The organism is Streptomyces sp. NPDC054866 (assembly GCF_053610745.1).
In genome coordinates, this window is sequence record NZ_JBSGZA010000003.1 from 55,529 (window position 1) to 168,493 (window position 112,965).

107 protein-coding genes and 1 pseudogene (2 of these 108 only partly in view) are annotated in these 112,965 nt (G+C 68.9%); 57 read left to right on the top strand and 51 right to left on the bottom strand.

Annotation, left to right across the window (positions count from 1 at the left end):
* Positions 1-649, bottom strand: partial view of a LysR family transcriptional regulator gene (locus ACWGI2_RS15610; RefSeq protein ID WP_453695826.1) — the 5' portion only. It extends 263 nt beyond the left edge of the window; 649 of the gene's 912 nt are visible here — the first part of the coding sequence; its start codon is at positions 647-649; its stop codon lies off the left edge, out of view.
* Complete coding sequence (locus tag ACWGI2_RS15615) at positions 649-981, bottom strand: PLD nuclease N-terminal domain-containing protein (RefSeq protein ID WP_453695827.1); 333 nt, start codon at positions 979-981, stop codon at positions 649-651. Before ACWGI2_RS15615 ends, ACWGI2_RS15610 begins: the two co-directional genes overlap by 1 nt.
* Positions 982-1,070: 89 nt before the next feature.
* Between ACWGI2_RS15615 and ACWGI2_RS15620 the strand changes: the two genes are divergently transcribed.
* The 8 genes from ACWGI2_RS15620 (at position 1,071) to ACWGI2_RS15655 (ending at position 8,801) form a co-directional block, all read left to right on the top strand.
* Positions 1,071-2,528: a menaquinone biosynthesis decarboxylase gene (locus ACWGI2_RS15620; RefSeq protein WP_453397593.1), complete on the top strand. Its 1,458-nt coding sequence runs from the start codon at positions 1,071-1,073 to the stop codon at positions 2,526-2,528.
* 2 nt (positions 2,529-2,530) lie between these two features.
* Positions 2,531-3,454 (top strand): menaquinone biosynthesis prenyltransferase MqnP, encoded by a 924-nt coding sequence (gene mqnP, locus ACWGI2_RS15625; RefSeq protein ID WP_453695829.1) that lies wholly within the window; start codon positions 2,531-2,533, stop codon positions 3,452-3,454.
* Positions 3,455-3,463: 9 nt separating this feature from the next.
* The gene (locus ACWGI2_RS15630) at positions 3,464-4,144 is read left to right on the top strand and encodes a UbiX family flavin prenyltransferase (protein WP_453397591.1); all 681 of its coding nucleotides are present in this window, start codon (positions 3,464-3,466) and stop codon (positions 4,142-4,144) included.
* Between the two features lie 120 nt (positions 4,145-4,264).
* Complete coding sequence (locus ACWGI2_RS15635) at positions 4,265-4,720, top strand: Lrp/AsnC family transcriptional regulator (protein WP_160510435.1); 456 nt, start codon at positions 4,265-4,267, stop codon at positions 4,718-4,720.
* Positions 4,721-4,783: 63 nt separating this feature from the next.
* A complete protein-coding gene (mqnE, locus tag ACWGI2_RS15640) occupies positions 4,784-5,947 on the top strand; it encodes an aminofutalosine synthase MqnE (protein ID WP_160506500.1) in 1,164 nt (387 codons plus the stop codon).
* Between the two features lie 114 nt (positions 5,948-6,061).
* Complete coding sequence (locus tag ACWGI2_RS15645) at positions 6,062-6,586, top strand: N-acetyltransferase family protein (protein WP_453695831.1); 525 nt, start codon at positions 6,062-6,064, stop codon at positions 6,584-6,586.
* A gap of 139 nt (positions 6,587-6,725) precedes the next feature.
* Entirely contained in the window at positions 6,726-7,016 is a 291-nt protein-coding gene (locus tag ACWGI2_RS15650; RefSeq protein ID WP_453397589.1) for a DUF4229 domain-containing protein, read from the top strand.
* A gap of 423 nt (positions 7,017-7,439) precedes the next feature.
* Positions 7,440-8,801, top strand: a complete 1,362-nt coding sequence (locus ACWGI2_RS15655; protein WP_453695833.1) for a dicarboxylate/amino acid:cation symporter — start codon at positions 7,440-7,442, stop codon at positions 8,799-8,801.
* An 83-nt stretch (positions 8,802-8,884) separates the two neighbouring features.
* On the opposite strand, the gene ACWGI2_RS15660 is transcribed toward ACWGI2_RS15655, so the two are convergent.
* The 4 genes from ACWGI2_RS15660 to ACWGI2_RS15675 form a co-directional block, all read right to left on the bottom strand.
* The gene (locus ACWGI2_RS15660; RefSeq protein WP_453695835.1) at positions 8,885-9,676 is read right to left on the bottom strand and encodes an ABC transporter permease; all 792 of its coding nucleotides are present in this window, start codon (positions 9,674-9,676) and stop codon (positions 8,885-8,887) included.
* Positions 9,673-10,674: an ATP-binding cassette domain-containing protein gene (locus ACWGI2_RS15665; protein ID WP_453695836.1), complete on the bottom strand. Its 1,002-nt coding sequence runs from the start codon at positions 10,672-10,674 to the stop codon at positions 9,673-9,675. The genes ACWGI2_RS15660 and ACWGI2_RS15665 overlap by 4 nt, the downstream gene beginning before the upstream one ends.
* 65 nt (positions 10,675-10,739) lie before the next feature.
* Positions 10,740-11,588 (bottom strand): DUF4097 family beta strand repeat-containing protein, encoded by an 849-nt coding sequence (locus ACWGI2_RS15670; RefSeq protein WP_453397585.1) that lies wholly within the window; start codon positions 11,586-11,588, stop codon positions 10,740-10,742.
* Positions 11,589-11,678: 90 nt separating this feature from the next.
* Positions 11,679-12,197 carry a hypothetical protein gene (locus ACWGI2_RS15675; RefSeq protein ID WP_453397584.1) on the bottom strand — a complete coding sequence of 173 codons (519 nt, stop codon included), beginning with the start codon at positions 12,195-12,197 and terminating at the stop codon, positions 11,679-11,681.
* A 149-nt stretch (positions 12,198-12,346) separates the two neighbouring features.
* Here ACWGI2_RS15675 and ACWGI2_RS15680 point away from each other — a divergent pair, with 149 nt between their 5' ends.
* Positions 12,347-13,030, top strand: coding sequence for a TetR/AcrR family transcriptional regulator (locus ACWGI2_RS15680; RefSeq protein WP_453696737.1), 684 nt, complete (start codon positions 12,347-12,349; stop codon positions 13,028-13,030).
* Here ACWGI2_RS15680 and ACWGI2_RS15685 read toward each other — a convergent pair.
* Together ACWGI2_RS15685 and ACWGI2_RS15690 are read right to left on the bottom strand one after the other, a co-directional pair.
* Positions 13,027-13,836, bottom strand: coding sequence for a MaoC family dehydratase (locus ACWGI2_RS15685; RefSeq protein ID WP_453695838.1), 810 nt, complete (start codon positions 13,834-13,836; stop codon positions 13,027-13,029). The two genes, ACWGI2_RS15680 and ACWGI2_RS15685, sit on opposite strands and share 4 nt — an antisense overlap.
* A 305-nt stretch (positions 13,837-14,141) precedes the next feature.
* Positions 14,142-15,455 carry a 3-oxoacyl-ACP reductase gene (locus ACWGI2_RS15690; protein WP_453695840.1) on the bottom strand — a complete coding sequence of 438 codons (1,314 nt, stop codon included), beginning with the start codon at positions 15,453-15,455 and terminating at the stop codon, positions 14,142-14,144.
* Between the two features lie 72 nt (positions 15,456-15,527).
* On the opposite strand from ACWGI2_RS15690, the gene ACWGI2_RS15695 reads away from it, so the two are divergent.
* The 4 genes from ACWGI2_RS15695 to ACWGI2_RS15710 all read left to right on the top strand — a co-directional run bounded on the left by ACWGI2_RS15695 (position 15,528) and on the right by ACWGI2_RS15710 (position 21,381).
* Positions 15,528-16,817 carry an acetyl-CoA C-acetyltransferase gene (locus ACWGI2_RS15695; RefSeq protein ID WP_453695841.1) on the top strand — a complete coding sequence of 430 codons (1,290 nt, stop codon included), beginning with the start codon at positions 15,528-15,530 and terminating at the stop codon, positions 16,815-16,817.
* A gap of 137 nt (positions 16,818-16,954) precedes the next feature.
* Positions 16,955-18,865 carry an AMP-dependent synthetase/ligase gene (locus tag ACWGI2_RS15700; RefSeq protein WP_453695843.1) on the top strand — a complete coding sequence of 637 codons (1,911 nt, stop codon included), beginning with the start codon at positions 16,955-16,957 and terminating at the stop codon, positions 18,863-18,865.
* A gap of 152 nt (positions 18,866-19,017) precedes the next feature.
* The gene (locus ACWGI2_RS15705) at positions 19,018-20,658 is read left to right on the top strand and encodes an alpha/beta hydrolase (RefSeq protein ID WP_453696739.1); all 1,641 of its coding nucleotides are present in this window, start codon (positions 19,018-19,020) and stop codon (positions 20,656-20,658) included.
* A gap of 63 nt (positions 20,659-20,721) precedes the next feature.
* Positions 20,722-21,381: a maleylpyruvate isomerase N-terminal domain-containing protein gene (locus ACWGI2_RS15710; protein ID WP_453695845.1), complete on the top strand. Its 660-nt coding sequence runs from the start codon at positions 20,722-20,724 to the stop codon at positions 21,379-21,381.
* A gap of 59 nt (positions 21,382-21,440) precedes the next feature.
* On the opposite strand, the gene ACWGI2_RS15715 is transcribed toward ACWGI2_RS15710, so the two are convergent.
* The 3 genes from ACWGI2_RS15715 to ACWGI2_RS15725 form a co-directional block, all read right to left on the bottom strand.
* Positions 21,441-22,781, bottom strand: a complete 1,341-nt coding sequence (locus ACWGI2_RS15715; RefSeq protein ID WP_453695846.1) for a fibronectin type III domain-containing protein — start codon at positions 22,779-22,781, stop codon at positions 21,441-21,443.
* A 360-nt stretch (positions 22,782-23,141) separates the two neighbouring features.
* A complete protein-coding gene (locus tag ACWGI2_RS15720; protein WP_453695848.1) occupies positions 23,142-23,402 on the bottom strand; it encodes a DUF397 domain-containing protein in 261 nt (86 codons plus the stop codon).
* A complete protein-coding gene (locus ACWGI2_RS15725) occupies positions 23,399-24,265 on the bottom strand; it encodes a helix-turn-helix domain-containing protein (RefSeq protein ID WP_453397576.1) in 867 nt (288 codons plus the stop codon). The genes ACWGI2_RS15720 and ACWGI2_RS15725 overlap by 4 nt, the downstream gene beginning before the upstream one ends.
* Before the next feature lie 123 nt (positions 24,266-24,388).
* Here ACWGI2_RS15725 and ACWGI2_RS15730 point away from each other — a divergent pair, with 123 nt between their 5' ends.
* Positions 24,389-24,808: an ATP-binding protein gene (locus ACWGI2_RS15730; RefSeq protein ID WP_453695849.1), complete on the top strand. Its 420-nt coding sequence runs from the start codon at positions 24,389-24,391 to the stop codon at positions 24,806-24,808.
* An 85-nt stretch (positions 24,809-24,893) separates the two neighbouring features.
* On the top strand, positions 24,894-25,775 hold the full coding sequence (locus ACWGI2_RS15735) for an AraC family transcriptional regulator (protein ID WP_453696740.1): 882 nt from the start codon (positions 24,894-24,896) through the stop codon (positions 25,773-25,775).
* Positions 25,776-25,852: 77 nt separating this feature from the next.
* Here ACWGI2_RS15735 and ACWGI2_RS15740 read toward each other — a convergent pair whose 3' ends face one another.
* The 5 genes from ACWGI2_RS15740 to ACWGI2_RS15760 form a co-directional block, all read right to left on the bottom strand.
* Complete coding sequence (locus tag ACWGI2_RS15740) at positions 25,853-26,134, bottom strand: DUF1876 domain-containing protein (RefSeq protein ID WP_453397574.1); 282 nt, start codon at positions 26,132-26,134, stop codon at positions 25,853-25,855.
* Between the two features lie 68 nt (positions 26,135-26,202).
* Positions 26,203-27,390, bottom strand: a complete 1,188-nt coding sequence (locus ACWGI2_RS15745; protein WP_453397573.1) for a lipase family protein — start codon at positions 27,388-27,390, stop codon at positions 26,203-26,205.
* 87 nt (positions 27,391-27,477) lie between these two features.
* The gene (locus tag ACWGI2_RS15750) at positions 27,478-28,524 is read right to left on the bottom strand and encodes an AraC family transcriptional regulator (protein WP_453397572.1); all 1,047 of its coding nucleotides are present in this window, start codon (positions 28,522-28,524) and stop codon (positions 27,478-27,480) included.
* Between the two features lie 91 nt (positions 28,525-28,615).
* On the bottom strand, positions 28,616-28,987 hold the full coding sequence (locus ACWGI2_RS15755) for a hypothetical protein (protein ID WP_453695851.1): 372 nt from the start codon (positions 28,985-28,987) through the stop codon (positions 28,616-28,618).
* Positions 28,988-29,013: 26 nt separating this feature from the next.
* A complete protein-coding gene (locus tag ACWGI2_RS15760; RefSeq protein WP_453695853.1) occupies positions 29,014-29,529 on the bottom strand; it encodes a hypothetical protein in 516 nt (171 codons plus the stop codon).
* Positions 29,530-29,789: 260 nt separating this feature from the next.
* On the opposite strand from ACWGI2_RS15760, the gene ACWGI2_RS15765 reads away from it, so the two are divergent.
* Positions 29,790-31,571, top strand: coding sequence for an AMP-dependent synthetase/ligase (locus ACWGI2_RS15765; protein WP_453695854.1), 1,782 nt, complete (start codon positions 29,790-29,792; stop codon positions 31,569-31,571).
* Here ACWGI2_RS15765 and ACWGI2_RS15770 read toward each other — a convergent pair.
* Together ACWGI2_RS15770 and ACWGI2_RS15775 are read right to left on the bottom strand one after the other, a co-directional pair.
* Positions 31,537-31,851 carry an AzlD domain-containing protein gene (locus tag ACWGI2_RS15770; protein WP_453695856.1) on the bottom strand — a complete coding sequence of 105 codons (315 nt, stop codon included), beginning with the start codon at positions 31,849-31,851 and terminating at the stop codon, positions 31,537-31,539. The genes ACWGI2_RS15765 and ACWGI2_RS15770 overlap by 35 nt on opposite strands.
* Complete coding sequence (locus ACWGI2_RS15775; protein WP_453695858.1) at positions 31,848-32,612, bottom strand: AzlC family ABC transporter permease; 765 nt, start codon at positions 32,610-32,612, stop codon at positions 31,848-31,850. Before ACWGI2_RS15775 ends, ACWGI2_RS15770 begins: the two co-directional genes overlap by 4 nt.
* An 89-nt stretch (positions 32,613-32,701) precedes the next feature.
* On the opposite strand from ACWGI2_RS15775, the gene ACWGI2_RS15780 reads away from it, so the two are divergent.
* Positions 32,702-33,295: a helix-turn-helix domain-containing protein gene (locus tag ACWGI2_RS15780; RefSeq protein WP_453695860.1), complete on the top strand. Its 594-nt coding sequence runs from the start codon at positions 32,702-32,704 to the stop codon at positions 33,293-33,295.
* Between the two features lie 145 nt (positions 33,296-33,440).
* On the opposite strand, the gene ACWGI2_RS15785 is transcribed toward ACWGI2_RS15780, so the two are convergent.
* Positions 33,441-34,364 carry a MurR/RpiR family transcriptional regulator gene (locus tag ACWGI2_RS15785; RefSeq protein ID WP_453695862.1) on the bottom strand — a complete coding sequence of 308 codons (924 nt, stop codon included), beginning with the start codon at positions 34,362-34,364 and terminating at the stop codon, positions 33,441-33,443.
* Between the two features lie 109 nt (positions 34,365-34,473).
* Between ACWGI2_RS15785 and ACWGI2_RS15790 the strand changes: the two genes are divergently transcribed.
* From ACWGI2_RS15790 to ACWGI2_RS15815, 6 genes are read left to right on the top strand one after another with little or no spacing between them, the layout of a single operon-like run.
* On the top strand, positions 34,474-35,637 hold the full coding sequence (locus tag ACWGI2_RS15790) for a C45 family autoproteolytic acyltransferase/hydolase (RefSeq protein ID WP_453695864.1): 1,164 nt from the start codon (positions 34,474-34,476) through the stop codon (positions 35,635-35,637).
* The gene (locus ACWGI2_RS15795; RefSeq protein ID WP_453695866.1) at positions 35,634-37,295 is read left to right on the top strand and encodes an ABC transporter substrate-binding protein; all 1,662 of its coding nucleotides are present in this window, start codon (positions 35,634-35,636) and stop codon (positions 37,293-37,295) included. The genes ACWGI2_RS15790 and ACWGI2_RS15795 overlap by 4 nt, the downstream gene beginning before the upstream one ends.
* 9 nt (positions 37,296-37,304) lie before the next feature.
* A complete protein-coding gene (locus tag ACWGI2_RS15800) occupies positions 37,305-38,252 on the top strand; it encodes an ABC transporter permease (RefSeq protein ID WP_453695867.1) in 948 nt (315 codons plus the stop codon).
* The gene (locus ACWGI2_RS15805) at positions 38,252-39,100 is read left to right on the top strand and encodes an ABC transporter permease (protein ID WP_453695869.1); all 849 of its coding nucleotides are present in this window, start codon (positions 38,252-38,254) and stop codon (positions 39,098-39,100) included. Before ACWGI2_RS15800 ends, ACWGI2_RS15805 begins: the two co-directional genes overlap by 1 nt.
* 3 nt (positions 39,101-39,103) lie before the next feature.
* On the top strand, positions 39,104-40,042 hold the full coding sequence (locus ACWGI2_RS15810; protein ID WP_453695871.1) for an ABC transporter ATP-binding protein: 939 nt from the start codon (positions 39,104-39,106) through the stop codon (positions 40,040-40,042).
* Positions 40,042-40,839: an ABC transporter ATP-binding protein gene (locus ACWGI2_RS15815; RefSeq protein ID WP_453695873.1), complete on the top strand. Its 798-nt coding sequence runs from the start codon at positions 40,042-40,044 to the stop codon at positions 40,837-40,839. Before ACWGI2_RS15810 ends, ACWGI2_RS15815 begins: the two co-directional genes overlap by 1 nt.
* A 248-nt stretch (positions 40,840-41,087) precedes the next feature.
* On the opposite strand, the gene ACWGI2_RS15820 is transcribed toward ACWGI2_RS15815, so the two are convergent.
* Positions 41,088-41,291, bottom strand: coding sequence for a cold-shock protein (locus tag ACWGI2_RS15820; RefSeq protein ID WP_006138897.1), 204 nt, complete (start codon positions 41,289-41,291; stop codon positions 41,088-41,090).
* 336 nt (positions 41,292-41,627) lie between these two features.
* Between ACWGI2_RS15820 and ACWGI2_RS15825 the strand changes: the two genes are divergently transcribed.
* Together ACWGI2_RS15825 and ACWGI2_RS15830 are read left to right on the top strand one after the other, a co-directional pair.
* Entirely contained in the window at positions 41,628-42,512 is an 885-nt protein-coding gene (locus ACWGI2_RS15825) for a menaquinone biosynthetic enzyme MqnA/MqnD family protein (RefSeq protein WP_453397658.1), read from the top strand.
* A gap of 124 nt (positions 42,513-42,636) precedes the next feature.
* Positions 42,637-44,310 (top strand): serine/threonine-protein kinase, encoded by a 1,674-nt coding sequence (locus ACWGI2_RS15830; protein WP_453695875.1) that lies wholly within the window; start codon positions 42,637-42,639, stop codon positions 44,308-44,310.
* Between the two features lie 19 nt (positions 44,311-44,329).
* On the opposite strand, the gene ACWGI2_RS15835 is transcribed toward ACWGI2_RS15830, so the two are convergent.
* Positions 44,330-49,036 carry an FtsK/SpoIIIE domain-containing protein gene (locus ACWGI2_RS15835; protein WP_453695877.1) on the bottom strand — a complete coding sequence of 1,569 codons (4,707 nt, stop codon included), beginning with the start codon at positions 49,034-49,036 and terminating at the stop codon, positions 44,330-44,332.
* A gap of 331 nt (positions 49,037-49,367) precedes the next feature.
* Here ACWGI2_RS15835 and ACWGI2_RS15840 point away from each other — a divergent pair, with 331 nt between their 5' ends.
* From ACWGI2_RS15840 to ACWGI2_RS15865, 6 genes are all read left to right on the top strand, one after another.
* Positions 49,368-49,673, top strand: a complete 306-nt coding sequence (locus tag ACWGI2_RS15840; protein WP_160506537.1) for a WXG100 family type VII secretion target — start codon at positions 49,368-49,370, stop codon at positions 49,671-49,673.
* A 16-nt stretch (positions 49,674-49,689) separates the two neighbouring features.
* Complete coding sequence (locus tag ACWGI2_RS15845; protein ID WP_453695879.1) at positions 49,690-50,118, top strand: hypothetical protein; 429 nt, start codon at positions 49,690-49,692, stop codon at positions 50,116-50,118.
* A gap of 3 nt (positions 50,119-50,121) precedes the next feature.
* Positions 50,122-51,510 (top strand): hypothetical protein, encoded by a 1,389-nt coding sequence (locus tag ACWGI2_RS15850; RefSeq protein ID WP_453695880.1) that lies wholly within the window; start codon positions 50,122-50,124, stop codon positions 51,508-51,510.
* Positions 51,511-51,581: 71 nt separating this feature from the next.
* Positions 51,582-52,253 (top strand): hypothetical protein, encoded by a 672-nt coding sequence (locus tag ACWGI2_RS15855; protein WP_453397554.1) that lies wholly within the window; start codon positions 51,582-51,584, stop codon positions 52,251-52,253.
* A gap of 57 nt (positions 52,254-52,310) precedes the next feature.
* Positions 52,311-52,928 (top strand): hypothetical protein, encoded by a 618-nt coding sequence (locus tag ACWGI2_RS15860; RefSeq protein ID WP_453695881.1) that lies wholly within the window; start codon positions 52,311-52,313, stop codon positions 52,926-52,928.
* A gap of 9 nt (positions 52,929-52,937) precedes the next feature.
* A complete protein-coding gene (locus ACWGI2_RS15865) occupies positions 52,938-53,492 on the top strand; it encodes a hypothetical protein (protein ID WP_453695882.1) in 555 nt (184 codons plus the stop codon).
* Between the two features lie 11 nt (positions 53,493-53,503).
* On the opposite strand, the gene ACWGI2_RS15870 is transcribed toward ACWGI2_RS15865, so the two are convergent.
* From ACWGI2_RS15870 to ACWGI2_RS15965, 20 genes are all read right to left on the bottom strand, one after another.
* On the bottom strand, positions 53,504-54,109 hold the full coding sequence (locus tag ACWGI2_RS15870) for a hypothetical protein (protein ID WP_453695884.1): 606 nt from the start codon (positions 54,107-54,109) through the stop codon (positions 53,504-53,506).
* A complete protein-coding gene (locus tag ACWGI2_RS15875; RefSeq protein WP_453695886.1) occupies positions 54,106-54,732 on the bottom strand; it encodes a hypothetical protein in 627 nt (208 codons plus the stop codon). Before ACWGI2_RS15875 ends, ACWGI2_RS15870 begins: the two co-directional genes overlap by 4 nt.
* On the bottom strand, positions 54,719-55,147 hold the full coding sequence (locus ACWGI2_RS15880) for a hypothetical protein (RefSeq protein ID WP_453695887.1): 429 nt from the start codon (positions 55,145-55,147) through the stop codon (positions 54,719-54,721). Before ACWGI2_RS15880 ends, ACWGI2_RS15875 begins: the two co-directional genes overlap by 14 nt.
* Before the next feature lie 56 nt (positions 55,148-55,203).
* On the bottom strand, positions 55,204-56,469 hold the full coding sequence (locus tag ACWGI2_RS15885; protein WP_453695889.1) for a putative T7SS-secreted protein: 1,266 nt from the start codon (positions 56,467-56,469) through the stop codon (positions 55,204-55,206).
* A gap of 12 nt (positions 56,470-56,481) precedes the next feature.
* The gene (locus tag ACWGI2_RS15890; protein WP_453695891.1) at positions 56,482-56,772 is read right to left on the bottom strand and encodes a hypothetical protein; all 291 of its coding nucleotides are present in this window, start codon (positions 56,770-56,772) and stop codon (positions 56,482-56,484) included.
* A gap of 279 nt (positions 56,773-57,051) precedes the next feature.
* A complete protein-coding gene (locus ACWGI2_RS15895; RefSeq protein ID WP_453695893.1) occupies positions 57,052-58,119 on the bottom strand; it encodes a hypothetical protein in 1,068 nt (355 codons plus the stop codon).
* A gap of 14 nt (positions 58,120-58,133) precedes the next feature.
* Positions 58,134-58,805, bottom strand: coding sequence for a hypothetical protein (locus tag ACWGI2_RS15900; RefSeq protein WP_453695894.1), 672 nt, complete (start codon positions 58,803-58,805; stop codon positions 58,134-58,136).
* Between the two features lie 143 nt (positions 58,806-58,948).
* Positions 58,949-59,698 (bottom strand): hypothetical protein, encoded by a 750-nt coding sequence (locus ACWGI2_RS15905; protein ID WP_453695895.1) that lies wholly within the window; start codon positions 59,696-59,698, stop codon positions 58,949-58,951.
* 201 nt (positions 59,699-59,899) lie between these two features.
* Positions 59,900-60,553 (bottom strand): hypothetical protein, encoded by a 654-nt coding sequence (locus ACWGI2_RS15910; RefSeq protein ID WP_453695897.1) that lies wholly within the window; start codon positions 60,551-60,553, stop codon positions 59,900-59,902.
* Positions 60,550-61,353: a hypothetical protein gene (locus ACWGI2_RS15915; RefSeq protein ID WP_453695899.1), complete on the bottom strand. Its 804-nt coding sequence runs from the start codon at positions 61,351-61,353 to the stop codon at positions 60,550-60,552. Before ACWGI2_RS15915 ends, ACWGI2_RS15910 begins: the two co-directional genes overlap by 4 nt.
* Positions 61,350-62,627, bottom strand: coding sequence for a putative T7SS-secreted protein (locus tag ACWGI2_RS15920; protein ID WP_453695900.1), 1,278 nt, complete (start codon positions 62,625-62,627; stop codon positions 61,350-61,352). Before ACWGI2_RS15920 ends, ACWGI2_RS15915 begins: the two co-directional genes overlap by 4 nt.
* Positions 62,624-62,929, bottom strand: coding sequence for a hypothetical protein (locus ACWGI2_RS15925; protein WP_453695901.1), 306 nt, complete (start codon positions 62,927-62,929; stop codon positions 62,624-62,626). The genes ACWGI2_RS15920 and ACWGI2_RS15925 overlap by 4 nt, the downstream gene beginning before the upstream one ends.
* A gap of 201 nt (positions 62,930-63,130) precedes the next feature.
* Positions 63,131-64,453, bottom strand: a complete 1,323-nt coding sequence (locus ACWGI2_RS15930) for a hypothetical protein (RefSeq protein WP_453695902.1) — start codon at positions 64,451-64,453, stop codon at positions 63,131-63,133.
* Complete coding sequence (locus tag ACWGI2_RS15935) at positions 64,443-66,812, bottom strand: hypothetical protein (RefSeq protein WP_453695904.1); 2,370 nt, start codon at positions 66,810-66,812, stop codon at positions 64,443-64,445. The genes ACWGI2_RS15930 and ACWGI2_RS15935 overlap by 11 nt, the downstream gene beginning before the upstream one ends.
* Before the next feature lie 341 nt (positions 66,813-67,153).
* Positions 67,154-67,882, bottom strand: coding sequence for a hypothetical protein (locus ACWGI2_RS15940; RefSeq protein WP_453695905.1), 729 nt, complete (start codon positions 67,880-67,882; stop codon positions 67,154-67,156).
* Between the two features lie 89 nt (positions 67,883-67,971).
* Positions 67,972-68,889, bottom strand: a complete 918-nt coding sequence (locus ACWGI2_RS15945) for a hypothetical protein (protein ID WP_453695907.1) — start codon at positions 68,887-68,889, stop codon at positions 67,972-67,974.
* Between the two features lie 178 nt (positions 68,890-69,067).
* Positions 69,068-70,336 (bottom strand): enoyl-CoA hydratase/isomerase family protein, encoded by a 1,269-nt coding sequence (locus tag ACWGI2_RS15950; RefSeq protein ID WP_453695909.1) that lies wholly within the window; start codon positions 70,334-70,336, stop codon positions 69,068-69,070.
* 1 nt (position 70,337) lies between these two features.
* Positions 70,338-70,667, bottom strand: a complete 330-nt coding sequence (locus ACWGI2_RS15955; protein WP_453695910.1) for a hypothetical protein — start codon at positions 70,665-70,667, stop codon at positions 70,338-70,340.
* Between the two features lie 372 nt (positions 70,668-71,039).
* Positions 71,040-71,951 (bottom strand): hypothetical protein, encoded by a 912-nt coding sequence (locus tag ACWGI2_RS15960; protein WP_453695911.1) that lies wholly within the window; start codon positions 71,949-71,951, stop codon positions 71,040-71,042.
* A gap of 98 nt (positions 71,952-72,049) precedes the next feature.
* Entirely contained in the window at positions 72,050-72,730 is a 681-nt protein-coding gene (locus ACWGI2_RS15965; RefSeq protein WP_453695912.1) for a hypothetical protein, read from the bottom strand.
* Between the two features lie 192 nt (positions 72,731-72,922).
* Here ACWGI2_RS15965 and ACWGI2_RS15970 point away from each other — a divergent pair, with 192 nt between their 5' ends.
* The 4 genes from ACWGI2_RS15970 (at position 72,923) to ACWGI2_RS15985 (ending at position 79,416) form a co-directional block, all read left to right on the top strand.
* Positions 72,923-73,429: a hypothetical protein gene (locus ACWGI2_RS15970; protein ID WP_453695913.1), complete on the top strand. Its 507-nt coding sequence runs from the start codon at positions 72,923-72,925 to the stop codon at positions 73,427-73,429.
* A gap of 231 nt (positions 73,430-73,660) precedes the next feature.
* Positions 73,661-74,302: a hypothetical protein gene (locus ACWGI2_RS15975; protein ID WP_453397534.1), complete on the top strand. Its 642-nt coding sequence runs from the start codon at positions 73,661-73,663 to the stop codon at positions 74,300-74,302.
* Between the two features lie 115 nt (positions 74,303-74,417).
* Complete coding sequence (locus ACWGI2_RS15980) at positions 74,418-79,004, top strand: RHS repeat-associated core domain-containing protein (protein WP_453695915.1); 4,587 nt, start codon at positions 74,418-74,420, stop codon at positions 79,002-79,004.
* 46 nt (positions 79,005-79,050) lie between these two features.
* A complete protein-coding gene (locus tag ACWGI2_RS15985; RefSeq protein WP_453695916.1) occupies positions 79,051-79,416 on the top strand; it encodes a hypothetical protein in 366 nt (121 codons plus the stop codon).
* Between the two features lie 171 nt (positions 79,417-79,587).
* Here ACWGI2_RS15985 and ACWGI2_RS15990 read toward each other — a convergent pair whose 3' ends face one another.
* The gene (locus tag ACWGI2_RS15990; RefSeq protein WP_453695917.1) at positions 79,588-80,391 is read right to left on the bottom strand and encodes a S1 family peptidase; all 804 of its coding nucleotides are present in this window, start codon (positions 80,389-80,391) and stop codon (positions 79,588-79,590) included.
* Between ACWGI2_RS15990 and ACWGI2_RS15995 the strand changes: the two genes are divergently transcribed.
* From ACWGI2_RS15995 to ACWGI2_RS16050, 12 genes are all read left to right on the top strand, one after another.
* The gene (locus ACWGI2_RS15995) at positions 80,390-81,226 is read left to right on the top strand and encodes a hypothetical protein (protein ID WP_453695919.1); all 837 of its coding nucleotides are present in this window, start codon (positions 80,390-80,392) and stop codon (positions 81,224-81,226) included. The genes ACWGI2_RS15990 and ACWGI2_RS15995 overlap by 2 nt on opposite strands.
* 454 nt (positions 81,227-81,680) lie before the next feature.
* Entirely contained in the window at positions 81,681-82,421 is a 741-nt protein-coding gene (locus tag ACWGI2_RS16000; protein WP_453397527.1) for an RcpC/CpaB family pilus assembly protein, read from the top strand.
* Positions 82,422-82,438: 17 nt separating this feature from the next.
* Positions 82,439-83,326 carry a hypothetical protein gene (locus tag ACWGI2_RS16005; protein ID WP_453397526.1) on the top strand — a complete coding sequence of 296 codons (888 nt, stop codon included), beginning with the start codon at positions 82,439-82,441 and terminating at the stop codon, positions 83,324-83,326.
* Entirely contained in the window at positions 83,323-84,633 is a 1,311-nt protein-coding gene (locus tag ACWGI2_RS16010) for a CpaF family protein (RefSeq protein WP_453397525.1), read from the top strand. The genes ACWGI2_RS16005 and ACWGI2_RS16010 overlap by 4 nt, the downstream gene beginning before the upstream one ends.
* Positions 84,634-84,640: 7 nt before the next feature.
* Positions 84,641-85,696, top strand: coding sequence for a type II secretion system F family protein (locus tag ACWGI2_RS16015; protein WP_453695920.1), 1,056 nt, complete (start codon positions 84,641-84,643; stop codon positions 85,694-85,696).
* Positions 85,693-86,625, top strand: coding sequence for a type II secretion system F family protein (locus ACWGI2_RS16020; RefSeq protein ID WP_453397523.1), 933 nt, complete (start codon positions 85,693-85,695; stop codon positions 86,623-86,625). Before ACWGI2_RS16015 ends, ACWGI2_RS16020 begins: the two co-directional genes overlap by 4 nt.
* 87 nt (positions 86,626-86,712) lie before the next feature.
* On the top strand, positions 86,713-86,964 hold the full coding sequence (locus ACWGI2_RS16025) for a hypothetical protein (protein ID WP_160506566.1): 252 nt from the start codon (positions 86,713-86,715) through the stop codon (positions 86,962-86,964).
* Between the two features lie 103 nt (positions 86,965-87,067).
* The gene (locus tag ACWGI2_RS16030) at positions 87,068-87,451 is read left to right on the top strand and encodes a TadE family protein (RefSeq protein ID WP_202121280.1); all 384 of its coding nucleotides are present in this window, start codon (positions 87,068-87,070) and stop codon (positions 87,449-87,451) included.
* Between the two features lie 11 nt (positions 87,452-87,462).
* Positions 87,463-87,936 carry a TadE/TadG family type IV pilus assembly protein gene (locus tag ACWGI2_RS16035; RefSeq protein ID WP_453695922.1) on the top strand — a complete coding sequence of 158 codons (474 nt, stop codon included), beginning with the start codon at positions 87,463-87,465 and terminating at the stop codon, positions 87,934-87,936.
* Between the two features lie 2 nt (positions 87,937-87,938).
* Entirely contained in the window at positions 87,939-88,397 is a 459-nt protein-coding gene (locus ACWGI2_RS16040; RefSeq protein ID WP_453696741.1) for a TadE/TadG family type IV pilus assembly protein, read from the top strand.
* Positions 88,398-88,814: 417 nt separating this feature from the next.
* Entirely contained in the window at positions 88,815-89,216 is a 402-nt protein-coding gene (locus ACWGI2_RS16045; protein ID WP_453695924.1) for a hypothetical protein, read from the top strand.
* On the top strand, positions 89,213-90,280 hold the full coding sequence (locus ACWGI2_RS16050; protein ID WP_453695926.1) for a hypothetical protein: 1,068 nt from the start codon (positions 89,213-89,215) through the stop codon (positions 90,278-90,280). The genes ACWGI2_RS16045 and ACWGI2_RS16050 overlap by 4 nt, the downstream gene beginning before the upstream one ends.
* Before the next feature lie 31 nt (positions 90,281-90,311).
* Here the strand turns inward: ACWGI2_RS16050 and ACWGI2_RS16055 are convergent, their stop codons facing one another.
* The 6 genes from ACWGI2_RS16055 to ACWGI2_RS16080 form a co-directional block, all read right to left on the bottom strand.
* Positions 90,312-90,656: a hypothetical protein gene (locus ACWGI2_RS16055; protein ID WP_160506570.1), complete on the bottom strand. Its 345-nt coding sequence runs from the start codon at positions 90,654-90,656 to the stop codon at positions 90,312-90,314.
* A 182-nt stretch (positions 90,657-90,838) separates the two neighbouring features.
* Positions 90,839-91,369 carry a hypothetical protein gene (locus ACWGI2_RS16060; protein ID WP_453397519.1) on the bottom strand — a complete coding sequence of 177 codons (531 nt, stop codon included), beginning with the start codon at positions 91,367-91,369 and terminating at the stop codon, positions 90,839-90,841.
* Positions 91,366-95,979 (bottom strand): DUF6531 domain-containing protein, encoded by a 4,614-nt coding sequence (locus ACWGI2_RS16065; protein ID WP_453397518.1) that lies wholly within the window; start codon positions 95,977-95,979, stop codon positions 91,366-91,368. The genes ACWGI2_RS16060 and ACWGI2_RS16065 overlap by 4 nt, the downstream gene beginning before the upstream one ends.
* Positions 95,980-96,047: 68 nt before the next feature.
* A complete protein-coding gene (locus tag ACWGI2_RS16070) occupies positions 96,048-96,518 on the bottom strand; it encodes a barstar family protein (protein ID WP_453397517.1) in 471 nt (156 codons plus the stop codon).
* Between the two features lie 140 nt (positions 96,519-96,658).
* On the bottom strand, positions 96,659-97,720 hold the full coding sequence (locus ACWGI2_RS16075; protein ID WP_453695927.1) for a hypothetical protein: 1,062 nt from the start codon (positions 97,718-97,720) through the stop codon (positions 96,659-96,661).
* Entirely contained in the window at positions 97,717-98,370 is a 654-nt protein-coding gene (locus tag ACWGI2_RS16080; RefSeq protein ID WP_453695929.1) for a hypothetical protein, read from the bottom strand. Before ACWGI2_RS16080 ends, ACWGI2_RS16075 begins: the two co-directional genes overlap by 4 nt.
* 456 nt (positions 98,371-98,826) lie before the next feature.
* On the opposite strand from ACWGI2_RS16080, the gene ACWGI2_RS16085 reads away from it, so the two are divergent.
* The 7 genes and pseudogenes from ACWGI2_RS16085 to ACWGI2_RS16115 all read left to right on the top strand — a co-directional run bounded on the left by ACWGI2_RS16085 (position 98,827) and on the right by ACWGI2_RS16115 (position 108,214).
* Positions 98,827-101,823 (top strand): BTAD domain-containing putative transcriptional regulator, encoded by a 2,997-nt coding sequence (locus tag ACWGI2_RS16085; protein ID WP_453695931.1) that lies wholly within the window; start codon positions 98,827-98,829, stop codon positions 101,821-101,823.
* A gap of 98 nt (positions 101,824-101,921) precedes the next feature.
* Complete coding sequence (locus ACWGI2_RS16090; protein ID WP_453695933.1) at positions 101,922-102,647, top strand: prepilin peptidase; 726 nt, start codon at positions 101,922-101,924, stop codon at positions 102,645-102,647.
* Between the two features lie 71 nt (positions 102,648-102,718).
* Positions 102,719-103,918, top strand: coding sequence for a cyclic dehypoxanthinyl futalosine synthase (gene mqnC / locus ACWGI2_RS16095; RefSeq protein ID WP_453397513.1), 1,200 nt, complete (start codon positions 102,719-102,721; stop codon positions 103,916-103,918).
* Positions 103,919-103,925: 7 nt separating this feature from the next.
* Positions 103,926-104,525, top strand: a complete 600-nt coding sequence (locus tag ACWGI2_RS16100) for an imidazolonepropionase-like domain-containing protein (RefSeq protein ID WP_453695935.1) — start codon at positions 103,926-103,928, stop codon at positions 104,523-104,525.
* Positions 104,526-104,674: 149 nt separating this feature from the next.
* Positions 104,675-105,367, top strand: coding sequence for a demethylmenaquinone methyltransferase (locus tag ACWGI2_RS16105; protein WP_160506577.1), 693 nt, complete (start codon positions 104,675-104,677; stop codon positions 105,365-105,367).
* Positions 105,368-105,556: 189 nt separating this feature from the next.
* Positions 105,557-105,625 (top strand): annotated as a pseudogene (locus ACWGI2_RS16110) (zinc-ribbon domain-containing protein); the annotation flags it as partial.
* Positions 105,626-105,979: 354 nt separating this feature from the next.
* Positions 105,980-108,214 (top strand): hypothetical protein, encoded by a 2,235-nt coding sequence (locus ACWGI2_RS16115; RefSeq protein ID WP_453696792.1) that lies wholly within the window; start codon positions 105,980-105,982, stop codon positions 108,212-108,214.
* A 43-nt stretch (positions 108,215-108,257) separates the two neighbouring features.
* On the opposite strand, the gene ACWGI2_RS16120 is transcribed toward ACWGI2_RS16115, so the two are convergent.
* Together ACWGI2_RS16120 and ACWGI2_RS16125 are read right to left on the bottom strand one after the other, a co-directional pair.
* Entirely contained in the window at positions 108,258-108,596 is a 339-nt protein-coding gene (locus ACWGI2_RS16120; RefSeq protein ID WP_453695937.1) for a PASTA domain-containing protein, read from the bottom strand.
* Between the two features lie 38 nt (positions 108,597-108,634).
* Positions 108,635-109,162, bottom strand: a complete 528-nt coding sequence (locus ACWGI2_RS16125) for a GNAT family N-acetyltransferase (RefSeq protein ID WP_453695938.1) — start codon at positions 109,160-109,162, stop codon at positions 108,635-108,637.
* Between the two features lie 97 nt (positions 109,163-109,259).
* Here ACWGI2_RS16125 and ACWGI2_RS16130 point away from each other — a divergent pair, with 97 nt between their 5' ends.
* Positions 109,260-110,549, top strand: a complete 1,290-nt coding sequence (locus ACWGI2_RS16130) for a geranylgeranyl reductase family protein (protein WP_453397509.1) — start codon at positions 109,260-109,262, stop codon at positions 110,547-110,549.
* 49 nt (positions 110,550-110,598) lie between these two features.
* Positions 110,599-110,925, top strand: coding sequence for a putative quinol monooxygenase (locus ACWGI2_RS16135; RefSeq protein ID WP_453397508.1), 327 nt, complete (start codon positions 110,599-110,601; stop codon positions 110,923-110,925).
* Between the two features lie 86 nt (positions 110,926-111,011).
* Here the strand turns inward: ACWGI2_RS16135 and ACWGI2_RS16140 are convergent, their stop codons facing one another.
* Positions 111,012-111,827: a C40 family peptidase gene (locus tag ACWGI2_RS16140; protein ID WP_453397507.1), complete on the bottom strand. Its 816-nt coding sequence runs from the start codon at positions 111,825-111,827 to the stop codon at positions 111,012-111,014.
* Between the two features lie 891 nt (positions 111,828-112,718).
* On the opposite strand from ACWGI2_RS16140, the gene ACWGI2_RS16145 reads away from it, so the two are divergent.
* Positions 112,719-112,965 carry the 5' portion of an NADH-quinone oxidoreductase subunit A gene (locus ACWGI2_RS16145; RefSeq protein ID WP_003992243.1) on the top strand. The gene runs 113 nt beyond the window's last position, so 247 of the gene's 360 nt are visible here — the first part of the coding sequence; it begins with the start codon at positions 112,719-112,721; its stop codon lies beyond the right edge, outside the window.

Below are 112,965 nucleotides of genomic sequence, written 5' to 3' on the forward strand. Positions count from 1 at the left end.
GAGCGCCGTTCCGCACCCGAAGCTCGTCCTCGAACAGATCCCGGTAGGGGCAGCCCGGCTCCGTACCGACCAGCTGCACCGCCGCCAGATCACCCGTGGCGAGCGAGTCCGCCCCGTGCGCGGCCAGCGGATGCGTCGGCGCGCAGACCAGGACCAGCGGCTCCTCGGCGAGGACCTCCGTCTCCAGGCCCGCGTGCTCGGTCTCCCGCTCCATCAGGAACCCGACGTCGTACGTACCCTGCCGCAGCGCATGGCGGGTCTCGTCGCCCAGCGTGGGGCGCAGGGAGAGCTGCACCTTCGGGTAGCGGTGGTGGAACAGTTCGAGCAGCGGGGGCAGGCGGTAGGACGTCAGCGACTCCATCGTGCCGACGGCGATGGCGCCGCTCGGCTCACCGGCGTCGACGACCGCGGTCCGCGCCTCGTCCGTCAGCTCGATGATCTGCCGTGCGTAGGGGAGCAGGCGCTCGCCCGCCTCCGTGAGGCGGATGCGGCTGCCGAGCCGGTCGAAGAGCTCGGCGCCGAGCGAGGACTCCAGGGAGCGGATCTGGCTGGTGACGCTGGACTGGGCGTACTTCAGCTCGGCCGCGGCCTGCGTGAAGCTGAGGACGGTCGCGACCTTCTCGAAGGTGACGAGCAGCCGTAGTTCCATCAGCCGTCGCTGCCCTTGTCCTTCTTCTTCCCGTCCGGGTCCTCGTCCCTGAGGGACTTCAGGAACTCGGGGTTGTCGTCCGGCGCCACCCACTGTCCGCCGCGTCCGCCGCGCCCGGGACGCGTGGCGCCCCCGGCCGCAGGCGTCTTGCGCACCTTGCCCGTGACGAACCAGGCGATCGGGCCGAGGAGAACCTCGCCGAAGAGCAGCACGATGATGACCCAGACCACCTTCGGCAGATGCCTGATCTCCTTCTCAGGAGTGTTCAGGACATCGATGAAGGCATAGATCCACACGGCCAGGACCAGCAGGAACGGCAGATACCTGAGCATGATTGCGCGATTCCCCAAGCGACGAAGGAAGGGCGGCGTGCGAACCCCGGTGACCCGGCCAGGGTAGCCGGTGGCCGATACTGGGACGCATGGCTTATGACGATCTTCGCTCCCTGCTCCGTGCACTGGAGCGCGAGGGCGATCTCAAGCGCATCAAGGCCGAGGTCGATCCGTATCTGGAGGTCGGCGAGATCACCGACCGGGTGCAGAAGTCCGGCGGCCCCGCGCTCCTCTTCGAGAACGTCAAGGGCTCCTCGATGCCCCTCGCGATGAACGTGTACGGGACGGACCGCCGCCTCCTCAAGGCGCTCGGCCTGAAGTCGTACAGCCAGATCAGCGAGAAGATCGGCGGCCTCCTCAAGCCGGAGCTGCCGCACGGCTTCGTCGGCGTGCGCGAGGCCTTCGGGAAGCTCGGCGCGATGACGCACGTACCGCCGAAGAAGGTGAAGTCCGACAACGCGCCCGTGCAGGAGGTCGTCCTCACCGGCGACGACGTCGACCTGGAGAAGCTGCCCGCGCTCTTCACCTGGCCCGAGGACGGAGGTTCCTTCTTCAACCTGGGCCTGACCCACACCAAGGACCCGGACACCGGGGTGCGCAACCTCGGCCTGTACCGCCTCCAGCGCCACGACAAGCGCACCATCGGCATGCACTGGCAGATCCACAAGGACAGCCGCAACCACTACCAGGTGGCCGCCCGCAGGGGCGAGAAGCTGCCGGTCGCGATCGCCTTCGGCTGCCCGCCCGCCGTGACGTACGCGTCGACGGCGCCGCTGCCCGGCGACATGGACGAGTACATGCTGGCCGGGTTCATCCAGGGCAAGCGCGTGGAGATGGTCGACTGCAAGACCGTCCCGCTCCAGGTCCCGGCGCACGCCGAGGTCGTCATCGAGGGCTGGCTGGAGCCGGGCGAGATGCTCCCCGAAGGCCCCTTCGGCGACCACACCGGCTTCTACACGCCGCAGGAGGACTTCCCCGCGCTGAAGATCGACTGCGTGACGATGCGGAAGCGTCCGCTGCTCCAGTCGATCGTGGTCGGCCGCCCGCCGACGGAGGACGGCCCGCTCGGCCGCGCCACCGAGCGCTTCTTCCTGCCCCTCCTCAAGGTGATCGTCCCGGACATCGTGGACTACCACCTGCCGGAGTCGGGCGGCTTCCACAACTGCGCGATCGTCTCGATCGACAAGAAGTACCCGAAGCACGCCCAGAAGGTCATGCACGCCATCTGGGGCGCCCACATGATGTCGCTGACCAAACTGATCGTGGTCGTGGACAAGGATTGTGACGTCCATGACCTGCACGAAGTGTCCTGGCGCGCGCTCGGCAACACCGACTACGCCCGCGACCTGACGGTGGCCGAAGGTCCCGTCGACCATCTCGACCACGCCTCCTACCAGCAGTTCTGGGGCGGCAAGGCGGGCATCGACGCGACGAAGAAGCTGCCCGAAGAGGGCTACACCCGGGACGGGGGCTGGCCGAACATGGTCGAGTCCGACCCGGAGACGGCGTCGAAGGTCGACCGCCGCTGGAAGGAGTACGGGCTCTAAAGATGAGTGCTGATTCAGCGACTCCGGAACTGTTCGGGCCCGAGCCCGCCCCGCCCGGCAAGGTCAAGGCGTTCCTGCGCCTCGTCATGATCGAGCACTCGGTCTTCGCCCTGCCCTTCGCGTACATCGCCGCGCTGACCGCGATGTTCCAGCTGGACGAGAACATCCACTGGGGCCGGCTGCTCCTGGTCACCATCTGCATGGTCGGCCTGCGCACGTTCGCCATGGCAGCGAACCGCATCATCGACCGGGAGATCGACGCCCGTAACCCGAGGACCGCCCACCGCGAGCTCGTCACGGGCGCGGTCTCGGTGAAGTCCGCCTGGACCGGCGCGCTGATCGCGCTCGTCGTGTTCCTCGGCGCGGCGGCCCTGCTCAACCCGCTCTGCCTGGCGCTCGCGCCCGTCGCGGTGATCCCGATGGTCGTCTATCCCTACGGCAAGCGGTTCACGAACTTCCCGCAGGCGATCCTCGGCCTCGCGCAGGCCATGGGGCCGATCGGCGCCTGGATCGCGGTCACCGGCGAGTGGTCCTGGCAGGCGGTCATCCTCGGCCTCGCGGTGGGCATCTGGATCGGCGGCTTCGATCTGATCTACGCCTGCCAGGACGTGGAGACGGACCGCGAGGTCGGCGTGAAGTCGGTGCCCGCGCGGTTCGGCATCGCGGGCGCCATCTGGGGTGCGCGCGCCTGTCACCTGGTGACCACGGCGCTGTTCGTCTGGTACGCGGCGGACACCGGAGCGGGCGTCTTCTTCTGGCTGGGGCTCGCGGTGGTCGCCGGGGCGTTCGTCTACGAGCACAACATCGTCAAGCCGCACGACCTCTCGCGGCTCAACCGTGCCTTCTTCCAGGTCAACGGCTTCATCGGCATCGCGCTCTTCGTCTGCGCGCTGCTCGATCTGCTGGTGCGCGGCCTGACCGTCTAGGCTCACAGCGTGAAGCAAGGAGATACGCAGCGTAAGCCTTGGATCGTGGGGGTGTCCGGAGCCTCCGGGACCCCGTACGCCACAGCCGTGCTGCGGGCGCTGCTCGCGGCCGGGGAGAGCGTGGACCTGGTGGTCTCGCGGGCCTCGCGGCTGACGATCCTCGACGAGACGGGCATCGCCTTCCGGGACGCGCACTGGCAGGACGACCTGCGGGAGTGGCTCGGGCGTGGTGCCGACGGGAAGCCGGGGACGTTCGACGTGCCGGTGGACGACGTGCGGTACTGGGCGGCGGGGGATCTGGCCGCCGGGCCTTCGTCGGGGTCGTACGCGACCAAGGGGATGCTGATCGTGCCCGCGTCGACGGCGTGCGTGGCCGGGGTGGCGCTGGGGCTGTCGAAGGATCTGCTGCAGCGGTCGGCGAGCGTGACGCTCAAGGAAGGCCGCCGGCTCGTGGTCTGCGTACGCGAGACGCCGCTGAACGGACAGACGCTGAAGCACTTGGTGACGCTGGACGAGGCGGGCGCGATCGTGCTGCCCGCCTCTCCGGCGTTCTACGCGGGGGCGACGCACATCCAGGATCTGGTGGACTTCGTCGCCGGGCGGACGCTCGACGCGGCGGGGGTGCCGCATCAGCTGTACCGCCGCTGGAAGGGGGAGCTCGGTTCGGGCTCCGCCCCTTCGGCGGACTAGCACCTGGCCACGCACTCCTGAGTGCCTTTTTCTGAAGATTCATAGGGCCTAGACCCTGTTGTACCTTAGATTCTGAACATAGACTCGCGGTATCGCTGAATAATGAAAGGCATCGCACCTATGGACGCCGTGGACAGGCAGCTCATCCAGGCTCTGCGCGAGAACGGCAGGGCCTCGTACGCCGAACTTGGCCGTCTCGTCGGCCTCTCGGGACCGAGCGTCACGGACCGGATCAACCGCCTCGAAGCGGCGGGTGTCATCACCGGCTACCGCGCGACCGTGGACTCCGCGTCGCTCGGCCTGGGCGTCATCGCCCTCATCGGCATCTCCCTCTCGGACGCCGCCGACCACGAGGACGTGGCGCGGCGCCTGAAGGACCTGCACGAGATCGAGGACTGCTGGTTCATCGCGGGTGACGACTCGTACATGCTCAAGGTCAGGGCCAGTGACGTGGACGGCCTGGAGAAGACGATCCGCAGGCTGAGCGGCACGAAGGGCGTCTCCAGGACGCGTACGACGATCGTGCTCTCCACGAAGTGGGAGAACCGCGTCGGGGAGCTGCCGGAGGAGGAGTGACCTCCGGGGCGTACGGTTGGCTGAGGTTTGTGGTGGGTCGTAGGGAGAGGTAAGGGCGAGGGCATGGACGCAGGTCTCAAGCGCGATCTTGAGCAGAAGGTCCGGGACGGTGAGCGGCTGTCCCGCGAGGACGGCATCGCCCTCTACGAGTCGGACGATCTCGCCTGGCTCGGCGGTCTCGCCCACGAGGTGCGCACCCGTAAGAACGGCGACGTCGTGCACTTCAACGTCAACCGCCACCTCAACATGACGAACGTGTGCACCGCCTCGTGCGCGTACTGCTCGTTCCAGCGCAAGCCGGGCGAGAAGGACGCGTACACGATGCGCATCGAGGAGGCCGTCCGCCTCGCCAAGGCGATGGAGGGCGAGAACCTCACCGAGCTGCACATCGTCAACGGCCTGCACCCGAACCTGCCGTGGCGGTACTACCCGCGTTCGCTGAGCGAGCTCAAGAAGGCGCTCCCGAACGTGTCCCTGAAGGCGTTCACGGCCACGGAGATCCACCACTTCGAGACGATCTCGGGGATGTCGGCGTCCGACATCCTCGACGAGCTGATCGAGGCGGGCCTGGAGTCGCTCACCGGCGGCGGCGCGGAGATCTTCGACTGGGAGGTCCGCCAGCACATCGTCGACCACCGCACCCACTGGGAGGACTGGTCGCGCATCCACCGCCTCGCGCACGAGAAGGGTCTCAAGACCCCGTGCACGATGCTGTACGGCCACATCGAGGAGCCCCGGCACCGGGTCGACCACGTGCTGCGGCTGCGTGAACTCCAGGACGAGACCGGCGGGTTCCAGGTCTTCATCCCGCTGCGCTACCAGCACGACTTCGTGGACATGAAGGACGGCAAGGTCCGCAACCGCCTTCAGGCGCGTACGACGATGGCATCGGGCGCGGAGGCCCTGAAGACCTTCGCGGTCTCGCGCCTCCTCTTCGACAACGTCCCGCACGTCAAGGTCTTCTGGGTCATGCACGGCCTGCAGACGACGCAGCTCGCGCTTCAGCACGGCGCGGACGACATGGACGGCTCGGTCGTCGAGTACAAGATCACGCACGACGCGGACAACTTCGGCACGCCGAACAAGCTGACGCGCGAGGACCTGCTCGACCTCATCCGCGAGGCGGGCTTCCGCCCCGTCGAGCGGAACACGCGCTACGAGTCGATCCGTGAGTACGAGGGCCCTGACCTGTCGCTGCGGGAGACGCCGCAGGCGATGCGGGTCTGACGCGCCCGCTGTACGTCATGTGCGAGCCCCGGCCCCTTCGGCCGGGGCTCGTCGCGTTGTCCGGCATGCGGAACATGGTTGAGGCCGGCCGTCTGTAATGGTTAACCTCGACTTATGGCACTTACCTTCCGGCTGGACCCGGAGATCGATCCCGCCCTCCGTGACGGCGTCCTCGCCCTCTGGGTCGACGTGTCCAACGCCGGCGGAGCCGTCGGCTTCGTACCGCCCGTGACGGTCGACGACATCCGGCCCGAGTGGCTGGGGCGCCTGGCCCAGCTGAGCAAGGGAGAGACCCGGCTGCTCGTCGGGTACGACGAGGGCGGCGCCGTCGCCGCGACCGCCTTCCTCGCGTACAACACGCACCGGCTGATGAAGCACTGGATCTGGCTGTACGTGGTGATGGTCCACCCCAAGCACCAGGGCAAGGGATACGGGCGCGACCTGATGGCCGCCGCGGCTGACGCGGCCCGCGGGCTCGACGGGATCGAGGCGATCCGGCTGACCTGCCGGGGCGGCACGGGAGTCGACCGGTTCTACGAGTCCTGCGGATACAAGGAGGTCGGGCGTGTGCCCGGCGCGATCCGCGTCGCCCCCGGTGACGACCGCGACGACATCACCATGCTGCTCCCGCTCGGCTGACGGTTCACGCGAGGTTCGCCGGAGGTGTGCGGGAGGTTCGCGCGAGGGCTCACCCCCTTGCCGGGCGCGACCCCTCCCATGCTTCACTGGAGGGGCTCGTCCTACTCGGGCCCATTTCGGAACGGAAGAGTGGATTGACATGCTCCGCTACACGCTGATGCGCCTCGGGGTCTTCGTGGGCTGCTTTTTCGCGGTCTGGGGACTTGTCTATGTCGGGGCCCTGCCGAAGGGACTCGGGGACTCCAACCTCCTGTGGGTCCTGCTGCTCGCCCTCGTCATCTCCGCGCCCATCAGCTTCGTGGTGCTGCGCAAGGAGCGGGACCGTGCGTCGATCCAGGTCGTCGAGCGCGTGGAGCGCACCAAGGCCAGCCTGGAGGCGAACCGCACCCAGGAGGACCTCGCCGACGACGCGGCCCGCGCGCAGTCGTAGCCGCTCGCGCGCGCTCGTAAGGTTCGTCACAGACATTTCAGCCCCGGTGCTGGAGCAGCCGCTCCAACGCCGGGGTTTCTTGCGTCCCGGGGGTGGCTCTGCCTCTGATTGACCCCGTCTGACCCAAACAAGACCTTTGATGTTCTCAAAGTTCAAGTGTTAACGTGTTCGACATGAAGACAGCAGCCGCGCACCGCATCGCCATGAGCGTCCCGCTCGTGGCGCGCCTGCATGTCGATCTCTGCCGCTGCATGTCCGCGGCCTGTCGTTGCCGTCGTTGACCTGCGCGAGCGAGTTGAACAGCAGCGCGAGCGACAAGCACCAAGTGACATCTGCATTGCGGCGGCGCCGTCACGGCCGTTCCTTCTGACCCCTCACGGTCGCCGCTCCCTCACGTCCCCCGCCATTACCCGGAGTGTGTCCGTGTCCGCGAACTCCCCCGTATCCCCGGCCGACAAGGTCGAGCAGCCGAAGTCCGGCTCCCGGATACCCAAGTTCCTCAAGCTGCCCTTCTGGGCCCAGATCCTCGGCGGTCTGGTCCTCGGTGTCCTGCTCGGCTGGCTGGCCCGCAGCCAGGACGTGTCCTGGCTCGTCACCACCCTGGACAAGGTCGGAAGCACCTTCATCGGGCTCCTGAAGCTGGCGGTCGCCCCGCTCGTCTTCTTCGCGATCCTGGTGTCCATCACCAACCTGCGCAAGGTCAACAACGCGGCGCGGCTCGCCTCGCAGACGCTGGTCTGGTTCATGATCACGTCGCTCATCGCGGTCGTCATCGGCCTCGCGATCGGCCTCATCACGAACCCCGGCGCCGGCACCGGCCTCACCCCCAAGGACGGCGCCAAGCCGGACGAGGCGGGCTCCTGGATCGACTTCCTCACCGGGATCATCCCGACGGACGTCATCACGCCGTTCACCGAGCTCAACGTCCTGCAGATCGTCTTCATGGCCGCCGTCGCCGGTATCGCCGTACTGAAGATCGGTGACAAGGCGCAGCCGATCCTGGACCTGAGCGAGTCGGTGCTCGCCCTCCTCCAGAAGGCCCTGTGGTGGGTCATCAAGCTCTCGCCGATCGGCACCATCGGCCTCATCGGCTTCGCCATCGCCGACTACGGCTGGGACCTGATCAGCAAGTACGCGACGTTCACCGCCGACATCTACATCGGCTGCGCCATCGTGATGTTCGGCGTCTACCCGCTGCTGCTCTCCACGGTCGCCAAGGTCAACCCGCTGCAGTTCTTCAAGGGCGCCTGGCCCGCGATCCAGCTGGCCTTCGTCTCGCGCTCCTCGGTCGGCACGATGCCGGTCACCCAGCAGGTCACCGAGCGGCTCGGCGTACCGAAGGAGTACACGTCCTTCGCGGTGCCGTTCGGCGCCACCACGAAGATGGACGGCTGCGCCGCGATCTACCCGGCGATCGCCGCGATCTTCGTCGCGCAGATCTTCGACGTGCAGATGGGCATCAAGGAGTACCTGCTGATCGCCTTCGTGTCGGTGGTCGGTTCCGCGGCCACGGCCGGTCTGACGGGCGCCACGGTCATGCTGACCCTGACCCTGTCGACGCTGGGCCTGCCGATGGAGGGCGTGGGCCTGCTGCTCGCCATCGACCCGGTCCTGGACATGATGCGTACGGCCACGAACGTGGCGGGACAGGCCGCTGTCCCGGTGATCGTCGCCGCCCGCGAGAAGATTCTCGACCGTGAGGCCTACGAGAACGCGTCGGCTTCGCCGCTCGACGAGTTCGACGGGTCTGTCGACGAGCCGCAGACGGTGCCTGCCGCCGCCTGACGTCCCCCGGCTCGACCGCGACGTGCCCCCGTACCCATGTCTGGGTACGGGGGCACGTCCGGTGCGGGGGTCGTGTCTTCCGGCTACTTCGGGTCGCGGTTGTAGATCGCCTTCGACCAGTGGTAGCCGAGCGCGGAGAGCGCCACGCACCAGGCGATCGTGATCCACCCGCTGTTGCCGATCTCGCTGCCCAGGAGCAGGCCGCGCAGGGTCTCGATGGCCGGGGTGAACGGCTGGTACTCGGCGATCGGCTGGAACCAGCCCGGCATGGACCCGACGGGGACGAAGGCGCTGGAGAAGAGCGGCAGCAGGATCATCGGCATCGCGTTGTTGCTGGCGGCCTCGACGTTCGGGCTGGCCAGTCCCATGCCGACGGCGACCCAGGTCAGTGCCAGGGTGAACAGGACGAGCAGCCCGAACGCGGCCAGCCACTCCAGCGCCGTCGCGTCCGTGGACCGGAAGCCGATGGCGACCCCGACGGCGCCCACGAGGACCACGCTGGCGACCGCCTGCAACACGCTGCCGACGACGTGCCCGATGAGTACGGATCCGCGGTGGATGGCCATGGTGCGGAAGCGGGCGATGATGCCCTCGGTCATGTCCATGGAGACGGACACCGCGGTGCCGACTACGGTGCCGCCGATGGTCATCAGCAGGATGCCCGGGACGATGTAGGCGATGTAGTCGGCGCGGTCCGCGCCGCCGCCGCCGATGCCCGCGCTCATCACGTCGCCGAAGATGTAGACGAAGAGCAGCAGCAGCATGACCGGGGTGAGCAGGACGTTCAGGGTGAGGGAGGGGTAGCGCCGGACGTGCAGGAGGTTGCGGCGCAGCATCGTGTTCGAGTCGCGGACGGCGAGGGACAGGGCGCTCATCGGACGTTCTCCTTGGACTGGTTGGGGACGCCGGCCGGGCCGGTCAGGGCGAAGAAGACGTCGTCGAGGTCGGGGGTGTGCACGGTCAGTTCGTCCGCCTCGATGCCCTCCGAGTCGAGCCAGTCGAGGATGGAGCGCAGTTCGCGCTGGGTGCCGTCGCTGGGGAGTTGGAGGGTGAGGGCCTCGTCGTCGCGGGTCGCTTCGGTGAGGGTGCTGGATGCGTGCTGGTAGGCGGTCGGGTCGGTGAAGCGGAGGCGTACGTGGCCTCCGGGGATGGCCCGCTTGAGTTCTTCGGCGGTGCCTTCGGCGGCGATCTTGCCGTTGTTCAACACGGCGATGCGGTCGGCGAGTTCGTCGGCTTCTTCCAGGTACTGGGTGGTGAGGAAGACGGTGACGCCGTCGGCGACGAGTTCGCGGATGATGCCCCACATGTTGTGCCGTGAGCGCGGGTCGAGGCCGGTGGTGGGTTCGTCGAGGAAGATGATTCGCGGGTTGCCGACCAGGGTCATGGCGATGTCCAGGCGGCGCTTCATGCCGCCGGAGTAGGTGGAGGCTGGCTTCTTGGCGGCCTCGGTGAGGTCGAAGCGTTCGAGGAGTTCGGCGGTGACTCGTCGGCCTTCCTGCTTGGGCAGGCGGTGCAGGTCGGCCATGAGGAGCATGTTCTCCTCGCCGGTGATCAGGCCGTCGACGGCGGAGAACTGACCGGTGACACCGATCGCGGCACGTACCCCGTCCGGTGACGTGGCGATGTCGTGGCCCGCGACTTGGGCCTGGCCGCCGTCGGCGGTGATGAGGGTGGAGAGGATCTTCACGGCGGTGGTCTTGCCTGCGCCGTTCGGGCCGAGCAGCGCGAACACGGATCCCGCCGGGATGCGCAGATCGATGCCGTCGAGGACGGTCTTGTCGCCGTAGGACTTGCGCAGACCGGCGGCGGAGACGGCTGCCGAGGGCGGGGTGCCGTTGTTCTGACTGGACGTGGACATGACAGATGAAGGCATGGGCCCTCCCGATCGAAGGCTGAGGTGGGGTGAAGGGGTGCTGTGCGTCTGTGGGGCCTGCGTTGTCAGGCGAGGGTGCGGGCGCGGACGATGTCGATGTTTCCGTGCCGGGTGCGGGCGCGGATCTTGACGGTGTCCTCGGTCTCCTCCGGGCCCTCGGACGAGGTGAGCAGGTTGCGCACCTGCCCCTTGTCGGAGCTGACGTCGAGCCAGGCGGCCGTGCCCGCGCGGATGCCGACCTCGATGGCGCCGTAGTTGGTCTCCAACTGGACGGTGCCGCGGGCGGCTTCGGCGATGCGCAGGGCACCGTGGGCGTTGGTCGCGGTGACCGAGCCCTCGGCGCGCGCGATCTCGATGGCGCCGTTGGCGCCGCTCACCCGCAGGTCGCCGGTCGCGGTGCCGACGGTGGTGTTGCCGTGCGAGTTCTTCAGTACGGCGGAGCCTTCGACGAGGCCGACGCGGATGCTGCCGGAGCTGGTGGTGATCTCCGCCGCGCCCTCGGCCCGGTCGACGGTGATCGAGCCGTGGGAGACGGTCAGATGGAGCGGCCCGGTCGTGTCGAGGCGGACGTCGCCGGTCGAGGCCTTCACGCGGACCTTGCCGAGCCTGCCCTCGCCGAGCACCTGGGTCCAGGAGCCGCTCACCTCGACGTGGGAGCCCGTGGGCAGTTCGACCGTCACGTCGACGGCGCCGGTGGGACCGATGATGAGGCGCTCCTTCGTCCTGATGTTCAGAACGCCGCTCGCGTACGTGACCTCGGTCTGCTCTGCGGCCCGCACGTCCTTGTCCCTCTTCGGGTTCTGGGCCGCGACCTCGACGACGGTGTCAGGCCGGGCGCCGGCGGTGAACCGGATGGAACCGGCCCCCACGTGCGCCATGACCGAGATCGGTTCGGGAGTGTCGAAAGAAGGCATGGCTGTCCCGTCCTCTTGAGTCTTTGGGGCGTCCCCGCTGGTGGGACGTGGTGTGGGTGAAGTGGTGGGAGGGGCGGGGCCGGGGCGTGGCTAGCGCACCCAGCCCGTGATGCTCTGTCCGATCGTCTGGCTCTTCTGCGTCGTACGCGGCCGGGTGTCGCCGTCGACCGCGGCCGACACGGCGCGGATCAGCCACGCGTTGACCGAGAGGCCCTCGCGCCCGGCGGCCTCCTCGGCGCGGGCCTTGAGGTGGGCAGGCAGGCGGAGGTTGACGCGGGCGGTGCCGCCTTCGTCGCCGTCGGCCGGGGCCGGGGTCCTGAACGGTTCGACGGGCGCGGCCGGCTCCACGGTGGTGCCACTGTCGCCGGGCGGCAGCGTCACCACGAAGTCGGGGTCGAGCCCACGCAGCCGTACGTCGACCGAGCCGGGGGCGAGCTCGCGGGTGATCTCGTCCATGGCGGCCGAGAGTACGTTCAGCATGGTCAGCCGGGTCGCCGACTCCAGGGGAGCGGTGAGCCGGTCGGCCAGCTCGCGAGCGTCTTCCCCGCCGGCTTCGGCGGCCACCGCGAGTTCGCGGCGGAGGGTGTCGACATACGGGGTGAGGTCCATGACGTCATCATGGCACCACCGTGGCGCCATGCGCAACCCTGATGGCGCCGCGTGGCACCGCACGGCACCGAGTGGTGCCATCTGGTGCCGACCGTAGGCTGGCCCTTCTGTGCACAGGCTGTGTGGGAGGGGGCGCCGGGGTGGGCGACATGAAGGCCGGGGCGGTCGGGGCGGCCGGTGGTGGGGTGGCCGGTGGTGCTGCGGGGAAGCGGCAGAAGCGGATGCCGCGGGCCGTGCGGGAGCAGCAGATGCTGGACGCCGCGGTGCGGATCTTCGGGCAGCGGGGTTACCGGGCGGCCTCCATGGACGAGATCGCGGAGGTCGCGGGGGTCTCGAAGCCGCTGGTGTACCTGTACCTGAACTCCAAGGAAGAGCTGTTCACGGCGTGCATCCGGCGGGAGGCCGCGGCGTTGGTCGCGGCGGTGCGGGGCGGGGTGAGCGGGGGCGGGCCCGCCGACCGGCAGCTGTGGTCCGGCTTGCAGGCGTTCTTCACGCATACCGCGGAGCGGCCCGACGCGTGGGTGGTCCTGCATCAGCAGGCGCGGACGCAGGGGGAGCCGTTCGCTGCCGAGGTCACCGTGATGCGCGAGGAGATCGTGGCGTTCGTGACGTCACTGATCGCGGAGGCGGCACGGGAGGCACACCGGAAGCCGGAGCTCGCGGAGCGCGAAGTGGCGGGCCTCGCCCAGGCGTTGGTGGGTGCGGCGGAGTCGCTCGCCGGCTGGGCGAACGGGGATACGTCGGTGTCCGCGAAGGAAGCCGCGGCGACGCTGATGAACTTCGCGTGGGCGGGGCTGGGGGAGTTGATGGAGGGGCGGCGGTGGGTTCCCTAGTGGATGGTTCCGCTGAGGTGGATCTTTCCGGTGTTGCCGCGGAGCTCGAAGTGAGGGCCGTCGGTGGCGTAGGTGACGGTGCTGGGAAGCAGTACGGGAGCCTTGAAGTCGACGCGTACGTGCGCAGTTTGCTGCGTCTCGTGCTCCGCGAGGCAGCGGGCCGCGGTCCACATGCCGTGGGCAATGGCGCGGGGGAAGCCGAGGAGGCGTGCGGTGAGGGGGTACAGGTGGATGGGGTTGCGGTCACCTGAGACGGCGCCGTAGCGGCGGCCGAGGTCGCGGGGGAGGGGCCACTCGGCGAGGGCGGGGAGAGGCCGGCTGTCGGGTGTGCTCGGCGCTTTTGGTCCGCTTGGCGTGCCGGGGCGGTGGCGGGCGAGGTAGGTGCTGCTGGATGTCCATACGACGGTGCCGTCGACGCGGGCCTCGGTGATGAGGGTGGCTTCGGTACCGCGACGGTGGGGCGCCAACTTGCCTGCATACACGACGAGTTCAAGGTCATCGGCGATGGTCGGGGCGCGATGCTGGGTGATCTCGATGGACGTGTGGACGAGACCGGGGAGGGGGAGCGGAAAGGAGCGGGTGGTCATGAGGCGCATGGCCAGGGGGAAGCTGAGGACGTGGGGGTAGGTGAGGGGGAGGGTGTGCGGGGCGGTGCGGTAGCCGCAGAGGCGGGAGTAGGCGGCAAGGTGCCCGGCGTCGGGGCGTACGCCGCTGAGGGTCGGGCGTGAGGCGGGGAGGGGGGCGTCGGGCCGGGGCCGCTTGAACGGGGAGAGGATCGCGCCACGGAGGAGCAGGGGGGCGAGCATGGGGTCCTTTCGGGGTGCGGGTACGGCAACGGTCTGTCTGTGGGTGCGGGGCCGCGCCGGTATGTCCGTGCGGCCCGGCCTCCGGGGAGCCGTGCTCCGGGCAGACATACCGGCACGTCCCCTCCCGAGCGTCGCCGTCTGCAGCCGATCGTCGGCTGATCGATGGTGGCTGCGGGGCAATCGGGTGGGTGGGCGGGAAAGCTTGTTCGTTCAGGGTGGATGCGGGGTGATCGGGCGGGTGGGTGGGGAAGGCTTGTTCGGGGAGGGGACGCTGCGGGGCGCGTAGGGGGCGGTTCATACGAGGGCTACGCCCCGAGCAGGCTTTGGCCGCAGACCCGCACCACCTGACCGTTCACGGCCCCCGAAGCCGGGGAGGAGAGCCAGGCCGTGGTCTCCGCCACGTCCACCGGAAGTCCCCCCTGCGCAAGGGAATTCATCCTCCGGCCCGCCTCGCGGATGAAGAGAGGAACCGCCGCCGTCATCTTCGTCTCGATGAACCCGGGGGCCACCGCGTTCACCGTCACCCCGTACTCCGCCAGCGCCCCCGGCGCGAGCGAGCGGACCAAACCGATGATCCCCGCCTTGCTCGCGGCATAGTTCGTCTGGCCCGCATTCCCCGCGATCCCCGCGATCGACGCCGTGGCCACGACACTCCCGCCCCGGTTCAGCGTCCCCGACGCCAGCAACGCGTCCGTCGTACGCAGCACGCTCGTCAGATTCACGTCCAGGACCGGATCCCAGCGCTCTGCCGGCATGTTGGCCAGCTTCCGGTCCCGCGTGATCCCCGCGTTGTGGACGAGAACGTCAAGGCCGCCCGGCGCCAGCGCCGAAGCCATGCGCTCCCCGGCGTCGTCCGCCGTGATGTCCAGCGGCAGCGCCGTACCCCCGAGCCGATCCGCCACCCGTACCAAATCCGCCTGCGCGGAGGGCACATCGAGTACGACCACCCGCGCGCCGTCCCGCGCGAGCACCTCCGCCACCGCCTCGCCGATCCCCCGCGCCGCCCCGGTGACGAGCGCCGTGCGGCCGGACAGCGGGCGGGCCCAGTCGCACGGGGTCTCCTCCGCTTCCCCCACCTCGATCACCTGGCCGCTGACATACGCCGACCTCGGCGACAGCAGGAAACGCAGCGTCGACTCCGCGGCCGCCGCCGAGCGCATGCGGACCAGCGTCGCCGTGCGGCCCCTGCCCAGTTCCTTGCCCAGGGAGCGTACGAAACCCTCCAACGCCTGTTGCGCCGCCGCCTGGTGGTGGTCTGACGGCGAGACCGGGGCGCCGAGGACCACCACGCGGCCGTTCTCCGCCACCGAGCGCACCACGGGGTGCAGTGCCGCGTGGACCAGGGCGAGGCCCGGGGTGTCGCTTATGCCTGTTGCGTCCAGTATCGCGGCTGTCGGGTGGGTGGAATCGGGTACGGGCGTAAGCCCCGTGCGTTCCAGGATCTTTGAGAGGTCCGCCTCGTGGGCCGATTCGCCCGCCGTGAGGTGCAGCAACTCGCCGTCCAGATACGGGCGTTCCGGTGACCAGCGGCGCAGCGCCGACGGCTGGGGCAGGCCGAGCCTTCGAGTGAGGAAGCGGCCGGGTGCGGTGCCCGTGAAGTTCAGATAGCGGTCGGCCATTGTCCAACTCCCAGCTCGGTCGTAAATTTACTTCAGAGTAAGGTTACTCAAGGGTCAGGAGCTGGTCGAGACATGAAACTGCCCACCACCCGCCGCGTGGCGGTCATCGGCGGCAGCCGCATCCCCTTCGCGCGCTCCGACGGCCCGTACGCGACCGCGTCCAATCAGGAGATGCTGACCGCTGCGCTTGATGGGCTCGTGGAGCGGTACGGGCTTGAGGGGGAGGGCGTGGTCGGGGAGTTCGTCGCCGGTGCCGTCCTCAAGCACAGCCGCGACTTCAACCTCGCCCGCGAGACCGTCCTCGGCTCGCGCCTCGCGGCGACCACACCCGCGTACGACATCCAGCAGGCCTGCGGCACCGGCCTGCAAGCCGTCATCGCCGCCGCCAACAAGATCACGCTGGGGCAGACGGAGTCCGCCGTTGCGGGCGGAGCGGACACCGCCAGTGACGCCCCGCTCGGCGTCAACGACTCCCTGCGGAAGATCCTCCTGTCCGCCCGCCGCGCCAAGTCGGCGGGGGAGCGGGTCAAGGCGCTCGCCCGCGTGCGGCCCTCGCACCTCGTGCCCGACATCCCGCGCAACGCGGAGCCCCGCACCGGGCTTTCGATGGGCGAGCACGCCGCCGTGACCGCCCAGGCGTGGGGCGTCACGCGCGAGGCGCAGGACGAACTGGCCGCCGCCAGCCACCAGCGGCTTGCCGCCGCGTACGACAGGGGGTTCCTGGACGGGCTTGTCGTGCCGTTCCGGGGGCTTGAGCGGGATCAGAATCTGCGGCCCGGGTCCAGCGTCGAGAAGCTGGGGAAGCTGACGCCCGTCTTCGGGGTGAAGGGGGCGGCGAAGGTCCTCAACCCCACCATGACCGCCGGGAATTCGACCCCGCTGACCGACGGGGCCGCCGTCGCCCTGCTCGCCAGCGAGGAGTGGGCCGAGGCTCGTGGGCTCGAACCCCTTGCCTGTCTGACCGCGTACGAGACCGCCGCCGTCGACTTCGTCGGCGGTGACGTCGCCGGTGGCGAGGACGGACTGCTGATGGCGCCCGCGTACGCCGTGCCGCGGATGCTGGAGCGGGTGGGGCTCGGGCTCGCGGACTTCGACTTCGTCGAGATCCACGAGGCGTTCGCCTCGCAGGTGCTCGCCACGCTGGCCGCCTGGGAGAAGCGCGGACTCGGAGTCGTGGACCGGGAGCGGCTCAACGTCGCCGGGTCCTCGCTCGCCACGGGGCATCCCTTCGCCGCCACCGGTGCGCGGATCGTCGCCACCTTGGCGAAGCTCCTGGCCGAACGGGGGGCTCCTGGGCGTGGGTTGATCTCGATCTGTGCCGCGGGTGGGCAGGGGGTGACGGCGATTCTGGAGCGGGGGTGAAGGGGGGCGGGGCGAGTGGGTGTGGGGTGACTCGCCGTTGGCTCCCCAAGCCCGCCCCTTCCCCGAAACCGGGGGCACGCCCCCGGCCCCCAGCCCAAGCCCCTCCCCGCCCTCTTCGCCCCCAAGGAGTTCCACCGATGCCCCCCATCACCCCCCAGCCCGCCCTCGTAGAACCCCACCTGCGTCACCTCGACGGCGTCGTACGCGAAGTCTCCGTGCCGCCGTTCGCCCCCGTCGTCAGGAGTGGATCCCTCGCCGACATCCCCTTCGACAACGCCCGTGAAGCCCCCACCGAAGCCGTGCTCTCCCGCAAGGGCGAGGACGGGCGGTGGCGGGATGTCACCGCCGAGGAGTTCGCCGGTGAAGTCCTCGCCGTGGCCAAGGGGTTGATCGCCGAAGGGCTCGGCCCCGGCGACCGGCTCGCCATCATGGCGCGTACGACGTACGAGTGGACGCTCCTCGACTTCGCGGGATGGGCGGCCGGCCTCGTCACCGTGCCCGTCTATCCGACCTCCTCCGCCTATCAGACCCGGTGGATACTCCAGGACTCCGGCGCCGTCGCCCTCGCCGTCGAGACCTCGGCGCTCGCCGCGTCGCTCGGGCCCGAGCGCGACCGGATGCCCGACCTGGAGCACCTGTGGACCTTCGAGAAGGGGGACGTGCGGCGGCTCGCCGAGCTGGGGCGGCGGGCCGGGATCGCCGATGCCGAAGTCGAGGGCAGGCGAGCCGAGTTGGGGCCCGACTCCGTGGCCACCCTCATCTACACCTCCGGCACCACCGGGCGGCCCAAGGGCTGCGTCCTGACCCACGGCAACTTCTTCGCCGAAGTCGACAACGCCATCGAGCTGCTCCATCCCGTCTTCAAGTCCGTCAGCAAAGAGCCCGCCTCCACGTTGCTCTTCCTGCCGCTCTCCCATGTCTTCGGGCGCATGGTCGCCGTCGGCTGTCTGCGCGCGCGGGTGCGGCTCGGGCACGCGCCCAGCATTCAGACCGAGGATCTGCTGGCGGATCTGAGCGGCTTCCGGCCCACCTTTCTGCTCGCCATCCCGTACGTCCTTGAGAAGGTCTTCAACACCGGGCGCGCCACCGCCGAGAAGATGGGCCGCGCCTCCTCCTTCGACCGCGCCGCCCGCATCGCCGTCCGCTACGGCGAGGCGGTCGAGGCGGAGCAGCACGGCACAGGTCCCGGGCCTGCCTTCGGGCTGCGGCTGGCCCGCGCGCTGTACGACCCGCTCGTCTACCGGCGGATCCGCGCGGCCCTCGGCGGCAAGGTGCGGTACGCGATCTGCGGCGGCTCACCGCTGGGGCGCCGGCTCGCCGCGTTCTACGCGGGGGCGGGCATCGAGATCTTCGAGGGGTACGGGCTGACGGAGACCACCGCTGCCGCGACCGTGACCCCGCCGCTGAAGCCGAAGCTCGGGACGGTGGGGTGGCCGCTGCCGGGCACGCGCGTGCGGATCGCGGACGACGGTGAGGTGCTGCTCGCCGGAGGGCAGGTCTTCGGCGGGTACTGGGACGGGCAGGCCGGGCGTGCGGTGCCCGCGAAGGGGGAGTGGTTCGCGACCGGGGACATCGGCGCCCTCGACGCCGACGGATATCTCTCCATCACCGGGCGCAAGAAAGACATCCTCATCACCACCGGCGGCAAGAACGTGGCGCCCGCCCCGCTGGAGGACTGGCTGCGCGCCCACCCGCTGGTCGGCCAGTGCATGGTCGTCGGCGACGACCGGCCCTACATCACCGCCCTGCTCACCCTGGAAGCGGACGGCATCGCTCACTGGTGCCGCATGAAGAAGAAGGTGCTCACGGAGCACACGGGCCTTGCCGCTCTGGTGGATGACGCCGATCTGCGCGAGACGTTGCAGCGTGCCGTCGACGAGGCCAACAAGCTCGTGTCGCGGGCCGAGTCCATTCGGCGGTTCGCCGTGCTTCCCGTGGACTTCACGGAGGCGAGCGGGCATCTGACCCCGTCCCTGAAGCTGAAGCGGGACGCCATCGAGCGGGACTTCGCCGAGGAGATCGAAGGGCTCTACGGACACGCAAAGTGATACGGGGTGGACACGCACGGTAGTGAATGTCACTCGCTGTCACCTGAACGGGCGGGGCCGCTGCCCCGCGCTTAGGGTGATCGAGGGGCAGACCCAGGGAGGTTGCCGTGCGTGGAGCTGTAGCACTCGCCGGCGTGACAGCGCTGGCCGTCATGGGGACAGGGGCCTGGCTGCCGGGCACGGAAGCCGGGCTGCCTGGAACGGAAGCAGGGCTGCCTGGTACGGAAGCCGGGCTGCCGGACGAGAGCGCGGCGCCCGAGAGCTCCGCGGGCGATTCCGACCCTTCGCCCACCCCTTCGCCCAACCTCTCCCGCTACTACACGCAGAAGATCAAATGGGGCGCCTGCGAGGGAGACGGGGCGGGCCTCATGTCCGAGACCGACGCCACCGCCGTCCCCAAGGACAAGAGCATCCAGTGCGGCAAGATCACCGTTCCCCTCGACTACGCGAAACCCGGGCGCGGCACGGTCAAGCTGGCCATGATCCGCATCAAGTCCAGCGGCAAGCCCCGCGGCTCGCTCCTGCTGAACTTCGGTGGGCCCGGCGGCGCGGGGGTCTCCGGTCTGCTCAACTCGCAGAAGGAGTTCGAGTATCTCGGCAAGGGGTACGACGTGGTCTCCTTCGACCCCCGCGGCGTGGGCGAGAGTTCGCCCGTCAGCTGCGGGGACGCGGGTGCCGAGGAGCCGCAGATGGAGGGGGACTCCGATGACCCTGGTGCCGTACTCGACGAGATGCGCAAGATCGCCGAGGCGTGCAAGAAGGAGTCCGGGCCCGTCCTTCCGTACGTCGGGACCGTCAACGTCTCGCGCGACCTGGACGTCATGCGCCAGGTGCTCGGCGACAAGAAACTCAACTACCTGGGCTTCTCGTACGGGACGCGGCTCGGCGCCGTCTACGCCGCCCAGTTCCCGAAGAACGTCGGGCGGATGGTCCTCGACGGTGTGGACACGCTGACCGAGGACGTCGCGGAGCAGGCCCTGGTGAGCGCGGAGGGACGGCAGACCGCCCTCGACAACTTCATCAAGTGGTGCACAGACAATGCTGGTTGTGTGCTCGGCACCGACTCGCGTGCGGCACGCGACAACATGGTCGAAGTGATCAAGGGGCTCGACAGGTATCCGCTCCAGTCTTCGGACGGCGCGGAGTTCACGGGCCAGGACGTCGTGGACGTACTCGGCCAGGCGCTCTACAGCAGGCAGTCGTGGCCCGCGCTCTCGCAGGCACTCGGCGCGCTGCTGGCGGACGGGGACCCCAGGGCCCTGCTGCGGATGAGCGGGTCCTTGGCTCACCAGAATCCCGGCAGCGGACTCGCGGGGGTGCGCGGGCGGGCGCCGGAGGATGTTCCCGCCGACAACATGGCCGCCGCGCTGATGGCCGTGAACTGCGCCGACGATCCGGACCGGCCCGACGCGAAGAGCCTGGAGAAGGAAGTCGGCAAGCTCCAGGCGGAGTTCGAGTCGACGTCGGCGATCTTCGGGCAGTCGATGCTGATGCCGGTCCTCTTCTGTTACGGGCGGCCCGCCGGTACGGACTACATCCGCGATGATGTACGCGACGTGAAGAGCCCCGACTTCCTCCTCGTCGGCACCCGGGGCGACCCGGCGACGCCGTACCGCTGGACCGAGGAGACCGCGGAGCGGCTCGGCTCGGCGGCGGTCGTCCTGGACAACAAGGGCGACGGGCACACCGGTTACGCCGGGTCGAAGTGCGTGCGGGAGAAGGTGGACGGGTTCCTGCTGTACGGGGAGATGCCGCGCACCGGGAGTTCCTGCGGGGCGGACGAGGAGGAATAACGCCCCCCGGTGGCCGGAGGCCGCCCCGCGGGTACCGTTCCCGCATGCGGCTACCGTTCCCGCATGCGCCGACAAGCCGAACAAGATGCCGCCACTCCCGGCCCCGTGACCCCCGATGACCTCGATCGGGTCGTCCAGCTCGCCCTTGCCGCCCTCCGTGAGGCGCCCCCGGCCGCCTGGGACGGCAAGGCGGGGTCGTTGGAGTGGGACTGCTGGGAGACCGTGGAGCACCTCGCCGACGATCTCTTCGCGTACGCGGCCCAACTCGGCCCGCGGCAACCGCCCTTGGCGGGCGAGGTGCCCTTCGTCTGGGAGCCCCGCAGGCCCGGTGGCCCCGCCAACGCCATTCACGCGGACCGGGCCGCGGGTCCCGCCGGGCTGCTTCAGGTGCTTGAGGCGAGCGGGGCGCTGTTGATCGCCATGGTGCGCACGGTGCCTCCGGAGACCCGCTCCTATCACGGCTTCGGAGTCTCCGACCCTGAGGGCTTCGCCGCGATGGGGGCGGTGGAGACCCTCGTCCACGCGTACGACCTCACCGAGGGCCTCGGCCTTGAGTGGGCGCCGCCCGCCGATGTGTGCGCCAGGGTCCTCCACCGCCTGTTCCCCGATGTCCCCTCGGGCGATGAGCCCTGGCCGACGCTGTTGTGGGCGACGGGGCGGGGCGAGCTGCCGGGACAGGCGCGGCGTACGTCGTGGCGTTGGTACGGGGAGCCTCGGGGCTAGGCCCTGGAGCGGGCTGCTCCGGGGCCGGGAGACGGCGCGCCGCCCGGCCCCGGCTCACGTCAGCCGGTCGGTGTGGCCGACACCTCGGGGGAGAGGGCGGACTCCAGGCCGTCCGCGTTGACGGTGGCGACGGCGTAGTAGTACTTCGTGCCGCCCGTCAGGCCGCGGTCCACGTACTCCGTGCTGCTGGTGGAGTGGGTGAACTCGGCGTTGTCCTTGGTGATGCCGGGACTCGTGGAGCGGTACACGCGGTAGCCGGTCACGGGTGCCTCGTTGCCGCCGGACGGAACCCCGTACCAGTTGAGGCTCACACTGCCCGCGCCCGGCGTGATCTCGTAGACCTGGGTGGCGCCCGGCGGACGCGGCTCCGAGTACGTCGGCTTGACCGACGCGGAGGCGGGCGAGGCGACGGAGTACGAGGACGTGGCGACGACGGCGTAGTAGTAGTCCCGCTCGTCCGCGCCCTCGCCCACCGTGGCGGTGTACCCGGTACTCGTCGTGGTGGCCACGCGGTTGGCCGGGTCGGTGATGTCCACCGGCGAGGTCTTGGAGCGGTAGACGGTGTAGGAGGAGACCGGCACGTACGGGCTCTGCGTCCACGACAGCGAGAGCCGGTTGCCCACGAGCTGGGCGTTGCCCAGGGTGGGCGCCTTGGGCGCGGTGCTGGAGCCGACGGCCTTGGTGCCGTTCACGGCGTTCGACGCCTCGGACTCGTTCCCGACGGCGTCGACACCCCGCACCTCGTACAGGTACGTGCGGCCCGCCTCGCCCTTCGTGTCACGGAAGGTCAGCGACGTCGTCGAACCGACCTTCGTGCGCTGGGCGTTGGGGGACTCCGCCCGGTACAGGACGTACTTCACCGAGTCCGAGTCGCCGGTGCGCCACGTCAGCGTCACACCGCGCTCGTCCTCGCGGGCATTGGTGAGGTCTCGCGGCGCGAAGGGGGAGACGGTGTCCCGGGTGCCGCGGAGGGGTTCGGTGTAGGGCGAGAAGTGACCGGCGTCGTCCCGGGCGCGGATCTTGTAGGCGTACGAGACGTCGGCGTCGCCCGCGGTGTCGCTGTACGAGCTTGTGGAGACGGTGTCGAGCAGTTCGTAGGGCCCGACCTCGTCCGGTTCAGTGCCCTCCGCCTCGGCGCGGTAGACCTCGTAGCCGGTGGCCGCGGAGAGTGAACTCCAGGAGAGGGAGACGGACTCACGCCCGGACGTGACGTAAAAACCCTCGGGGGCGTCGTACAGGGGGTTCTCGGGCTGGTCCGGATCGTCACCGACAGCCTTGACGGAACTGGCGGCCGAGGCAGGCGCGGTCGCGTGCGCGGTGCCGGTTAATCCGAGGGCGAGAATGACTACCGCTGCCGCGGAGGCGACGGCTGCGGGTCTGAGAGGGCGGCGTTTGGACACGGCTGGCGTTCCCTTTCCGGTGGAACCACGTACGCAGTACGGGAGTTAGGGGTGCAGTCGTGGGGGGAGTTGGTGGTGCTGTGCTGTGCCGTGGGGGCAAGGAACTGTAGCTGTACATGACCGGGAGATGGGAGGCGGCACGAGCTACCACCTGTTGGTGGCGTGTTGGGGGTGGGTGGTGTTTCCGCGTCCCGATCACGGGCTCTACCCCCGCATCCGCGGCGGGCGGATGGCAACGGCTGCTACAAGGGCGACACGCTGTGCGTCGGAGACAAGAGGGCCGACGGACGGAACGTGACCGGCAAGCGGGTCGTGGTGCTGCCCGAGGGGCGTCCTGGTGGGCGGCCCCCGGGCGGCCCGTCAGCCGAGGCGGTGGCCTGCCGCCGCCGCCTGGGCGACGAAGGCGGTCCAAGTGGCGGGCTTGACCGTAAAGTTGGGGCCTTCGGGGTTCTTGGAGTCGCGTACGTGGATGGCGTGGGGGCAGGGGGATACCTCTACGCATTCGCCACCTTCGCCGCTGCTGTGGCTGGACTTGCGCCAGGCGTAGGCCACTTCGAGGCAGTCGCCGCCTTCGCCGCTGCTGTGGCTGGACTTGAACCAGTGCAGTTCCTTGGTGCTCATTGTTCCCCCAGCATCTTCTCGATCATGGCTAGGGACTCCCGCGGATTGAGAGCCATTCCGCGCATGCTCCCATAGCGGTCGGCGATGAGGCGGACCTCTTCTGGATCAGTGATCAGTCGGGGGTGTCCTTGGGTCTCTGTGTAGGCCACCTCTTGGTGCCCCTTCGGTGTGAGGAGGTTGAAGGCGCTGTCCAGGTTGGGGTGTTCCTCGCTGTCAGTAGGGAGCACATGGATCTCCACAGTCCGTTTCCGGGCCATGCGTAGCAGATGCCGCAACTGGGCTTGCTGGACGACTCGACCGCCGATCGGCCGCTGAAGTACCACCTCCTCCAGTACGTAACTGAAGGACGGCGAAGGCCAGCGCTCGAAGATCTGCTGGCGGGCCAGCCGGTCGGCAACTCGCCTCTCGACGGTCTCCTCATCCAGCAGTGGCCGCCGGTGGGAGAAGACGGCCCGCGCGTACTCCTCGGTCTGCAGTAGTCCGTGCACCGCCTGGTTGCAGTAGTGGTGCAGCTCAACCGCCTCCGCCTCCAGCTTCGCGTACCCCCGGTACCAGTCCGGGTGCCGCGTCCGCGCCCTCTTCTGCGCCTCCCGTACGTCATCCACAGCCGCCGCCAACACGCCCCTGGCGTCGAGCAATTCATCTGCCCTGATCAGAAACTCCGGCTGCGGAGTCCGGACCCCTCGTTCCATGGACGAGATCAGCGCCTCCCCGCAATGCGCCGCCTTGCCCAGATCCCGTTGGCTCAGGCCCGCGTGCTCACGCAGCACCTTGATCTGCTTGCCCAGCGCGCTGAAGAGATGCGCTGTGCCGTCCGCCTCGGCGGGCCTTTCCGGCCGCTCTTCCCGATCCGCACTCGCCATATCCGTACCGCCCCGCAGTCACGGTCGACACCTCATACGCCCAACCGAACGCACTCATACAGCTACGCTCCGTCGCGGCGTCGTACCTGGTCAGCGTAGAGCGCAACGACCACGCTCCGTTACATGAAATCCCAAATCTCCACCCCCCAAATGCAGTTCGCGCAGCGCCTAAGCCCCACCCGCAGAGGCGCCCGCCTCGCCCGGCGTCTCGCCGCCCACCAGCTGGAAGCCTGGGGCATCCCGCACGGCAGCGACCTCTCCGACGCAGCAGCGCACATCACCGCCGAGCTGGCTGCCAACGCCGTCACGCACGGCCACGTACCCGGAAGGGACTTCGAACTCCGCCTCACCTACACGGAGTCCGCGCGCACGCTGCGTATCGAGGTGTCGGACGCCCGCGGCGACCGCGTCCCGCAGTTGTGCCCGCCAGATCCCGAGGCGGAGTCGGGCCGGGGGCTGCGTCTCGTCGAAGCGACCGCCGCAACGTGGGGCGTCACGGAGCGACTGATCGGCAAGACGGTCTGGGCCGAGCTGCGGGCGTGAGCCCGATCGGACCGGGCACAGGATGTCGGGTCCGGCAGGGTGGGTCCTTCCTAGCGTGATGGGTGTGAAAGGGAAGGAGTCCGGGGTGCTGGAGCGGTTGAACCAGGCCATGGAGCACATCGAGGCCCACCTCGATCAGCGGATCGACGTGGCCGAGCTGGCGCGGACGGCGGTGACGTCGGAGTACCACTTCCGGCGGCTGTTCTCCGCGCTGGCGGGGATGCCGCTGTCGGAGTACATCCGGCGCAGGCGGCTGACCGTCGCGGGGGCCGAGGTGCTTGCCGGGGAGCGGACGCTGCTCGAAGTCGCCGTGCGCTACGGCTACTCGTCGGGCGAGGCGTTCGCGCGGGCGTTCCGCGGGATGCACGGGGTCGGCCCCGGCGAGGCCAGGCGGGACGGCGCGGCTCTGCGCTCCCAGCCGCGGATGTCCTTCCGCCTCATCGTCGAAGGGAGCAGCAGCATGCAGTACCGGGTTGTGGACAGGGACGAGTTCCGTGTCGTCGGCAGGAAGGCGCGAGTTCCGCTCGTGCACGAGGGCATGAACCCGGCCATCGCGGAGTTCATCCGGGGGATCGGCCAGGAGACGCTGCGGCGTATCGAGAGCCTGTCGGGTCAGGGGGCGGAAGGGCCGGAGGGGATCGTCTCGGTGAGCGACGATCTGGACGCTAGCCGCGCCGAGGGGACCGAACTCGACTACTGGCACGGCGTGGTGACCGGCACGGACGGCACTGTGCCGGACGACATGGACGCCCTCACCGTCCCCGCCGGGGCCTGGGCCGTCTTCGAGAGCGAGGGGCCGTTCCCGCAGACGCTCCAGTACCTGTGGCGGGACGTGTTCACGCAGTGGTTCCCGTCGAACCCGTACCAGAGCAGGCCGGGGCCCGAGATCCTGCGGACCCGCCTCTCGGACGACGGGACGCGGGCGGACGCGGAGCTGTGGATTCCGGTGAAGCGGACGGCGGCCTGAGCGTCGGTGCGCGGCGGGCAGGCGCCTGCCCGCCGCACACCGACGTCACCGGCTCACTCACGTCACCTCACGACACCTCACCTCAGCGCGTGCGACGTCCTGCCCGAGGCCTCGTCGATCTCGTCGTGCGCCTTCGTCAGGAGCTGCATCGCCAGCTCGTTCAGCGCCCGCGCCCCCGCTATCTCCTCGCCGACCCGTGGCTGGGACGAGTCGGAGGGGTGCCGGCTCGCGTATCCGTGCGCCCGCACCTCGTTCCCGTCGGGGAGTCTTACGAGGGCTGCCGCACGGGTGCGGTGGGCGTCCTCCTCGAATTCCATCTCCACGTGCCAGCCCACAGCTGTCTTCATCACCATGACCATCACCTCCGACCCCCTGCTTCCAGGGTGCGCCCGGCCGCCCGCGGCGGTCCAGCGGGCGGCTCGGGTGACTACTGGCAGTTGCCCCGCGCCGGTTTTCCGGCGAAGCGGTCGGCCAGCCAGTTCGCCGCCAGCGGTGACTGCGTGATCACCCCGGAGACGTGCTCGCCGAGCGGGACCGTGTGCCACTCCACGTTCGCGCCCTTGGCGCACCAGTCCGTGCGGACCTTCTTGCCCACGCCGTACGGGATCAGCTCGTCGGCGAGCGCGTGGTACTGGTAGACCGGCGCGTCCGGCGCCCGTGTGCCGACCGTCGACTCGCGCAGGCGCTGCTGCCAGTCCGGCTGGTCGAGGGGGTTCTTCACCGTCATGTCGGAGATCTTCTTGAAGGCGCCGAGCACCGCGCCGTCCGCCACACAGCTGTTGCGCAGGGTGCCGATCAGCTTCTTGCCCGCCGGGTTGAGGTACGACTCCAGGTTCAGCTCGGGGAAGGCCGCGTTCTGGCCGATGGCCGCCATGAAGATCAGGCCCGAGCCGTACGAACCGTCGTTGAAGTCCGCCACCTTCATCAGGTCGCCGGGGACGCCGCCGGTGGCCGTGCCCTTGACCTTCAGGTCGGGGGCGTACGAACCGTGCAGCTCGGCCGCCCAGCTGGAGGCCTGCCCGCCCTGCGAGTAGCCCATGATGCCGACCGGGGTGTCCTCGCCGAGCCCGGCGTCCGGGAGGCGGATCGCGGCGCGGGCGGCGTCCAGCATGGCGTGTCCCTCGGCCTTGCCGACCGTGTAGGTGTGGTCTCCGGGGGTGCCGAGGCCTTCGTAGTCCGTCACGGCCACGGCCCAGCCGCGCAGGGTGAGCTGCTGGATGAGGTTGGCTTCGAAGGTGGTCCCCCGGGGGAAGCCGGCGCTCGGGGCGCAGTGGTCGCCCATGCCGATCGTGCCGACGGCGTACGTGATGAGGGGGCGGGGGCCCTTCCTGCCGTCCTGGGGCACGATGACCGTGCCGGAGACGGTGTTCGGCTCGCCCTTCGCCGTCGTCGACCGGTAGTTGATCTTCCAGGCCTTGGTGTGGGTCGGCTGGCCGGGGAGGGGGTGGAAGCTGCTGGGTGCGGAGCTGACGATGTCGCCGGGGGCGGCGGCGTCCGCCGCCGGTGCGGCCTGCGCCGTGACCGGGGTGACGACCGACAGGCCGAGCGCGGCCACCACGGCCAGGGCTCTTGCGCTGGTTCTCGCACTGATTCTTGCGCTGGTACGAACGTGCATGCGGCTCTCCCAACTGTCCTCAGTGGCTGGGGCGTTCAGGCGACGACCGTAGTGACTCGCGGGTAAGTCCGGCGCTGGCGGGAGCGCTCAGCTTTGTTGACCCCGGTTCTCATAGGCCCGGTTCTCATAGCCCCGGTTCTCATAGCGGTAGGCGCCCGGCGTCGTCCCCGTCCACCGCCGGAACGCCCGGTGGAAGGCCGTGTCCTCGGAGAAGCCGAGCCGTGCGGCGAGGTCGGCGATGGGCTCCGTGCCCTCGGCGAGCCCCGCGATCGCCGCGTCACGCCGCACCGCGTCCTTCAACTGCTGGTACGAGGTGGACTCCTGGGCCAGGTGACGGCGCAGCGTCGCGGGGCTCACCGCGAGGCGGGCGGCGATCTCGCCGAGGGAGGGGAGCCGGGGGGACGTGCGCAGGGCGTGGGCGAGGGCGCGGCGTACCTGTTCCGCGACCGTCGTCCCGTACTCGCGCCGGGAGAGGAGGTCGAACGGCGCGCGGTTAAGCATCGCGTCGAGCGCCGCCTCGTCCCGTATCAGCGGCGCGGCCAGCCAGCGCTCGTCGAACCCGGCACCCGTGCGCGGCGCGCCGAAGCGGACCGGGCAGCCGAAGAGGAGTCCGTACTCGTCCTTGTGCGGGGGCGGGGGATGCCCGAACTCGGCCCAGTGGAGCGGGATGCGGCGCCCGATCAGCCAGCTGCACAGGCGGTGCCAGATGATGACGAGGCACTCGGCGAGGAAGTAGTCCCGTTCGAGGTCGTTGCGTACGGCGAAGACGGCGCTGCCCGTCCCGCGGTGCTCAAGCGTGAGGTCGGGGCCGCCCGGAAACAGCCCGTAGAAGGTGACGCCACGCTCCATCGCGGCGCCCAGGTCACGGCAGCCGAGGGACGCGTGGCACATCATCGCGAAGGTGCCCGGCCTGCTGACGGCCGAGCCGAGGCCGAGGAACTCGTCGCCGGTGGCGCGGTACAGCTCCCGGAAGAGGCGGGCGAACTGGACCTCGGTGATGCGGGCCCGGTCGTCGCCGAGCAGGAGCGGGGGGATCTGGGCGGTGCGGAGCAGCGGGACGGTGTCGATCCCGTGGCGCTCGGCGCCGTGCAGCATGGCGCGGACGTGGTGGACGGTGATGGTCCGGCTGGGCATGGGGTTTCCTTCCCCCGTCGCGCCTCTTCTCGAACCAGCCGCGCGGCGCGGCTACGGGGAGGTGCACCGCCCCATAGCCACGCCTCGGGTGTCAGACTCCGGCCAGGCCCGCGAGCACCCCGAAGCCCACGGGCAGCAGGAAGGCGATGCGCCCGTACTCGGGGCGCCCCTTGTCCGCCCGGCGCAGGAAGGTCGCGAACCCCGCGGTGACGATGCCGAACGTCACCGCGTACAGCAGGGTGTCGGTGGTCGACAACCCGCTCCAGCCGTCGGAGAACAGCGCCGTCAGCGTCATCGTGCCGCCGAACAGCGCGGCACCGGCCAGCGCGTCGCCGCCGGTGAACACGAGCGGCGACTCACCGCCGTGCCGCTCCTTGCGCCAGACCTGGAAGACCAGGACGGCGACCAGGACGACCTCGGCGGCGACGGCCAGCATGAACGAGGCCTTGAAAGTGGTCTCCATGATCTCCATGGTCTCCTCCCCCTTCCTCAGCCGCAGGCGGTGGCGACGGTGGAGATGCCGGTGACCTCGCCGAAGATGGCGACGAGCAGCTTGAGCCGCTCTTCCTTGTTGCCGGCCTGCACGATGAGCTTGGCACCCTTGAGCACGCCGCCGAACTTGGTGGCCTTGGTGACGAGCAGGGCATTGCCCGCGATGAAGGCGCCGATCGCGCCCACGCACTTGGTCACCTTCCAGGCGGTGTTCCAGCCGCGCAGCTGCACGCCCTGCGGCGCGAGCTGGGTGAGCGCCGCCTTCTGGGCCGCCTCGTCGCCCGGGTACATCGCTTCGACGAGCTGCTGGTTCGTCGGGTTCTGGGGAAGCGCCCCCAGTCGCTCCTCCAGACCCTCTTCGACGATCTCCGGGACGCTTTCAGCGGCTTGCTGTTCGGCGGCGCGGGTGTTGGCGGCCTCGGTGGCGGAGGCGATCGGTCCGGTGGCGGCGAGAGCGAGGGCCGCGGTGACGGACAACGCGGCGGTGCGCAGGACGGTTCTCGATATGGACATATGTGTTCCCCTTTTTGTTCATCGCGACGCGATGGCCGGCGCCGGTCGATACCGCCCTGGTCAGGGGCGGTTGGGCGGCGGGCTTGGGAGGGATACTGGTGCCGGGGCCCCTGGGGCAACAAGGGTTTTGAGGATCTTCTGAGGGTCCTCTGAGGGGCCGCTGAGGATCTTCGGGCCGCCGCGGGTTGAGCTTCGCGGCCAACCCCGCTGACGCTTCCCGTCATCCCTCGACCGCCCGCACTGTCCCTAGCGTCATACGCATGCAGCCCACGGAGCGTCCCGAGACCCTGGCCGTCCTCACCGAGTGGGCGGCCGACCGCCACGGCAAGCTGCCCGCCCTCCGGTTCAAGTCCGGAGGCGGGGCGTGGGAGGAGGTCTCGTACGAGCAACTGCGGGAGCGCGTACGGGACTGCGGGCGGGAGCTGCTGGCGCTCGATGTCCGCCCGGACGACCGCGTGGCGATCCTCGCCGAGACGCGCCCCGAGTGGACCTACGCCCACTTCGCCACGTTCGCGGCGGGCGCGGTGGTCGTCCCCGTCTACCCGACGGCGGGGGACGAGGAGGTCGAGTGGGTCATCGGGGACTCCGGCGCGTCGGTGGTGATCTGTGAGAACGCCGCGCAGGCGGCGAAGATCGAGCGCTTGCGGCCGCGGCTGGAGGGCGTACGGCACGTGCTGCTCATGACGGAGCGCGAGCGGCAGACGGAACTCGGCCCGCCGGACGCCCTGTTGGATCGAGCCCGGACCCGCACCCCCGCCGACCTCGCCACCATCATCTACACCTCAGGCACCACAGGCCTGCCCAAGGGCTGCCTCCTGACCCACGGCAACCTGGGCGCCGTCCAGTCAGCCACCCTCCCGCTGATCCAGGGCGGCCCCGGCGACTCCACGTACCTCTACCTCCCGCTCGCCCATCTCCTGGCCCAGCTCATCGAGTTCACGACGCTCATCCAGGGCGGCGAGCTGTGCTTCTTCGGCGGGAAGATCGAGAACGTCGTCGCCGAACTGGCCGAGGCCAGGCCCACGCATCTGCCGTCCGTGCCGCGCCTGTTCGAGAAGGTGTACTCCGTGGTCCTCTCCCTCGCGGAGTCCCAGGAGGGGGGCCGCGAGCGGTTCGAGGAAGCGGTACGCATCGGGGTCCTGGCGGCGGACGGCGTCCTGCCGCCCTCGCTCCAGGACGCGTACGAGGCAGCGGACAAGGCCCTCTACGGCCTGGTCCGGCAGGCGCTCGGAGGGCGCGTCCGGTGGGCGCTGACCGGCGGCGCGCCCATCGCGCCGCACGTCGTCGACTTCTTGAGGGCCTGCGGAATCGCGGTCTACGAGGGGTACGGGATGACCGAGTCGGCCGGCGTGATCAGCCTCAACCACCCGGGGGCGGTCCGTTACGGCACGGTCGGCCGCCCCGTCGCGGGCTGCGAGGTCCGCATCGCGGAGGACGGAGAGGTCCTGGCCCGGGGAGAGATGATCTTCCCCGGCTACCACGCCGACCCGGCCGCGACGGGGGACGCCCTGGACGAGGAGGGCTGGCTGCACACGGGCGACCTGGGTGCGGTCGACGCCGACGGCTACCTCAGCATCACCGGCCGCAAGAAGGACCTGATCATCACCTCCGGCGGCAAGAACCTCACCCCGTCCCTCAGCGAACTGGCCATCCAGCGCTCGCGTTTCGTGTCGCGCGCGGTCATGGTCGGCGACAAGCGCCCTTACCCGGTGGCCCTGATCACGCTGGACACGGAGGAGGTCGCGGCCTGGGCGGAGCGGGAGGGCGTGACGCTGACGGAGCCGCTCGCGCAGGACCCCCGCGCCCGCGCCCTGGTCCAGGAGGCGGTGGACGAGGCGAACGCGACGGTCTCGCACCCGGCCCGCATCCGCGAATTCGCCCTGCTGGACGCGGACTTCACGGTGGAGGACGGGCTGCTGACGCCGAGCCTGAAGGTACGGAGGCGGGCGGTGACGGAGCGGTACGCGGGGGTGGTGGAGGGCCTGTACGGCACGGGTCGTCCGGCGGCTACGACACCCCAGCCAGGCGCAACAACGCCGTAGTCGCCGCCGCGCCGACCACGACCACGGCGAAGGGGGCCTTCCGCCAGGCGAGGATCCCGCCGGCCAGCACACCGATGGGCCGCGCCCACCCGGCGAAACCGTGGCCCTCGGTGAGCGCACCGGTGGCGAGCAGCGCGACGAGCAGGACGGTCGCCCCGACGGCCAGCAACTCCTGGACGCGGGCGGGGAGTTCCACCCGCCCGTGCAGCACAGGGCCCGCGAGGCGGAAGGCGTAGGTACCGGCGGCGAGTACGAGGATGCAGGCGAGGTAGGCGTTCACGAGGCGCTCCTCTCGGGGAGGCGGGAAGGGCGCGAGGGGCGGCCCGGTCCGCGCCGCGCAGCGAGGAGCCCCAGCAGGGCGAGCAGTACCGGCACCCCGGCGGGCAGCCACGGGGCCGCGGCGACCGCGATGACGGCACCGGCGGCTGCGGCCCGCCGCGTCATGCTGTCGCCGCGCAGTGCGGGAAGGACCAGGGCGAGGAGCACCGCGGGAAACGCGGCGTCGAGCCCGAAGCGTGCGGTGTCGCCGATGACGGACCCGGCGAGCGCGCCGCCGAGAACGCTGACGTTCCATACGGCGAACAGGCCGAGCCCGGATATCCAGAACGCGGCCTTGCGCCGCTTCTGGTCGGGCTGCGCGAGGACGAAGGCCGCCGTCTCGTCGGTGATGAGGTGCGCGCCGAGGAAGCGTGCGGCCCAGGACCGGCCCAGGCTGTCGGCGACGGCCAGGCTGAACGCGGCCGTGCGGGAGTTGAGCAGCAGGCCGGTGGCCGCGGCGGCGACCGGACCGCCGCCCGCCGCGAGGATGCCGACCGCGCTGAACTGGGCGGAGCCCGCGTACACGAGCAGCGACATCAGGACCGGCACCCAGACGGGCAGGCCGCCCGCGACGGCGATCGCGCCGAAGGAGACGCCGACGACGGCGTCGGCGAGCCAGACGAGGGCGATGTCGCGCAGGACGCCGCGGGGGAGATGGGAGAGGCGCACGAAACCGTCGTTCGTTCGCTGTGATGGGCTGTATGTTCGGTGTGGCGAACGCATACGTCGTAGGATGGCTGGGGCAGGCCCCGTTCGTCAAGACGAACGATTGGTCCGCTACGACGAACGGCAATGAGGGAGCGACTGACGGCATGACTGACGACAAGGGCGAGGGCAAGAGCGACGGCACCGTCCGATCCCGGCTGCCTCGCGAATGGGTGGCGGCGGCGTTGCGCCGGGAGCGGGCCAAGGCGGGGCTCTCCCTCTCCGAGCTGGCCAAGCGCGCGGGCGTCGCGAAGTCGACGCTGTCCCAGCTGGAGGCGGCCACGGGCAACCCCGGCATCGAGACGCTGTGGGCCCTGGCGGTGGGGCTGGGCGTGCCGTTCAGCGTGCTGGTGGAGTCGCCCGCGCCCGAGGTGACGGTGATCCGGGCGGGCCAGGGCCCGACGATGCATGCCGAGCGCGCCTCGTATGCGGGGACGCTGCTGTCGGCGGGGCCCGCAGGTGTGCGGCGCGACATCTACCACGGGGCGATGGAACCGGGTTCCGCCCGGGAGTCCGACCCGCACATCCCCGGCTCGGTGGAACACCTGATCGTCAGCACGGGCCGACTACTGGCGGGCCCACGAGACGAAACGGTGGAACTGGCCGCAGGGGACTACATGTCATACAGAGGCGACGTCCCCCACGTGTACGAGGCCCTGACCCCGAACACAACGTTCGTACTGATCATGCAACACAACTAGACGCCCCATAGGGGCGCGAGGAACGGCGCGACAAGCCACAACGGCGCCGCAGCCGAGATCGCACGGTCGCGCCCCAAAGGGGCGCGGGGAACTGCGCGACAAGCCACGACGGCGCAGCAGTCAAAAGCCGACCCACGACCTACGACTACCCCCGCTTCCGAGGCCCAGGGGCCAGCAACTGCTCACGCAGAGCCGTGAGTTGATGCGACGTCTCCACGGCCAGCCCCTCGTCCAGCGTAGCCAGAGCGAGAAGCAGCGCGTCCGCCACGACCAGGGCGGTCAAGGCCTCGGTCGTGATGCCGGTAGGCGTATGCGGCGCCGTCAGGACCGCGTCCACCCGCGCCCCGTAAAGCTCCGCCAGCTCATCCGTGACCAGGACGACCCGCGCCCCCACCGCCCGCGCCCGCTCTATGAGCACCGTCAGCTCGGTCAACGCCCGCCCCGGCTGGAAGATCACCACCGCGTCGCCCTGCCGCACGGCGAGCAGATGGTCGGCGAGCGCGAACCCCGTATCCCCGAAGTACCGCGCCCGGCGGCCGATCCTGCCCAGCGCCAACGCCAGGTGCCGCGCGGCGAGTTCGGACGCCGCGATGCCGTAGCAGTGGATCTCCGGGGCCTCGGCGAGGAAGCCCACCGCGTCCCGCAGCGCCTCGCCCGGCGTCAGGCGCCGCGCGTGCTCGATGCGCTCCTGGGCCTCGTCGAAGACGTCGCTCCAGATGTCGTCCAGATCCCGGCCCACGTGCGCGATGCGCTGCCGCAGCCGCACCTCGGGCGCCACCGCCGACGTGAAGTCCGACGCCAGCTCCCGCTTGAGCGCGGGCAGGCCCGCATAGCCCAGGCGCTGCAGAGCGCGGACCACCGTCGCGTTACTGGTGCCGCTCGCCGTGCCCAGCTCCTGCGCGCTGGCGAAGAGCAGCGACTCGGCGGGGGCGCTGACCACGTACTGGGCGACGGCCCGCTCGGACGTCGAGAGCGTCTCCCACTGGTCACGCACGGCGGCCCGCAGCCGTGCGAGCCCCGCACCGCCGGGCCCTTCGCCGGGCCCCGTCCGATCCTCTGAAATTTCCATTACAGCTATTGACTCTCGTGTGATGGCCGTTACTCTCCTGGGCAACGCATTCCAAAAGGAGAGCTACTCGTAATGAACGTTACAGCAGCTCTCCGCCGCGAGGAGAACAATGGCACCCCGCACCCTCCCCATCATCGAGATATCCGGCACCCCGATCGAGCGCGGCCGCCAGTACGGCGAAGCCGTCCGCCCGCAGCTGCACGCCGCCCTCGCCTATTACGAGGAAGCCTTCGGCCAGTCCTCGGGCCTGACCTGGGACCAGGTCGCCGCCCGAGCCGCCCGCTGGCTGGAGCCGGTCCGCGACTACGCGCCCCACCTCGTCGAGGAGATGCGCGGGACAGCCGAAGGAGCCGGAGTCGGCCTGCACGACATCCTCGCCCTGAACGCCCGAGGCGAGGTCATCTACGACCGCTCGTTCGCGGACATGAAGACCAAGGACGCCGCAGCGGAACAGGAGGAGCCCGCCGAGGGCTGCACCTCCTTCGCCGCATACGGAGAGGCCAGCGGCGACGGCCACGTATGGGCCGGGCAGAACTGGGACTGGCGGGCCGGCGTCGCCGACACCGTCGTCATGCTGCGCATCGTCCAGCCCCCGCACCCGACCCTGATCATGCAGGTCGAGGCGGGCCAGATCGGCCGCCAGGGCGCCAACTCGGCGGGCATCGCCCTCAACGCGAACGGCCTCGGCGGGCGCTTCAGCGATGCGATCGGCCTCCCCCAGACCGTCGTACGCCGCAGTGTCCTGGACCAGCACACCATCACCGACGCCCTGGACGTGCTCTGCCGCACCCGCGCCCACATCGCGTCCAACGCCCTGCTGACCTGCCGCGAGGGCTTCGCCGTCGACCTGGAGACGACCCCGGCCGGGCACGGCTGGATGTACCCCACCGACGGGCTCCTCGTGCACGGAAACCACTACCAGGCGGGCGTCCCGGCAGCGATCGCCGCCAACTACCGCCCCATGTCGTCGGATTCACTCGTCCGCGTCCCCCGCGCCGAACAGGGGCTCAAGTCCCTGCGCTCGTCCACCGGCGCCGACGAGTCGCGCAAGCTGATCAAGCAGGCCATGTCCGACCACCTCGGCCACCCCGAGTCGCTCTGCACCCACCCCGACCCGCGCAAGCCCGACGTCAAGCACTGGTCCACGCTCGTCTCCTCCTGCGTGGACCTGACCAGCGGCGACTACCACGTCACCGCCGGCACCCCCTGCGACCGCGACTACCAGCACATGCCCTGGAACCTCTACGACGGCCCGTACGGAGACAACAGATGACGACGACCAGGCCGAGCGCGACCACGAGGCGGCCACTGGTCGCGAGCCTCGCCACCGTCACGCTCCTCACCGCCGCCGGATGCAGCGGCGCCGACACGGCCGCGACCGGAGGCAAGCCCGCCGACGCAGCCAAGCTGAAGCTGAGCGCGACGACCGCTGCCGCCAACGGCACGCTGGACAAGGCGAACTGGCTCCTTGAGGACGAGCCGGACTCGCTCGACCTCGACACCCAGGGATCGAGCGCGGGCCGCGTCGTCCTCACGAACGTCTGCGAGCGGCTCTACCAGCTCCAGCCCGACATGACGACGAAGCCCTTCCTTGCCGAGAAGGCCGATACGCCCGACGACAAGACCCTCGTCCTGACCGTCCGGGACGGCGTCACCTTCCACGACGGGTCGAAGCTGACCGCCGACGACGTGCTGTGGTCACTGAAGCGGCACGCCGACCCGGACATGGAGCAGGCCGACGAGTTCGGCAACGTCAAGTCCATGAAGAAGACCGGCGACCGCGAGATCACCATCCGCTTCAAGACCCCCGACGCGCTCTTCACCAAGGCACTCGCGGGCGACGCGGGAATCGTCTGGAACAAGGAACAAGTAGCCGCCGCCGGAAAGGACTTCGGCACACCTGGGCAGGGCGACGCGTGCAGCGGCCCGTACGAACTGAAGGGCTGGAAGTCCGGCGACTCGATCACCATCGAGGCGTACGGCAAGTACTGGGGCGAGAAGCCGCTGACCCGGCAGGTAGTCTTCCGCTGGGCGTCCGACAGCGCCCTTGTCAACGCCCTGAAGACGGGCGCCGCCGACGGGACGTACGCGGAATCCCCGAACACGGCATCCGCCCTGCGCACCAGCAAGGGCCTCGACCAGCACTACGGCCCGTCCACCGCGTCGCTCGTCCTCATCCCGACGGCCCGGGGCGGCCTGAAGGATCCGCGGATCCGGCGCGCGCTGTCCCTCGCGATCGACCGGGCGGGGATCGCGAAGTCGGGGTACGGCGGGCTCGTCCAGCCGTGGGCCACACCGGTCGGCTCGGGCGCCTGGGGATACGAGAAGTCTGAATTCGCCGCGGCCCAGAAGGAGTTGTCGGCCGCTGCTCCCGCCACTCCCACCGCCGACGACCTGGCCGAGGCCAAGGAGCTGGTGAAGGAGGCGGGCGCGCCGACCGATCCCATCGTGATCGGCACGGACAGCAGCCAGGGACGGACGGTCGTCGCGAACGCCGTGCGTTCCGCGCTCCAGCGGATCGGGCTCAAGGGCCAGATCAAGACCGTGCCGACGGCCCAGTTCGAGGAGTTCTACAGCGACCCGGCCGCACGCGCCGACATCGACGTCCTCGTCGGCGACTGGTACATCTCCAAGGCCGACCCCATGGGCTTCTACGACAACGGCCTCTCCGACTCCTCCAACAACTGGGTCGGCTTCAAGGACGCCACGTACGACAAGAAGGTCCGGCAGGCGCTGAGCACCCTGGACGACGCGAAGCGGGCCGAGCTCGCGATCGACGTACAGAAGCGGTTCGTGGACGCGGGGGTCTGGATCTCGGTCGCGCAGGTGCCGACGGCGCTCGTCGTCTCCGACAAGCTGACGGGACCGCCCGCCTCGCAGGCCTACCTCTACTACCCGTGGGCCGCCGAACTCGGCCTGAAGAAAGGCTAGGTGAGGGACGTGCTCGCTCGGATCTCACGCCGTCTCGCAGGTCTCCTCGCCACCCTCTTCGCCGCCTCGTTCGTCATCTTCGCCGCCGTGTACGCGGCGCCGGGCGACCCCGCGGTGTTCCTCGCGGGCGGCCGGGACAAGCTGACGCCGGAGCGCCTGGCCCAGGTGCGCTCGCAGTACCACCTGGACGAGCCGCTGGTCGTCCAGTACGGCCGGTGGCTGTGGGACTGCGTCCACTTCGACCTGGGGCGGTCCTTCAAGTACAGCGACCAGGTGGCCGACCTGGTGACCGCCCGCTTCCCGACGACGCTCCAACTCGTCGCGTACGCCACGGTGTTGTTCGTCGTCCTGGGCGTCGGCGCCGGAATCCTGGCCGCGGTCAAGCGCACCACGTGGGTGGACTCCGCCGTCGTGGGCGGCACGACGCTCGCCGCATCGGTCCCTTCGTTCGTCGCGGCCATCGCACTGGTGTCGCTGTTCGGCGTGCAGCTGGGGTGGTTCCCGGTCTCGGGCTCGGGAGAGGGCTTCGGGGGCACGCTGCACCATCTGACGCTGCCCGCCCTGTCGTTGGCGCTCGGCGCGCTCGCCATCATCAGCCGGGTCACCCGGCAGGCGATGGCGGACGCGGCGGCGTCGGACCACGTAGAGGCGGCGCGCGCTTCAGGGGTCCCGGAGCGGGACATCATCCGGCGACACGTCCTGCGCAACGCGCTCGGGCCGATCATCACGATGTGCGGACTCGTCATGGCGGGGATGCTCGCGGGCACGGTGGTCGTGGAGACGGCATTCGGCATCAGCGGAATCGGTTCGCTCCTCGTGGGCGCGATCAATACGCATGACTTCCCGGTGGCGCAGGCGGTCCTGCTGCTCATGGTCACCGGCTACATCGTGGTGACGACGCTGGTGGACGTGGTGCACCCGCTGCTCGACCCGCGCGTGAAGGAGGCACGGTCCTGATGGTTTCCACCGCAGCTGTGGGGCTCGCGCCCTTGGCCGTACGACGCCGGCGCCCCGTCGGGGTGATGGTGGCCGCGATCCTGCTCGGCCTGGTCGTCCTCGCAGCGGTCTTCGCACCGCTGCTCGCGCCCTACGCACCGGACGCGATCGACCTCTCGGCGTCACTGGTCGGAACGTCAGGCGACCACCTCCTGGGAACCGACTCCTCCGGACAGGACCTCCTCTCCCGCGCCCTGTACGGAACCCGCACGAGCCTGATCGCCCCGATCCTGCTCCTCGCCGTCGCGGCCGTGCTCGGCGTCACGCTGGGCGTGCTCGCCGCGTGGCGCGGGGGGTGGGTGGACGCGCTGGTCTCCCGGATCACGGACGTGATGTACGCGTTCCCAGGCCTGCTGTTCACCGTCCTGATCATCGCGGTCTTCGGCGCCGGAATGACGACATCGGTACTGGCGCTCGGCCTCGCCTTCACGCCGACGATCGCCAAGTACGTGCGCTCGCTGGCCCTTTCGGAGTCCCGCAAGCCGTACGTGGACGCCTACCGGGTGCAGGGGATGGGCGGCGCGCGGATCTGCGTCGCGCACCTGGTGCCGAATCTGGGCCGCGCGATCCTCGGCTACTTGGTCGTGCTGTTCGGAGAGGCGCTGATGTCGCTCGCGACCCTCTCGTACCTGGGCTTCGGAGCCCAACCCCCTTCGTCCGACTGGGGATTGATGGTGCAGGAGGGCCAGGCGGCGGTGGTCCAGGGCGCCCTGCTCCCAGCCCTCGTCCCCGGCACGGCCATCGCCCTGGTCGTCGTGTCCTTCAACGTGGTCGGGGTCTGGGCCGCCGACCGGCTAGGGAGGCAGTGACCCATGCTGCTGGAAATCGAAGACCTCACCCTGCGGCTGCCGGGTGCGGCCAGGCCGCTCCTGGACTCGGTGTCCCTCACCGTGCGCCCCGGGGAAGTCGTCGGCCTGGTCGGTGAGTCGGGCTCGGGCAAGTCGACCACGGCGAAGGCGGCGCTCGGTCTGCTGCCGGCGGGTGCGGTGACGTCGGGTTCCGTCCACGTGAACGGCACCGAGGTCCTCACCCTCACGGGCGAGGCCCTGCGGACCCACCGCGCGCGAACGGTGGCCATGGTCCACCAGGACCCCCGCGCCGCGCTCAACCCGGTCCGCCGCATCGGTGACTTCCTGGTCGAGAGGGGAGCGTCCCGCGAGCGGGCGGTCGAGCTCCTGGACGCGGTGGGCCTCTCGAACCCCGAACACCGCGTACGCCAGCGCCCGCACGAGCTCTCCGGCGGCATGCTGCAACGCGTGGTCATCGCGGGCGCGCTCGCGGCCGGGCCGAGCCTGCTCCTCGCGGACGAGGCGACCAGCGCGCTGGACGTCACGACCCAGGCGGAGATCCTGGCGCTCCTGCGCGAGCTCCGCTCCACGCGGGACCTGGGCCTGCTCTTCATCACCCACGACCTGCACCTGGCGGCCGCGTACTGCGACCGCGTGTACGTCATGTACGCGGGCCGTGTGGTGGAACAGCGTTCGGCGAAGGCCCTGTTCGACACCCCGGCGCACCCCTACACACGGGGTCTGCTCTCCTGCTCGCCCACCCTGGGCGACACGACCCACACCCTCCACCCGATCCCGGGCCGCCCACCGTCCCTCGCGGACACGTTCCCGGGCTGCCCGTTCGTGTCGCGGTGCGGCGATGCGGAGGAGGGGTGCGAGACATGGACTCCGGAGCAGTTGAAGCTCCCGGACGGAGGGACGGCGGCCTGCGCCGTCACCGGCACAACAGAGGTGAGCCACTGATGCCCGAAGCTCTCTTGACGGTGGATGGCCTCGGCAAGAGCTACCCCTTGCCGGGCGGCGGTCGCCACCGGGCGGCCGACAACGTGACGTTCAAGCTCCAACCGGGTGGATCCATAGGCATAGTGGGTGAATCGGGCTCGGGCAAGACGACGGTCGCCCGCATGCTGGTGGGCCTGGCCCGCCAGGACTCCGGCACGGTGAAAGTGCAAGGCCGCCCCCGCGAGGCCCGTACACCCCGGAAGCGGACCGCGCGCCTGGCCAGGGCCAGGGAGATCCAGATGGTCTTCCAGGACCCCTACCTCTCCCTGGACCCCCGCCTCACCTCCACCCAGTGCCTCCGCACGGCCCTGCGCCTGCACGGCAGGGACGAGGGCCTGGCGGCAGGCCTCCTGGACCAGGTGGGCCTCGGCACCCGAGAGGCCGGAGCCCGCCCCCGCGAACTCTCCGGCGGCCAGCGCCAACGCCTGGCCATCGCGAGAGCGCTGGCGGTGGACCCCCAAGTGCTCGTCCTGGACGAGGCGGTGGCGGCACTGGACGTGTCGATCCAGGCCCAGATCCTCCAACTGCTCGGCGAGATCCGCCGGGACACCGGGGTGGCCCTGGTCTTCGTCAGCCACGACCTGGCCGTCGTCCAGCACATCACCGACGAGGTACTGGTGATGCGCCGGGGCAAGGTGATGGAACAGGGCCCGACACCCCGCGTACTGACATCACCGGAGTCCCCGTACACGACCAGACTCCTGGCATCGGTACCGAGGGAGGGCTGGAACCCCGAGGCTGCGATCAGCGCCCCGTAAGGGGCGCGAGGAACGGCGCGCCCAGCCCCCACCCACCCGGGCCCCGTAAGGGGCGCGGGGAACTGCGCGCCAAGCCCCCACCCACCCGCAGACAAAAGAGCCCCCAAGCTCCCAAGGCCCAGGGGCCAGAAAAAGGCAGGAGCCCCGCCTTCCGCTCACGCGGAAGGAAGGGCTCCTTGGGTACTGCTATCCATGTCCGGATCAAGTCACCGGAACTGTCACACGCCCCATTCACATGGGGCGCCCCACTACATGGGGGTGACGTTCTCCGCCTGCGGACCCTTCGGGCCCTGCGTGACGTCGAAGCTCACGGCCTGGTTCTCCTCAAGGGAGCGGAAGCCGTTTGCGTTGATCGCGGAGTAGTGGACGAAGACGTCGGGGCCTCCGCCTTCCTGGGCGATGAATCCAAAGCCCTTTTCGGCGTTGAACCACTTCACGGTTCCGGTAGCCATAAGCCCTCCTTGGGCCAAAGGGTTGCCCTGCTCCAGAACCTGCGATTGTTGAAACAACTGCATAAGTCTGAAAACGACGAGAGCCCGCGGGTCACATGCTCCGCAGGCTCTGTACTGCAAGGGAAACCAAACTGCAACTTGCGGCGAGCTTAGCACGCAGGCAGCCGAATGCAATAGGGGGCAAGATCACGTCACCCGGATGTTTGACGGACCCCCCAGAGGGGTTGACAGACCAGGTCGAAAGCTCTTGACAAGGACGGGATCGGGGCCCCGCTTTCTGCACCGTACCGCAAGGGGGCTAGCCTCCCCGATGTGGACAATTCTCCCGTTGACACCATCGCCGGGGCGGGCTCGGATCAGCTCCCCGGCCATCACCGCACCCCCCGGCCGCGCGTCGGTCACATTCAGTTCCTGAACTGCATGCCCCTGTACTGGGGACTCGCGCGGACCGGAACGCTGCTCGACTTCGAGCTCACGAAGGACACCCCTGAGAAGCTCAGTGAGCAGCTGGTGCGGGGCGATCTCGATATCGCGCCCGTGACTCTCGTCGAGTTCCTCAAGAACGCCGAGGACCTCGTCGCTTTCCCCGATCTCGCCGTCGGCTGCGACGGCCCGGTCATGTCCTGCGTGATCGTCTCGCAGGTCCCCCTCGACCAGCTGGACGGCGCCAGGGTCGCGCTCGGCTCGACCTCACGCACCTCCGTGCGCCTGGCACAGCTGCTGCTCGCCGAGCGCCACGGCGTGCGCCCCGACTACTACACGTGCCCGCCCGACCTCGGCCTGATGATGCGGGAGGCGGACGCCGCCGTCCTCATCGGGGACGCGGCGCTGCGGGCCAACCTGATCGACGGCCCGCGGCTCGGCCTCGACGTATACGACCTGGGCCAGATGTGGAAGGACTGGACGGGTCTGCCGTTCGTCTTCGCGGTCTGGGCGGCGCGCAAGGACTACGCGGCGCGCGAACCGGCCGTGGTGAGCGCGGTGCACAAGGCGTTCCTCGCCTCCCGCGACCTCTCCCTGGAGGAGGTCGGCAAGGTCTCCGAGCAGGCCGCGCGCTGGGAGGCCTTCGACGCGGGAGTCCTGGAGAAGTACTTCACGACGCTCGACTTCCGGTTCGGGAGCGCGCAGTTGGAGGGCGTCGCGGAGTTCGCGCGCCGGGTGGGCGAGACGACGGGCTTCCCCGCGGACGTGCGGGTGGAGCTGCTGGGGTCGCGGCAGTAGTACGCGATACACGGTCAGGCACGCCGGGACCACGGGTCGTGCGCGCGCACTACCCTGAGCTGCAGACAATGCGCGCGGCCCGTGCGGCCGCGGCCGTGCGGCGCGTCCGGGGGAGGCCTTCGTCATGCACCCGCTCGATCCCGGCGAACCGACCGTCATCGGGCCCTACCGGCTGCTCGGCCGGCTGGGCTCGGGCGGCATGGGCCGGGTCTACCTGGGGCGCAGCTCGGGCGGCCGTACGGTCGCGGTGAAGGTCGTCCATCCGCACTTCGCGCTCGACGAGGAGTTCCGCGCCCGCTTCCGGCGCGAGGTGGACGCGGCGCGGCGGGTGGGCGGCGACTGGACCGCGCCGGTCCTCGACGCGGACCCGGAGGCGCCGGTTCCGTGGGTGGCGACGGGGTACGCGGCGGGACCTTCCCTGGCCGACGCCGTACGGGACCTGTCCCCTCTCCCCGCCCATTCCGTACGCGTACTGGTGGCGGGCCTCGCCGAGGCGCTGACGCACGTGCACGGTCTCGGGCTCGTCCACCGCGACATCAAGCCGTCGAACGTGATGCTCACGATGGACGGACCGCGGCTGATCGACTTCGGCATCGCACGGGCGACGGACGGCACGGCCTCGCTCACGTCGACCGGTGTCTCCGTCGGGTCGCCCGGCTACATGTCGCCGGAGCAGATCCTCGGCAAGGGGGTCGCGGGGGCGGCGGACGTCTTCTCGCTGGGTGCGGTGCTGGTGTACGCGGCGACGGGTACGGCACCCTTTCCGGGCGACTCATCGGCCTCCCTCCTCTACAAGGTCGTACACGAGGAGCCGGAACTGGGCGCGCTGGACGGGGATTTGCGGGACCTCGCGCGTGAGTGCCTGACCAAGGACCCCGGTGGGCGCCCGACGCCGGGGGAGATCGCGAGGCGGCTCGCCCCCACGGGCGCGGACAGCCTGGTGGCGGCAGGGTGGCTGCCGGGTCCGCTGGTCGAGCGGGTCAGCAGGAGTGCGGTGCGGCTCCTGGACCTGGAGACACACGGGGCAGGAGCGGCGGAACAGCCGTCGGGGCCGGTGCCGTTCGGCAGCTCGGTGGTGGGTGGGTCCGCCGGCGGCGAAGTGCCGGTGGGCAGCGGTTCCTTCGGCCCGCCGGACCCGTCGTACGCGCCTTCGTCGCCGCCTCCCGCGTACGTCCCCACCCAGACGTCAGCGCCCTCGGGGCCGCCCCCCGGCCGTGTGACGGTCTCGGTCGCCGCGGCTTCGACGCCCAGTGGGGCCGACGGGCGGGGCCGCAAGGTCAGTTGCACGCTCGTCCTGGGGGTGGCGGGGGCGCTGGCCGCGGTGACGGTGGGGACCGTCTTCGTGCTGGGCCTGCTTCCGGGGAACGACAAGGGGTCGGACGGCGCGGCGCAGCCACCGGCGGCGAGCCAGCAGCCGGGGGACGGCGGCGCCGACCAGCCAGGCGGCAAGGTCCCCGCCTCCTACCGGGGCACCTGGGAAGGCCAGGCGGTCGCGGCGGGCGGCGCTGTCCCGATGGGCACGTTCAGACTCAAGGTGGAGCAGGGCAAGGTCGGTGAACGCTTCGCGGTGATGACGCAGACGGATCAACTGGGCGGCAAGTGCGCGGTGGACCTCGTCCTGAAGTCGGTGTCCGAGAAGGAGATCGTGGCGAAGGGCAAGGGTCAGGCGAAGAGCGCCGCGCAGTGCACGAAGAACGCACACACGGTCCGACTGCGCCCGAAGGGCGACGATCTCCTCTACCTCTCCGAGAACGCGGAGTCGGGGAATCCCGAGGCCCGGATGTCCCGCGTGAAGTGAGACCTCCGGGCCCCGCCCCTCACATCGGAGTGGTGACGGTGACCGGCTCCCCGCTGCCCGTGTACAGCAGGCCCTTGCCCGGGGCGATCGGGCCGCCGACCATGCTTCGGGTGGTCCGGATTCCGATCAGTTCGCCGCTCGACGAGTCCTGAGGGGACAGGAGAATCCCGCGGCGGCCCTTCTTCGCCTCGACCTGCCAGCCGGAGAAGCCACCGCACACCTCCTCCTCGTCGCCGCCGATGACGAGCCCGAGGCCTCGCTCGGAGCCCCGCTGGACCAGGCGCTTGAACTCGCGTTCCGCGTCGCAGTCCTCCAGGACCTCACCGTCGTCGATGATCCACACGATCGGGTCCTCGGGGGACGCCGACTCGACGACCTCCTTGAAGTCGTCGCTCTCGATGTCGTCGTCGACGAAGACCTTCAGAATGCCTTCCTGGCCCTCCAGTTCTCGCAGCGGCGAAGGCCGCGGGGCCGCGATGACCAGACGTACGCCCTGTGTCATGTACGACCGCGCGATGTTCATCAGCGTCGTGCTGCGGCCCGACTTGGCCGGGCCCGCGACCACGAACGTCGGTACGCCCTGCGCGAGGTCGGGGCCGAAGCCCATGATGTCGTCGCCGCCGATGCCCGCGAGGGCCCACAGCTTGGAGCGCGAGGCCTCCGGGTCCCGCATCTCCCACGCGTCCGCGAAGCCGATACGGCTCGGCAGGCTGTCCACGCGGAACGGCTTGCGGGCGCGCGGCACGTCCGCGTCCCGCACGGCCGCCGCCTCGCCGATCTCGGAGAGCGCCGCGGCCTGGCCCTGGCCGGTGGAGTCCTCGGAGAGGAGCGCGAACTGCGTCTCCGTACCGTGCTCGTTCTTGAAGCCGCGGCCCGGCGGGATCTCCTCCGGCACCTTGCGCGCGTTCATGCCGAGCATCGAGAAGTCGGAGCGGTCGGCGAGCCGCAGGCCGTACTTGTCCTCGGTGAGCGAGGCCATGCGGCCGATGAGGACCTGGCGGTCACCGGTGATGACCAGGTGGATGCCGACGCTCGCGCCTTCGCGCATCATCGCCTGGAGCTCGTCGGTCAGCTCACCGTGGTCGTACTCACCGAGGGTCGGCAGCCAGCCCTCCCAGCGGTCCAGGAGCACGACGATGTGCGCGAGCCGCTCCTCCTCGGGCACGGCCGCCCGCTGCTCGCCGATGTCGGCGAAGCCCTTGTCGGCAAGAAGGTCCTGGCGGCGGGTGACTTCACCCTTGAGCCGGGTGATGAGGCGCACCGCGCGCTCGGTCTGGTTACGGCTGACGACGGCGCCGCAGTGCGGAAGCCGGGTCAGGGCGTTGAGCGCGCCGTTGCCGCAGTCGATGCCGTAGAGGTGGACGTCCGCCGACGAGTGCGTACGGGCGATCGAGCCCGCGATCGTACGGAGGATCTGCGAGCGGCCACTGCGCGGGGCGCCGCCGATGAGCAGATGCCCGAACGTCTCGAAGTTGACCGCGACCGGGCGGCGCGCCTGGTCGGAGGGGATGTCCTCCAGGCCGAAGGGCGCGGGGGCGAGGGAGCCCGGCTTGTCGCTCGCGACGGGCAGCGGGATCTCGTCGAGCTGGAGCTGCTCGGAGAGCGCGGGCAGCCACGGGCTGTGCTGCGCGGGGATGCCCATCGTCGCGTTCGCGTCACGCACGGCGTCCACGAGGACCTTGAGGTCGGTGATCTCCTCCTCCTCGCGTGCCTTGGCCTTGGGCTTCACCAGGGCGGCACGGCCCAGGTCCTCCCAGCCGAGCGAGCCCGCCCACGGCGCGAGCAGCGCCGGGTCGGTGGCGCCGGGCCTGCGGCCACCGACGCGCCCCGACTGGAAGGGGACGAGCGAGGCGTGACCCAGTCGTACGTACGCACGTCCTGGCGTGCTCTTGGCGATGTGGCCTGCCGCCGGGTCGTCGATGACGTCGGCGGACTCGGCGCCGTCCGTCACGCGCAGGGCGATACGGAGGTTGGTGTTGGCGCGGATCTCGGGCGACACGACGCCGGAGGGCCGCTGGGTGGCGAGGAGCAGGTGGATGCCGAGCGAACGGCCTCGCTGGGCGATGTTCACGAGGCCCGTCACGAAGTCGGGCAGGTCACGCACCATCGAGGCGAACTCGTCGATGACGATGAGGAGTCGGGGCACGGGCGCGTGCGAGGGATCGCGGCGTACGAGGTCCTGGTAGTCCTCGATGTCCTTGGCGTCGGCGGCGGCGAGGATGTGCTCGCGCCGCTTCAACTCGGCGCCGAGCGACTCCAGGGCGCGCTCGACGAGGTGGGCGTCGAGGTCGGTGACCATGCCGACGGTGTGCGGCAGCTTCACACAGTCCTTGAACGCGGACCCGCCCTTGTAGTCGACGAGGACGAAGGTCATGTTCTCGGGGGTGTTGGCGACGGCAAGGGCCGCCACGATCGTCTGGAGCAGCTCCGACTTACCGGAACCGGTCGTACCGGCGATCAGGCCGTGCGGCCCGTCGCGCCGCATGTCGATGCCGAAGGGCCCGTCGTACGACTCGCCGATGACGGCCATCGTCGACTGGCCGCCCATCTGCCAGCGCGCGGTGATCTGGTCGGCCGTCGGCGGCTCAAGCTGGAGCACGTCGAGCAGCCGGCTGGAGCCGGGCAGCGCGGAGTCCTCGGTCTCGCCGCTGATGTCGCGCAGCGGGGAAAGCGCGCGGGCGAGGCGTCCGCACCAGGCGGAGGAGACGAAGTCGGGGCGTACGTCACGGATGCGGGCGGCGTCGGTCTTCTCGACGCGCAGCCGCAGTTCGAGGGGCTTCTCGGCGCCCTGCTCGGCATCGTCCCCGGCGGCCGTGTGCCAGGCCTGGAAGGAGGGGAAGCCGCCGGGAGCACCGGCGGCGGGCGTGGCCGCGCCGGGCGTGGACGGGGCGGGAAGGCCGATCTCCTCGGCCTTCGGCTCGGCGATCACGATGGCCTGGCACTCGCCGGGCAGGAACCGCTCCTCGTCGTCGAGGCAGAGCGCGTACATGGCGACGGCGGGACCCTCGCGCAGCAGCTTCACCACGCCGGGCATGGAACGCAGCCGCCGCGAGCCGTCCCACACCACGACGATGTCGGGGTCGCCGAAGGAGGTGGCGCCGCCGCGGTTGTTCTCCTTGGCGGCCTTCTGGCGGGCGGCGAGGATCTGGGTCAGCTCACCGATGCGGGAGCCGACGGTCTCGGCGTCCGTCCCGATCAGTACGTTGGCGTCCTGCGCCCCGGAGGGCCGCGAGTGCGGCAGCCAGCGCGTCCAGTCCCACGTCTCGCGTGCGGAGTTCTCGGTCAGTACGTAGAACTGCACGTCAAGGGGGCTGTGCAGGACCGCCGACTGTGCGACGGCCCAGCGGCCGAGCGCCTTCGCCGAGTCGCCGGGGCCCGCGATGCCGATGACGCCGAGATCGCGCAGCGAGAGGGCGACGGGCGCGTCCTCGATCTTCCAGGTGACCTCGCGCTTGTGGTCGTCCTGCTCGGGGTCGTCGAGCACCACCTCGGAGTCGAGCCGCCCGGTGCCGACGCGCACGAGGAGATGATCGGAGTCGGTGCGCCGCCGCTCCCACAGACGCGTCCGGGGTCCGGTGCTGAGGGAGAGGATGCCGGCCGGGCTGAGAATGGCCTGCCGCTTGTCCATCCGCTCGGCGACGAGGGCTTCCTGCGCGTCCTTCTCGATCCGCTCTTTGTGTTCGTTGTACTCCTTGACCTGTTTGGCATGGGATTTCCGCCCATGCTTCTTGTCCATGAAGTAGTTTCCGAAAAGGATGAGCGGGCTGAGCAGCGCCATGATCAGGTAGTACCAGCGCCCGAAGATCATCACCGATACGACGGCACCGACGAGCGGCGTGAGTGCCATCAGCCAGGGCAGCGGGCGCGCCTCGAAATCACGTACCGGACTCGGCAGCCTGAATTTCGTCTGCCGCTCCGGCGGGCGCAGTCGCGGGGGCCGGTTGTAGTCGAGTCCCGTGCCGTCCTCGGACCATTTCAGGGCGGCGTTCGGCGGCGCGTACCTGTCGAGTTCGAGCAGGGTGTTACCGACGGCGATCTGCGCGCCGAGCGGCCATTCGCCCTTGTCCCGCTTTTTCCCTCCGCTGTCCGTCCTGTTGTTCTTGTCGCGCTTGTTCTTGTCGCGCTTTTTGCTCTTTTCCGGCTTGTCGCCCGCCTCGCCCTTCTTCTCGCTTTCCTCTGCCTCGCCGAACGGCTTGCCCTCAAGGGTCACGCCGTCTATGTCCCCATGTACGGCGACTTGGCAGGTGCCATCGGTTGCAACTGACAACGTCAGGGCGCGCGCGGGCAGTTCCGGATCGTCGATGCGGATGTACGAGGCGGGTCCGCTGCCGATGTCATAGCGCCCGATGCCGAGCCGGTGCACGGCGCCGGCCGCGGGGCCCCCCGCGACGCGCAACTCGACGAGGCCGGTGGGTTCGCCGGGCAGGCAGCCCGCCGGATCGTGCAGGCTGACGACGGCGCCCTCGCGCAGCGCGGAGGTCCCGATGGTCGCGGAGGCGTCGATGGGGTAGCCGTCCACGAAGACGACGGGCGCCCCGGCCTGGCCGCCGCCGGGCTGGAGTTGGTGCCCGCCGATCGGGATGATCTGGGCGTCACCGCCGCCGTACCCCACCTGTTGCGCCAGCTCCTTGGCGATGTCCCCGACGGAGGACTCAGGATCGGCGTCGAGCACGACGTCGGCGTTCGCGCCGCCGAGCGGATCGACGACGGTCAGAGTCAGGCGCACGATCGTCCTCCCCTTGAGCCCCTTTTGACCGCTTCCGGAACGCGGTCACAGTGGCTGGTACACGGTGCCTGTGAGGCTGTCCACAGTGCCTGTGACGATAGCCGCTCCACCCTTCCCACAGGCAACGGGCTGTGCACGAGCTCATAGCAGAGCTGTGACTCAACCGGGCTGTGCTCACTTCTGCCCCACCCGTAAGCTGCTGTCCCAAGAGCGGAAGATCGCACGAGCAACCGAGCGGCCTCGCACGCGGGGCGTACGGGATCGAGCGGACCCGCACTGGTGGAGCCAAGGGGGATGGCCCTGCGGCGAGTTGGATTGGATGTGAAGCCACATGGCCAAAGACGCCGATATCACTTATGAGGAGATGCGGACCGCGGCGGGCAAGCTGAACGACGCCAAGGACAAGATCGACGAGAAGCTCGACGCCCTCGAGCGCTTCGTCGAGAACCTGGTGAAGAACGGCTACACGACTCGCAAGGGTTCGCAGGCCTTCGAGGACTCCTTCAAGGAGTTCAAGAAGGGCGCGAAGGACACCATCGAGGGCCTCACGGGCATGGGCAAGTTCCTGACCAGCGCCGCGAAGGCGTACGAGGACCTGGACGACGACCTCGCGAAGGGTGTCAAGGGCAAGGGCTGATCACGCCCTTGACCTGTTGAAGTACACCGGTGCGATGGGCTGTCCGCGGAAAGCGGCGGCCCATCGCACCAGTTGTTTATTGCACCAGTTGTTTGTCGGTAATGGGACGCATGGGGGCACTGTGGGTGGCGGTGGCGGCCGGGCCAAGCTTGACCTTGACGTGGTCAAGGGCATGGGCACCGGGCTCAACAACGTGAAGAAGGCCTTCGACGGCCTGGAAGATCTCGGCGGTCAGTACGAGGACGACTTCGGAAACGGCGATCTCGCCGACAAATTCGGTGATTTCGCGGACAACTGGAAGTTGAGCCGCAAAAGACTGACGGACGAGGTCGACGCGCTCGCCCAGATCGCCAAGGCCGCCGCCGAAGCGTACGAGGACATCGACCACCAGCTGGCCGAGGCGATCCGCGGCGCGGATGACCCCAAGTCGAAGAAGAAGGGCTGACCCATGGCCGGACGCCCACGCGATTGGCACCCGGTCGCGGACAACGACCCCATCCCCGGTGACGCCGACCGGGTCGCGAACCTGGGAAAGAAGCTCCGCAAGACCGCCGACGAGCTCGAACGGCAGATCAGGAACATCAAGGCCGTCTCCGAGGTCGAGGCCTGGGACAGCAAGGCGGGCAAGGAGTTCCGCGAGAAGGCGCAGGGCAACGTCAAGAAACTGGAGGCGGCCTTCAAGCGGTACGACACCGCGGCGGACGCGCTCGGCAGTGAGGTGACGGAGGTCGGCGGCCGCTTCGAGGACAAGCTGCACGCCAAGCCGAAGAACTACGCCTCGGACTTGAACCGCGCCCAGGAGATGGCGGATCTGGCGCTGAAGGAGGCGCAGGACGCGGAGGAGCGCAAGAGCGCCAACCAGAAGAGCCTGGACGCCCTTTCGGACAAGGACAAAGACAAAGACAAGAAGGACGGAAAGGACGACAAGAAGAAGCTCGAAGAGGCGCGGGACGCCGCGGGCGACGAGATCGAGGCTGCCAGGGAGAAAATCAACCAGGCGAAGAAGGTCCGTGACGACGCGGCGAAGCGCGCGCGTGACGCGATCGAGGACGTCATCGCCGACGACTCCCTGAAGGACGGCTTCTGGGAGACCCTCGTCGACAACATCAAGTCCGTGACGGAGCTGATCTCCACAATCTGCGGAATCCTTTCCCTGGTGGTCGGCTGGATCCCGGTGATCGGACAGGCGCTGGCGGGGGTACTCGGCGCGATTGCCATGATCGCCACACTGATCACCACCATCTGCACCATCATTCAGGTCTTCCAGGGCAATGCGGACTGGATGGACGTGGGCCTTGCGGCCGTTGGCTTCCTCCTGATGGGAGTGGGCAAGGCCTTCTCGAAGGTGGCGGGCAAGTTCGCCAAGACGGCGCTCAGCAAGATGGGCCGGGCCGGAAAGGCGCGGACGACGAAGCAGGTCACCAGGGCGAACAAGAACCTGCGAAAGCTCTCCGGGAAGAAGTTCAAGCTGGAGAAGGGCGAGGGCTGGAAGTCCCTCAAGGAGCCGTTCACCGAGCCGTTCTCGAAGGCCGCCTGGAGCAAGAATCTCAAGACCCTCAAGCCCGGCAGCGGAAACTTTGCGGCCGCCAGGAACGAACTGTCGGAGCGAGGCGGCGGAAGTGCCTTCAAGGGCGCCGGAAAGTCGTTCTCCATGGCCGACCCAGGCGTCGCGTCCGACCTGAAGGCGATCAAGTCGGGAGCGGGCGGACTCGGCAACTTCGACGTGAATGCCGTAAGCCAGATCTCGAAGACGGCGACGCGTCTGGGAGTCACCGGAGCGGGCATTACGCTGGCCGGCCTCGGCCTTGACGGTAACCTCAACCCGCTCGTGGCCTGATCCCGCACCGGCGCCTTGGCCCCCACCGGGTCCCCACCGTGCCCCCACCGGCCCCCACCAAAAGGAACGCAGTGAACACACCTGACGACGACGTCCCGGCGCTGTCCGAGGATTTCGCGGTCCGTCTCGACCTGCAGCCCGGCTGGGTAGACCTGACGCTGCGCGAGGCCTCGAAGGCCGAGGCGAAGGCACTGGCCACGAAGACCGTCAACGAGCTCAACCCGCTCTCCCTGGAGATCGAGAAGAGCGCGGTCTTCGACGACATGGCCGAGCGGGCACTCAACCTCAACGAGGACGCTCCGGCGCTGGCGGCGGCGTACTACGCGGAGAGCGGCGAGGGCCTGATCAACTTGATGATCGACTCGTACGGCGACGAGGGCGTGGCCCGCCCCACGCCGGACGAGGTCCTTCCGCTGCTCCTGGAGTGGGAGAACGGCGAGGTCGTGGGCGACCCGGAGGTGACCCGCCTGGAGCTGGCGGCGGGCCCCGCGCTGCGGGTCCAGGCGACGCTGAAAGTCAAGCGGATGTTCGGCCTGGGCCGCCGGATCACCGAGTTCGTGAAGTACGCGGTGTTTCCGCCCGGTATGCAGAGCCTGGTCGTCGTCACGGCGACGTGGGAGAAGATCCAGCTGACGGAGGAGAACACCCAGCTGGTGGACGAGATCGTCCCGACACTGAGGCTGGACCTGGTGGACGAGGACGGAAACGAGATCGCCCCGAAGCCGGAACCCGGACGACCGTGAGTGAATTCGAGAGCCGGAACCCGGACGTCCCTGAGTGAATTCGAGAGCCAGAACCCGATGAAGAACGCCAGCGAATTCACTTCGCCGCCCTCCGACTACAACGTCATCGTCCCCGACGGCTGGTTCCAGCTGCCGCTCGCTCCGGAGGATCGCGACCGGGGCATCATCGCCCTCGCGGAACAGCAGTTCCAGGGCGTGGACAACGCCCCGCACATCAAGAAGCAGTTCATGCGGGAGCTGCAGCGCAAGGCCAAGGACGCGTACGGCATCGGCGGCACGGAGCTCTACATCTCCACCCTGACGATCGGCCCCGTCCCGCTGTCCTCGTCCCTCCTGATCAGCATTCCGGGCCCGGACGAGTGGCCGGAGATCTCGGACGCGGAGGAACTGGCGGAGCACCTGGCGAGCACGGACAGATCCGGGACGACCGGCGCCGAAGTGGGCGTGGTCACCCTGGAGGCAGCGGGCAAGGCGGTCCGCCAACGCCGCAAGGAAGCCCCGGACCCCACCACCCAGCTGGGCAACGAACTCCCGAGCACGCTCCTCACGTACTACGTCCCCATCCCCGCGACCAAGAGCTGGCTGCTCCTGAACTTCTCCACGCCGATGGATCCGCTGGCGGACAAGATGGTGGAGCTGTTCGACGTGGTGGCCGGCACGTTGCACTGGGACTGACGACGACTGATGATGACGCGCACACAAGGCAACTCCCGCCTCCGGGACGGTTTCAGCATCGCGGCCTTCGTCCTGGTGCTGCTGGCCCTGGTCGTCGGCTTCCTCTGGGTCAAGGGAGCCTGGCGCACGGTGATCCGAGAGTCGCCGAACCTGATCGCGGGCTGGCCCGGCGGCCCCTGGGTCTTCGGCATCGCGGCCGGAGTACTGGCGGTGGCTGGAGCGTACGGAGGCTTGGCGGTGTCCAACGCCCCGCGGGACACGGAGAAGTCACCCCGCATCGCCCGCCGCACGGCCACCGCGGTGTGCTGGGCCGTGCCGTTGCTTCTGACGCTGTACATCCTCTCGGCACTGCCCGGCCGCAACTGCCGCTCCTCGTCCGCCACTTGCCGGGAGCTGGAGGGGGCGTTCCCCGCTCTCCTGGCGTACGCAGCCACTGCCGCTGTTCTGGGCTGGGCGGCCTACCGAGTCCGGGCCGGCCGGGAGGAACAGCGCAGGGCTGCCCAGCAGGCGAGGCTGCGGAAGCTGCGGAAGAAGGGCAAGGGGAAGAGCCGGGTGGCGAGGTAGGCGGCTGTGCGCTATGTGTCGAGGTTGACGAAAAGGCTCCGGGCGAAGTCGTCGAACTCGTCGATGTTCGACGTGATCCACCCGATGTCCTCACCGACGGTCCGTACGATCACATCGATGCCCAGCGACTCGATGCGCCAGGCGTAGTTCACCGAGCAGCACATGGCGCCGGCCTTGGCCGCGACGAAGAAGCGGATCGAGCGCATGCCTCGGCCCAGGCGCTCGGTGTCGAAGTCGATGACTTCGGGGTCCTGGGCCGCCCCGGGCTCGTTCTTCTGGACGAGCTCCTCCAGCTTTGAGCCGACGTCCCCCGCGCTCGGGCCCGCGTGTACGAGGAAGGTGAGGAACTCTCGGCGAGGATCCGGAACGTAGAGAAAGATCTGGTGCACCGGAATGGTCCGGGGGATGAGTTCGGCCGCGGAGTCCAGCTCCAGCGCCAGCATCTTGACCTGCTTCTCGTCGACCGGTTCGTCGTCCACGAGTGACCAGAGCAGTTCCGATGTGCGGCGAGCCCACTTCTTGCGTTCCCGCGCGGATCGCCGTCCTTCGGCGAGCACAGGCATGGCGGGCCAGACAGTGGCATCACTGTCCGAGTCGAGGGAGAAGGTGACGGTCACTCGGTCCTCCAGCGGAACGTGGTCATGACGGCGTCGAAGAGCTCGACGAGGATCTCGCTGATATCGCCTTCGGGGTCTGCGTCACCGATGGTGGTGAAACTGACGACGACCCAGCCGGAATCGGCACCGGACGAGGGCACTCGCACGATGTATTCGACATGCTTCGAAGGCGCTTCGGCGCCCTTCTCCGGGTCGGCGTCCACCGTCCGCTCTCTGCGTACAGCTGACGAGCCGGCCACTTCCGCGGACTCGGAGTCTGCGGAATCGGTGAGCAACTGCGCTATTGCGTCCTGCCGGCCGACCCCGTCGTGAAGCGCGATGTCGACCTTGGCGACGACGATGGAAGCGGCGATGAGGTGCCCGTGCATGGGCTCCACGGGAAGGTAGAGGTCCACACCGTCCCGTCGCTGTGCTTCCTTGACCGAGGAGTTCAGCCGTCGGTACAACTCCAGGCGGGCCTCTGTCACCTTGTCCCTGGGCAGATCACCCGAAATCCTCTCGGCAGCCTCATCGACGATCTTCTTGACCGTCTCCTGGGTGCCTTCCCTCAGGGGGATCCTCGTCCACCCGGGAGGAATGATGAGGGTGTAACCGAAAGCGTTTCTGGTGTCAGCCGACGCCATCTCGGCGGCTCCTGCGGTTGAGCGCCCCATAGGCGAGCGTGAGGGCAGCGGGCAGCAGAGGGGCGAAGAGCACCGCGGGGAAGTGGTGCATCAACAGGAGCAGCGGCGCGAGTTGGGCGAGTCCACCGCCTGCGAAGTAGCGGAGGAATTCCTTGCGCCATCTGCCTTGTCTGTGGAGGAACACGACACCGGCGGACAGGGCGGCAACCGCCAGCAACGGGAGCGCCTGCCCCGGGATGCGGAAGACGCCACTGAGTGATTTCGGGATGGCCTCGGACGAGATGAGGACTCCGCCGACTATGGCGATCACAAGGAAAGCGAGCGGAGTCACGATGGCGATCCGCGCGTTTCTGATCACCTGCCGGTCTTCGGGTGAGAGGCCAATGGCTGCACCGGCCGTTGTGTTGGGCACCATGTGGGCGCTCCTCGTTCTTGCGTCTTCCTCACGTCACGGTCTGCTGCTGCGCGTGTTCACCAAGCGGACACGGCCTGCCTCACACCGTGGCTTGCCTTGAAGTCGTTGTAACCTTCCCAGCTGGGCTTATGCGGAATATCGAGTCCGTCACTCGCAGCGTTCAAGGTGTCATTGTCACCCAGCAACTTGTCCCCCCAGTCGACGGCGGTACCGGAGTAGGTGGATGCCATGGCGAGGGTGTACGCGGTATTTCCGCCCCACTTGGTGCCTTGCGAGACGCCCTCGCCGAAGAGCTCCTTGTTCTGCTTGATTCCCTGGCGCAAGGAAGCGAGCTCCTCGTCTCCGAGGTGCACTGCCTTGGACCAGCCACTGGGCGGCGGCATTTCGTCGGCCACGCGTCCGGCACGCCCGGCGATGCCCTTGCGAAGGGCGGTCATTTCCTGGCGGATGGCGGCCTTGGCCGCGTCGTCGGTCGTGCCGGCGAGCCGGTTGGCCAGCTGGTCGCGAAGGGACTTGGTGCCCCGCAGCCCGTCCTTCAGCTTGGTAACCCTGTGCACCGTGGAAGCGGCGCGAGTCGACTTGCTCGCGGCCTTGAGCCCGACCATGGCACCTCGGCCGAGTCCCATGGTGAGCAGCCCGAAGGCGTCGAAGGCGACGTCCATCCAAGTGGCCTTCCCAGCTTTCACCAGCAGGATGCGGCCGCCCACGACCAGGAGGCCGATTCCGATGACCAGGAAATTGAGGCCTGGAACGAAGAGCGCGGCGATGGCCAAGGCCGTCCCGATCCAGCTGAGCACATCGAGGAAGAGCTTGAATCCCTCCGCGTGCTCCTTGGCCCAGGAGACCAGGTCGTCCCAAGGGCTGTCCTCCACCGCGTCATCGATCGCGTCCAGGATTTTCGTGCGGGCCGCGGTCGCGTGGCTGTTGTAGTGGGAGATGGCGGTGGAGAGTTGCGTGCGCGCATCTCTTACGGCCTCCTCGTCTTTCTCGTCGGCCTGCGCCTTGTCACGCGCCTTCTTGGCAAGGCCCTGGGCATGCTCCAACTCGGTGGCCCAGGCCTTCAGATGGCCCGCCACTTTTTCGTAGCGCCCCTTGGTCTTTTCGAAGCGTCCTGCGAGTTCGTCGGACTCCTCCTTCAGGCTCTTCGCGTACTTGCCCTTGATGTTGTCGTCATCGCCGAGCTCGCGGAGCTTCTTCACCTGCCGAGCCAGGGTTTCCGCAATGGTCGAGAGCCGCTTGGCCTCATGGCGGACCGCGTCCGGGTCACCTGGAGTCGGGTCTGATTCGGCAATCGGGGACCAGTCGACCGGACGGCCAGCCACGTGAGTTCTCCCTCACTTCTTCTTGCTCTTGTTTGCCTCGGCGAGCTCTTTGTCGAGCTTCTCGAAGTTCTCGATTGCCTGCTCGACGAGCTTGCCGACCTTCTCGATGCTCCCCAGCATCTCCTTGCGGTGGTCGTCCCAGTTGTCGGTGAATTCCTCCATCGCCCCGGATACGAAAAAAGATCCGTACTCGTCACGAAGGTCGTCCTGATGTCCGGAGCAGTTCTTGAACTCTCTGCGGACTATTCCCAGGTCCTTCTTGATCGTGTACAGGTAGTCGTAATCCACGCCGAGATCAGTCATGTCGGCGCTCCTCGGGCATACTGTGGCGGTTCACGGTCGGCTCCAGGTGGGGCATGGAGGTCTCCATCGGGCCGACGGTATCCAGGGGGCTGGTGGTTCCGCCAGGCCCCACAGAAGAACAACTCCACCGATATCGCTCGATTGACGTCGGGTCGTCACGTGATGGGCACAGCAATGGGCGTGGCAGAGGGCGCCACAGCGGAAGACCCCGGCTGCCACGAGGCTGCCGGGGTCAGGGTGAGGTAGAAGTCGTTGGTGCAGTGCGAGGCGGCGTCCGCTTCACCGGTTGATGGACTGGATCTCCTCGACCGCGATGTCCTGGACCGCCTCGATCGTGCCGTTGGGCATGTCCACCGCATTCGCCTGGCCCGTGCCCGTCCAGCTGATCTCCCACGTGAGGGAGGCCTTGAGGGGGAACGTCTCGCCGCCGGAGGAGCGGCGGTACGTGATGCCGCAGGGCGGGGTTTCCTTGGACTTGCCCTTGGCGTAGGGCTCACCGATCTTGCCGTCGACGATGGGGCATTCACCGTTGGCGGGGATGGTGGTGGCGTCCTTGGTGCCGGGGTCGAGCGTGAGGGACTTCGGCTTGGCGGTCGTCGTCGCCTCAAGGTTGAAACCGGGGACGTCGATGGCCGCCGTCGCCTTGACCTCGTCGAACACGGCCTTGTCGAGCCAGGCCCAGGTGGGCAGATTCACCTTGGTGACGGCCTCGGGCGCGAGGGTGACCTTGGTGCCCGGCAGCTCCATGTGCTGATAGGCGAGGGCAGCCAGCATCTCCGGGGTGATGGCCTCTTCGTGCTGGGGCGGCGGGGGCTCGCCGTTGTCGACCCAGAAGGGGAGGTCGGTGCACCCGGTCCGCTTCAGGTAGTCGGGTTCGTTGGGGTTCTCGACACCGGCCCAGAACATCCCCTCGCCGTCCTTCTCGACGTTGTAGTCCTTGTAGCCGGGGGTGTCGGTCCAGCCGTAGTCGTCCTCGTAGTGGCGCTGCATCTCGTTTATCGCCGCGCCCGCGTGGCCGCCCATGCCGGGTGCGTTCTTGGCGTCCTTGATGTCGCCGGACATCTTCTTCTTGAAGTCCTTGGCGCCGAGGTACGGGGCGTACCAGCAGGGCGGCGGGTTCCAGTTGACGTCAGCGGAGGTAACGTTTCCGCTTCCGCCGTCCTTGGTGACGGCTCCGGAGTAATCGACCTTGGCGGCGGCGAAGATACCGGTTTTGTCGCTGCCGCCTTGCTCCTCCGTGCTGGCGCCCTTGTCGTTCTTCTCGGGCTCTCCCGCATGGGCGGTTTCCGTGAGGGAGAGGGTGCTCAGAGCGAGTGCCAGGGCCGCCGTGCCGGTACTGAGGGCCATACGCCGTGGTCTGTTCACTGGCACTTCTCCGCCTTCGTCTCGACGAACACCTTGGATGCCTGCCACAGGTCCTTGCCCGTGGGGTGCTTGACCATGATGATCTTGAAGTAGTCGAAGTCTTCGACGCTGGCCTTGGTCTTCAGGATCTTTCCGGTCTTGACCTCTTTGCCGTAGAACTTGCTCGAGTCCACGCAGGACGCGACTTCCACCGAGTTGCCGTTCGCGGTGGACCGCGTGGCGGCTTGGTAGTGGCGCCGTGTACCGGTGGCGGTCCAACCGCCGTCGACCCGGCCGTCGATCTGCGTCTTCGCGTAGTGGAGCCCCTCGCCCGTGGAGTAGGCGGTGACAGCGGCATCCTTGGCCGTGCGCTTGTCGACGCCCCGGTAGATGGCGCGGAAGAAGTTGGCGGCGTCGTCCATCGCCGCCGCTTCGTTCTTGTTGCTCGGCTTGTCCCAGTCGAAGACGAGGTCCATGTCCTTGGGCAGAGTCACGTCCACGCCGTCAGGCTTGTCCTCCGCCGGCGCTCCCGACGGCTCCGCCGACTTCTTCGGCTTGTCGGCGCCCTGGTCGGACCCGGCGATCTTGTCGTCCTTGGGCTGTCCGTCGTCTCCGCTGCCGCACGCCGTCAGGAGCAGGGCTGCGGTCGCGGCGAGCGCGGCGGTGACGGGCATCGTGCGGCGGTTCACAGTCGGCTCCCGGTGGGGCGAGGGGGTATCCAAAGCGCCGACGCTATCTGTGGGGTTGTTGGTTCCACCAGACTTGATAACGGGGCAAGGCGTCCTATTTCGATGAACTGTCATCGTGTCGTGACTCGAAGAGCCCATCGGTCTCAACCGAGCTTTTTCTCCTGCGACTTGACCACGGCCGGGAAGATCTTCCCGTTGCCGGAACGGGACTGCGTGAACGCGCTGCCGTCCATCGCGAAGTAGATGGCGATGGTGTCGCCGTGGCGGGTGGCCTGGGTGCGCACAGTGTGGGTGTCGCCCTGGTACTTGGTCGTGGCCCTGAAGGCCAGGGATTCCTCGGCGCCTGGCGTGGGTGCGGTGCCGGTGGTCTCCGAGGTGACGGAGTCGTACACGTTGGAGGCCTTGTCCCCCTTGGCCGTGAAGCCGCCCGCGCAGGCGCTGACCGCCTTGGTCATGTCCGCCATCGTGCTCTGCGCCTCGCCGGGCGCGTACGTGGCGAGCGTGACGTAGGTGAAGGCGCCGTCGAAATCCTTCTTCTCGGCGACGCGTACGAAGCTGTCCTGCGTGTCGCCGACAGGGAACTGGCTCATCGCATGCCCGAGCGGGGCGCAGACGGGCTTGCTGAGCTTGATGTTGTCCCTCGACTTCGCGAAGACGAAGTTGTCGGAGGGCTCCACTACGGCGTGGGCGGGCACTTCGTTCTTGGTCAGGGCGAGTTGGGCCGCTGACTTCGCCTGCTTCTTCTTGGCGGGAGGCGTGGACGAGTCGGCTGCCGCCTTGCCGGAGTCGCCGCTCTTGCTTCCCTTGTCGCCGTCGCCGTCGCCGTCGCCGCTGCCGCAGGCCGTCAGGAGCAGGGCTGCGGTCGCGGCGAGCGCGGCGGTGGTGGTGTGCATGGTGCCACGATTCACGGTCGGCTCCCGGTGGGGGGTGGGGGGGTCTCCAAGGGGCCGACGTTATCTGTGGGGTTGTTGGTGCCGCCAGGGTCGATAGTGGGGCGAGACGGTCTCTCTCGACGGACTGTCATCGTGTCGTGACGCGGGGGGAGCAGGGGCACCTGTTGTTCGGTGGGGCGGAGTTATCCGCCACCCTCTCTGCTAGTGGTTGCGTTCGCGGCTCATGCCGATCGCTCCCGCCCAGGTCACGGACGCCGTGAACGCGACGTTCGCCGCTGCCGCCAGGGTGAGCCAGAGGGCGACGTCGGGGGCTGTGTTGCTGGGGCCGGTCTCGCCCTCGGGGTCCACGTACAGGCGGATGTGCTCGCCGACCCCCGTGCCCCGGCAGCCGCCCATGGGGCCCTCCGCTACGCGCCCGTCGGCGAAACGTACCCGGCAGGTGGTTCTGTCGCCCTGCTGTGAGGTGTCGACGACCACTCCCGCCACCGTGCTGCCCCGGTCGTCGAGGATCTTGTCCTGGACGAGGAACAGGCCGAGGAGTACGAGTGCGGCGGTGGAGAGGATGAAGCACGCCATGGGCCACAGCCGCTGGTTGGTGACTGCGGCGATGAACCAGAGCAGGAGCAGAGCGCAGGCGAGGCCCGGGAGGACGAGCCAGCGGCTGATGACCGTGGAGATCATGGCGCCCACGGCCAAGGAGATGACGGCGACGGTGGTGTGGAACCGGGCCGGAGGAGTACCGCGCAGCAGGCGTGCCAGCCAGGCAGGGGGCCGGCGGGTATCCAGCCCTCTGCGGTAACCCCCGTCGTGCGGGCCGGAGTTGAACTGGTCGGCCTTGGAGTCCATGGGCCTCATGGAGTGGTCACCTTCCCCGCATCCTCCTCGTACCGCCGCACCGTCGACTTCCCGCAGATCAGTGCCACCAGGCTCGCCAGCGACACCACCTGCTCCGGGTTGAAGCAGGTGCCCACGACCAATAGGCCCGAGCCGCCGCCCACCGGGCAGGAGAGCGCCGCCGCCATGCCCAGCTGCGCGGCGTATCGGCTGCTGACCGGTGCGCCGCCGTCCGCGGGCAGCTCCGGGAACGTGTCGACCCCGCCGGACGCGTGGATGCCCGGTTGCGAGACCAGCCCGAAGCCCGTGCCCATGGCCGTGGGGAAGGACTCGACGTAGACCTGCTTGCCCTCCAGCTGCTCGCCGAAGTGGCGGGCAAGCACCTCGCCCGCGCTGATGTCGGGGTCCAGCGGGCTCACCTCGATGACGCCCGCGCAGATCTGCCAGGTGACCGCGTCGTCCTCGTCGGTCGTCTCCAGTGTGATCAGGCCGCAGCTGATCATGCCGTCGTCGAGGAAGAGGCGGCGGGCCGCGTGGAAGGTGTCGGTGATGGAGGACTGGACGTCAGGGGGCCGGTGCGCGTAGGCCAGCGTCACCAGCTCCTTGATGCGGATCGCGGCCCGCTCCTCGTCCCGCCCGTCGGTGAGCAGGTCGAACCAGTCCGTGGGTACGAAGAGGCCGGCCTCGCCGATGGGGGTACGGAGTTCATACAGGTCAGCGGCGAGGCCGCCTGGCATCGGAGTGCCCGGCATCGGAGTGCCCGGCGTCGGAGTGCCCGGCATCGGTGTGCGGGGCGTCGTACCGCCAGGTGTCGTCGTCACTTGTTCGCCGCCTTCTTGAGCGCCCAGGGGTCGAGCGCGTCCGGCCAGACGTCCTTGCCGGAGCCCTTCGTCTGGTCCCCAGGGACGATCTTCTTGCCTACGTCGATGCCGATCTGCGCCGCGCCACCCGGCCCCAGGCCCACCGAGTTCACGCCCCAGTTGCCGGCGAACTGCACGCTCTTGAGACCGAGTTCGGTCCCGCCGAGCACGCGTCCCGGCTGGGTGAGGACGCTCCGGAAGAGGCCGCCCGATGACGCTCCCGCCAGTCGCCCAAGGCCCTTCGCCGCCACGAACGCGCCCCCGCCGAAGGCCAGTCCCGCCGCGTCGACCAGGACCGTCGGTGAGGTCAGTGCCTTGCTGAAGCTGCCGGTCTCGCCCACCGCCTGGAGGTAGTGGGCGAGGAGCCCGACCCCCGCGAGGGCCAGGCTCAGTCCCGCGAGTGCCGGGAAGGCGAGGGAGAGGAGGCCGATGACCGAGCTCAGGAAGCCCGCCACGTTCCCGATGAACGCGAAGGCCCAGGAGTACTCCTTGAGGAAGTCCTTGATCCCGTCGAGGATCATGTCGTCGAGTTTGTCGATCGCGTCGGCGAAGTCGCCGATGGCCTTGCCGACCTTGTCCCAGAACCCGGGCTCGTTCGGCGCCATGTCCATCGCGTGCTTCAGGCGCCCGGCGACGGCCTCGCCCTCGTCCGCGTAGCTCTGCCGCAGACGCTCGGCGCGGCCCCGGATCTCCTCCAGGTCGGCGTTGGCCGTGTGCGCGGCCTTCTCCTTCTCGCTGCGGTCGGCTTCCTGGCGCTCCCGTTTCGCCCTGTCCTCATGGGATTTGTCCTTCGCGATGTCCAGCGGGCCCGGCTTGGGCGGCAGGCCGTCGACCGCCTTCTGGGCGGCGCCCGCACGCTCCTTGGCGCGCTGGGCCTCGGCCTCCAGCTGCTCGGCGTACTCCTGCTTCTCCTTCATGTACGTCGCCCAGTCCTCCAGGGAGCGGGCGGCCTGGCTGAAGGAGTCGTGGGCGTCGTCGACCTTGGGCCGGAAGCTGTCGTGGAACTGCTCGCGGAACGCCTGAGCCGCCTTCCCCTTCCAGTCGCCACGGCCCGTTCCATTCAGTACGTGGGCTATGTCGCACAGGGCGTCGGCGGTACGGCGCACGATGCCGGAGACGTCGGCCGCGGTCCGGAGGTCGCCGGGGCAGGGGCAGAAGCCGAGCGCCGGGAAGCGGGCGTCGGCGGCGGGGTCGGGGCGCAGCCAGGACGGGGGCGGCTGTGGGGTGCCGCTCACGGGGTCTTGGCCTCAGGCTTCTTGCGGAGCTCGGTCTCGATCTGGTCGTCCAGGTCCTCGAAGCTCTTCTTGATCTTCCCGAGAGCCTTCGACGCGGACTTGGAGAACTTCGCCAACTCCTTGATCCCGTACGACCATTCGTCGCCGAAGTCGTCCATGCGCCTGGCGAGCTTCGTGACCCCCATCGAGGTGCCGTCGACCTCTTCCATCTCGCGGCACGGCTTCTTCATGACGTCGGAGATGTTGCCGATGTCGCGCTGGGTCCGCTCCAGCATGGCGTAGTCGATGTAGAGGTCACTCATGGGGCAAGTGGACTATGAGGGGCGGGGGCTGGGGGCGTGATCGACGCGGCATTGATGGTGGTCTGACGTCTCGTTTACGCCTCGTTGATGCATCCATTGATGCGCGGGGTCCGCAGGCAGCCTCGGCCGCCGCGCTCCCGGGCTCCGGATCTCCCGGGCCCTGCGGCTCCCGGACCCCCGGTCTCCAGGCCGCCGCCCGGCCTACCCCCACCCCCGAGAAAACTCCCCCCGCCCCACCCGCACCGCAAGCCCATCGTCCGCAAGCCCATCGCCCTCGCCCTCCGCGTCCCGGAGCAGCGACCCGTACCCCGTGGCCGCCCACAGGCTCTGTGCCGCCGGGACCTCGAAGTACGGCACCCTGCGCCCTTCGAAGTCATCGGTGAGCACCTCCGGCGCTCGGCGGGTGCGGACCGCCGCCCCGCATTCCTCGCATGCCGCGACGTGCAGCTGATCTCGCCGGCCCAGCGGACGCCAGCGGATGCGGAGGTCGGCGCGGCCGTGCAGGGGGTTGAAGAAGCAGAGCGGGAGGGGAGAGGCCCCGCCCTCCAGCGCGTCCCGGCCCTCCGCCACCAGGGCCAGCACGCCCGCCAGGTCAGGCAGTCCGCGCGCCGAGTCGAGAACCGTGCCCGCAGCGGCGTAGGCGTCAAGTGCGCGTTGCAGACCGGCGGTTGACGTGTCCGCCGAGCGGACCGCCTCGCCCAGCGTGAGGACCTCCGCCTCGGTCTGGCGCCGCAGCGCCTCCTCGTCCGCCGTACGCGCCGCCGCGAACACCGCCTGTGGGAAGGCGAAGGGCGAGCCGGTCGCGCTCGGATACCGGTGCGGGCCGGGCCGACGGCGCCCCCGCCGACGTACGCCTACGAAGAGGAAGAGAGCGGCGGTGGCCACCGCCACCGCGACGATGGCCGGCAGCAGCCAGGAGGAGCCGCCCTCCTTCTCCGCCGCCTCCGGGCGGGGCAGGCTCCCGCTGTCGCTGCCGTCACCAAGATCGGCCGTCGCCTCCTCGTACGCCTTCGTCCCATCGCCCCGCGCGATCAGCTCGATCGCCTTGCCCGTCTGCTCGGCGAGCCCCGCGTCCTTCATCTCGTCCAGGAAACCGACGGTGCTCACCGCGTCGCCGGCCTGCTGCTTCTCCTCCGGCCACTCGAAGCCGTGCAGATCGCCGGTCCATTTGTCGCCACCCGTGACGAGGATGAGCTCGCGCTGCGCGAGGCGGTCGCGTACGACCTCGGCGAAGGCATCGGACTCGCCGTCGTACGCATCGCCCTGGACCAGCGGCACCAGGGCCACCTTGATCGGCAGGCCGGTCTTCTCGATCTGCCGGACGAGCTGTTTCTGGCGGGCCGGTGGAACGGAGTCGGCGTACGCGGCATCGACGTACACGGGTGACTTGCGCAGGGCGTCGGCGACTTTCTGGCCGGGGCTGGGGGAGGCCGGTGCCTGGGCCGCAGCGGGCGCGACAGCCACGAGCAGGGTGGCGAGGGATACGACCGCCAGCACGGCGAGATGCTTCAGGTCACTGAACACCGGCGTACTCCCGTACCTCGCGGATGAGTTGAGGAACTCCGTTGACTATGGCGGGCAACGGGCCCGGCGCCTCCTCGTACGGCACACGCCCCGAGCGGCTCGCCCCCGGCAGTGTGAGCCGGAGCGTGTAGGCGAGGCGCGGCTGCACGCCGACCAGGACACGGCACTCCGCGCACACAGGGATGGTGCGCAGCCGCTGATCGTCCGGCGCGTACTGCGCGTCGCGCCACCCCGAGGCCGGGCCGTGCAGCGGATTGAGCGCACAGCAGGGCTTGTCCGCACCGACGAGCGCGCTCCGGCCGACCCGCGCGAGGACGATCGCGGCGGCGAGGTCGGCGGGCGTGGTGTCGCGGTCGACGTGGCCGTCGGGGTCGCGGTCGGCGAGGAGCGTCGCGGTGTCGAGGCAGTCCCAGACGCGGGTCCGGACGGAGGACCGGAGCGCGGCGTCCGGGTCGAACTCGCGCGCCAGCGCGTCCAGTTCGTCACGAGCCGCCTGGCGCAAGTAGCCGAGGGAGGGATCCGGCGGTGCCGTGAAGGTGAGGACTCCCTCGGGCGAAACGGTGCTGACCGGCGCCCGCCTGAGCCCCGGCACCGCGAGCCGCAGCAGCCCGAGCACCGCGGCGACGACCCCGAAGAGCAGCACCGCGGCGAACGCGCCGACGAGGAGACCCGGCCAGAAGTCACCGGAGAAGAGCGGCGAGAGCGTGTCCTCCTCGACGGGCTCCGGGGCGTCGTCCATGCCGAGGGAGGAGGTCTCCGGGTGGGGGATACGCGGCGCCTTGTCCAGAAATGTCATCAGGTCGTCGAGCCGCTCGCCGATCCGGTGATCGGTGGAACGGTCGTCGTCATCGCCGTAACGGATGGAGTCGGGGATGTCGAAGGCGACGAGATTCGCGTCGATGCGTACGTCGTAGGTGACGACGTCGATGGACCCGCCGAGAGGATCCGCGACGACGTACACGCCGTGGTCACCCTTCGCCCCCATCTTCTGCCGCACGGCTTCCACGAAGATCTCGGACTCGCCCCCGGACTCGTCCTCACTGAGCTGCGGTGCCAGGACGACGTGCACGGGCCCGCGGTCGAACTCGGCGATCCGGTCCCGGAGTTCGGCCCGCTGCTTGGAGTCGAGCAGATGCGGGCTCTCGGGATCGCTGTAGATGGGGCCGTCCTGCTTCAGTCCGGCGGCGACCCGCTCGACGCGGCTCGACAGGTCCGAAGCGGTGGGCTGCGGTGAGGAGCCGGCCGTGTCCTGGTGGAAGACGAGGAACGCGGTGAGGGCGATGGCCCCGGCGGTGAGGAGGGCTGTGCCGGCTTCGACGCGGAAGGGGGTGAAGTGCTGTCGGTAGGCGCTGGCTTGCTCACTGCTGGCGCCGGTGCCGGTGCCGGTGCCGGTGCCGGCGCCACCGCCGACGGCAGAGTGCTGCTGCCGCCGACGCGATTGGCGTACGTAGCGCCGTATGTACGGACTGAGGGCGAGGATCAGCAGCGGTACGCCGGTGAGCGCGATGCCCGTGACGAAGGACTGGTTGTCGCGGTCGGCGGGGTCGATGTGCATCTTGTCGACTTCTTCACCGGTGTCGCCGCCGTACTTCTTGCGGGCGGCCTCCGCGCGCTCGGCGGCCTTCTTGCTGCCCTGCGCGATGACGTCGGTGAACCGCTCGAAGCTCAGCAAGGGCCCGGCATCGTACGGCAGTTCATAGAGAGCCACGGTCGACGCGTCATCGGCGGGCGCCCGCACACCGAAGGCGGCGGCGTCGGCGACGCCCATCTCGTCGACGAGGACGTACAACCCGTCCCGCCCGAGCCGATCGTGCACGGCCGCGAGCAGCCGGTCGGCGTTGCTGCCCTGATCGGGCAGTACGAGGACGTAGGTGGGCACGCCGGTGCGCTTGGCGAGCTTCGCGAAGTCGGGGGCGGCGGATCGGGGGATTTCGCGGGGGAGTTGGTCGGTGACGTGGACGGGGTCGTCGCGGAGGAGGGCGGCGAGGGCGGCGGCTTGAGTGAGGGCGGGTTCGTCGGTGCGAGGGGCGGTACGGAGGGCGATGTGAGGGGCGGCAGGTCCTGCGGAGGCCGCGTCGGCAGGGGCTGCTGAGGCCGCGCTGAGCAACGCGGCGCTGACCTGCACGGTGCTGACCGGCATCGCGACAGCCGTCGCCGCACCCGCACCAGCCCCGAACAGCAATGGGACGCACAGCCCACATGACGCGGCGAGCGAACCGAGCCGTCGCTGTCGCCGCTGCCAACGCCGACCGCCCCGGACCACGCGCGCGCCGCCCACCTCCGCGGCAGGCTGCCCGGCAGAAGCCTTCTCGCCGTCGGCACCGTCATCTGCCGCCGCTCGTTCCACCCCGTACATCATTGGCCGCACTTTACTGTCGCGACGGAGGCGTTTCCATGGGGTGAGTGAGGGTGCTGCTACGGAGCGGGGCGAAGGGACCGGCCATGCTGGGACCTTGATTTCCGCACCATCCGGCCCCATGGCCATGTCCCGCAAGCCTTCGCGGAGCCCATCGGATGGGCTGACGTCGTCCGAGGCCCGGATGGTGATGGTGAAATCGCCGTCGGGGCGCCGTGTGACGAGGGGCGTACCGGCGGCCAAGTGTGCGGCGGCGAAGGAGACGGGCGACGACACGCGACTCCACCAGGACGATGCCGCTGCGCAGCACGGAGAACGTGGGCGGATGCGCTGTTCCCGGCAGCTCAGCCGTGAACCGGTTCCGTGAAACTCACCGTCTGGAGGATGGCCGCCATGATGTCGCAGAACTCGGTCCAGTAGTCCGTGGACGCGGTATGGAGCGTGAATACCGCGGTGAACGGGCCTGTGGGGAAAGGGACATGGACCTGTATCTGCCCGGTGAGCAGGTCCATCGGCTCGCCGGTCGCGGTCACTTGCGGGCTCAGCTTGTACTTGGTCAGCGTGATGCAGGAGACCGCCGGGCCGCATGGCAGGTCGAGCCAGCGGGCGTCGTTGTGCGGCTCTCGGGAGAGGGCCGCCAGAATGCCCTGGGCGGCGATGTCGGTGTCCTGCGTGGCCTGTTCCGTCGGCACGGCGGCCACGGTGAAAGCGCACTGGGCGACGCCGTCGGCACCCTCGTAACGCGCCTCGACTCCACCGCCGTCCTCGGGGACTTCCGTCTCGTCGTCCGCATCCGCCGTGGAGAAGAGCCCCATCGCCGAGTACGAGACACCGGTGTCCGCCATCATCTCGGCGACGGCCTCGTAGTAGGGGGCGGCCGGCTCCCAGATGCTTTCGTCGCCGCGGGAGTAGAGGCCGCGTACGAATTCCTGGGACCGTTCGGCGCGTTCCTCGGGAGTGGCGGCGAGAGGGAGGGCGAAGAAGCCGTCGGGGACGTTGAACCAGAGGGGCGGGGGCTCCTCGGTGGCGTGCAGGGGCGGGATCGCGCTCGTGGAGTCGGCGGAGGTTGTCATAGTGGGGGACCGTCCTGGTCAGAAGCAGATGCGGCGTCGAGCTCAGGAAGCCGCTGGGCGCCGGAACCCGCTCCAGCGGCCGGAGGGGTCTAGAAGTCGTCCGGGTGGTAGTCCTTGGGATCCACCTCTGCGCCGTCGGCGTCCATGAGCATGTCGTTCTCGGAGAGGCCGAAGAACGAGTCGACTTCGTACGACCTCAGGAACCCGACATGGAAGTGGCCGCAGGGGTGGCGACTGACCACAGGACTCCCGTGGTCCGACGAGGCCGGGCCCTCCGCGACGAAGTTCTCGACCGCGGTCCGCTGCGCGGGTGTGAGGTCGTCGAGCGGGACCAGGGCGAGAGGACGGCGCAGGTACCGGGCGAACTTCGGCGGCGTGATCGCGTGCAGCCGGCACCAGGAGTCGTCGTCGAAGACGACCTTGACGTCGGTACTGCCCTTGAAGGGCTTCGGCTCCACCCGGCTGATCCGCGAGCGGGGGACCTCCCAGAGCACTTCGTCGTCGATGAGGCTGTCGTTCTTCTTGGAGTACGGGAAGCCCACGACGACCAGTCGGCGATCGGTGACGATCGCGTGCGTGCGGTAGTGCTTTTCGGGGGAGCGGGCCGGATCCAGCTGCCATGGCAGGGTGCGGGCGAGGGAACCGGGAGCGGCCCACATGACGGGGAAGTCCTCGACCTCGTCGGCGGGGTCGTCCGGGGTGTCGGAGCCTGATGCCGGCCCCGAGCCGCCGCTGACGTTTCCCCCCGCTGAGCTGAGTACGGCCATGATGGCGCCGCCCAGCGCGATCAGGCCACCCTTCCCCACCTTCCGTGCGACGGTGCCACCAGTCGAATGGGCCGCGTAGACAGGGCCTTCGGGCCAGCCGGAAAGCTCGCTCTGGATGTCACGACGCTCGGTGTCGCGGAACCAGCGCATGCCCCGGACGCGCGTGGCCTTGCCGGTGGCGAAGGTGACGTACGCACGGGTGAGGAGCGTTTCGCCCGGTTCGGGCTGCCAAGTGTCCATACCGGAAAGAATCCTCCTACGTGGTGCCCCTAGGCCCTTTGTCCTGCATCCTCATATTTCGTGCCGGACGCTCATCCACCTGCGCTCATCAGCCCACGCGGGGAGTCCATCGCGCTCATCAGCCCACGCAGGGCGTCCACCGCGCTCATCAGCCCATGCAGGGCGTCCACCGCGCTCATCAGCCCGTCGCCGACTTCTCGAACTGGTCACCAGGGAAGAGGGCTTCTCCCACGTGCTGATGGATGCTCTCGATCTTGGGGAAGATCTTGAGTCCCGCGTCCATGGCTATACCGGCACCCAGGGGGTTGATGTTCACCCCAGGGATGAGGTTGGCGCCCTTGGAACCGAGCCACTGACCTGCGTGGTAGCCCTGGTTGGCGATGCCGCCCATGCGCGAAGCAAGGCCGCTGGTGGCATGGGAGACCTCGTACACGTTGTCCGCCATGCCGCCGAGCACCACTTTGCCGGGCAGTAGCTTGAGGCCGCCCTTGACGAAGCCGGCCTGCTCGCCGGTGGAGATCAGCATGCGCGCTTTGCCGATGTTGGTCGCCTGGAACCCCTTGCCGAGATTGCCGGCCTTGGCGAGCCCGGCGGCCCTGGCCAGCTTCGTGGTCTTCCCGGCCACCTTGATGCCCTTGCTGAAGGCGCCGATCCCCGGCATCAACCCCACCGCGTCCATCCCGATGGACATCCAACTCACGTCAGCACCCGCCCCCTTGGCGACCCCGTGTGCCACGAGCGCGAGCCCGCTCGCGATGAGCGCGGCCGTACCGAAGATCGCTGCGAGCGGCGGGAACGGCAGCGTGATGATGGCCAGCAGGCCCAGAACCGCGGTCAGGTCACTCAGCAGGTCGCCGATCAGCTTGATCATGTCGGCGTGGTCCTTGAGCCACTGGCCCGTGGCGTCCCACGCGTCGGCGACCCCCTTGGTGAGCTTGTCCCAGAAGCCGGGCTCGTCCGGGGCGATGTCACCCGCCTTGTCGAGCTCTTTGCTGATGGCACCGGCGGCGCGGGAGTAGCGATCCTCCAGGTCGTGAACCTGCTGAATGACCCCGTCGACGTCCCCCGACGCCTTGGCGGATTCCTTACTGTCGGGCTTCGCCTCCTCCCGGGCCTCAAGCTTCCGCCCGGCCGACTTCTCAAGGCGGTCCGCCTCGTCCTGGAAGTCCTGGAGCTCACCGGCCCACTTGTGCAGCGCCCGGGAGGCTTTGTCGAAGGACTCGTGGCTCTTTCGCACGAGCGGGGTGACGTCCTGGCCTATGTACTCGGTGAAGGCGAGCGCGGTCTTACCCTTCCAGGCCCCGCACTCGATCCGCTCCAAGTCCCGCACGGCGTTGCCGAGTTCCGTCGCGAGTCCGCCCAGCTTCTTCGCGAGCTCGCGGGTGTCGGTCACGTCCCCGGGGGTGGGGTCCCAGCCGATGTGCGGGAAGGCGGGACGGCGCGCCACGTCAGTGGCCCTTCTTCTTGGAGTCCGCCTTCTTGGAGTCCGACTTCGCCGACTTGAGCGACTCGGCAAGGTCCTGGTCAAGCTCGCTGAACTTCTCGCCGATCTTGTCGATCATCTTGACGGCGCCGTGGGTGTGCTTGCCGAGCTGCTTGACGCCGTAGCCCCACTCGTCGGCGAACTCGTGCACGTCCTCGACGAGCTTGCCCGCCCCGACGGCCGAGCCGTCGGTGTTCCGCAGGGCTCGCCGCGCGGCATCCATGCGGTCACTGACCGTGGAGAAGGTCTTCCGCAGGTCTTCGAAGATCGTGTCGTCGAGGCGTAGGTCGCTCATGTCCGCTGCGTGTTCCCCTCGGCGGTCATCTCGTCGTCGGCTGACAGGCGCACGGGTAGGGCGCCGGGGCAGACGATAGCTGGGGGACGCATTGATTCGCCAGGGCGAACCAATGTGGAGTTCGGGACGGGTAGGAAGTATGTGCAGACTCGGTGAACACGGGCCTGACCAGGGCCTGGGTCGCCTTGCCTTCCCTTTGCCTACCGCTTTGCTTCCATTTACTTTCCCGGTGTCCGGGGCGGCCTCCTCCGCACGAAAACAGGCCCTCCGCAGGACCCCGGCGCGGTACCTCGCGCGAGATCGAACTGGAGGGCCTGCTTGCCGTTCACGGGGGCGTGGCTGCGCTCCGGAGCGACAACTGGCGGCGCCTGATCAGCGGTTGATGGACTGGATCTCCTCGACGGTGATCGGCTGGTCGTTCCCGTACTCGCCGTCGGGGAGCTCGCCGCCCGGACTGTTCGTGCCTGTCCAGGTGATCTCCCAGGTGGCGGTGGCCTGGAGGTTGAAGGTGCCGTTGCCCGACGAGCGCTGGTAGGTGACGCCACAAGGGGGCGTCTGTTTCGACTTGCCCTTGGCGTAAGGCTCACCGATTGAATCGTCGTCGTTCATCTCGCACTTGCCGGACGCGGGGATACGCACGGCGTCATCGGTTCCCGGCTTGATGCTGAGCGCGACAGGCTTGGCAGTCGTCGTCGCCTCGATGTGCAGGCCGGGAGCGTCGAGCGAGGCGGTCACGGACACGGGCTGGAACTCACCCTTGTCCAGCCAGGCCCAGGTGGGGAGATTGACCTTGGAGGGGCCGTCGGGGGCGAGGGAGACCTTCGTGCCGGGGACCTTGATCTGCTCGTACGCGAGACCTGCGAGGGTCTCCGGGTCGATGGCCTGTGGGACGTCGGGAGTCTCACCGTTCTCGACCCAGAACGGCTCCTTGTCGCAAGCGAACTGGTCGGCCATGGAGGCGTTGGGATTCTGCTGGGCCCCCCACCACATGCCGTCCTTCTCCTTGTCGATGTTGTAGCCGTCCTTGGCGTACGCCTGGTTCTGGTCGGACATGTCACCGAGAACGTCACGCGGCGCGTCGGGGTCGTGCCGGGCGCCGAAGTAGAGGCGCTCGCGGTACTCCTGGAACTCGGTGGCCTTCCACTCCGGCGCGTACCAGCAGGCGGGCGGCGTCCAGTCCGTATCGACGGAGGCTATGGGGCCGCCGTCTTTGCTGTTGCCGGAGGAGGTGTAGGAGATCTTGGCTACGGCGGCGACGGTGTCACCGTCCTTCTTGCCCGACACGTTCCCATCGCCGAACTCCGTTCCTGCGACTGCCGGCCCTCCGCCAGCAAGTACCAGCGATATGCCGGCAGTCAGTAGAACGAGTGGCTTCCGCACTGTCATCGCCTGCACTCCTCAGCCCCGTCCCGCACCTGAGCCTGCTTGGCCCTCCACAGGCCCTTGTTGCTGTCGGAGGCGGTCATGAGGATCTCCCAGGAGGCGAAATCCGTGACGCTCGGCTTGGTGCGGTGCACTTTCTCCGTCTTGACTTCCTTGCTGAAGTACTTGGTGGCGTCGCTGCAGAAGGAGACGACAGCCGACTTCTTGTTCTTCACCACTTCAACCTTCGTGCCGCTGAAGCGTTGTTCGCCCGTGACCGTGTATCCAGCGTCAACGTTCTTCTTGATCTGGTCCTTCGCATACTTGAAGGCAGGCCCTTGGTATTCCGAGTAGAACTTGTACGCCGCGTCTTCCGCGTCCTGCTTCACGATTCCGTGCCTGATGGACAGCACGAAATTCTCGGCATCGGTCGCTGCCGCTGCTTGGGCAGGGTCCGAGAGGTTGGCCTCGTCGAAGACGATGTCGACGTCGGACGGGAGCTTCATCTTGGGCCGGTCGATCCTGGGCGCGTCACTCTTCTTGCCGGCGGGTGACGCACTCTTCTTCCCGCCCTCATCCGCCCCCGCGATCTTGTCCTTGCCCGAGTCCTTGTCGCCCCCACCCCCGCATCCACTCAGCAGCAGGGCAGCGGCAGCCGCCATCGAGACGGCGGCGACGGGCAGGGTGCGACTGCGGTTCACGTAGGACTCCCGGTGGGGCGACAGTTCTCCAAGCCATCTGAAGGTACTGAAGTGGTCAATGCCTTCGCCAGGGTTCACTTAGCCGAGTAGTGAATGTCTCGTGAGGTGAATGACCGCCCAAAGCCCCCAGTTCGGTCGCAGCGGGGACGAATGGCCCGACCGTCACGAATACCGGAATGGAAAGCTCCGTAGATGAAGTATGTGAAGGTCGCCTGGGACGCGGAACACCACGGCTTCCGGGTCGACGCACAGGAATACGTGGCAGCACTGCCGACGCTCAGAGGGGCACTGCCCGCCGGGGCGTGGGCCTTTGCGTCCGACGCCGAGCACTACGCCTTCGCGAGCGACCGCTGCGTAAAGGACTTGGAGCTCACGGGCATCTCCCTGCCCACAAGTACAGCAAGTGACCCGAGTACGGCATCACTCGTATTCAGCCCAAACAAGTGGAAACACGCCACAGGCCTACGTATCGAGTACGCGGGCGTCACGCGCTTCTCCATCGACTATGCGAGGTCGATCGACTGGATGGAGTCGATCACCGTGCTGCTGGACGAGGTCCTGCCGTACGAGGGTGGGGGCGAGGGAGGCGTTGAGGCGGGTGGCGGCGTCGGCATCACTCATGAGATAGAGCTGACGGACGCGACGATCACGGTGCACTGCGCGGACCTGGCGGCGACATGGGAAGAAGCCCCAGGTTAAGCCGCCTGGGCTCCCTCATGAGGGAGAGAGGCTCGGCGGCGGCGGTGGTGGCCTCGATGCAGGAAAGTCCCACTGGCGTACCGCAAAGAAGGGCCACCGGTGGGACTTTTCTGCAGCGGGCGGTGTCACCGCGTGGAAGGCGAGGCGCTGGGGCACGTCCGAGTACAGGGCTGAAGTACCGCCTCGTACGCTGGCATGCCAGAGTCAACAAAAGGGGACGGGGACAACAGCATGGCCCGCTACACCGAAGCGCAGACCATCGCCCGCGGCGGATTCAGCATCAAGGTGCCGGAGACCTGGTGGGAGTTCGACGTCCGCCCGGAGTCACGCGACGCCAGCATCCGCCAGATGATCAACGACCGCATACGCGAACGCCCCGAGCTGGAGCCGCACCGCAACACCTTCGAGGGCTTCCTGCGCAAGGCGTCCAAGGAGGCCTGGCAGTCCGGCGCCCTCTACTGCGGCTGCATGGCGGAGAGCTTCGGCGGCGACGTGCCGATCACCGGCTCGGTCACGGTCTCCCTGGTCGGCGCCCGCACGTCGAGCGGCGACGTGATGCCGACCGACCCCGCAGCGATCGTGGCCCAGCTCGGTGTACGGGAGGCCAAGCGCGAGGGCGACACGTACCGCAAGGTGAAGACGGTCGAGATCCCGGGAGTCGGGATGGCGGCCCGCACGTACGGCATCGAGGACGTCTCGGTCCCCGGCGACGACCGCACGATGCGCGTCGTGCTGATGCAGACGTTCATTCCGGTCCCGGGCCAGGAGGGCAAGGTCGCGCTGGTGGCGGGCAGCAGCCAGGTCCTGGACCTCGCGGAGTCCTTCTTCGACATCTTCGACGCGGTGACGTCCACCTTCCGCTTCGCGGAATAGGCGGGCCAAGCACTAACACCCTGCGGCCCTGCCGCCTTCCCCTGCTCGGCACGCAGCCAGTAACTTCGCATGTGCGTACGGGTGTTGGTGGGGCGGAAGCGACGGGGGTTGTGGGATGGCGGGGAATCGTCCGGCGGATTGGCATGTCCTGGACTTGGACAAGGACCCGACGCCGGGAGATCCGGACCGGGTGCGGAACCTGGCGAAGAACTTGCACGATTTCGCCGACGACGTGTCGAAGGTGCTCCGTGACATCAAGGGGATGGCGGGCGAGGACGCGATCCTCACCTGGGCGGGCAAGACGGCGGAGTCCTTCACGTCGGAGTTCGAGGACGCGCCGGGCAAGCTGAAGAAGCTCAAGAAGAGCTACGAGATGGCGGGCGACGCCCTGTCGACGTACTGGCCGGAGCTGGAGCGCGCCCAGGCCCTGGCGGACAAGGCCCTGGTCAAGGGCCGTGAGGCGCACGGGGACTTGTCCTCCGCCCAGACACGGTTGTCATCGGCCGACTCGTGGGTGGACAAGGCGGGCAAGGAAGCCGACAAGTACAAGGACGACGACGGCGGTTCCAAAGCCGGCAAGGACGTCCCGAAACCCGACCCGGACAAGGTCAAGGCCGCCACCCGCAACGCCACCGCCGCCGAGAAGGCCCAGACGACCGCCAAGTCCGACGTCTCCGCCGCCAAGAGCAACCTCGACGCGGCGAAGAAGATGGCCGAGGACGCGCGCAAGATGCGCGAGGGAGCCGCGGGCACGGCGAAGAAGAAGCTCGAAGAGGCCTCGGACGCGGGCATTCAGAACCGCAAGTGGTGGGAGGAGGTCGGGGACTGGGTCACCGACAACTGGGACACCATCGTCGCGGTCTGCAAGGTCGTCGTCGCCGTACTCGGCGTCATCGCCATGATCATCGGCGGCCCGATCCTGGGCGCCATCGTCCTCATCGCCGCCCTCGTCGTCCTCGCCGACACCCTCCATAAATACGCCAACGGAGAAGCAGGCCTACTCGACGTCGCCTTCGCCGCCCTGGACTGCATACCCGGCATGAAGGGCCTCACCAGCCTCCGCGGCCTCGCCAAAGGGCTCAAAGGTGGTCTCGCCGCAGTGAGGGGTGGGATGAAAGGAATGGGGGCGGCAGTGCGCGGCCTGGGTGGTCGGGCCCGCGGGATGCTGGACGACGCGGCGGGCGGGGCGAAGAACCTCTTCGAGAACTCCAAGGACGCCTTCGGACGACTCAAGGACAAGGTCCGCAAGGGCGGCACCGACCCGGTGGACCTGGCCACCGGGAAGATGTTCCTGCCGAAGACGGACATCTTGCTGCCGGGGCTCCTCCCTCTCGGCTTCAACCGCCGGGCGGAGTCGGGATATCGCGCGGGGTGGTGGTTCGGCCCGTCCTGGTCCTCCACACTCGATCAGCATCTGGAAGTCGATGAGCAGGGCGTCATCTTCGTAGCAGAGGATGGGCAGCTCCTTTCATACCCCCACCCTGCAGCGACGGGAGAGCCTGTAACGCCGGAGGCCGGTGCGCCGTGGCCGCTGCGCGGTCTTGAGGGCGGCGGTTATGAGGTCCTCAATCCGCTCACCGGGCTGATTCGCCGATTCGCGCCGCCGGTCGGTGGGACAGCGGTCATATCCCGGTTCTACGACCGCAACGGGCACGCCGTCGATTTCGAGTACGACGAGCACGGCACTCCGCTGGCCATCCAGCACTCGGCGGGGTATCGGTTGAAGCTGACTGTCGAGGACAGTCGGGTCACCGCACTCGCGCTGGCGGACGCGGGTGAGGATGGTTCGGACCGGACGATCCGGCGGTACGGATATACGGACGGAAATCTGACGGAGGTGTACAACTCCTCAGACCGACCCCTGCGTTACGAGTATGACGGCCGCGCGCGCATCACCGCTTGGACCGACCGCAATGACAGCCGCTACAGCTACGCATACGACGCGGCAGACAGGTGCGTCGCGGAGGGAGGCGCCGGCGGTCACTTCGAGTTGGAGATCGACTACGACGGTCAGCACCCGGACTACCCGGACATGCGTGTCACCACCGTGACCACGGCGGACGGCCGCTCCAGCAGGCATGTGGTGAACTCAGCCTGCCAAGTTGTCGCCGAAATAGATCCGCTGGGGAACACCACCAGGTTTGAGTTCGACGAGCGACACCACCTGCTGCGCCGGGTAGACGCGTTGGGGCGTACGACGTGCTTCCTCAATGACGAAGCGGGCAGGCCTATTCGCATTACCCGGCCGGACGGCAGGACGGTCGAGGCGGAATACAACGAACTCGGCCTGCTCACGGTGCTGCGCCTTGCGGACGGCTCCGAGATTCAGCAGGGATTCGACGCCCGCGGAAACCGGACGTATGTCATCGACCCGTCGGGCGCGACCACCACGTTCTCGTACGACGACGGTGGCCGGTTGACGACGATCACGGAACCGCAGGGCAATAGCATCGCATTCGTATGCGACGCGGCAGGTTTGCCGGTCAGCGTGCGGGACGCTTTGGGGCAGACGGTGCGGTCCCGGCGCGACGCCTTCGGGCGGCTCACGCGACTCACGGACGCCGAGGGCGCCACCACCAGGATGTGGTGGACCGTCGACGGACGCCCCTCCCGCAAAGTCGGGCCATCTGGGGAGGAAGAGTCCTGGGCGTACGACGATGAAGGCAACTGCCTCCTCCACACCAATGCGGTGGGACACCAGACCCGCTACGAATACACGCATTTCGACCTGCTCACCGCCCGGACGGGGCCGGACGGCGCGCGCCATGAGTTCGAGCACGACGCGGCGCTGCGGCTCACCAAGGTCGTCGGAGCGCAAGGCCTCGCATGGACCTATGAATACGACGAGGCTGGGCGATTGGCCGCGGAGACGGATTTCGACGGCCGCCGCGTGGGATACGAACATGACGCTGCCGGACTTCTCGTGGGGCGCGTCAACGCGTCAGGCCAACGGGTTGCGTACGAGCGCGACGTGCTGGGGAGGATCGCGGCGAAGGACGCCGCGGGTCAGCGCACCACCTACGAGCACGATGCGGTAGGCCGGTTGCTGAGAGCCGAGAGCCCCGAGGTCACCTTGGAGTTCACGCGGGACGCCATGGGCAGGACGCTGACGGAATCCGTCGGCCGCGGGGTGATGTCATTCGCGTACGACCAGGTCGGGCGCCGCATTCACCGGGTCACGCCTGTCGGAGCCGAGACCAGCTACGGCTACGACTCAGCCGGGCGCCGCACATCCATGACGACTGCCGGCCGTACGTTCGACTTCACCCACGACGCCGCCGGGCGAGAGACACTCCGTGTCCTGGACGGCGGGGCGCTGTCTCTCGCGCAGTGCTGGGACGATTCCGGGCGGCTCGTCGAACAGTCACTTTCCGATGGGGACAACGCCGTTGTCCAGCAGCGGACTTACAGCTACCGGGCCGACGGTTACGTGACAGGTGTCGACGACCGGGCCGGCGGCCATCGGCGGTTCGATGTGGACGCGGCGGGGCGCGTCACCGCGGTCACGGCCCAGGGATGGACGGAGGGCTACGCCTACGACGCGGCCGGCAACCAAACGCACGCCGCGTGGCCCGAGGGGCATGCGAGAGGCGACGCGCAAGGGGCCCGCGAATACGCCGGAGCGACACTGGTACGGGCGGGACGAGTCCGCTATGAGTACGACCGCGACGGGCGGATCATCCTCAAGCGCAGAGTGCGGCTGTCGAGGAAACCGGACATCTGGCGGTACGCGTGGGACGCGGAGGACCGGCTCACCGAGGTCACGACACCGGACGGCACTCTATGGCGCTACCGCTACGATCCGTTCGGGCGGCGCATCGCGAAACAGCGGCTCGCTCCGGACCGCGCGACCGTCGTGGAGGAGACCAGCTTCACGTGGGACGGCGATACGCTCGCCGAACAGTGCACTGAGGCACCGGAGCTGCCGTCCCCGGTAGTCCTCACCTGGGACCACCGGGGGCTTCACCCGGTCGCCCAGACGGAGCGACGTGTCGACGCCCTCACGGATGAAGAGATCGACAGCCGATTCTTCGCCATCGTCACCGATCTCGTCGGCACACCTGTCGAAATGGTCGACGAAGAAGGGGCGGTTGCCTGGCAGACGAGATCGACCCTCTGGGGATGCACGACCTGGAATGCCGATGCCACGGCGTACACCCCGCTGAGATTTCCCGGTCAGTACCACGACCCGGAATCGGGCCTTCACTACAACCGGCACCGCCACTACGACCCGGACACCGGCCACTACGTCAGCCCGGACCCTCTCGGGCTGACGCCCGCGCCGAATCACCGGTCCTATGTCCACAATCCTCATACCTGGTCCGACCCGCTCGGCCTTGAGGGCGACTGCGGAACGGACATTGCCCTGGGACTCGAGAGCACCGACGACAATCCGATGGCGCTCGCGGAATTCGGCATGGAGCGCAATGCGCTCACATACCACGAGTGGCCCGACGGGACTTCCTGGCACAGGCAGCTCCAGGGCTATCTTGGAACTGGCTCGAATGCGCGGATTCACTTCAACCTTGACGGAATCACCGACCCGGTGGCCTCGGCGCGAGCCGGAGAGAATGTCAATCCCGCCAACGACTTCGACGGGCTGACCAACTGGGAGCTGTCCCAGGCCCGCGACGCGCCCCACGCGTGGGACCGCATCACTTGGTATCGAGACGGAGACACAGTTGCCAACCCCTTCGCCTGACAGCGCCGAGACCGGCGCACTCTTCCGCTCCAGCCGTACCTTCCGAATGTGGCGTTATGGGGTGGGCCACTCCCAACTCCTGCTCCGGGCGGCCCCGGACACCGACGAGGTCACGTGCCTGGACCTGCACTTCGAGGGTGTCGCAGCTGTGCAGCTCGGCACCCGGTATGCCGCGCCGGAGCTGCGTCCGGCGACCGAGGGCGAACGCCAAGCTCTTCTGAAACTCGCACAAGTGGATGCGGCACCTCACGTGGCCCTGGCCCTGGAGACCACGGCGGGCATCGGCCTTGTGCTCTGCAGGAGGGTCAGCGCTCTGCGGGGCGGCACGGATCGCTTCGGCGGGATCGAGGAGAGTGAGGTGCTGTGGACACACCGCGCCCAGCCGGGCGGTCGCGGCAACGACGGGAAGTGAAATGCCGCCCCCTCGTCCTCGCTGGCGCCGCCGGGGGGAATCGTGGGTCCGTGCGCTGGGGGGGGGGCAGCGTGCCCGCTGCTGTCGTCGAGGGTACGGATGTCGGCTTTGGGGCGATTCAGTGAGCTCGGCCCGGCGTTACTGCCGGGCCGAGCTCACTGAGGATCAGCGTCAGCGGCGGTTCATCGCCTTCTTCACCTTCTTGCCACCCGCCGACTCATCCAGCGTCTTCCACAGCTTCGACGAGCTTGTGGACGCGTACACGCCCGGAGCGCCCTGCGCCCCGCAGCCGTCGCCGTACGAGACGACGCCGATCTGGATCGGGGCCCTGCGGCCGGGGACGTTGCGGAAGATGGGGCCGCCGCTGTCGCCCTGGCAGGAGTCCTTCGTCTCAACCCCCGCGCAGAAGTTGACCTTTGAGTCGTACTCCTCGTAGCTCGTCTTGCACTCCGCGTGCGAGAGGATCGGGACCTTCACCTCGCGCAGGCGGTCCGGGGTGTTGGGGAGTTCCGTGTCCGTGTTGCCCCAGCCCGCGACCGTGGCCTTCTGGCCCGGGCGGATCAGGGCGTCCGTGCCCTGGGTGGGGAGGGCGATCGGGGAGATCCCGCGGACCGGCTTGCTGAGCTGGATGAACGCTACGTCGTACGCCTCCTGGCCCTTGAGGTAGCGAGGGTGTACCACCACGCCACCCTTCGCCACGTTGCGTATCTGGCCCTGGCCTGACTTGGAGAGGACCGTGCGGCCCACCGCCACCTGGAGCTTCTTCGGCTTCAGGGGCTTGCCCGCGTCGTCCACCAGGCAGTGTGCCGCCGTCATGATCGTGTCGGCCGTGACCAGGCTGCCGCCGCAGAACTGGCGGTCCAGCGGGCTGCCGGAGCCCTTGTCCATCACGGCCGCCATGAACGGGTAGGCGTCGTTGGAGACTTCGGTGCCGCCGATGATCGCGTGCGCGGCGGGGGCACTGGTGGCCAGCATGGCAATCGCCGCCGTGGCTACGCCGGTTGCCGCCATGGTCTTGCGTGAACGTGACGTCGTCCGTGCGGTACGTCGTCCGTGCGAGGAGAAGGAAAGTCTCATGGGGGTTGAATTTCTCTTCCGTGTCGAGCAGAGCAGTGATTTCTTGCTGCGGTGGGATGCCGCGCGGTGCGGTGAGATGCGGTGCGGTACGCCGCGCCGGACTGTGAGACGAGGGAGGGTGCGTGGGGGTTCATTGGAGGGCGGTGGGATGTCGAGAGGGGCCCCTGTGCCGAGACGGTTGGGGTCGGCGGCCCTTACCGGCGCGTGGATTGACGGCTGGATTTCCCGCGTGCGGGAGCATCTCGTCGTCTACCTCGAAGAGTTCGAGGCTCGCTTCGGGTATCCGCCCGACTCCAACTCGGCGGCCATTGCCGAGGAGGTCGAGGAGGTCGAGGAGGCCGAGCAAGCCGAAAAGTTCGGCGGTCCGGAACACGACGAAGTCGAGGCCGTCTCCCCTGAACTCGCGCTCCTCTATCGCCATATGGACCACCTCAGCCTGCCGGACGTGGGTGTCGGGATCTTCGTGCATTCCGTGCGGCAGACTGCGGTCGGGCTTCGCGGGGACTTGCCCACGCGGCTCGCGGGTGCTCTCGACGACTCCGTCGTCGTCTTCGGCTCCGATGGAGGCGGTGCGCTCTTCGCGCTCAGTCGTACGGATGGGGCGACCGTGTATCAGCTGCCGTCGGCGAGAGTTGAGGGCGACATCTACCACTGTGCGGAGAATGTGGAGATCCTCGCGGGTGGCCTGAAGGGCTTTCTCGTCTACGTCGAGGACGAGTTGAAGCGGAACTGACGGCCCGCTTCCCCGCCCCGGGCCCGGCCCCGGTGACACCCCCAGCCACAGATGGCCGAAGTCCGCCCAACCGGGAACCACCCCCGCCCCTCCCGGCGTCATCCGTGCGGCTGAACGATCAGCCGCTCATCGGTCACCGACAGGCTGGTGTTCCTCATCACCGCGCCCCGCGGCCCCCGTTGCGCAAAGGGCAATTATTCGCGTACGCACATTCTTGCCACCTCCTCCACATCCCGGAATGCGTGGGAACCATGGAGTACGGATTGCGCGTGGATAACGATGAGGAGTGCGGGGCGCAGCGGTCCTGACGCGCCTTGAGGGGCTTATGTGCTGCTGATACGGTGCGATGACTTGACACTGTGCCTGGGGCTGAATAGCCCGCCCGAGGCGGGCGAAGAGAGTCGCGAGTGTCTGAAAATGACCGAATCTTCTTGGGCGTGCGGGGAGCAGTTGCGTGAAGATCCAAGAGCGTACGGGGGCGGGCAACAGCCGTTCCGCCGCGCCGGTTCAGCCAGCGGTTGGTGAGCGCCTTCCCGCGCCGCCTCGCGAGCGCAAACCGGCACTCGCCGCCCTGGCCGTTCTTCTCATCCTCATCGGCGCCCTCGGCGCCACCGTCCTCGTGCTGCGCGCGGGGGACCGGATCGAGGTCGTCAAGGTGACGGCGGAGATCCCGGCGGGGGAGTCACCCGTCCGCGACGAGAACGTCACTTCGGTGATGGTCTCCGCCGACTCCGGGGTCAACTACGTCAAGTGGTCCCAGCTCGACCAGCTGTCGAAGCTCAAGGCCACCAACACCATCCCCAAGGGTGCCGTCGCCGTCGGTGAGATGTTCTCCAGCAAGAGCGGGCTGCCCGCGGGCAAGTCGGCCGTCGGCGTCTCCCTCAAGGAGGGGCAGTACCCCGCGGACGGCCTGAAGGCCGGCGACAGCGTGGACGTCTACCAGGTCGGCGACGACGCTTCCGGCGGAAGCTCAAGCGACAAGGGGACCGGCGGCTCCGCCGGGACGGGCGCGAGCGACTCGCCCATCGTCTCGGCCGCCCGCGTCAGCTCCGTCGCGGACAAGAGCGACGCCACCGTGAGCACCGGTGCCCTCGGCATCACGCTCCTGGTGGACAGCGCCGACGCCGCAGCCGTCACCAGGGCCGCGTCCGCCGGTGCGGTCTCTCTCGTCCAAGTGTCTCCCAACGGCAACTAGAGGCGAGTAGAAGAGACATGGCGCTCATTGCTCTCGCTGCCGACAAGGGGTCTCCCGGAGTCACCACCGCGGCCGTCGCGCTGGCGGCCGTGTGGCCGCGGCGCGTCCTTGTCGCGGAGACCGACCCCGCCGGTGGCGACCTGGTCTACCGCAGTGCCGCCGCGCACGGCGGACCGCTCAACCCCAACACCGGGATGCTCAGCATCGCGGCCACCGCACGTCGCGGCCTCGTTCCCGATCAACTCTGGGATCACACCCAGCCGTTGAGCGGTGGACTCGAGGTGCTCGTCGGGCTCGGTGTCGCCGAGCAGGCCGCCGGGCTCGCGGGGCTCTGGCCGACCCTCGGCCGTGCCTTCTCGCAGCTCGCCGACTCCCCGAACGCGCCCGCAGATGTCATTGCCGACTGTGGTCGTATCAGTGGGGACACTCCCGCCGTCGAGCTCTTCCCACAGGCTGCCCTCGTACTGCTCGTCTCGCGGACCGAGCCCGAGGCCATCGCGCGCGTACGCGACCGTGCCGCCGCCCTCGCGGCCAAGCTGCACGGCGGATCACGTGGGGCCGCCTCGCTGGCGACCCCGCTCATCGGCGTACTGCTGATCGCCGACCCCTCGACATCCGCCAAGCTCGTCCACCAGGTCAACGACATGCTGATGGCCGCGCAGACCGGAGCCCGCGTCGTCGGCACCCTCGCCGAAGACCCCGCGGGCGCCGAGCAGTTGGCGGGCCGCAAGCGCGGACGTCTCGACAAGTCGATGCTCATCCGCTCGGCCCGCAAGGTCACCGTCGACCTCTACCAGCAGTACGGCGCCGCCTGGGCCAACCCGAACGCGGGCGGCCCCCACGGCACCCATGGAACTCATGGCGCCGGCACCCACGGAGCAGGCATGCCCGGAGCCGGCCGATGAGCGTCCCCGTCGATCACTCGCTCGTCAAGCGGTTCCGGCAGGACGCCGGTGACCGCATCGCCGAGCAGCGCCGCCTCGACCAGGTCTCCGGCGTCACCCCCATGTCGGGCGAGGACGAGCGGCAGTACGCCCGCGCCGTCATCGCCCAGATCCTGGAGGAGTACGCCCGGATAGAGATCAACGCCGGGCGGACCCCGCTGGACGCCGAGACCGAGGAGAAGTACGCGGCCGCCGTGCACGCGGCGCTCTTCGGCGTAGGACGGCTCCAGCCGCTGCTCGACGACCCCGAGGTCGAGAACATAGACATCAACGGGTGCGACCAGGTCTTCGTCGGATACGCCAACGGACGCGAGACCAAGGCCGATCCGGTCGCCGAGACCGACGAGGAGCTCATCGAGCTCATCCAGATCCTCGGCGCGTACTCCGGTCTCTCCTCGCGCCCCTTCGACTCCGCCAACCCGCAGCTCGACCTCCGCCTCCCCGACGGCTCGCGTCTGTCGGCCGTCATGGACGTCACGCGGCGCCCGGCGCTCTCCATCCGACGTGCCCGCATGGGCAAGGTCTTCATGTCGGACCTGGTGGGCAACGGCACGCTGACCCCCGAGGTCGCGCACTTCATGGCGTGCGCGGTGCGGGCCCGCAAGAACATCATGATCGCGGGCGCGACGAACGCCGGTAAGACCACTCTGCTGAGGGCGCTCGCCAACGAGATCCCGCCGCACGAGCGCCTGGTGACCGTCGAGCGCGCCCTGGAACTCGGCCTCGACCAGTTCGCCGACCTGCACCCGAACGTCGTCGCCTTCGAGGAGCGCCTGCCCAACTCCGAGGGCCAGGGCATGATCTCGATGGCGGAGCTGGTGCGCCGGTCGCTCCGTATGAACCCCTCCCGCGTCATCGTCGGTGAGGTGCTCGGCGACGAGATCGTGACGATGCTGAACGCGATGTCGCAGGGCAACGACGGCTCGCTCTCCACGATCCACGCCAACAGTTCGAGTGAGGTCTTCAACCGCATCTCGACGTACGCACTCCAGGCCAGCGAGCGGCTGCCCATCGAGGCGAGCCAGATGCTCGTGGCCGGAGCCGTCAACTTCGTCGTCTTCATCCAGCGGCGCAACAACTACCAGACCGGCGGCAAGCTCCAGCGCATGGTGACCTCGGTCCGCGAGGTCAACGGCGTCGACGGCCGCGTCCTGTCCAGCGAGGTCTTCGCGGAGGCCGCGAACGGGCAGGTCGTCGCGCACGCGCCGATCGCCTGCATGGACGACCTGGCCGCGTTCGGCTACCGCCCCTCCGGGCAATGGGGGTGAGCACGACATGAACTCACTCGGCTCGATGGGCGGCCTTTTCTCGCTGCCCGTCCTGTACGCACTGGGCTGCGGCATCGCGGTCGGCGGAGGCCTCGCGGTCCTCGCCATCGCGCTGCGCGGTCTTCCGGTGAAACCCGAGCACGAGAAGCAGAAGGCCAGCGAGCGGATGAACGAACTCATCCGGTTCGCGGGCCGGCGCGGCTCGCTCGCCGTCGGCGTGGGCCTGGTGGTGCTGCTGCTCACCCGGTGGACGGTCGCGGGCATCGCGTCCGGCATCCTCGTCTTCTTCTGGGACAAGCTGTTCGGCGGCGCGGCGGAGGAGCGGTCGCAGATGCGCCGCGTCGAGGCCCTCGCCGCCTGGACGGAGTCCCTGCGCGACACCATCGCGGGCGCGGTCGGCCTCGAACAGGCGATCCCGGCCTCGGCACGGGCGGCGGCGCCCGTGCTCCGTCCCCACCTGGACGCCCTGGTGGACCGACTGCGTGCGCGTACGCCGCTTCCCGAGGCCCTTCAGATACTGGCCGACGAGATCGACGACGCGTCGGCGGACATCATCGTGGCGGCGCTGATCCTGAACGCGAAGCTGCGCGGTCCGGGTCTGCGCCAAGTCCTCGGCGCCCTCGCCAAGTCGGCGCGCGAAGAGGTCGACATGCGCCAGCGCGTGATGTCGCAGCGCGCCTCGACGCGGCGCTCGGTGCAGATCGTGGTCGCGGTGTCGATCGCGTTCGTCCTCGGCCTCTCGATCTTCAACCGCGACTTCGTCGCCCCGTACGGCACGGCGGTCGGCCAGCTCGTACTCGCCTGCGTCTGCGGCCTGTTCGCGCTCGGCTTCTGGTGGCTGCGCAAGCTCTCGACCGTGGAGACGCCGGACCGCTTCCTGGTCAGGGACGAGCCGGGCGTGCAGTTCGTGCGGCCGCGGGGGCCGGGGGCGGGGCCCGGTGCGGGTGCCGGTGCCGGTGCCGGTGAGCAGCAGGCGCCCTTGCCGGGGCATGCCGGTCCGTACGGCCAGCCGGTGCAGCCCGGTCAGCCCGGCTATTCGAATCCCGAGGGGGTACGTCGATGAGCCTGACGATGCCGATAGTGATCGGCGCCATCATGGGCCTGGGCATCTACGCCCTCGTACGTGCCCTGATGCCCTCCAAGCGGAGCGCGGTCGCCACGGTCGCGCGGATCGACGCCATGCGGGCGAGGGGGGCGGCGTACGAGTCGCACCGCTCGGCCGGTGACAGCAAGGACGACTCGGGCCGGCTGGGGACGGTGCGGGCCCGCGTGGGCACGCGCGTCGCCGACTTCTACCTCCAGCAGGGCTGGGAGCAGCGGTCGCTCCGCGCCGACCTGGCCGTCCTCGACCGCAGCTGGGAGAATTTCCTGGCGACGAAGACGCTGCTCGCGGCCGCGGGTGTCTTCTTCGGGCCGTTCCTGTTCGCCGTCATCTGGACGCTGGGCGTCGGCGACAGCCCGATCATCCCGGTCTGGCTGGCCCTGATGTTCGGCGCGCTCTTCTTCTTCCTGCCCGACCTCGAGGTGCGCAGGGACGCCGCGGACAAGCGGCGCGACCTGCGCCGCGTCATCGGCGCCTACTTGGACCTGGTGTCGATGAGCCTCGCGGGCGGCCGCGGCCTCCCCGAGGCCCTGATGGCGGCGGCGGAGATCTCCGACGGATGGGCGACACGACGTATCCGAAGCGCCCTGGCCGACGCCCGGATCACCGGAATCAGCCAGTGGCAGGCGCTCGGCACGCTCGGCGAGCAGCTGGGCATCGAAGAGCTCAAGGACCTGTCGGCCTCGCTCGCCCTGGTGGCGGACGACGGCGCGAAGGTGCGTGACTCGCTCGCCTCCCGCGCGGAGACGATGCGGCACCGCGAAATGGCGGAGATCGAGGGCAGCGCGGGCGAGAAGTCGCAGTCGATGCTCGTCGCCCAGCTGCTCCTGTGCGCGGGCTTCCTGGTCTTCCTCATCTTCCCGGCGGCGATGCGCGTGTTCCAGGTCTAGCGGTCCAGTGATCTTTACGGCGACGGACGGGCCGGCCGACGGGGGCGGCCCGACAACCTCCCCCCACTCCTGAGAGGACAACTCACCATGAACGGACGGAACTTCAGTACCGGCATCCCGGCTGTCGACTTCCTGGTCACCTTCCTGCGGGGCCGCGTCGAGCGTGCCCGCTCCGGCGAGCTCGACCGCGGTGCGTCCGCGGTCGAGTGGGTCATCATCTCCGCGGTCGTCGTGGCGATCGTCGGCGTGGTGGCCGCCATCATCAACGCCGCGCTCAAGGGCGGAGCCGACAAGGTCGGCGACTGCATCGAGGGTGCGGACGCCGGCAAGACCTGCTGATCGATCGGTTACCGGGGAGCGAAGGCGGGGACGAGTGCGCGGGTGCGTGAAGCGATGGGTACGCCGCAGGGTGGAGGCAGCCTCCACCCGCGGTGAATCCGGCATGACCGCGATCGAGTTCGTGCTGCTCACTCCGGTCCTCTTCTTCATGATCTTCGCGACGGTGCAGTTCGCGCTGTACTTCTTCGCGGACCATGTCGCCCAGGCCGCGGCCCAGGCGGGCGCGCGTAAGGCCCGTGCGACGGCGGACGAGAACCCGGGCGGCTGGCGCGGCGACGCGCGTGACGTGGTCGACGCCTACATCCAGCAACTGGGACCGCAGTTGGTGATCAGCCCCGACGTGAAGACGATGGAGCCGAAGGCGAACACGGTCGGGGTGGAGATCACCGCGAGCGTGCCCTCGGTCTTCCCCGGCCTCGACCTGACGGTGCACGCGCAGTCGGCCGGGCCGGTGGAGCGGTTCGTCGAGGACAACGGGGGCGGCTGATGCGGATGCGGATGGCTGGCGCACGGGCACGGGCACGGGCACGGGCACAGGTACGGGCACGGGCCTTTGGGCGGGCTGCCTCAAGGGCGGACGACCGGGGGCTCTCGACCATCGAGGTGGTCATCCTCGCCCCCGTGATGATCCTCTTCATCCTGGTCCTGGTGGCCTTCGGCCAGCTCGTCGACGGCCGGGGGGCGATCGACGGAGCGGCGCGGGACGCGGCGCGCGCGGGCTCGATCCAGAAGGACGAGGGCACGGCGATGGCCGAGGCGAAGGCGGCAGCGGAGGCGGACCTCGCGGACGTCTGCTCGGGCCCGGTCGACGTCAGGAAGACGAGCGCGGGCTTCGAGGCCGAGGTGGATCCCTTCTTCACGGTCGAAGTGAGCTGCAAGGTAAGGGGCTTGGACATGATCGGTCTCGACGTGCCGACCACGCTGACGGCCAGCTTCAGCTCCTCGCTCGACCCGTACCGGAGGTCGGTGTGAGCATCGCTCCTCGCCTACGGGACTGGGCCGCCGCCCGCAGAGAACGCCTCGACGACCGTGGCTCCGGCGCCGGCGCCGTCATCATCTTCGCGATCGTGTTCCTCTCGCTCACCGCCTTCGTCATCGACGGCGGCCTGTCCATCTCCAAGCGGGAGAGGGCCGCGGACATCGCGGAACAGGCAGCGCGTTACGCGGCGCAGGACGTCGACCGCGAGGGCATATACGAAGGCGCCAAGGGCGCCCCCATCAACTACGAGAACTGCGGCGCACGAGCCCAGGCCTACGCCCGCTCGACGGACATGAACGGCGCGGACGTTGCGGCGACGCACTGCGTGACGGCAAACGCGAACCAGGTCGAGGTCGAGGTCCAGCTGACGTACAGCCCGGTGTTCACGGGGTTGTTCTACGGGGGCGATGTGACGGTGCGGGGCTCTGCGATCGCGGAGAACGAGGTCGGCTGAGGCGGGGCACCGCCGCTCGCGTGCACCTGGGGCCCGCGTCCACCCGGAGGGTCATCGGACTCGTCCGACTTTCACTCCGCGGGGCGTCGCCTTCGCGGTGACCTTCGGAGGGTGCGCGGGGTTTTACCGCCTGTTCCCCTTTGCGGGAGGTACGGGAGGTAGGGCCGGGTGCGTACGTGGGTGGGGCTGCCGTGGGTGTGTGCGGTTGCGAGTGGGTTGGTGCTGGTGGGGTGTGGTGGGGGTGCGGGCCCCCAGGGCCCCGACGAGATCGCCGGCGTTGGCCAAGGGGCTGAGAAACCGTCGGCCACGGCGTCCGCCGCCCCCGGCGACGGAATCGCGCGGCCCAAGATCACTCTCCCGGCAGGCGATCAACTCGTCTTCGAGCCGCGGGCGACGGGTGACGCGAGGACGGACGCGGTGCTGCGTGACAACGCCGAGTACTTGCGTGCCGTCGACGAGGCGATCGGTGACCAGGAGCCCAGATCCAAGGCGGTGGCTTTCTACAGCAAGGGCTCGGCCTACTTGGACTCCGTGGAATGGATCGGCGGTTTCGTCGAGGAAGGCACCACGGTGACGGGGACGGTGCGGTACGTCGATCGGGAGGTCACGTTCGGCGAGGACGGTTCAGCCGGGCTCACGTACTGCGGGGACGAGTCCAAGGGCTACACCAAGGACCTCAAGACGAAGAAGACCAACGTCACCCCGGTCACCAAGGATTCCTACGTCTTCTACAACGACCGGCTGAGGAAGAACGCCAAGGGCGTCTGGCAGGTCACCAAGAGCGTGTCGGCGCGAGGCAGCAAGGCCTGCCGCCCATGAACGGTCACCGCACCGCAGCCGTCGCGCTGGCCGTCTGCACCACACTGCTGATCACGTTGCAGGCGGCACCGCCTGCCTGGGCCGATCGAACCGGCGGCGGATCCGGCGGGGGATCCGGTGGGGAGGTGAAGGGCGGGGCGAACGGCCGCGTCATCACTGCGGAGACCCGCGTACGGACCTCGGTTGTCGGCGGCGGCGCAGGCCGCGGCTCCGAGACCGGCACACCGTCCCCGGTGGGCGTTGCCTGGACACCCCCGGCCTGCTGGTACGAGCCCGCGTTCTCGCCCAAGGAGATCCAGAGCACAGTTAAGGCGTGGCGGGCTTTCGGGGCGAGTGCTCCCCTCATCGGGGGGATCGGCCACGTCATCAGCGACGCGATGGAGTACCGCTACAAGGACGGCCACCCGTACAAGAACTACAACCTCTCGAAGCAGGGCAAGGGAATGTTCTGGGCGTCGGTGATCAACCCCAACCGCGAGGACGACCCCGAGGCGACGACCTGCGACCGGCAGCCCTTCTGGGTGGACAAGGGCGAGACCCCGGCGGAGCCCATGGCGGCATCGCCGGAGATCCTCGCCCAGTACGCGTACGACGAACTCCCCGTACCCGGCACCGAGATCAAGACGGCCCCGAGGGGAACGTCCACGGTGAACCTGCCCACCTGGGTCTGGCTGGACAAGGGCAGGTTCAAGAAGGTCAGCGTCACGGCGAGCCTGCCCGGCACGGGCCTCTCGGCGACGACGACGGCCGAACCGGAGTCCTTGCGCATCGAGCCGGGCACGCCTGACGCGGAGGTCTTCCCGGCCGCGGGGAGCTGCGCGCTCGCCAAGCGCGGGGGCGGCATCGGCGAGCCCTACGCGCGAGGCAAGGCGGACCGGGTGCCGCCGTGCGGCGTGACGTACCTGCGCTCCCCGGGAACGAACGCCACGTACGCCCTACGGGCCACGCTCACCTGGAAGATCAGCTGGTCCAGCAGCACGGGCGAGGGAGGCACGCTGCCGCCCGGCTCCTTCGGCGCAACCCAGCGGATCCCCGTACAGGAGATCCAGTCCGTGAACCGCTGACGTGTGTGGGGGGAGGGGAGGCGGCGGCCTGCTAGTCGCCCTCTCCCTTGCCCTTCCCCTTGCCGCCCTTGTCCTTCACGCCTTCGGAGACATCCTTGGCGAGCTTGTCGTCCAGCTTCTTGAACTCCCGTACGACGGCGTCGGACATGTCGGCCAGCGCGTTCAGCTGCTGGGTGATGTCCTCGCGGCCGTCCTCCCAGTTGGACTCGAAGTCTTCGAGCGCGTCGTACACGCCGCCGTCGCCGATGTCGTCCTTGTAGGACTCGAAGGTCTTCTTTGTGCGGTTCATGCGGTCCTTGACCGACCGCAACCGGCTTCCGTAGTCCTCCAGATCACTGAGCGGGAGCGCGAGGTCACTCTTGCCTTTACCACCCATGCCGCTTCCCTCTCACTTGTGTCCGTCCGCTGTCACCCATCGCGCTCCTCGGACAGGCCGAGGACGGGACAGGCTCCGGAGCGATTATGACGTGTTCCGTGGTTCGGGGGGCGGAGATATACTTCTGGGTCAGCGCCGTACACAGGGTGGCGGCATGCTTGCCCTCGGCTTTCGCGTGAAGCTCAAGCACCGGGGCGCCAGTAAGTGGGGACCTCATCCCAGAAGTCCTCCGGGAAAATCGGGCATGTCTCTGCGCCGTTCAAGAATCGATAGATCAGGGCGCCAGTTGATCCAGTGAACTCATAATAGACATCCTCTCTGCAATCGATGATCAGTCCGATTGCTGGGGTGTCCAATGCCGTGCCGATCCAGCAGCACAGGTCGCCGTTGTCGGTTCCTCCCCACGACACGGTGTCCGCGATGGAGTATCCGAGTTCTGCGATTCGGGATCGAATGCTTACCGCTGCCCGACGCTCAAGTACGCGGTGCAGGTTCGCTGTTCTCTCATTTGCGTCCAGGTGTCGATTCGTATGCCCTGGAGAGTAGATCCAGAGGAAGTCGTTGAAGCAACCTCCTCCGTACCATTCGTGCAGGAGCCTGCGGTCGGACTGGATGTCGCCCTCGGCGGATCCGTTTGACGCCCCCGTGATGACGCTCGGTACGTCGATGTCCGGAGGTGGGCAGATGCGGGCCAGGTCCAGAATGCTGGTCATGTTGTGCTGCTGTTCATGAATGAGCCTCCCATGTACCAGCCGTTATCGCCGAACACTTCTACATCCACCCTACTGGGAATTGGATCGCTCCCTGAATACCGCGGTGTTGCCACATAGATTACCTCGTTCCCGGGCACTCCATTCGCCGGGTCGCCCTTCACATACGCTGCCACTGCATCCTCGAAGTCGCTCTGTGGTCCGTTGTTGACCACCGCATCTTGGGTCACAAAGTTGCGCGGCTCGTTTCCGGGGCCTCCGAGCTGTTTCGGAATCAGGTGTCCGCGAGAATGTCCTGCCGCCTCGCCGCCGAAGCCCGGCGGTTTCATCCGCCTCACCGCCTTTCCGCCGTCTGGTGGGTTGGGGCCGATTCGTGCGATTGCCCCGGTGGGACGCCCGTGAATGTCTGGTGCTCCGTATTCGATCTCCAGGTCGCAGCTGGGAGCGAGGCCGAGCGGGTCCGCCCACGTGAGGGGGTTCGAGACGTAGCTGACGGGGTTCGGCGCAGGGGCGAGTCCAAGAGGATCGGGGGAGAGGTAGCGGGCGGTCTCAGGGTCGTAAGTGCGGAAATGGTTGTAGTGGAGCCCGGTTTCAGGGTCGAAGTACTGGCCAGGAAAGCGCAAAGGTGTGTAAGTCGCGCTGCCCGCCGACCATGCGGTGGTACCCCAGAGAGTGGCGCGGGCACGCCAGGCAATTTCTCCGTGCTCGTCGAGGAGCTCGGTGGGAGCGCCCACGAGGTCGGTGACGATGGCGAAGAATCGGGAGTCGATCTCGTCCTGGGACGCCGCGCAGGCGTTCACCCGCTCCGTCTGGGCTATGGGCCGAAGCCCTTGATGCACCCATGTGATGGTGACGGGGTGGGGCAACTCGGCGGACGAGGCCGTCTGTTCACATAGCGTGACTCCGTCCCAGACGAACGTGGTTTCCTCGGCCACGGATTCACCGTCTGGTGCGAGGCGCTGCTTCGCGATACGCCGACCTAGCGGATCGTAGAGGTAGCGCCAGAGGATTCCATCGGGTGTGGTGACGGCGATGAGGCGATCTTCGGCATCCCAGGTGTATCGCCATGTTTCGGGCTTGCGGGACGGGCGAATCTTCTGACGCAGCGTGATGCGCCCTTGGGCATCGTGCTCGTACCGGACGTTGCCGGCTCGCGTGATGCGGGTCCCCGTGTAGCTGCGCGGCCCTGTGGCCTCTTGGCCCGGATGCGAGGCAGGCCAGGAGGCCTCCGTCTGGTTGCCGGCGTCGTCATATGCGTACTTCTCGTTCCAGTTCGCGGACCGGACAGCGGTGACCCGGCCTGCTGTGTCGAGGTCGAAGTGGCGCACGCCGTTCAGCTGGTCCTCAAGCCTGACCAGGTTGCCGTCGGGTCGGTACGCGTAGCTTCGGCGCTGGACGCTTCGGCCTTCTGCCGTAGTGATCGCCTGGGCGGTCAGGCGCCCCAAACCGTTGAAGTCGTTTGTCAGGGTGAGTGCGTCGCCGATACGTCGGTTCACTTCTCGCCCGACGGGATCGTGCTCAAAGCCGATCGTTGTCCCCGCCATGGTCAAGTGAGCATGACGGCCCGCTGCGTCGTAGCTCCATTCGGTGATGGCAGAGGTGGGGGTGGTACGCCTGGTGCGCTGACCGCAGGCATCGAACTCATGCCTGATGATGCGGCCGTTGACCGATTCAGACAGTGGACGACCCAGGCCGTCGTGTTCTGCGATCAGGTTCACTCCAGGCGCGACGGCTTGAGTGAGCTTGCCCGTGAGGGAGTACGCGTAGGTGGTGACCTGGCCGTCGGCGACTTTCCGGACGACCCGGTCGAGCACGTCCCGCTCATAGGTGACCGTCTGCCCGAGGGCGTTGGTCCGGGCCGTCATGTGGCCTGCTGTGTCACGGGAGTAGAGGATGGTGCGGCCGTCGAAGTCGGTTTCGGATATCAGGCGGCCGGCAGCGTCGTACACATAAGCCCAGTCCAGAAGCTGGGGGTTGCTGACCCGGGTAAGACGCAGCTCCGCGTCATAGGCGAATTGGTATCGCACCCCGTCCGGGCCGGTCCTGGCGGCGAGAAGGTCGAAGTGCGTGTACTCGAAGTGGGTGACGGCGCCCGAGGCGTCGATGTGGCTGGTGCAGTTGCCCTCGCCGTCATACGTCCACGATTCGACGCTGCCGTCCGACTCGACACGGCGAGTGGGGTGGCCTTCCACTGCCCATTCGAGGCGCGTCGTCCGCCCCAACGCGTCAGTGAACGAGGCCGGTCGGCCGAAGGCATCGCGTCTGTAGCGGCTCACTTCACCCAGGGGATTGGTGATCTCCAACGGCAGTCCCGCGTGATCGCAGCGGATCTCTGTACGCCTGCCCAGCGCGTCCGTGACTGAGGTGAGACGACCGGCTGTGTCGTACGTGAAGTGGGTGGTGGCACCGGTCGGGTCAACGAGTGTGACGCGGTTGCCCCGCTCGTCGTACTCCTGTTGCCAGGCGGTGCCGTCGGGCCCCGTCACGACAGTGGGAAGGCCGAGGTCGTTGTACTCGGAGATGACCCGGTGGCCGTCCGGACGGAGGACGGAAGTGACCTGGCCATCGCCGTCGTACTCGTATCGCGTGGTGCGTCCGAGCACATCGGCGAAGGACATCAGGTGGTGGTTGGAGTCGAAGCGTGTCCGGACGGTGCCGCCCGTGGGGTCGATCTCTGCGATGACCTGGGAGTTGCCATTGACGACGAAGCGGGACGTGGCTCCTTCGCCTGTTGTGACTGCGGTGACTCGGCTCTCCGGCCAGTCCGGGTCGATTCCGTCGTAGGCGAAGTAGTTGCTGACGTGTCCGGCCTCGCCGCCCTGGGTGACGCAGCGGTCCTGGTCGTCGTAGGTGTAGTCGTAGCGGCTGTTGTTGGTGTCGGTCCAAGAGGTGATGCGAAGGCGATCGTCATACGTGAACCGCATGGGCAGGCCGGAGGAGTTGGTGACCGATGTGAGGTTGCCGCCCGTGTAGCCGTACCGCTTGATCGTGAGATCCGAGCCGTCGTCGGCAGCGCCGGCCAGGCTCAGCGCGGTGACACGGTTCTCGGTCACGGTCAGCCGGAGGTCGTAGCCGCCAGAGTGCCGGATAGCTATGGGAGCGCCGTTACCGTCGTAGTCGAAGGTGATGGAGTTGTGGTTGCGATCGGTGATGCGCTCCAGGAGTGCCAGGTCGCCGTGGGGAGGGGCGAACTGACGGGTGAGGCCGGTGCGTGGATCAGTGAGGCGGTAACCGCCGTTGTCGAGGCGGGTCATGGGCCAGTGTGGGCCGGAGCCAGGAAGTACGCGTGTGTCCGGGCCCGCAGGGTGCGGATACTCGAGGAGCATGCCGTCCTCGGTGACCAGGACCACGCCGTCCTCGTCGATCTCCAGGCGTTGATCGACGGTGGATGACCAGGTCGGACCGAACCATCCGCCGGTGCGGTAGTCAGAAGCGACCCGCCGGGTGAAGTGGAGCGGGAGAGTGCCGGGCAGGCTGATGTCGGTCTCCGCCAGGTACATCTGGCCTGTGGCCGGGTCGACGGGGTCGCCACAGCCCTTGACCATGCTCTTTAGGCGGTTGTACGCACCCTTGGCGCCGTCTGCGATGGCGCTGCGAGCCGACTTCAAGCCACTGAGCCCCTTCCCCATGGCCTTCAGCCCGCCCTTGAGGCCCTTCATGCCTTTGGCGAGGCCGCGGAGGGAGGTCAGTCCCTTCATGCCGGGGATGCAGTCCAGGGCGGCGAAGGCGACGTCGAGTAGGCCTGCTTCTCCGTTGGCGTATTTATTCAGGGTGTCGGCGAGGACGACGAGGGCGGCGATGAGGACGATGGCGCCCAGGATAGGCCCGCCGATGATCATCGCGATGACGCCCAGGACGGCGACGACGACCTTGCAGACCGCGACGATGGTGTCCCAGTTGTCGGTGACCCAGTCCCCGACCTCCTCCCACCACTTGCGGTTCTGAATGCCCGCATCGGAGGCCTCTTCGAGCTTCTTCTTCGCCGTGCCCGCGGCGTCCTCGCGCATCTTGCGGGCGTCCTCGGCCATCTTCTTCGCGGCGTCGAGGTTGCTCTTGGCGGCGGAGACGTCCGACTTGGCGGTCGTCTGGGCTTTTTCGGCGGCGGTGGCGTTGCGGGTGGCGGCCTTGACCTTGTCCGGGTCGGGCTTGGGGACGTCTTTCCCGGAGTCTTTGTCGTCCTTGTATTTGTCGGCTTCCTTGCCCGCCTTGTCCATCCACGAGTCGGCGGAGGTCAGCCGTGTCTGGGCCGAGCTCAAGTCGCCTTGTGCTTCACGGCCCTTGACCAGGGCCTTGTCGGCGAGGGCCTGGGCTCGCTCCAGCTCCGGCCAGTACGTGGACAGCGCGTCGCCGGCCATCTCGTAGCTCTTCTTGAGCTTCTTCAGCTTGCCCGGCGCGTCCTCGAACTCCGCCGTGAAGGACTCCGCGGTCTTGCCCGCCCAGGTGAGGATCGCCTCCTCGCCCGCCATGCCCTTGATGTCACGCAGGACCTTCGACACGTCGTCGGCGAAGTCGTGCAGATTCTTGGCCAGGTTCCGCACCCGGTCCGGATCACCCGGCGTCGGATCCTTGTCCAAGTCCAGGACATGCCAATCCGCCGGACGATTGCCCCCCATGCCATAACCCCCCAGAACCTAAACTGTTTGCGCCCGAAAGCACATGCGAAGCTATCGCACCCGTGCAGCTACTGGGACGTTGGTGGTGATCCACTCGGTTCCGAGCCGGTGTCGGGCCAGTCCTCGCCGGTCAATGTCGCCGTCAGGCGCCCCTCTTCGCGTTCCACGCCGACGTCCATGCCGCTTGCTGCGGCCATGGCGAAGGCGGCGGGTGCGGTGCTGTCCAGGAGGAAGACGAAGTGCAGCGTGAAGGGCGGTGTGTCCTGGTCGCGTACTCCATCGGCGTCGAGCTGGAGATTGGCCCTCCAAGCCGCCTGGCAAAGCACTGCGACGAAGAGTCCCAGGAATTCGACACTCAACAGGCAGTCGGCGTTGTCGATCAGGACCGCGATGTCCTTCGTGTCGCCCCCGTGGCCGTGCCAGTCACGGAGGCAGTCCACGAGCGCCTCCCAGTTGTGGCCGAAGTGGCCCGGGAAGGAGAGTTCCCGGGCGAACGTGGCGAACAGGGTGCCCGGATCTCGCAGCTTCCTGCCGTCCAAGCGGATCAGACGTCCGCCCTGATTCTGGAGCGTGGCCGTCTCGATGCTCAGCCATGGGTCGTCGTGGCGTGTGAAGACGACCCATGGCGAACGACGCTGGGTGAGGGTGGAGCCTACGGTGGAGATCCTGGGTCTGCGGATCAGCGGTTGATCGACTGGATTTCCTGGACGTTCATGTCCTGGGTCGTCTCGAAGGTGCCGTTCGGCAAGTTGTGCTTGCCGTCGTTGTCCGAGCCCTCCCAGGAGATTTCCCAGGTGATGGAGGCCTTTAGTTTGTACGGCGCTCCGTCCGTGGCCCGGAGGTACTTGATGCCGCACGGCGGGTCCTGCTTCGACTTGCCCTTGGTGTAGGGCGTGCCGATGCTGCCGTCGTTGTTGATCTCGCATTCGGCTGATGCGGGGAAGGTTTCGGCGTCAGCCGTGCCGGGCTCCAGGTGGAGGCTCTTCGGTTTGGCCGTGGTCTCTGCCCAGATACCCGTCTTGGGGAGTTCTGCGCGGACCTTGACGTCCGTGAAGGTGCCCTTGTCCAGCCAGACCCAAGTGGGCAGGTTCACCGTCGACTTGGCCTGCGGCTTCAGTTCGATTTCCGTCTCGGGGATCTCGACCTTGTCGTAGGCGTACTCGGCCAGCGTCTTGGGAGTCGGGGTGTGCGGGACATTCGGTATCTCGCCCTGGTCCTGCCAGAACATGACCTTGTCGCATTCGGAGGAGCGCGGGTCGGCGTCGTCAGGGGCGACGCTGCGCCAGAAGTACCCCTTCTTGCCGATGTTGTAGTTGTCGTAGCCCTTGGCGGTGGTGTTCTCGTCGTCGAGGTTGGGCTCGTCCTTGCCCTTGGCGTAATGGTTCTCCCAGAGGGACCTGCCGTACCAGCCCTGGTGGATGCCGACCATTCCCTCACCGTCCGTCTTTTCGACGAAGGCCTTGAGCTGCTCGGGCGTGAAGAGCGGTTCGTACCAGCAGGCGGGCGGCTTCCAGTTGGGGTCGATCGGCGCGAGGTTGCCCTTCTTGCCCTTGCCGTCGCCGCCCTTGACGTACGTGACCTCGATCTGGGAATGCGCCGTGGACGCGAGCGTGCGCTCGTCGACCTCCCCGGCTGTTCCCCCGCCGCCGACGGCGTGAGCCGGTGCGGATGCGAGAACGGCCGCCGCGAGCGATGTGAGTGACGCGGTGGTCAGTGCCGACAACGTGTGCCGTGGCTTCATCGTGAGCAGCCGCCCCTCTTCGAGTAGGTGGACACGGTCTGCCAGACACCCTTGTCGTTCTTGTGCAGGGTGATCGTGTAGAAGACCTCGGGAGCCGTGCCCGCGGGATTCCCCTCGGTCTTGCCCGACTTGCGTTCCTTCGAGTACGCCTTGCTCTCGTCCGTGCAGTAGGTGAGGGACGCCTTCGTCTTCTTGTCGCCGAGAAGGGTGACCTTGGGGTCGAAGACCGGCAGCTTGCCGATCACGGTGAGGTCCTTGTCCGTGTACGTCTTGATCCACTTCTGGTCCTGCGATAGGCCGGCCGTGGTGTCGTAGAAGGCGAGTGACTCGGCGTCGGGGTCCTTCGCGATGATCGCGGCGTACCCAGCCCGGAGGTGTTCCTTGCCGTCGTCGAGGACGGCCTGCTTGTCGGGCTCGCTGCTCGTCCACCCCTCGAAGGGCAGATCGAAGCTCGTGGGCAGCTTGATCTCAGGACGGTCCACGTCAGGCGCCTTCGATCCGGACTTCGACGGTGACGGAGTGCTGTCACCCTGCCCCGCCCCCTCGATCTTGTCCGAGGAGTCATCACTCCCACCGCCCCCACAGGCAGTCAGGAGCAGAGCCGCGCTCGCCACCAGAGTGGCGGCGATGGGCATGGTGCGACGGGCCACGATTGCAGTCCCCCAGAGTTCGGCAGAGTTCGACATGTGTGCAGGAGAGAATGGAGCCGGACGACGCTACCAGGCGTGGGTTACCAGGACTGGTGGGCCTTGTGAAGGCTCCCGCGTTCTGTGCGGTGACGGAAGCGAAGGGTTCTCAAGTGCTACGTGAGCGCAGCGAATCCGTGCCGGAACTGTGACGGGCGGGGGTGAATGCCCGTCCTGGGCAGGTAATCGCGGGTAATTCCGGGGTGGGATCGGGCACGCTCCGTTTGCGGATAGGTGGGCTTACGGCGCAACTCGGGTGTAAACGGGCACTCGCGCAAGCCTCTTGGGAGGCCTTGGAAGCCGTTGCCTCTGTCTGACCTTCGGCCCCTTCCGTACCATCGCCTCAGTACGCTCAGCCCACCGCGGCACAGACCGCTGATCCCCATCCGCTCCCTCTCAGAGGACAACAGGACACCCGCCATGGCGCGCACCACTTCAAGTTCGACAGGCGGCCCGTCGGCTCCACGGAATCGGACGCCGCAGCCGCTGCCCCGGCGTCGTCGTACGTTCGGGGACTTCGTCAAGGCGTTCCTCGCCTTTGTCGCGTTGGCCGCGCTCGTCTTCGGCGTGCCTGGTGCCCTCGCGTACGCCGTGGGGTGGCCTCTCCCGGGTGGTGCGCCTTCGCTGGACTGGTTGCAGCAGGAGATCACGGTCGGGACGTTCATCAACGTACTGACCGTCGTCGTCTGGCTTGCCTGGGCTCAGTTCACCGCCTGCGTGCTCGTTGAGGTGAAGGCCGCGCTCTCCGGAGTCGGCATGCCCGGCCGCGTTCCCGGTGCCGGCGGCAGTCAGCTCCTCGCCCGTCAACTCGTCGCCGCCCTGCTCCTGGTGGGCGCCACCGCCGCTAGCTTCGCGCCGGGGCTCTCGCAGTTCGGGCAGTCGCTTGAGGGGAACCAGAAGCCCGCCTCCGCCGCTTCCGCCCAGCAGACGCCCGGCGGGCTCTTCGGGCAGGAGCAGGCAGGCAGTGCCGCCAGTGCCGTCGCCGAGCAGGCCGAGCAGGCCGCCGCCCAGGCCGGCAGCAATGCCAAGGACGGGGACACGAAGTACTACCGGATTCAGCCGCCCGAGGGCCGTCATCACGACTCCATGTGGGAGATCGCTGAGCGGCATCTCGGAGACGGGCGCCGGTACAAGGAGATCTACCAGCTCAACAAGGACCGCGAGCAGCCCGACGGCTCGCGGTTGTCCGAGGCCAGCCTCATCCGGCCCGGCTGGATCATGGAGATGCCCGCGGACGCGCACGGCGGCGAGCTCGTCGAGATGCCCGACGAGGCGCCCAAGGTCTCGCAGGACGTGAAGGAGCAGATCTCCGACTACGCCAAGTCCGGGGACCACCAGCAGGGTGGCGGCGCCCAGGAGCAGGGCGGCGGACAGCAGGGTGGCGGTCAGCAAGGTGACCGCGACACCGCCCACATCACCATTCCTGAGCAGCGGCCCTCCGACGCGGGCAAGGGGCAGGGACAGGGGCAGCAGGAAACTCCCGTCGCCGGCAACCAGTCCGAGGAGTCCTCCTTCGGGCTGCCCGAGGCGCTCATCGGGGCGCCCCTCCTTGCCGCCGGGCTCCTCGGCGCGCTCGGACGCCGTCGCCGTCACGCGCTGTGGCAGTCCGCCATGGGCGCCGTCGGCGGCCGTCGCGGCATGGAGCCGCCGACGCCGACCGGGGGCGCCGCCGATGTGCAGGACGCGCTGCTCGTGGGCGCCGACCCCGAGGGCGTACGCCTTCTTGATCTGTCGTTGAGGGGGCTCGCCGCCGCGCTCGCCGAGGAATCGCGGGCCCTGCCGACCGTCTACGCCGCCTGGCTCAGCAACGGCGATCTGCACCTCCAGCTCGCCCAGCCCGCCGGACGGCCGCCCGCTCCTTGGCAGTTGGGGCAGGACCAGACGTTCTGGATGCTGGCGCGCACCGATGCCGAGCGGTACGAGGAAGTGGAAACCGCCGCTCCCTACCCCGGTCTCGTCAGCCTGGGAACGCTCGACGACTCGCGGCTGCTGCTCAATCTCGAAGCCGTGCCCGGTGTCGTGTCGCTGAGCGGCCGCGAGGCCGACCGTGCCGCCGTCTTCGCCTCCGTCGCCGCCGAGCTCGCCACCAACGGCTGGTCCGACCGCATGACCATCACCCTCGTCGGCTTCGGGCAGGACCTGACGCCGCTCGCGCCCAACCGTCTGCGGCACCTCGACGACATCGAGGCGCTCATCGAGACGATGGAGGCGGAGACGCGGCAGCGGCGCGGAGCCCTGGGCGCCGCCGGGCACGACTCCGTGCTCACCGGCCGTACGGGGCCCGCCCAGCACACGCGCTGGGCGCCGCACCTGGTGCTGCTCGCCGCTGAGCCCGAGGGGGACGACGCGGTGAAGCTCGCCGAACTGGCCGCCGACGCGAGCCGGTTGGGCATCGGGTACCTCGTCGGCACCGAGTCCGGCGACCTGCCGGGTGCCGCGTGGGAGATGGAGATCACCCCCGAGGGCAAGCTGCTCGCCCCGCTGCTCGGCCTTGAGCTGGAGGCGCAGGCGCTGCCCGAGGCGCAGCAGCGGGCCGTCGTGGAACTGTTCGTCGACGCCGATCCGGGCGAGGGTGAGGGCGCTGGTTCTGCCCGTTCCGGTCGTACGGGCGTCACCCCGCCGTTCCTCGTCGACGTCACCGAGCAGGGGCGGCCCGCGGTCTACGCGCGCCTCGTCGGTACGTACGAGATCATCGGCCTCGACACGCCGGACGGTGAGCGCAGCCCGCTGATGCACGAAGCGCTCGCGCTGCTCCTGCTGCACCGCGAGGGTGTGCACCCCCGCGTGCTCTCCTCCGCGCTGTGGCCGCGCGGGGTCACCGAGGACGTACGGGACGCACTCATCGACCGGCTGCGGGAGTGGCTCGGCACCGAGCCCGACGGGTCGCCCAGGCTGCGGGCCGACCGCAGCGGGCGGCTCACGCTCGCCAAGTCCGTCGTATCCGATCTGGATGTTCTGCGGTCGCTCTACCACGAGGCGACCCAGGGGCGCGGGGCCAACAGCAGGGCCGTGCGCGGGCGGATGCTCACCGACGCGCTGGTGCTCGTACGGGGGCCGCTGCTCGCGGACCGGCCGCAGGGGCGGTACGCGTGGCTCACGCACGAGATCATCGACGCGCAGCTGCCGCTGCTCGTCGCCGACATCGGGCTCGCCCTCTCCGAGTTCCACCTGGAGAAGGGGCGCGCGGAGAAGGCCATCGAGGCGCTGAACGCCTCGCTGAACTCCGCGCCGGGGGATGAGCGGCTCTGGAACGAGTTGCTGCGGGCGACTCATGCGGTGGGCGAGCCTGCTCGCCTCCGGCAGGTTGCTGTTGACCTCGTTGCCCGGAGTGGGGCTCGGGGCGTGCCGCCCCGGACCGAGGCTCTGCTGGACGAGCTCCTGCCTACCTGGCGCAGTGGGCTCACCGCCGTGGGGTAGTTCCTTCGCTGCGGGGGGTGGGGCGGTTTCGAGGCCGCCGCTTCGCGGCGGACCTCTCCCACCCACCCACCCGTATCTCCGCGTTTAGAGGGTGACCGTTGGACCCGTTGTTGTACGTCGTCGTCGGCGGCGCCCTCTGGGGCGCCGTCGCCGGGGTGTTCGTGCCCCATGCCGCCTATCGGCTGTCCGTGTCGCCCGACGAGGGATGGCGGGACAGCTGCCCCGACGGGCACCCCCTCGGCGGCTGGGTCGGGCTCGCGCGGTGTGGGGGAGGGGACCGCTACGGGCCCCGGACCGTCGCTGTCGCTCTCGCCACCGCCCTCGTCTCCGCCGCCCTCGCCGCCGCCACGGGTCCGCGCCCCGAGCTGGCCGTATGGCTGCTGCTCGCTCCCGTCGGCGTCCTGCTCGCCGTCGTGGACTTCGGCGTGCACCGGCTGCCCGATGTGCTGACGCTCCCGCTCGCCGCGGCCGCGCTCGCGCTCCTCGGGGGCGCCGCGCTGCTTCCCGAACACGCCGGTTCCTGGATCCACGCGCTCTACGGGGCCCTTGCGCTCGCCGGTGCGTACTTCGTGCTCTTCCTCATCAGCCCGAACGGCATGGGCTTCGGCGACGTGAAGCTGGCGCTCGGTCTGGGCGCCGCCCTGGGCTGGTACGGGTGGGGCGCGGTGCTGCTCGGCACCTTCGCCGGGTTCCTGCTCGCCGCGCTGTACGGCGGATTCCTGGTCGTCGCCCGCCGCGCCGGGCGCAAGACGGCCATCCCGTTCGGTCCTTTCCTGATCGGCGGGGCGTTCCTCGGACTGCTCGCCGGGGCGTACGCCGCCTGACGTCAGGCGGTCGGATCCCCTGGCGTACGCTGAATCAGTCCGCCCACAACCCTTACGAAAGGGACGCCCCGGTGACCGAGAAGGCCGACCTTCAGTCCGTCCTCGACCGTGCCGCCGCAGGTGGGCGGATCAGCGCCGAAGAGGCGCTCGACCTCTACCGCGATGCCCCGCTGCACGCGCTCGGCGCCGCCGCCGACGCCATCCGCCGCCGCCGGTACGCCGGGACCGAGCACATCGCGACGTACATCATCGAGCGGAACATCAACTACACGAACGTCTGCGTGACGGCGTGCAAGTTCTGCGCCTTCTACGCCGCCCCGAAGGACACCAAGAAGGGCTGGACGCGCGACCTCGACGACATCCTGCGGCGCTGCGCCGAGACCGTCGAGCTCGGCGGCACGCAGGTGATGTTCCAGGGCGGGCACCACCCAGACTTCGGCGTCGAGTACTACGAAGAGCACTTCTCGGCGATCAAGAAGAACTTCCCGCAGCTGGTCATCCACTCCCTCGGCGCCTCCGAGATCGAGCACATGGCCCGCATCTCGAAGGTCTCCGCCGAGGAGGCCATCAAGCGGATCAACGCCGCCGGGCTCGACTCCTTCGCCGGTGCCGGCGCCGAGCTGCTCCCGGCCCGCCCGCGCAAGGCCATCGCCCCGCTCAAGGAGAGCGGTGAGCGCTGGCTGGAGATCATGGAGATCGCGCACGGTCTGGGCGTCGAGTCGACGTCCACGATGCTCATGGGTACGGGCGAGACCAACGCCGAGCGCATCGAGCACCTGCGGATGATCCGCGACGTACAGGACAGGACCGGCGGCTTCCGGGCCTTCATCCCGTACACGTACCAGCCCGAGAACAACCACCTCAAGGGCCGGACGCAGGCCAGCATCTTCGAGTACATCCGCATGATCGCGATCTCGCGGATCTTCCTCGACAACGTCGCCCACATCCAGGGTTCCTGGCTGACCACCGGCAAGGAGGCCGGCCAGCTCACCCTGCACTACGGCGCGGACGACCTCGGCTCGGTGATGCTGGAGGAGAACGTGGTCTCCATGGCCGGCGCCAAGCACCGGAACAATCTGCGCGACATGATCGACATGATCCGTACCGCGGACCGCGTCCCGGCCCAGCGCGCCACGACGTACGAGCACCTCGTCGTGCACGACGACCCGGCGAACGACCCGACCGACGACCGCGTCGCCTCGCACATCTCCTCCACGGCGATCGAGGGCGGCACGGCGCACCCCGAGCTGAAGCTCCTCGCCTCCAACTGAGGCTGTCGTGCGCACACTTCACGTCGCCGATGGCACACCGGAGGCGGCGGTCCTGGTCGACGGGGCGAGCGTCGCCGCCGTCGGCCCGTACGAGGAGCTGGTGGCCGCTCATCCCGCCGCCCGCGTCCGTCGCTGGCCCGGCATCCTCACGCCGGGCCTGCTCAACCCGTACGGTCCCGAACTCCTCGAAGCCACCTACCACCCCGACCCGCGCGAGGCCGACTGGCTCGGCACCGATCCCATCGGCGGGGAGCGGGCGCGGGCCCTCTTCCGCGTCGACCCGTCCCGCGTGGGCGCCAGCGCCCGCCGGGGCGTACAGCGGCTCTTCGCGCACGGCACGGTGGCCATCGCGGGCGAACTGCGGGCCCGGCCCGTCGTCGACACCGTCCGCAGGGCAGGCCTGGCGGTCGGCCAACGCCCACCACAGCTGCCGGGCCCGCCGTCCCTGTCACCGACCCCGCTGGTCCTCCTGCCACCCCTGAGGGAGGGCACCCCGGCCCGCTTCGCGATCTTCGACGTCGCCGACCGGGCGGAGCTGGTGCGCCAGGGCGCGACGACGTGCGTGGCAACGGTGATTGCAGGCCGAATGGTGTACCGAGCCCGCTGAGGCAGCCCCGGAGGGGCATGCCTTAGGGGCGTGGGGAACTGCGCGAGCAACCACGACGGACCCGCATCCGCAGACGGGCCGCACCAGGCAGACGCACCGCGAAATCGCCCGCCGCAGGCGAGGCGGCGGCGGCCTGCCACAATAGCGGGGTGACCCGAGCCACCCTGGAAAAGCAGCCGCACGAAGTCGCCTCCATGTTCGACGACGTGGCGGAACGGTACGACCTGACGAACGACGTGCTGTCGCTCGGCCAGGCGAGGCTGTGGCGCAAGGAGGTCGCGAAGGCGGTCGACGCGCGCCCCGCGCAGAAGGTGCTCGACCTCGCCGCGGGCACGGCGACCTCGTCCCAGCCCTTCGCCCGAGCGGGCGCGTACGTCGTGCCCTGCGACTTCTCGCTCGGCATGCTCCAGGTCGGCAAGGCGCGCCACCCCTGGATGCCGTTCACGGCGGGCGACGCGACGAAGCTGCCGTTCAAGGACGACACGTTCGACGCCGTCACGATCTCCTTCGGCCTTCGCAACGTCCACGAGACGGACGAGGCGCTGCGGGAGATGTACCGCGTGACGAAGCCGGGCGGCCGGGTCGTCATCTGCGAGTTCTCGCACGCGACGTGGACGCCGTTCCGCACGGTCTACGAGGAGTACCTGATGCGGGCGCTGCCGCCGGTGGCGCGCGCGGTCTCCTCCAACCCCGACGCGTACGTCTATCTCGCGGAGTCCATCCGCTCCTGGCCGGACCAGCCGACGCTGGCCGCGCGGCTTCAGGACGCGGGCTGGTCGAAGGTGGCGTGGCGGAATCTGACGGGCGGGGTCGTGGCCCTGCACCGGGGGTTCAAGGCATAGGCCCCATCTCGCGGCATCATGACCCGAGTTGACGGGAACCAGCCACCGGGCAAGATGTGTCCGTTGTGATACGACTCCGCCGACGCGACGGAGCGATGCGAAGCCGCTCTTTCGCATCGGCCGCCGCGGGACCGTTCGGCACGCACGGGTCGGTCTTGCTGGTCATCTCCCCAATGACGGAGCGTTCCCATGGCGTCGCACTGCCCACACTGCGGGGCACCCACCCCTGACGAGGCCCGCTTCTGCATGAAGTGCGGGCGCGAGCGTCCGCGTGACACGACGGTGGACGCGGGGCCCGCGGAACTGCCCCCGGCAGAGCTGGGCGTTCCCACGTCTGCTGGGGAGGATCCCCCTGCGGCGTCGGCGGCCTCTGATCCCGAGGCCTCTGATCCCCAAGCGCCTGAGACTGACGCTGACGCACCCGGCGGTGAGGCATCCCCAGCCGGGCCCGGGTTCACTGTGACGTCCCTCCCCGCCCCCGCCCTTCCGCCCTCTCCCACCCCTCCCGCATACGTCCCCGGGGCGCCCGCAGCCCCCTCCCCGCTCGGTGCCTTCTTCGGGCGTGCGTTCCGGGGGGACTGGGCGGGCGCCGCCCAAGCCGCCCTGTGGCCCGTGGGGTTGGTGCTCGTCGCGGCCGTCGCGCTGGCCATTCCCTCGTACGGGCAGGACGACGGTGACGTCGTCGTAGGGTTCGGCGACCGGCTCCGGATCGCCCTCGCGCTGCTGCTCCAGGCAGTCGGCGGCGGCTTCGAGATCTCGGGGAGCGAGCGGCAGCAGTCGTCCCTCTTCGGCGGTGAGAGCTCCACTGTCGACGTCGCCTTCGACGGCAGCGCCTCGCTGCACCTCATTCCGCTCACCGCCACCGCCCTGTGGATCGGGGCCCTCTTCATCGGCGTACGCATCCTGCGCAGCCGCGTCCTGATGCGCTCGGGAGGCCACGGCGGCGGCAGCACGGCCGGGCTCGAAGCGGCTGTGCGCGTCACGCTGTTGGTGACCGTGGGCACCCTCGTGCTCAGCCTCTTCGCGCAGCCCGAGATCGAGGGCGTCGAGCTCTCCTCGTCGCCGGTGCTCGCCGCACTCGGCGCGCTCGTACTCGGACTCGCCGTCACCTGCGGTGTGCTGCACCGCCACGACCTGGCCCAGTGGCTGGCCGCGCGGCCCGGCTGGCAAGCGGCGTTCCGCGCCACCGGTACCGCGTTGCGCGCGCTCGGGATCGTGCTTGCCCTCTGCTCGGTCGTCGCGTTCATCAGCCTCGCCCAGGTCGACGACCTCGAAGGCCTCACCGATCTCGACGACGCCGATGTGTCCCCGCTGCTCATCGCCCTGCTCATGCTGCCGAACCTCGGCATCGCGGCCCTCGGGCTCGGCTGGGGCGCGCCGCTCAAGGCATCGGTGGAAGGCAGCAGTTCGGCGTACGGCGGTGGCTACCAGAGTGAATCCTTCGGGCTCTCCGAGCTGGGGGACGTCACCAACGACTGGGCGATCGTGGGGGCGTTGGCGCTCGGGCTCGTCTGCGCGCTGGTCCTCGGCATCCTGGCCGCGCGCCGTTCCGCACACCGGGGGGAGCAACTGCTCGCCGCCGGCGTCTTCTTCGGGCTCTTCCTGCTCCTGGCCGGAGTCGGCGGGTTCAGTGTCGACGCGACCGGCAGCGCCTCTTCGGAGTTCGGCGGAGGCGGCAGCGCGGGCGGCACGGGCAACGGCAGCTTCGAGGCGGGCGTGAGCATGCCGGACGCGCTGCTGTTCGGGCTGCTCTGGGTCTTCGCCGCCGCACTCGTCGCGCCGTTCCTGTTGCAGATGGCGGGGCAGGTTCCGGGGCAGCTGACGGGGCAGATGACGGGGCAGCAGGCCGGGATCGGCGCGGCTCCGATGCCGCAGGTTCCGTCGATGCCGGGCGGCCTGGCAGGTGCGCCGGGCGCTCCCGGCTCCGTGGCCGACGCGCCCACCGAGAGTGCCGTCGGTTTCGTCGGCTCCGCCTCAACCGACGCGCCGGCGCCGGGAGTTGCCCCCGCGCCCCAACCCGCCTACGACCCAGCCGCGAACCCCGCCTACGCCCCCGCCGCCTACGACCCCCACGCCTTCCAGCTGGGCCAGCAGCCCACCGCGTCCCAGCCCCGCCGCACCGCCCTCTGGGTCGGCACCCTCGCCGCCGCCTTCCTCATCGGCAGCGGCATCGCGGCCGGTGTGCTGCTCTGGCAGAACAACAACGACGACGGCGCGGCCGACAAGGCGGGAGGCAAGGACGACAAGCCCGCCGTCAGCCGGTCCCAGGACCCCACGCAGCCGCCCTCGCCGTCCCCCTCGGCCATCCCCACGGATGAGACCCCCACGGACGAGGCCCCCACGGATGCCCCGAGCGCGAGCCCGGACGCCATGGACGACGCGCCCGAACTTCCGGCGGGCTCCGACCTGGTGTCCGACGTGAGCGGCTTCGAGTTCGCCGTGCCCGAGGGCTGGACCCGGCAGGGCGAGGAGCGTCCGGGGCAGATCGTGTACGCCGGGTCGACCGGCCCGGAGGGGTTCATCGTCGGCGTGGTCCCGAACGCCCCGTACACCTCGTACGAGAACTTCACGACCATCGAGAAGGACGCCAAGAAGGACCCGAAGAAGTCGGACTATCAGCGGATCCGGCTTGAGCCGAACACCTTCCAGGGGCGCAGCGGCGCGATCTGGGAGTACACCTACACCGACAGGGCGGGCCGCGAGATCCATGCGCTGAACCAGAGTTACGTCGCGGACAACGGCACCGAGTACGCCATCCTGCTGTCCTGGCGCGCGGACTTCTGGCCCGCCGGCGAGGGCGAGAAGGTCCACCGGACCGCGCTCGAACACTGGCGGCTCAACGGCTGAGGCGCCCGGCGGCACCGGCGGCACCGGCGGCTGCCTGAGGGTGCTACAGCACGGCTCCGACCTCGTTCCCCGGCTCGTCCAGCTCTCGCCGCAGCCCGCCGTCCGGAGGCCCCGGGCGGCGCGGCTCGCGTACGCCCGCGCCGCCCTCGCCCTCGCCCGGGCCGAGTTCGAACCAGACGGTGACGACGGCGCCGCGCGGGATCCACGTGCCGGGGACGGGGTACTGCCGGACCACGTGATCGAGGACGACCAGGTGGAAGTCGGGGCGGTCCGGCGCCGCGAGCTCCACGCCGTGCTTCGCCGCCGACTCGCGCGCGTCCACGGCCATGAGACCGATCAGCCGCGGTACGAGCACTTCGTCTGTCCTGGGCGTGTTCGCCACGGATGTCACCCCCCAGCGGTACCCGCAGGGTAGACCCGCTACAGCGCGAGCCGGAAGCAGTGTGCCTCCCGCTTCGTCACCGGCGACATGAAGGTCTCGGCCAGCTCCATGCCGAGCCGCCGGGTCACCGCGACGGACCGTGCGTTACGGGCGTCCACCATCGCCACCACGTCCGGTATGCCCGCCGCGCGCACCCGCTCCAGGGTGGCCTGCGCGGCGGCGGTCGCGTACCCCTTCCCCCAGGCGGCCCGGCCGAGCCGCCAGCCGATCTCGATCTCGCCCGTGGGCCCCCAGTCGCGCGGCCAGGGCTGCGCCCCGGCGAAGCCGATGGGCTGACCGTCCGCGTCGAGCAACGTCCAGAGGCAGAAGCCGAGTTCGGCGTCGTGTCTGCGCTGCCGGGCGGTCAGCTCCTCGTACACGGAGAGCTCGGCCGACGCGCCGCTGCCGAAGAACTCCATGACGTCCGGGTCGTCGAAGAGCCGGTGCCAGACGAACGCGTCCTCGTGCGTCGGAACACGCAGTTGTACGGCGGGCGGGGTCTCGGTCGGCAGTGCCTGCTTTGTCACGGGTGGCCCTTCGGCTTACGGATCAGTACCGCTGCATAGACTGCCCATATCCCGTGCCCGTCGGCACACAGATTTCGAGCCTTGGGGAGAACCCGCCGTGACCCAGCCCCAGCCCCTCACCGAACACACCGCTGATGTGATCGTCGTCGGGGCCGGGCCAGCCGGTTCCACGACCGCCTACTACCTGGCGAAGGCCGGACTCGACGTACTCCTCTTGGAGAAGACCGCGTTCCCAAGGGAAAAGGTCTGCGGCGACGGCCTGACGCCGCGCGCCACCAAGCAGCTCGTGTCCATGGGGATCGACATCTCCGAGGAGGCGGGCTGGCTGCGGAACAAGGGCCTGCGCATCATCGGGGGCGGCGTCCGGCTCCAGCTGGATTGGCCGGAACTCGCCGCCTACCCGAACTACGGCCTGGTCCGTAAGCGCGACGACTTCGACGAGCAGCTCGCGAACCAGGCGCAGAAGGCGGGCGCCCGCCTGTACCAGCGCTGCAACGTCGGCGCCCCGATCGTCGACGACCGCACGGGCCGCATCACCGGCGTGCACGCCAAGCTCGGCGAGGAGAAGACCCCGGTCACCTTCCACGCCCCGCTGGTGGTCGCCGCCGACGGCAACTCGACGCGGCTCTCCCTCGCGATGGGTCTGCACCGCCGCGAGGACCGCCCGATGGGCGTCGCCGTCCGTACGTACTTCACCTCGCCGCGCCACGACGACGACTACCTGGAGTCCTGGCTTGAGCTGTGGGACCGCCGGGGCGCCGAGGACCGGCTCCTGCCCGGATACGGCTGGGTGTTCGGCATGGGCGACGGCACGTCGAACGTGGGGCTCGGCATCCTCGACTCCTCCTCCGCCTACAAGGAGCTGGACTGGCGCGAGGTGTTGAAGGCCTGGTGTGCCTCGATGCCGGAGGAGTGGGGCTACACCCCGGACAACATGACGATGCCGATCCGCGGCGCCGCCCTGCCCATGGCCTTCAACCGCCAGCCGCACTACACCAAGGGCCTGCTCCTGGTGGGCGACGCGGGCGGCATGGTGAACCCCTTCAACGGCGAGGGCATCGCGTACGCCATGGAGTCCGGGCAGATCGCGGCGGACGTCATCGTCCAGGCGCACGCCCGCGCCACCCCCGTCCAGCGCGAACTCGCCCTCCAGCGCTACCCGAAGGTCCTCAAGGACACGTACGGCGGCTACTACACGCTGGGCCGCGCCTTCGTGAAGCTCATCGGCAACCCGAAGGTCATGAAGATCGCCACGCAGCGCGGTCTGACGCACCCGATGCTGATGCGCTTCACCCTGAAGATGCTGGCCAACCTCACCGACCCGACGGGCGGCGACGCGATGGACCGCATCATCAACGGCTTGAGCAAGGTGGCCCCGAAGGCGTGAATCCCTGTCCGATTTGCCCTTACCCGGTGCGTGGTACGAGGCTGGTCGCATGATTTTCATCGCCGTCAAGTTCACCGTCCGCCCCGAGTACGCCGACAGCTGGCTGGAGCGGACCGCCGAGTTCACCCGGGCCACGCGCGCGGAGGAGGGCAACCTCTTCTACGACTGGTCCCGCAGCGTCGACGACCCCAACCAGTTCGTCCTCCTGGAGGGCTTCGCCTCCCAGGAGGCGGGCGCGGCGCACGTCGGCTCCGACCACTTCAAGGCCGGCATGGAGACGATGTCCGAGTTGATCGCCTCGACGCCCGAGATCATCCACACCGAGATCCCGGGCAGCAGCTGGTCCGAGATGGGTGAGCTCTCCCCGAAGGGCTGAGCCTTCACCAGAAGCGCACAGAAGGGCCGGGAACCCCGCTGGGGTTCCCGGCCCTTCTGTGTGGCTGTGTGTGGCTGTGAGGGCCCTTAGAGGACGCGCACGGCGCCGTCGGCCGGGTAACCCGACAGATCCTGGATGACAACGCCCTTGCTGGGGTTGGCGGCGTCGAGGTACTGGCCGTTACCGATGTACACACCCACGTGGTACGCGGAGCCCGCGCCACCCCAGTAAAGGATGTCGCCCACCTGGACGCTGTCGAGCGAGACCGGCGTACCGGCGACCGACTGGTCCTGCGAGACGCGCGGAAGGTCCACGCCCGCCTGCTTGAACGCGGCCTGGACGAGGCTGGAGCAGTCCCAGGCGTTGGGTCCTGAGGCACCCATGACGTACGCGTCACCGAGCTGGGCCTTGAGGAAGCTGATGACCGAGCCGACGCTGCCGCTGGCCGGGGCGGCCACATCGGCGGACGAGGCGCTGGAGCCGCCGGCGGCGCTGAGCGTCGTGCGCTCGGCGGAACGCGAGGCGCGCTCCTCCTCCGCCTTCTTCTTGGCGGCGGCCTCGGCCTTCGCCTTGGCCTCCGCCTTCTTCTCGGCGGCGGCCTGGTCTTCCTTGGCCTGCTTGGCGGCCTTCACGGCGGCCGCGTCCTGCTCGGCGCGGAGCTCGTAGCTGTCGGCGGTCTGCTGCGTGACTTCAGCGGACTGCGCGATCTGCGTGGAGAGGTCCGCGGTGAGCGTGGGCATTTCGATGGTCTCGGTCACCGGCTCGGCGGCGTTCGCCGTGCCAGCGGCCGCGGCCACTGCCAGGGTGCTGAGGACGCCACCGGCAACTCCGGCGCGCAGGGCCATCTTCGAGGCGCTACGACGGGGCTTCCGGTGGCTGGGTATGTGAGCGGTGTGGGACATGAGAACAACCGCTATCAGGGAGTCAGGGTTCCCATCAAGAAACGTGGGCTGCGCCACAGTTGCTCGTGACGGCCGCGAATCCCGGGCGTGTCACTTCTTATTGACGCCGTAACGGGCAATGCGGACAACGGTGATCACGCCTGTGATCATGGGTTTTCCGTGATACGCCCGAATTGCCCGTGGTCTACCACCGGTTGAGCCGGTTGGCCAAGCCCGGTTTCTTTGCCGCGCATTGGCATGTGGCGCAGGTCACAGGTGTGGCCCCGGGGGATCTCTCCGAGATCCCGCCGACACCTTCCCGAGATCTCCCGAAGAATTCAGGGGTGTTGCCCGTATGGGGGATCGGTGACGGATCGACGGCGAATCGACGGTGGATCGACGACGGGCCGGTGTGGGACGGGTGCCGATTCACCCTCATGCCGCCTTCGTCGCGGATGTCGCTCCGCCTTCGCGTGGATGTCGCTCCGGCCGCTCGTGAATCGGTGCACGCGTCCGCGGTTGTCCACTCGCGTCCACACCGCTCCCGCCAAAGTGTGAATGAGCCGCCACTATCAAGCCAGCGTGTCCAGCGCCAATTTGCTTACTGCGGGCGACGCTTGATAGGGCGACCCCTCCCCGACCAGCGGTAACTCGCTGAGATGTCACCTCTGGTGATCACTCAGGCGCTTCGCGTATGAAGATCACCGCTCATCCGACTTCATGATCCTTCGTCAGGTGGTGGAGATCACAAAGCCGTTGTCGCACCCCGTGTCGCAGATCACAGACCGGCGGGCATAAGATGCGGGGCAGTTGGGCTTGTGACCTGCTTCACATGTAAGCGATCTTCGTGAGGGCGGGACCCGGTCCAATGCAACCGCCAACAGTCAGTGCCGACTGAGAGGAGCGAGGAGCGTGAACGCCTATGCGCCCATCCTCGTGCTGGGAGCCCTCGGGGCAGGCTTTGCGATCTTCTCCGTGGTCATGGCCACGCTTATCGGTCCAAAGCGGTACAACCGCGCCAAGCTCGAGGCGTATGAGTGCGGTATCGAGCCGACGCCGACTCCGGCCGGCGGCGGGCGATTCCCGATCAAGTACTACCTGACGGCGATGCTCTTCATCGTCTTCGACATCGAGATCGTCTTCCTTTACCCCTGGGCCG

Bases quoted from the DNA above. Each gene is read 5' to 3' on its own strand.
- ACWGI2_RS15615 (WP_453695827.1), bottom strand. From the start codon at position 981: ATGCTCAGGTATCTGCCGTTCCTGCTGGTCCTGGCCGTGTGGATCTAT.
- ACWGI2_RS15620 (WP_453397593.1), top strand. From the start codon at position 1,071: ATGGCTTATGACGATCTTCGCTCCCTGCTCCGTGCACTGGAGCGCGAG.
- mqnP (WP_453695829.1), top strand. From the start codon at position 2,531: ATGAGTGCTGATTCAGCGACTCCGGAACTGTTCGGGCCCGAGCCCGCC.
- ACWGI2_RS15635 (WP_160510435.1), top strand. From the start codon at position 4,265: ATGGACGCCGTGGACAGGCAGCTCATCCAGGCTCTGCGCGAGAACGGC.
- mqnE (WP_160506500.1), top strand. From the start codon at position 4,784: ATGGACGCAGGTCTCAAGCGCGATCTTGAGCAGAAGGTCCGGGACGGT.
- ACWGI2_RS15645 (WP_453695831.1), top strand. From the start codon at position 6,062: ATGGCACTTACCTTCCGGCTGGACCCGGAGATCGATCCCGCCCTCCGT.
- ACWGI2_RS15650 (WP_453397589.1), top strand. From the start codon at position 6,726: ATGCTCCGCTACACGCTGATGCGCCTCGGGGTCTTCGTGGGCTGCTTT.
- ACWGI2_RS15660 (WP_453695835.1), bottom strand. From the start codon at position 9,676: ATGAGCGCCCTGTCCCTCGCCGTCCGCGACTCGAACACGATGCTGCGC.
- ACWGI2_RS15665 (WP_453695836.1), bottom strand. From the start codon at position 10,674: ATGCCTTCATCTGTCATGTCCACGTCCAGTCAGAACAACGGCACCCCG.
- ACWGI2_RS15670 (WP_453397585.1), bottom strand. From the start codon at position 11,588: ATGCCTTCTTTCGACACTCCCGAACCGATCTCGGTCATGGCGCACGTG.
- ACWGI2_RS15675 (WP_453397584.1), bottom strand. From the start codon at position 12,197: ATGGACCTCACCCCGTATGTCGACACCCTCCGCCGCGAACTCGCGGTG.
- ACWGI2_RS15680 (WP_453696737.1), top strand. From the start codon at position 12,347: ATGAAGGCCGGGGCGGTCGGGGCGGCCGGTGGTGGGGTGGCCGGTGGT.
- ACWGI2_RS15685 (WP_453695838.1), bottom strand. From the start codon at position 13,836: ATGCTCGCCCCCCTGCTCCTCCGTGGCGCGATCCTCTCCCCGTTCAAG.
- ACWGI2_RS15690 (WP_453695840.1), bottom strand. From the start codon at position 15,455: ATGGCCGACCGCTATCTGAACTTCACGGGCACCGCACCCGGCCGCTTC.
- ACWGI2_RS15695 (WP_453695841.1), top strand. From the start codon at position 15,528: ATGAAACTGCCCACCACCCGCCGCGTGGCGGTCATCGGCGGCAGCCGC.
- ACWGI2_RS15700 (WP_453695843.1), top strand. From the start codon at position 16,955: ATGCCCCCCATCACCCCCCAGCCCGCCCTCGTAGAACCCCACCTGCGT.
- ACWGI2_RS15705 (WP_453696739.1), top strand. From the start codon at position 19,018: ATGGGGACAGGGGCCTGGCTGCCGGGCACGGAAGCCGGGCTGCCTGGA.
- ACWGI2_RS15710 (WP_453695845.1), top strand. From the start codon at position 20,722: ATGCGCCGACAAGCCGAACAAGATGCCGCCACTCCCGGCCCCGTGACC.
- ACWGI2_RS15720 (WP_453695848.1), bottom strand. From the start codon at position 23,402: ATGAGCACCAAGGAACTGCACTGGTTCAAGTCCAGCCACAGCAGCGGC.
- ACWGI2_RS15725 (WP_453397576.1), bottom strand. From the start codon at position 24,265: ATGGCGAGTGCGGATCGGGAAGAGCGGCCGGAAAGGCCCGCCGAGGCG.
- ACWGI2_RS15730 (WP_453695849.1), top strand. From the start codon at position 24,389: ATGAAATCCCAAATCTCCACCCCCCAAATGCAGTTCGCGCAGCGCCTA.
- ACWGI2_RS15740 (WP_453397574.1), bottom strand. From the start codon at position 26,134: ATGGTCATGGTGATGAAGACAGCTGTGGGCTGGCACGTGGAGATGGAA.
- ACWGI2_RS15745 (WP_453397573.1), bottom strand. From the start codon at position 27,390: ATGCACGTTCGTACCAGCGCAAGAATCAGTGCGAGAACCAGCGCAAGA.
- ACWGI2_RS15750 (WP_453397572.1), bottom strand. From the start codon at position 28,524: ATGCCCAGCCGGACCATCACCGTCCACCACGTCCGCGCCATGCTGCAC.
- ACWGI2_RS15755 (WP_453695851.1), bottom strand. From the start codon at position 28,987: ATGGAGACCACTTTCAAGGCCTCGTTCATGCTGGCCGTCGCCGCCGAG.
- ACWGI2_RS15760 (WP_453695853.1), bottom strand. From the start codon at position 29,529: ATGTCCATATCGAGAACCGTCCTGCGCACCGCCGCGTTGTCCGTCACC.
- ACWGI2_RS15765 (WP_453695854.1), top strand. From the start codon at position 29,790: ATGCAGCCCACGGAGCGTCCCGAGACCCTGGCCGTCCTCACCGAGTGG.
- ACWGI2_RS15775 (WP_453695858.1), bottom strand. From the start codon at position 32,612: ATGCGTTCGCCACACCGAACATACAGCCCATCACAGCGAACGAACGAC.
- ACWGI2_RS15780 (WP_453695860.1), top strand. From the start codon at position 32,702: ATGACTGACGACAAGGGCGAGGGCAAGAGCGACGGCACCGTCCGATCC.
- ACWGI2_RS15785 (WP_453695862.1), bottom strand. From the start codon at position 34,364: ATGGAAATTTCAGAGGATCGGACGGGGCCCGGCGAAGGGCCCGGCGGT.
- ACWGI2_RS15790 (WP_453695864.1), top strand. From the start codon at position 34,474: ATGGCACCCCGCACCCTCCCCATCATCGAGATATCCGGCACCCCGATC.
- ACWGI2_RS15795 (WP_453695866.1), top strand. From the start codon at position 35,634: ATGACGACGACCAGGCCGAGCGCGACCACGAGGCGGCCACTGGTCGCG.
- ACWGI2_RS15805 (WP_453695869.1), top strand. From the start codon at position 38,252: ATGGTTTCCACCGCAGCTGTGGGGCTCGCGCCCTTGGCCGTACGACGC.
- ACWGI2_RS15810 (WP_453695871.1), top strand. From the start codon at position 39,104: ATGCTGCTGGAAATCGAAGACCTCACCCTGCGGCTGCCGGGTGCGGCC.
- ACWGI2_RS15815 (WP_453695873.1), top strand. From the start codon at position 40,042: ATGCCCGAAGCTCTCTTGACGGTGGATGGCCTCGGCAAGAGCTACCCC.
- ACWGI2_RS15820 (WP_006138897.1), bottom strand. From the start codon at position 41,291: ATGGCTACCGGAACCGTGAAGTGGTTCAACGCCGAAAAGGGCTTTGGA.
- ACWGI2_RS15830 (WP_453695875.1), top strand. From the start codon at position 42,637: ATGCACCCGCTCGATCCCGGCGAACCGACCGTCATCGGGCCCTACCGG.
- ACWGI2_RS15840 (WP_160506537.1), top strand. From the start codon at position 49,368: ATGGCCAAAGACGCCGATATCACTTATGAGGAGATGCGGACCGCGGCG.
- ACWGI2_RS15850 (WP_453695880.1), top strand. From the start codon at position 50,122: ATGGCCGGACGCCCACGCGATTGGCACCCGGTCGCGGACAACGACCCC.
- ACWGI2_RS15860 (WP_453695881.1), top strand. From the start codon at position 52,311: ATGAAGAACGCCAGCGAATTCACTTCGCCGCCCTCCGACTACAACGTC.
- ACWGI2_RS15865 (WP_453695882.1), top strand. From the start codon at position 52,938: ATGATGACGCGCACACAAGGCAACTCCCGCCTCCGGGACGGTTTCAGC.
- ACWGI2_RS15875 (WP_453695886.1), bottom strand. From the start codon at position 54,732: ATGGCGTCGGCTGACACCAGAAACGCTTTCGGTTACACCCTCATCATT.
- ACWGI2_RS15880 (WP_453695887.1), bottom strand. From the start codon at position 55,147: ATGGTGCCCAACACAACGGCCGGTGCAGCCATTGGCCTCTCACCCGAA.
- ACWGI2_RS15890 (WP_453695891.1), bottom strand. From the start codon at position 56,772: ATGACTGATCTCGGCGTGGATTACGACTACCTGTACACGATCAAGAAG.
- ACWGI2_RS15895 (WP_453695893.1), bottom strand. From the start codon at position 58,119: ATGGCCCTCAGTACCGGCACGGCGGCCCTGGCACTCGCTCTGAGCACC.
- ACWGI2_RS15905 (WP_453695895.1), bottom strand. From the start codon at position 59,698: ATGCACACCACCACCGCCGCGCTCGCCGCGACCGCAGCCCTGCTCCTG.
- ACWGI2_RS15910 (WP_453695897.1), bottom strand. From the start codon at position 60,553: ATGAGGCCCATGGACTCCAAGGCCGACCAGTTCAACTCCGGCCCGCAC.
- ACWGI2_RS15925 (WP_453695901.1), bottom strand. From the start codon at position 62,929: ATGAGTGACCTCTACATCGACTACGCCATGCTGGAGCGGACCCAGCGC.
- ACWGI2_RS15935 (WP_453695904.1), bottom strand. From the start codon at position 66,812: ATGATGTACGGGGTGGAACGAGCGGCGGCAGATGACGGTGCCGACGGC.
- ACWGI2_RS15940 (WP_453695905.1), bottom strand. From the start codon at position 67,882: ATGACAACCTCCGCCGACTCCACGAGCGCGATCCCGCCCCTGCACGCC.
- ACWGI2_RS15945 (WP_453695907.1), bottom strand. From the start codon at position 68,889: ATGGACACTTGGCAGCCCGAACCGGGCGAAACGCTCCTCACCCGTGCG.
- ACWGI2_RS15955 (WP_453695910.1), bottom strand. From the start codon at position 70,667: ATGAGCGACCTACGCCTCGACGACACGATCTTCGAAGACCTGCGGAAG.
- ACWGI2_RS15970 (WP_453695913.1), top strand. From the start codon at position 72,923: ATGAAGTATGTGAAGGTCGCCTGGGACGCGGAACACCACGGCTTCCGG.
- ACWGI2_RS15975 (WP_453397534.1), top strand. From the start codon at position 73,661: ATGGCCCGCTACACCGAAGCGCAGACCATCGCCCGCGGCGGATTCAGC.
- ACWGI2_RS15980 (WP_453695915.1), top strand. From the start codon at position 74,418: ATGGCGGGGAATCGTCCGGCGGATTGGCATGTCCTGGACTTGGACAAG.
- ACWGI2_RS15985 (WP_453695916.1), top strand. From the start codon at position 79,051: ATGTGGCGTTATGGGGTGGGCCACTCCCAACTCCTGCTCCGGGCGGCC.
- ACWGI2_RS15995 (WP_453695919.1), top strand. From the start codon at position 80,390: ATGGCAATCGCCGCCGTGGCTACGCCGGTTGCCGCCATGGTCTTGCGT.
- ACWGI2_RS15990 (WP_453695917.1), bottom strand. From the start codon at position 80,391: ATGCTGGCCACCAGTGCCCCCGCCGCGCACGCGATCATCGGCGGCACC.
- ACWGI2_RS16005 (WP_453397526.1), top strand. From the start codon at position 82,439: ATGGCGCTCATTGCTCTCGCTGCCGACAAGGGGTCTCCCGGAGTCACC.
- ACWGI2_RS16010 (WP_453397525.1), top strand. From the start codon at position 83,323: ATGAGCGTCCCCGTCGATCACTCGCTCGTCAAGCGGTTCCGGCAGGAC.
- ACWGI2_RS16015 (WP_453695920.1), top strand. From the start codon at position 84,641: ATGAACTCACTCGGCTCGATGGGCGGCCTTTTCTCGCTGCCCGTCCTG.
- ACWGI2_RS16020 (WP_453397523.1), top strand. From the start codon at position 85,693: ATGAGCCTGACGATGCCGATAGTGATCGGCGCCATCATGGGCCTGGGC.
- ACWGI2_RS16025 (WP_160506566.1), top strand. From the start codon at position 86,713: ATGAACGGACGGAACTTCAGTACCGGCATCCCGGCTGTCGACTTCCTG.
- ACWGI2_RS16030 (WP_202121280.1), top strand. From the start codon at position 87,068: ATGACCGCGATCGAGTTCGTGCTGCTCACTCCGGTCCTCTTCTTCATG.
- ACWGI2_RS16035 (WP_453695922.1), top strand. From the start codon at position 87,463: ATGGCTGGCGCACGGGCACGGGCACGGGCACGGGCACAGGTACGGGCA.
- ACWGI2_RS16050 (WP_453695926.1), top strand. From the start codon at position 89,213: ATGAACGGTCACCGCACCGCAGCCGTCGCGCTGGCCGTCTGCACCACA.
- ACWGI2_RS16055 (WP_160506570.1), bottom strand. From the start codon at position 90,656: ATGGGTGGTAAAGGCAAGAGTGACCTCGCGCTCCCGCTCAGTGATCTG.
- ACWGI2_RS16060 (WP_453397519.1), bottom strand. From the start codon at position 91,369: ATGACCAGCATTCTGGACCTGGCCCGCATCTGCCCACCTCCGGACATC.
- ACWGI2_RS16065 (WP_453397518.1), bottom strand. From the start codon at position 95,979: ATGGGGGGCAATCGTCCGGCGGATTGGCATGTCCTGGACTTGGACAAG.
- ACWGI2_RS16075 (WP_453695927.1), bottom strand. From the start codon at position 97,720: ATGAAGCCACGGCACACGTTGTCGGCACTGACCACCGCGTCACTCACA.
- ACWGI2_RS16085 (WP_453695931.1), top strand. From the start codon at position 98,827: ATGGCGCGCACCACTTCAAGTTCGACAGGCGGCCCGTCGGCTCCACGG.
- ACWGI2_RS16135 (WP_453397508.1), top strand. From the start codon at position 110,599: ATGATTTTCATCGCCGTCAAGTTCACCGTCCGCCCCGAGTACGCCGAC.
- ACWGI2_RS16140 (WP_453397507.1), bottom strand. From the start codon at position 111,827: ATGTCCCACACCGCTCACATACCCAGCCACCGGAAGCCCCGTCGTAGC.